Genomic DNA, 114630 nt, shown 5'->3' with positions numbered 1-114630 from the left:
CGCAGGGAGATCGTGCCGGTGCCACCGGCCAGGTCGAGCAGGCGCGGGGGCGCGCCCTCGGTGACCGCGTCGACCGCGTCGAGCATGGTGGCGAACCGGTGCTCCCGGTCCGGCAGGTAGGCCTCCTGCTGCCGGTCCCAGCTCTCCTGCCAGGCGGCGGCGTCCGTGATGTAAGGAGTCATGTCGAAGAGGCTAGTTACGTAACGCGCGTGGTGTCCAGACCTTGTTGCCAGAACTTTGCAATAAGAAGGAATGGCAACGCGATGATCGGTCGCGGGGCCGGGCGCCAGCCCGGCCCCGCGAGGGTCGTCCTCGACCTCGCGCCCGGAGCGTTCGGGCCCGCGGGGTCGTCGGGGCCTCAGGCCACCGGCACGGGCACACGCTGCTCCGTCGCCCGCCGGGCCGACTCCCGTCGGGCCAGCCGCGACGCGAGGAGCAGGACCGCCAGGCCTACCAGGGTGAGCGCGGCGCCCGCCCAGATGGGCGAGGTGTAGCCGAGGCCCGCGGCGATGGTGACACCGCCGACCCAGGCGCCCAGCGCGTTGCCGACGTTGAAGGCGGCGATGTTCGCGCCAGAGGCCAGCGTCGGGGCCGCGTGGGCGTACCGCATGATCCGCATCTGCAGTGGCGGCACGGTCGCGAAACCGAAGCCGCCCATCAGCAGCAGCGCGACGACGGTCAGCGGCCGGCTACCGGCGGTCAGCGCGAAGCCGACCAGGACGACGGTGAGCACGGCGAGCACCACGGTCAGGGTCCGCGAGACCGAGACGTCGGCCGCCCGGCCGCCGAGCAGGTTGCCGGCGAACAGGCCCACCCCGAAGAGCACCAGCAGCCACGGCACCGAGCCGGACGTGAACCCGCTGACCTCGGTGAGCGTGAAGGCGATGTAGGTGAAGGCGCCGAACATCCCGCCGAAGCCCAGGATCGTGATCACCAGGGAGAGCCAGACCTGCGGGTGGGTGAACGCGCGCAGCTCGTTGCGGAGTCCGCCGGTGGGGGCGTCCGCGCTGCCCGCCGCCCGGGCGGGGACGAGCAGCGCCAGGCCGATCAGCGCGACGACGCCGATGGCGGTGATCGCCCAGAACGTCGAGCGCCAGCCGAGGTGCTGGCCGAGCAGGGTGCCGAACGGCACACCGAGCACGTTGGCGATCGTCAGCCCGGAGAACATCAGCGCGATGGCGCCGGCGCGGCGGGCGGGGGCGACCAGCCCGGCGGCGACGACCGCGCCGATGCCGAAGAAGGCGCCGTGGCAGAGCGCCGCGATGATCCGGCCGCCCATCATCACGGCGTAGCTGCCGGCCACCGCGGAGAGCAGGTTGCCCACGATGAAGAGCACCATGAGACCGAGCAGCACCTGCTTGCGGGGTAGGCGGGTGACGGCCGCGGTCAGGGCCACGCCGCCGACGGCCACGCTGAGCGCGTAGCCGGAGATCAGCCAGCCGGCGACCGGCTCGCTGACCGCGAAGTCGGCCGCCACCTCGGGTAGCAGACCCATGATCACGAATTCGGTGAGGCCGATGCCGAACGCGCCGATGGCGAGCGCGATCAGGCCGGCGGGCAGGGACTGGGAACGTGCGGACATGGCCTTCCCATCGAGGAGGGTTCCAGATAGCAGGCGTGTGCAACTACACGCGCCGACAACGAAATAGTTGCACGCGCTCTCTATGCGCGCAAGCGTGCTAGCCTGGCAGTGGCCCCTGGCACAGGAGGAGGCGGCATGGGCATCGGCGACGACGCGGTGGAGGTCCGCGCCCAGGGTTGGCGCACCCTCGCCGCCCTGCACGGCCACATCGAGACCGCCCTGGAGCGCGCCCTGCAGGCCGACCATGACCTCTCCGTGGTGGAGTACACGGTGCTCGACGCGCTCTCCCGGCAGGACGGCTGGCACATGCGGATGCGCCAGCTGGCCCGGGCGGCCGCGCTCTCCAACAGCGCCACCACCCGGCTGGTCACCCGCCTGGAGGAGCGCGGCCTGCTCACCCGCATCCTCTGCGCCGACGACCGGCGCGGCATCTACACCGAGCTGACCGGGGCCGGCTCCGAGCTGCTCGCCCGCGCCCGCCCCACCCACGACCAGGTGCTCGCCCGGGCGCTGGCCGAGGCGGCGGAGATCCCGGAGCTCGCCCCGCTGGTCGACGCGCTGCACCACCTGCCCGTCGCCCGCTGACGCGGCGCGGCCCCGGGCGATCCGTCGCCCGCCACGCCGACCTCCCGTTTCGACGTCGTCGTGCCGGGGCACTGCCCCCGGCACCACCGTCGAGAAGGGGGGTTCGTGATGGCCGAGACCACCACGTCGAACGGCCGGGGCGCATCCGCCACGACCACCGCACCGCAGGGCTCCCGCCGGCGCACCGGGCCGCCGTTCCGCAAGCCCCGCTGGCCCAAGGCGTACGCCTTCGCGCTGGTCACCGGCGCGCTGTTCCTGTTCTCCTGGATCGGCCAGTTCTTCTTCCAGATGGTCGTGGAGAGCAACGAGGCGACTCAGCACGGCCAGTCGTTCGCATGGGCCGAGTTCCTGCCGCAGTTCTTCGCCTCGACCCTGGAGAACTGGCAGTCGGAGTTCCTCCAACTGGTCTGGCAGGCGGCCGGGCTCGCCCTCTTCTACTACTGGGGCTCCTCCCAGTCCCGCGAGTCCGACGAGCGGATCGAGGCGAAGCTCGACGCGCTGCTGCGCGAGCGGAACATCGACCCGGCGAACCCCTGACCGTCTCCGGTTGACCTCAACCGCACTTCACCGTCCACGCTGGTCGGGTACCTGCGAGCGACAGGAGGACGACGTGCGGGTCATCGAGGTGGGGGCGTTCGGCGGCCCCGAGGTGCTGACGGTGGTCGAGGTGCCGGAGCCCGTGCCCGGCCCCGGTGAGCTGCTGATCGACGTGGCCGCCGCCGACGTGCTCTGGGTGGAGACCGCCATCCGGCGCGGCGCGGGCGGCGACCACTTCCCCGTCGTGCCGCCGTACCGGCCGGGCGTGGGGGTCGCCGGCACCGTCGGCGCGGTCGGCGCCGACGTCGACCCGGCCTGGCGGGGGCGGAGAGTCGTCACCCGTACCGACGAGCGGGGCGGCTACCTGGAGCGGGCCGTCGTGCCCGCGACCGCCGTGACCCCGGTCCCCGACGGGGTCACCCTGCCCGACGCCGCCGCGCTGCTGCACGACGGGGTGACCGCGCTGGGGCTGCTCGACCAGGTGCCGGTGCGCTCCGGCGACCGGGTGCTGGTCACCGCGGCGGCCGGCGGACTGGGCGCGCTCCTGGTGCAGCTGGTCCGCGCCGCCGGCGGGCACGTCGTCGCGGCGGCGCGGGGCGCGGCCAAGCACGAGGCGCTGCGCCGGCTCGGCGCGGACCTCGTGGTCGACTACGCCACGGCGGGCTGGGCCGACCGGGTACGGGAGGCGGCGGGCGGGCTCGACGTCGTGTTCGACGGCGCGGGCGGCGAGTACGGCCGGACGGCGTTCGACCTGGTCCGCGACGGCGGCTGGTTCTCGGCCCACGGCACCCCCGCCGGAGCGTTCGCGGTGCCCGACGCTCCGGCCGCCCGGCGCCGGCACGTGCACGTGCTCGGCATCGCCGACGTGCAGTTCCACCCCGACCTGCGACGCCGCCACCTGCGCGCCGCGCTCGACGCCGCCGCGGCGGGACGGATCACGCCGCTGATCGGGCAGACCTTCCCGCTGGAGCGGGCGGCGGACGCGCACCGGGCGATCGAGGAGCGCGCGACGGTCGGCAAGACCCTGCTCACCGTCTGACCGGTGGCCGTGCCCGTCGCCGGCTCGTCCGCTGGCGGCGCACCCGGTCCCGCCACCCGGCGGTGACGGCGGGCCGCCGTGGGCGTACGGTACGCGGATCGGCGGCCGCGAACCGGGCGGCGCGGGCCGTGGGCGTCTTCCCTGGGTGCGACACCGGTACGTGGGCCCGCCGGCCACGCCACCGCCGTCGTGCAGGAGGACGCATGCAGGACCGCACCCCTCGACGCGAGGACCTGGAGCCGATCGAACGGGCCAGCGTGGACGAGCTGCGGGCGGTGCAGCTCGAACGCCTGCGCTGGTCACTGCGGCACGCGTACGACAACGTCCCGCACTACCGGCGTGCCTTCGAGGCGGCGGGGGTGCACCCCGACGACTGCCGGGACCTGGCCGACCTGGCCCGCTTCCCGTTCACCGGGAAGGCCGAGCTGCGGGAGAACTACCCGTTCGGCATGTTCGCCGTGCCGCGCGAGCGGGTCGCCCGGCTGCACGCCTCCTCCGGCACGACCGGCCGACCCACCGTCGTGGGCTACACCCGCGCCGACCTGACCACCTGGGCCCGGCTGATGGCCCGCTCGATCCGCGCCTCCGGCGGGCGCCCCGGCGACCGGGTGCACGTCGCGTACGGCTACGGCCTGTTCACCGGTGGCCTGGGCGCCCACTACGGGGCCGAGGAGCTGGGCTGCACCGTCATCCCGGTCTCCGGCGGGATGACCGAGCGGCAGGTGATGCTGATCCGCGACTTCGAGCCCGAGATCATCATGGTGACCCCGAGCTACATGCTGGCCATCGTCGACGAGATGCGGCGGCAGGGGATCGACCCCCGCGAAACCTCGCTGCGGGTCGGCATCTTCGGCGCCGAGCCGTGGACCGAGGACATGCGCCGGGAGATGGAGCAGCGGCTGGACATGCACGCCGTGGACATCTACGGGCTCTCCGAGGTGATGGGCCCCGGCGTGGCCAACGAGTGCGTCGAGACCAAGGACGGGCTGCACCTCTGGGAGGACCACTTCTACCCGGAGATCATCGACCCGGTCACCGGCGAGGTGCTCCCCGACGGTGAGCGCGGCGAACTGGTGCTCACCTCCCTCACCAAGGAGGCCATGCCCGTCGTCCGGTACCGCACCCGCGACCTGACCCGGTTGCTGCCGGGCACCGCCCGCCCCATGCGCCGGATCGAGAAGATCACCGGGCGGACCGACGACATGATGATCGTGCGCGGCGTCAACGTGTTCCCGACGCAGATCGAGGAGCTGATCCTGCGCATTCCCGAACTGTCCCCGCACTTCCAGTGCGTGCTCGGACGGCAGGGACGGATGGACAGCCTCACCGTGCGGGTCGAGCGGCGCCCCGGCGTGGCCGCCGACGCCGCCGAGCGGGCCGGGGAGGCCCTCGTGCACCTGGTCAAGAACACCGTCGGGGTGAGCGTGAGCGTGGAGGTGATCGCCCCGGACGGCGTGGAGCGGTCGATGGGCAAGATGCGGCGCATCGTCGACGAGCGGCGGGCGGGCTGACGTGGGAAACGCACGCAACGCGGCGCACGACATGTTCGACGCCGACCCGGCCTCCCGTGGCCTCGGCATCGAACTGGTCGAGGCCGATGGCGGCGCGGCGGTCGCCCGGATGCGGGTGACCGACGGGATGCTCAACGGCCACGCCATCGCCCACGGCGGCTTCGTGTTCCTGCTCGCCGACACCGCGTTCGCGCTGGCCTGCAACAGCTGGGGGCCGCCCACCGTCGCGGCGGGCGGCGACATCACCTTCGTCCGCCCTGCGCGCGCCGGCGACGTGCTGACCGCGCGGGCCACCGAACGCACCCGCTACGGCCGCAGCGGCATCTACGACGTCACGGTCACCCGGGACGACGGCGAGGTGATCGCCGAGTTCCGGGGCCGCAGCCGTACGCTCGCCGCCCGGCCACCCGCCGGCGACGACCCGGCCGCCGCGTCGGCGCCGGCCCGCTGACGCCGGCGCTCCCGCGACCGGTGCGGCGCGCACCGCCCGCATAGGATCGCCCCCATGCGCGTCCTGGTGGTGTCCGCGCCCCTGATCGGCCACGCCTTCCCGCTCGTGCCGCTCGCCGCCGCGCTCCGCGACGCCGGTCACGAGGTGCTCGTCGCCACCGGGGGCGAGGCCGCCGCCGTCGCCGGATCCGGGCTGCCGGTACGCGACGTCGCACCGGGATTCGACTTCGGCCGGATCGCCCGAGGCGTCATGCTGCGTCACCCGCTGGTGGCACGGGCGGAACTCGCCGGCACGGCCGGCACGCGCGGCGCCGGACTGCTCTTCGGCGCGCTCAACGACCACCTCACCGACGCCGTGGTCGCGCTCGCCGACGACTGGCGGCCCGACCTGGTGCTGCACGAGCCGTTCGCGGTGGCCGGCGCGGTCGCCGCGGCCCGGCTCGGCGTGCCGGCCGTACGCCAGGAGAACGCGCTGTTCGACGGGCGGGAGCTGGTCCGGGCCACGACCGCCCGGCTGGGCGGGGCGCTGCGTCGGCACCGCCTGACCGAGCTGCCTCCACCGGCGGCCGCGCTCGCCGTCGCCCCGCCCAGCGTGCTGCGCCAGGACGGCTGGCCCCTGCGCTACGGCGCCTACCTCGGCGGCGGCGAGCTGCCGGCCTGGCTGCGGGAACCGGGGGACCGGCCCCGGGTGCTGGTCAGCCGCAGCACGCTCACCGGGCCCGGCGGCGGCGGGCCGATGGGCGCCGTGGTGGCCGCCGCCGGCCGGGTCGACGCGGAGTTCGTGCTGGTACGCCCGGACCGGCGGCTCGTCGGCACCGCGCTGCCCGCGAACGTCCGCACGGTCGACTGGATCCCGCTGCCGGCCGCCCTGCCGGCGAGCGCGGCGCTGGTGCACCACGGTGGCGCCGGCAGCGTCTTCAACGCCCTCGTGGCCGGCGTGCCGCAGCTCGCCACGCCCGGGCCGGGCGACCGGCGACAGAACGCCGAGCTGGTGGCGCGCCGGGGCGCCGGTCTCGCGGTGCCGGCCCGCGACATCACCGCCGAGACGCTCACCCGCCTGGTCACCGACCCGGCGCTGGGCACGGCGGCCCGCGAGGTCGGTGCCGAGATCGCCGCCAGGCCGGCGCCCGCCGAGCTGGTGGCCCGCCTCGAAGCGCTGTGCTGACCGCCGGCGCGCGTCGACCCGACGCGACGCGCGGTGGGATACGGCAGGATGGTCCGGATGGGACACGTCGTGCTCTTCCACTCCGTTTACGGGTTGCGCCCCGCCGTCCTGGCCGCCGCCGACCGGCTGCGGGCCGACGGGCACGAGGTCGCGACGCCGGACCTTTACGGCGTGCCGGCCGTCGACACCGTCGAGGAGGGCTTCGCCCTGCTGGAGAAGGTCGGCGGGGACGTGGTGCTCGACCGGGCGCGGACCGCGGTCGAGCAGCTGCCGCCGGAGACCGTCCTGGCGGGCTTCTCGATGGGCGCCGGGGTGGCCGGCGCGATGCTCGCCGAGCGTCCGGTCACGGCCGGCCTGCTGCTCCTGCACGGCACGGGCGGCTCACCGGCGGCGGTGCGACCGGGCCTGCGGGTGCAGCTGCACCTCGCCGACCCGGACGAGTACGAGCCGCCGGCCGAGATTGACGAGTGGCGGGACGCGATGACCGCCGCCGGGGCGGACCTGACGGTGTTCCGCTACCCGGGCGCCGGTCACCTCTTCACCGACCCCGACACGCCCGACCACGACGCGGCCGCCGCCGAGGCGACCTGGGAGCGCGTGCTGGCCTTCCTCGCCGACCGCTGACCCGCGTCGCGGCCCGCGCGGATCCGAACGGTCAGGCGGCCGGGGCGAACCCGGCTGCCGCCGGGGCGCCGTCCATCGGCGGAGCCTCCTCGGTGCGGGGCACACCGTCCGCTCCGACGGTGGCGCGATCGCCGGGTGCGGTTCCCCGCGGCGCGGGGCCCGCCCGGAACGAGTGCCCGTCCCGGTCGGCGGCGACGGACCGCGGCGGGGAGGCCGGCGTGCGCACGACGGCTCGGGACGGCGCGGCCCGGACCCGGTCGACGGGCTCCCACCGTCCGCGCGCCGGCCGGCCGTCCGGAGACGCCGCCGCGGCGGTGACCGGCAGCGGTGACCTCCCGGGCCGGCCGGGGCCGGCCGCGTCCCGGTGCGGCGGATCCACCCGGTGGGCTCCGGGCGGGTCGCCGGCCCGGTCGTGGCGGTGCGGGGCGGGGTCGCCCGGGCCGTGACGCGGGCCGCTCGCGACGGCGGCGTCCACGCCCGTAGGGCCGGCGCCCGGGAGCTCGACGGTGCCGGTGGCGCGTCGGGCGAAGGCGGCCCGCAGGCGGCGGGGCAGCCGGTCGGCGACCACCCGGCGCAGCGCGGGCGTGACGAGGGCGTACCGGCCGTCGGCACCCGTGTCGAGGAAACCGGCGGTGACCAGGTCGGACAGCACCCGCGCGGCTCGCCCCGCCGGCCAGTCGAGCAGCCGCTCCACCAGGTCGGCGGTGAACCCGCCGCCCAGCGTGGCGCCGGCCATCAGCGCCGCCCGTCCCGTGCCGTCGAGCCGGTCCACCTCCGCGCCGACGTCCCGCCGCAGCGGCTCCGGCAGCGGCGGCGCCACCGGGTCCGCGCCGTCGGCCAGCGACCGGACGTACGCCGCGGCGTGGCCGGGCATGCCGCCGACCAGCGGGAGCAGCCGCCCCACCAGGGCCACCGGCTGGCCGGCGCGGACCAGCAGGTGGCGCAGCAACCGGCCGGTGTAAACCGGGGTGAGCGGGCGCAGCGGCACCCGGCACCGGCGGCCGGTTCGCACGGGCAGCGCGTCCGCCCGGTCCGCGCCGTGCAGGGCCACCACCGCCAACGGCAGCTCCCGTGCGGCGGCCGCCGTGAACAGGGAGTGCAGGAACCGGTCGACCGCCGGGGTGGCCCGGTCAAGGTCGTCGACCGCGACCACCAGCGGCCCCCGGCCGGCCAGGCGCAGCAGCACCTCCTGGCACCAGGCCGCGCCCGCCGCCGCGGTGGACGTGCCGTCCGGTGCCGCGACCAGTCGCTCCAGCGCGGGCAGCGCGGTCGCCAGCCGGGCCGGCGGGAGCACCCCGTGCAGGGCGGCGCCCAGCCGCTCGCGCAGCATCGCGGGGGAATCCGCCGCGTCCAGCCCGGCGAGGTCGCGCAGCAGCTGCGCCACCGGGGCCATCGGCTCGTGCGGGTGCGGCGGGCAGGCCGCCACGCACCACCGCACCGGCTGCCCGTCGACCACGTCGACGGTGCGCGTCAGCTCGTGCAGCAACCGGCTGCGGCCGCTGCCGGACGGCCCCACCACCGACACCCAGCGGGGGCTGCGCTCCCGCACCGCGTGCAGGACCCGGTCCCGGGCGGTGGCCAGTTCCCGCCGCCGCCCGACGAGCGGTCCGTCGTGCCGCGCCACGGGCGGGCCCGCGAAGGCGACGGGCTGCCAGACGCCCCCGGCCGGTGGCCGGCCGGGCGTCGTGACCGGGGTGAGCCGTCGCTGGCTCACCAGCCCCGCGGTGGCCCGGTGGGTGGCCGCGCAGCAGACGACGCCGCCCGGCGGGGCGTACTCCTGCAACCGGGCCGCGGTGGTGATGACCGCGCCGCTGGCCGTGCCGTGCCCGCCGTCGCGGGCGGCGGCGAGGTCGACCACGGCCTCGCCGGTGGCCACCCCCACCCGGACCCGCAGCACGACGCCGCCCGGCAGCTGCCGCTCGTCCAGTGCCCGCTGCATCTCCAGCCCGGCGCGCACGGCCCGGTAGGCGTCGAAGCCGTCGGACTCGCGTGCCCCGAAGAGCGCCATGACGGCGTCGCCGACGTACTTCTCCACCACACCGTGCCAGCGGCGCAGCACCCCCGCCACCGTGTCGAAGTACGCCCGCTGCACCGCCCGTACGTCCTCGGGATCGAGCCGCTCGACCAGCGCGGTCGAGCCGACGATGTCGACGAACAACACGGTGACCGTCCGCCTCTCCTCCGGCACCGGCCACTGCGGCCACGGAAGCCGCGGCGCGGCGGCGACCAACGTCGACATGGCCTCGCACCTGCCCTTCCCCCCGGTTGACGGCTCACGACCTCCGGAGACTTTCACTCCTCGGCCGACGGGGGATCGGTAGGACGACGTATGTCGGCCGCCCGCAACCTTTGGTCGCAATGTCGACGCGATGAGTACCACATGGGGCAAACGGCCGTAGAACGGTGCGGGGGCCTGTGACTAGGCTGCGTGCCATGGCCAGCGATGTGGACAATGCACCGCTCGTCGGCCGGGCCGACCTGCTGAAGTCGGTCCGGTCGGCCCTGTTCGACGACGTCGCGCAGGGGCACACCGCAGCCGTCTTCCTCACCGGCGAGAGCGGGGTCGGCAAGACGCGCCTCCTGCGCGAGGTGGGTGCGCAGCTGCGCGACGCCGGGGCCCTGGTGCTCACCGGCTCCTGCCTCGACATCGGCGACGCGTCACCGCTGCACCCGCTGTTGCAGGCCCTGCGGCGCTTCGACGCGGAACTGTCCACCTCGCACACCCGCACCTCCTCGGCCGTCCGGGCACTGCTGCAGATGTTCGCGGAGGAGACCGCCGGGCCCGACGGCGCGGGCGCGCTCCTCGAACGGGTGTCGCGCGGGCTGCACCTCATCGCCGAGGGCCGCCCCCTCGTGCTCGTCCTCGACGACCTCCAGTGGGTCGACCGCAGCACCCGCCAACTCCTGCTCTACCTGCTCGCCGGGCTCGGCGACCTCCAGCTCTCGGTGCTCGCCGCCGTACGGGCCGAGTCGTTGCAGGGCGCGCACCCGCTGCGCCGGGTGCTGACCGAGCTGCGCCGGCTGCGCTCCGTACGGGTGCTCGACCTCGCCCCCCTGGACCGGGCCGCCACCGAGCAGCTCGCCGCCGCCGTGGTCGGGCGGCCCCTGCCGGCGGAGGCGGCCGAGCAGGTCTGGCAGCGCAGCGGCGGCAACCCCTTCGTCGTCGAGGAGCTGGCCCGCGACCTGCGTGACGGCCGTGACGGGCTCTCCGACACGCTCCGGGAGATCTTCCTGGCCCGGGTCGACGCGCTGCCGCAGCACGCGCACGCCGTGGTGCACGCCGTCGCCGCCGGCGTGGAACCGGTCGAGCACTGGCTGCTCGCCCGGGTGGTGGGGCTCCCGGAGCAGGACCTCATCGAGGCGGTCCGGGCGACGGTCGCGCACCGGCTGCTCGTCAGCGCCGACGACGGCTACCGGCTGCGACACCGGCTGGTCGCCGAGGTGCTGGAGGACGAGCTGCTGCCAGCCGAGCGTTCCGCCCTGCACCGCCGCTACGCCGAGGCGCTCACCTCGGCGGAGGCGGAGCTGCACCAGGCGCGGCTCGCGCACCACTGGCGGCTGGCCGGCGAACCGGCACGCGCGCTCCCCGCGGCGGTGGGCGCCGCGCAGGAGGCCGAGCGGCTGCACGGTTACGCGGAGGCGCACCGGCACTGGTCGGTGGCGTTGCACCTGGCCGAGGCGCCGACCGCCAGGCCGCGCACGGTGGACCGGGCCGACCTGCTGGGGCACGCCGCCGAGGCGGCCCACCACTGCGGCGAGCACGCCCGGGCGCTGGCGCTGCTGGAGGAGCTGGCCGGCGCGGGTGGCATGTCGGCCTGCGCGCTGCACATCCGCCGCGCCCGCTACCTCGCGGCCGCCGGACGGTCCGCGCTGGCCGAGGCGGAGTACCGGCGCGCGCTGGAGGCCGCCGACTGCACGCCGAGAGAGCGGGCCACCGCGGCCGCCCACCTGGCCGAGCTGCTGCTGCACCTCGGCCGGTACGCCGACGCGGGCCGGCGCGCCCGGGAGGCGCTGGAGCTGGCGGCCACGGTGGACGGCTCCACCTCGGAGGTGGTGGTGGCCAGCGCGGCCCTCGGCTTCAGCGAGGCCTACCTGGAGGACCCGGACGCCGGCCTCGCCGTGATGCGCCAGGCGCTGGACATCGCCGAGCGCGCCGGCCGGCCCGACGACGTCGCGTGCGCGTACCTGCACCTCGCCGAGCTGCTCACCGGACCGCTGAACATCCTCGAGGAGGGGGTGGTGGTGGCCCGCCGGGGCGCGGAGCGGGTGGCGGAGCTGGGGCTCGGCCGCACGTACGAGACCCGGCTGCTCGCGATCGCCACGAACGGGCTGTTCCGGGTGGGGCAGTGGGCCGAGGCGGAGAAGGTCGTGGCCGCCGCGCTGCGCCACCGCCCGTCCGGCGCGGACGCCGTGGAGCTGCTGCTGGCCCGCTGCCGGCTCTCGGTCGGCTACGGGGACATCGAGGCCGCCGACCGTGACCTCGACGCGGTGGCGACGGTGCTCGCCGGCGGGGGCGCCCGGCACGTGATCCCGCTGCTGACCCTGCGCGCCGGCCTGGCCATGTGGCAGGGGCGCCACGACCTGGCCCGGCAGGCCGTGCAGCGCGGGCTCACCGAGAGCCGCTCGGACGACGTGGCGATCCTCGCGGCGCTCGTCTGGCACGGGCTGCGGGCCGAGGCCGAGGCGCACGCGGGGCGCACCATCCCCGTCGACCAGACGGCGGTGCGGCGGCTGCGAGACGTGGCCGGCCGGGTGGCGCGCAAGAGCGAGAAGGCGGCCCGGCCGGTGCGGGACGTCGTCGACGGATTCCTGGCGCTGTGCGACGCGGAGGTGGGCCGGCTCGACGGCAACGACCCCGAGCTGTGGGCCCGCTCGGTGGCCGAGTGGGACCGGCGCAACCACCCCTACCCGGCGGCGTACTCCCGGCTGCGGCAGGCGGAGGCGCTGCTCGCCCGGCGCAGCCGGATGGCGACCGCGGGCAAGCTGCTGCGCGAGGCGTACCGGACGGCGCAGGGGCTCGGGGCGGTGCCGTTGACCTCGGAGATCAGGACGCTGGCCACCCGCGCCCGGGTCGAGTTGGAGGAGCGGGAGCAGGCGCGCGGGCGCGACGCGGCGCGGGACACGGCGGGCGACGACGAGCTGGCGACGCTCACCGCCCGCGAGCGCGAGGTGCTCGCCGCGGTGGCGGAGGGGCTGACCAACAAGGAGATCGGCCAGCGGCTGTTCATCAGCGAGCGGACCATCGGCGTGCACGTCTCGCACATCTTCGACAAGCTCCAGGTCCGCACCCGCGTGCAGGCGAGCGCCATCTACCTACGTAACCGGCGCGGCTGAGCCGCGCGGCGCGGGGGGCGCCGTATACGTCGTTCTACTGATCCGGCGCACAGCGCCGGCTGCAAGGCTGTGCCCTGTCGCGATCGGCGCGCAGGTGCCGTGCACCGCTGTGGAGGGGAAGATGTCGGAACCGGTCTGGGGGCCCGTGCACCGGGACATCGTCGACCTGCTCGCCGACCATCCGGCCGACGTGCCGGCCGTGGTCGACCACCTGACGAAGCTGCAGGACATGCTGGTCCGGCTGCCGCCGCTGCTGGACAGCTGCCCGCTGGCCGACTTCAACAAGCTCTACCTGACCATCACCACCACCGTGCTGGACGGGCTGTACGACGACCGCTTCGTCGACCCGGTCTTCCTGTCCCGGCTCGACGTCGAGTTCGCCGCCCGCTACTTCGACGCGCTGCGGCTGTGGACCGACTCCAGCCCGGGCACCCCGAAGGCGTGGTCGTGCCTCTTCGAGCGGATGCGCGGCCCGGACGCCCGGCCGCTGCCGTCGGCCGCCGCGGGGGTGAACGCGCACATCAACTTCGACCTGCCGTTCGCGCTGGTCACGACGTTCGACCACCTGGAGTCCGAGCCGGTCGACGGCACCGACCAGCACCGTGACTACCTCGAGATCAACAACATCTTCGCGGAGAAGATCCCGGGGCTGCGGCGCGGCTACCTGGAGCGCTGGCAGCTGCTCATCGACATGCTCAACGGCGAGATCGACGACTGGTACCAGGGGGAGCTGGTCGAGTACACCCGCGACGTCGCCTGGCGCAACGCGCAGCGGATATGGCGGTGCCGGCACGACCCGGCCGCCCACGAGTGCGAGCGCAGCCGGCTGGACTCCACGGCCGCGGCGCTCGGTCGGCTGCTGCTGTCGCCCCTCGGGGCGTTCCTGCAGTAGCCGGGACGGGGGGTCCCCGCGTTCCGTCCGGGGGGGACGGAACGCGGGGGCACGTCCCCCGACCCGGGCCGGCGGCGCCGCACGGGGGCTCGACCGGCAGGAGGTCCCGGTGGTCGCCCCCCGAACAGCCGTCGGCGGGCAGGGTCACCGGGGGCCTCGTCCGCGTCGGCGACACCGTCCGCCACCCGGCGGGCCCGTCAACCAGCGCCCTGGACGCCCTGCCGCGGCACCTGCACGACGTCGATCCTCCCGGTGCGTCCCGCCCGCTCGGCCGGGCCGGCAGGTTCTGGAGGACGTCCGGGGCGAGGCCGGTCCGGTGGACGCCACCCACCCGACGGGGAGCTGGCCGGCACGCGGGCGGACCGGCCGGTGCGGGAGTCGGCCGTACGGCTGCGGGCCGCCGCGGGATCGACGCCGCCGCGGCGGGGTGTCGGCCGCGCGGCACCGGGTACGCCCCCGTTCATGAACCCGCCGACCCGACGGCGCCCCGCCGCCCGTCCCCGGCCCGCACGACCCGGCCCGCCCCGCCCGGGTGGCGCCGGCCCGCGTCCGAAGGGCGGTACCCGGTGAGGGCCCGCCCCGCGATGCGGGCCCGTGTCGATCCGAATCCCTCGGCCGGCCCCGGACAGTAGGTCCGGCTTCCCCGTTTCCGTCGGGCGACGGCCGCCGCACCGCCTACGGTCGTGGTCAGGAGTCGGTGAGTGCGGGACGGGGACATGCCTGACGAGCACGGGGGGAAGTCACGACGGGCGCAGCGGCGCCGGCAGCCGCCCGGGCCGGAACCGGCGCTGCGGGCCGCCCGCGACCCGACCCGCCCCGAGGCCGGTGGCCGGCGGGTCACGGTGCCCGAGCGGGTGGCGAGTCCGGTGCGGCCGGCGCCGCCGGCCAACCGCCTGCACCAGTGGCTGTTCCGGCACCGGGTGCAGCCCGTGGGCCCGGAGGCGGCGGAGGGGCAGACCCGCGCGCATCCGTGGTGGCAGGTGATGTGCCTGACCGGCGTCGACTACTTCTCCACGCTGTCCTACCTGCCGGCGATCGCGGCCGTGGCCGCCGGCGCCCTCTCGCCGCTGGCGACGCTGCTGATCGTCGCGCTGACCCTGTTCGGGATGCTCCCGATGTACCGCCGGGTGGCCGGCGAGAGCCCGCACGGGCAGGGTTCGGTGGCGATGCTGGAGCGGCTGCTGCCGTTCTGGCGCGGCAAGCTCTTCGTCCTGGTCCTGCTCGGCTTCGTGGCGACCTCGTGGATCATCACGATCACCCTCTCCGCGGCCGACGCCACCGTGCACCTGCTGGAGAACCCCTACCTGCCCGAGAGCTTCCGGGGCACCGGGGTGGCCGTGGGCGTCACCGTGGTGCTGCTACTGATCCTCGGCGGGGTGTTCCTGCTCGGCTTCCGCGAGGCGGTGGCGGTGGCCATCCCGCTGGTCGCCGTCTTCCTCGTGCTCAACGCGGTGATCGTCGCGGTGGCGCTGGCCCGGATCGTGGACGATCCGGGCATCCTGGCGGACTGGGGGGACGCGCTCGCCGGCGCCGGTGGGCCGGGCGACATCGTCCTGACCACCGCGCTCGCCTTCCCGCTGCTGGTGCTGGGTCTCTCCGGCTTCGAGACCGGGGTGAGCATGATGCCGCTGGTCGCCGGCCGGGGCGCGGACCGTGCGGCGCGGCTGGCCGCCCGCATCCGCAACACCCGGCGGCTGCTCACCGCCGCCGCGCTGATCATGTCGGTGTACCTGCTGCTGACCACGTTCGTCACCACCGTGCTGATCCCGCCGGAGGCCTTCCGCCCCGGCGGGGAGGCCAACGGCCGGGCCCTGGCGTTCCTCGCGCACGCGCATCTCGGCGAGGGCTTCGGCACCGTGTACGACATCAGCAGCGTGCTGATCCTCTGGTTCGCCGGCGCCTCGGCGATGGCCGGCCTGATCAACATCGTGCCGCGCTACCTCCCGTCGTACGGCATGGCGCCGGAGTGGGGGCGGGCCGTGCGCCCGGTGGTGCTGGTCTACACCCTGGTCAGTGTCGCGATCACGCTCGCGTTCCGGGCCGACGTCAACGCCCAGGCCGGCGCGTACGCCACCGGGATCCTCGCCATGATGGTCTCCGGGGCCGTGGCGGTGACCATCTCCGTGCTGCGTCAGCGGCGTCGCCTCGCGGCCTTCGGCTTCACGGTGCTGACCGTCGTGCTGCTCTACGCGCTCGGCGACAACATCCTGAACCACCCGGACGGCATCGCCATCTCCGGGCTGTTCATCGTCGCCATCATCGTGGTGTCGCTGATCTCCCGGGTGACCCGGACGACCGAGCTGCGGGCGGAGCGGATCGAGTTCGACGAGCCGGCCCGCCGGTTCATCGCCGAGTCGCTGGCCCACGACGGTCGCCTGCACCTGATCGCCAACAAGCGCGACAGCGGCGCGGTGAAGGAGTACACGCTCAAGGAGCGGGCCCAGCGGGCGATGAACCCGGTGCCCGGCGCGGCCGACGTGCTCTTCCTCGAGATCGACGTGATCGACCCGTCGGAGTTCAGCAAGGTGCTGCGGGTGCACGGCGTCGAGGTGGGCGGTTTCCGGGTGTTGCGGGCGAGCAGCCCCGCGGCGCCGAACGCGATCGCGGCGATCCTGCTGGCGTTGCGAGACGTCACCGGCGTCCGGCCGCACGCCCACTTCGAGTGGTCGGAGGGGAGTCCGATCGGCCATCTGCTGCGCTACCTGATCCTCGGGCGCGGGGACACCCCGCCGGTGGTCCGGGAGATCCTCCGCCGCACGGAGCCCGACCGTGCCCGCCGGCCGGGCATCCACGTCGGCGGCTGACCCGCCTCGCCGTCCGCGGCGTCCCGGGAAGACATGAATGGCGAAACTATTCACGTTCACACCTGACTGTCCGTATTGCCTCTCTATCGTGGTGTCTGGTGGCCGGCGAACCGTCGCTCACCCCGCGCCCGATTCCGGCGCGGCCGTGCCATGCAGCGAGGAGAGGCAGGAGACGATGTCGACGTACCGAGGGGGCCGGCGGCCAGCGCGACCCAGACGACGGTCCCGGTGGTTCTTAGCCGGCGGCGTGCTGGCGGGCAGCCTCGTCGTGGGCGCCACCGGCATCAGCGCGGTGGCCGTCGCCGCCGGGGACCGGGAAGTGCCCTTCCTCGACCCGGCCCGGGCGGCGAGCGTGCTGGGCGCGAGCGACGCCGGCGCCGAGGCGGACCCGGGCAAGCGGGAGCCGTCGGGTGACGGCGCCGGGCGCCCGGACGGCCGGTACGGCGACGGCCGCGACGGCGACGGCCGGGTCCCGGACGCCGGGGGGCCGCACCGCGACGGGCCCGGGACGGGACGCCACCCGGTGCTGGAGGTGCCCTGCGACGCCGGCAAGCTGGTCGCGGCGCTCGTGAAGGCCAACGCCCAGGGCGGCGGGTCGCTGCGGCTCGCGTCGAAGTGCACGTACACGCTGACCCAGGCGTTCGCCCAGCCCGACGACTACGACGGCGGGATCCGGGACGCGCGGGAGGCCGCGGACGCGGCGGAGAACCCGGGCGACGCCGAGGCGCCGCCGCGCAACCCGGCGGACGACAAGGCCGGCCTGCCGGTGATCTACCACCCCATCACCATCGACGGGGCCGGGGCGACGATCGAGCGGGACGTGCACGCCGAGGACTTCCGGTTCCTCACCGTCCGCGACGGCGGTGAGCTGTTCCTGCGCGACGTCGAGCTGCGCAACGGGCGCTCGAAGATCGAGGGCGGCGCCATCCACGTCGTGCACGGCGCCACGGCCGTCGTCGAGCGTACGACGATCACCGGCAGCACCTCGCTCTCCAAGGACGGGGGCGGCGGCGGGATCTTCAACGACGGCAACCTGGTGCTCGACGGCGGCAGGTTCGTCGGCAACAGCGCGGCCGGCGCCGAGGGCAAGGGCGGGGGCCTGCTCAACGGCGGGGTGCTGACGCTGCGCAACGCGGAGTTCCACCACAACAGCGCGAACGCCTACGGCGGCGGGCTCGGCAACTACCGGGGCGCGGCGGACGTGGCGGGCGCCACCTTCGTCCAGAACAGCGCGAAGCAGGGCGGCGGGATCGCGAGCTTCTCGGCGCGGACGAAGGTCCTCGACACCAAGGTGCTCGGCAACACCGCGCAGATCGGCGGCGGGATCGCCAACTCCGACGCGGTGATCGTGCTGCGGGGGATGACCATCCGGGACAACACCTCCACCGTCCGCGGTGGCGGCATCGCGACCGTCCAGGGGCTGCTCCCGCTGGACGACAGCGTGATCACCGGCAACACCACGCACGGCCCCGGTGGCGGCATCTACGCCGAGAAGTCGAACCTGCTGGTGCGGGGCAGCGACGTGGCGCGGAACGAGGCGGTGGGCGCCACCTCGAAGGGCGGCGGGATCTACGCGACCGCCGGCCAGGTGTCGGTCTACACCAGCAAGATCGTGGGCAACAGCGCCACGGTGAAGCCCGGCGGCCTGTTCGTCGAGCGGGCGCGGGTGCGGGTGGACGACCAGAGCGTCGTCCTGGGCAACGAGCCGACCAACTGCGTGGGCAGCGGCCTTCCGGTCGCGAACTGCTTCCGCTGACCCGGTCCGGCGTACGGGCGCGTCCGGCGGCTCGTGACGACCCCAGCGGTCGTCGCGGGCGCCGGGCGCGCCCGACCCGTCGTTCAGCCGAGCGCGCGCAGCCGCCCGGCCAAATCGCCGGCGAAGAAGTCGAGGAACCCGTCCGGGTCGGGGCCGGCGTTCTGGAGCACGACGTGGTCGAATCCGGCCTCCACGTAGGCGCGGACCTTCGCCACGTGCACCTCCGGGTCCGGACCGATCGAGAAGAGCTGCCGGATGTGCTTCTCCTCCACGTGCGCGCTGGCCGCGTCGAAGTTCACCGGGTTCGGCAGCTCGCTCATCACCTTCCACCCGGTGACCAGCCAGCGGCTGGTCCGCAGCACCGCCTGCACGGCCTGGTCGTCGTCCGTCGCCCAGGCCAGCGGTGCCTCGGCGTAGCGGGGCCCCTGCCCACCGGCGGACCGGTAGTGCTGCACGATCGTCGGCTCCGGCTCGGTGGCGAAGAGGCCGTCGCCGAGCTCCGCCGCCAGGCTCGCCGACTCCGCTCCGCTCGCCGCCACGGCGATCACCGGCAGGGTGTCCGGCAGGTCGAACACCCGGGCGTCCTCGAGCTGGAGATGCCGGCCCTCGTACGACCGGTAGCCGCCCTGCCAGAGCAGCCGGATGATCTCCAGCGCCTCCCGGAGCCGTTCGTGCCGCCCCCGGACACTGGGGAAACCCTGACCGACCACGTGCTCGTTGAGCCGCTCACCCGCGCCCACGCCGAGGGTGAAGCGCCCGTCGGAGATCAGCGCCATGGTCGCGGCGGCCTGGGCGATGATCGCCGGGTGGTACCGGAGGCTGGGGCAGGTCACCCCGGTGGCCAGCCCGAGGGTGGTGGTCTGCGCGGCGATGGCACCGAGGATGCTCCACGTGAACCCGGAGTGGCCCTGGACGTCCAGCCAGGGATGGTAGTGGTCGCTCATCTCCACGAAGTCGAACCCGGCCTGCTCGGCACGCACGGCCTGGCGGATGATCTCCTTCGGCCCGTAGCCCTCGGTGGACAGCTTGTAGCCGATCTGCATGCCCCTGCTCCTGTCGGTCCGCCCTGGAGCGGCAGCCGTTCCCGTCGTACGCCGGGGCAAACCAGCCACCGTGACCCGCCCGCTCGCTGTCGCGGCCGGGCGGCGTGCCGTCCACCTGCCGGCCGACGGCGACCCGGCCTCCTAGGACGCCCTGGGGATCGTGACCCACCGGGTCGGCTCGTGGTGCGGTGACGGGGAGGCGGTCCGCCCTGCTGGCGATCGTGCCGACCGGGCGGGTACCACGGGCTCGTCGGCGGCGTCTCCAGGAACTCTCGCCCCGGCTGCCGGCCAGCGGCGCGCGGGCACGAGCGCCGGAGCCCCACGACGACTCCGGCCCGCGCCCGAGGGGCGCGGGCCGAGGGGCACCGCCGCGGGAACGGCGGTCCTACTTGGACGGTTGGGGCAGCTCGCAGTCGATCTTCGGGTTGGCGCCGATGTAGTTCAGCGGACCGGCCACGATGGTGACGAGGATCGTGCCGGCCTCCGCGCAGTTGGTGTCGTCACCGCTGTAGTAGCCGCGCTGACCGGCGGCGATGGCGCCGATGATCAGCCAGATGACGACCAGGACTCCGAGTATCGACGTGCCACGCATGGCGTGCCTCCTGTGGGGGTTGTGGTGGGTCGAGGTGCAGGCGGTTGTACCCAACCGCGCCGAACGGCTAACGGTGCCGCCGATCGGCGACACCCAGCCGCCGTGCGGGTGGCCCCGACGAGCCGGTGGTACGAGTCGGCATCCGCCGCCCGCACCGGCTCCCGCGCCGTGACTATCGGATCGAGGACCGATCTTCGTGTCGTCCGCCGGGGCGACGTAGAACTGGCGTCACGGCGCTCGCCGAGGAGGAACCATGGACGCTCACCCGCCGACGCGATACATCGACCATCCCGCCGACGTGACCGCGGCGGCCCGCGCACTGGCCGACGGGGCCGTCGTCGCGGTGGCCTTCGCGAACTTCTACGCCCTCGTCACGCGCCCGGACGCGCCGAGCGTGCGCCGGCTCAACCTGGTCAAGGGGCGGCCGGCGGACCAGGTCGGCAGCATCACGGCCGCCGCCCACCGGATACCGTCCATGTTCGACTGGTCCCGGATCCCGCCCCGGCTCCCGGAGCGGCGGGTACGTCAGTTGATGGACTGCCTCTACGGCGCCGGGCCGTTCGGCTTCCGGGGCCCGGCGGTCGACCGCCTGCCCGACCACCTCACCCAGCACGACCTGGGGATCCGCACCACCCAGGTGATCGCGCCGGGCGCGCTCTGCCCGTCGAACCTGTTCCTCGAACGGGCGGCGGCCGAGGCGGGCGTGGACCACCTCGCCATCACGTCCGCGAACCGCTCGCACCACCTCACCGGCGCGTCGGAGGAGCCGGCGCACTGGAAGGCGGACGGCATCCTCGCCGACTTCGGCCACCTGCCCGACGTCCTCGTCCTCGCGCACCGCGACGAGGCCGCCGCGCGCGCCGCCTACGCCGCCTACCTGCCCACCTCCGTCACGCTGCTCTCGTTCCACCGGCCGGAGGGGGAGTGGGAGGAGCCGCCCGTGCTCCTCGTGGACCGGCACGGTTCGCTGCACGTCGACGAGGTGCGCCGGGCCGCCGCGCCGCTCGGGCTCCAGGTGCGCCTCGGCGCGGCCGCGGGGCAGCGGCTGCGGGCCCGGGCGTACGCCGGCGCGCTGGTGTGATCCCCGGCGTCCGGGCCGGCGGGCGGCGCGCCTCGCCCGAGGTCAGTGCGGCGGGAGGGGTGCCTCGGGTGGTCGCCGCCAACTGCGTCGGAAGTCGGCGAGAGCCACGCCGACGAGGACCAGCAGGGCGCCGAGCGAGCTGAAGACCGGCGGCAGGAAGATCACGAGCGGGGCGATGGTCAGCAGCGCGAGCAGCCCTCCGGGACGGGAGAGGGAGATGCGGCTGAACACCTCGTACTCGAAGGCGGCGCGACCGAGCAGGAAGAGCGCCGGGCCGCCGAGGATGACGGCCACCCAGGCCGGTGGCGTCCGCCCGTCGTGCTCGTGCAGCACGAGGTCGAACCCGGCCGCGGTGGTGACCACTCCGGCGACCATCAGCAGGTGCGTGTAGGGAGCGGTGTTCAGGAACGTGCTCGGTGACCGGGCGGTCGCGATGGCGACCGGCAGCAGCTCACCGGACTTGTGCACGTAGATCCGCCAGAGCACGAGGGTGGTGCCGAACGCGATCGCGAACGCCCCGATGTTCTTCAGCTCCGAGTGCGCCAGGTTGAACATGACGCCGATGGTCAGGATGGCGTCGCCCAGCGCGATGATGAAGAACTGCTGGTAGCGCTCGGAGAGGTGCTCGGCGGTGACGTTGCGCTGCGCGGTCGGCACCACGCCCAGCCCCGGCACCGGGTACGCGAGGCGGAAGCCGCCGTAGTCGATGGCGAGGGCGATCGCCCAGCACACCATCCGCGCGTGGTCGTCCAGGTACGCGCCGACGATCCAGGGCACGGCCGAGACGGCGAACCAGATGAAGATCCGCAACGCCCGGCGCTGGGTGTGCGGCTCGTGACGCACGGCCGGCATGAGGAAGAGCCCCCGGCCCAGGTGGATCGCCACGTACGTGCCGGCGAAGACGATCCCGCGGTCGCCGAACGCGTCGGGGATCGCCGTGGTCATCAGCAACGCGCCGAACATCACCGAGGTGATCAACAGCTTGATCTCGGCGCGTTGCGGGTTGTAGAGGTCGGTGACCAGGGCCGTGATGGCCCACGTCCACCACACGGCGGCGAGCATGATGAGCGACTGGCCGGCCGTGGTCCAGTCGAGCCCGCGGGTCATCCCTCGGGAGATCAGGGCGAGCGCGACCACGTAGACCAGGTCGAAGAAGAGTTCGAGCAGGGTCACCCGGCGCGGTGCCTCGGGGTCGCGCACCGGGGCGTGCCGCTGCGGCGCCGGCTCCGGCGTGGCGGTCGGCACGGTCGGCTCCCGGAGGACGGATCGACGGGGGGCCTCAGCCCTTTCCGACCGACGGTAGCGATGCCCGCCCCGCAGCGTGTCCGATTCGCCGCATCAGCGGCCCCGGATACGCCGACGTGGCGGCACCCCGGGCGCGGGACACCGCCACGTCGGCGTGGACGGGACGGATCAGTCGGGCAGGACCGTGGCGGCCTCGTCCGGGGCGCCGGCGAGCACCTTCGCCTGCTGCGGCCAGGTGGCCAGGCCGGGAGCGGCCCGCAAACCCGCGCCGCGGATGACGTCCCGCAACGCGGCCTCGTCCAGCTCCGCCAGCTGCCGGTACGTCCGGACACCGGCCGCCTGCAGCGCCGCGGCCATCTTCGGTCCGACGCCCTGGATCCGGCGGAAGTCGTCCACCTCGACCGTCGGCTGGGCCGCCGGACGGACCGGCGGTGCGGCCACGCCGCTCCGCGGCGCCGGGGTCGGCGTCGCGGCCGGCTCGGTCCGGTCACCGTCGCGCGCCGCCCCAGTCGACGGCTCCGCGCCGGCCGTGCTGACGCCGGCCGTCACCGGCTCCGTCGAGCCGGTCGCGTCGCCACTCGTCGCGGACCGGGGCTCGGTCGCGTCGTCGGTGGTCACCGCCACCGGCTCGGTCTCGACCGGCGCGTCGTCCGACTCCCGTTCGCTCGCCGGCGCCGGGCGCGGCGCCACGACGGGAACGGGCGCCGGGTCGTCGGTCAGGGCCATGTCGGCCGGGTCGACGTCGGACGGGGGCGGAGCCGCCGCCGTCGGAGCCTCGTCCGCCCGGGACGCCGGCGCCGGCTCGTCGGCGACCGCCGCGGGCGCCGGGTCGATGGTCGCCGGCGGCTGCTCCCGGTCGACGGCGGCGGCCGGTGCCGGACTGGCGAGCACCGCGGTCGCGGCGGCCGCGCCACCGTCCACCGTGGTGACTCCGCGCTGCGCGTCGCGCCGGCCGCGGAGCACCCAACCGCCGGCAACGCCGACCAGCAGGGCCAATATCACTGTCAGAGAGTGCCCGAAGGACCACGCCACGGCAGACCTCCCTCTCACCTCGTCGGATGAATCACGTGGAAAACCCGCCGCAGCTTCGCATACGCGGCGGCGGTCCGACAGGGAGGCTCGGGATCGTACCAAAGATGGTGCCGACTCCCTACCACGGGTGCTCGCGGCGCGACGGAACGTGGCGAGCGGAGGCACGACGCGACCCCGGCGCCCGCCGGGCGCCGGGGTCGTGCGGGACGGACTCAGTCCTCTTCGCCCCGGTAGGTGTAGAAGTCGTCGACGAACCTGCGGCGCAGGCGGGGCACCCGGCTGGTGACACCGAAGTAGCCGCGGGCACCGAGCAGTGCGAGCCGGCCGACGACCGGCTTGTACATCCGGTCGTCGCCATTGGTGCCGCTGCGGTTGAGCGAGTCGGCGACCCGCGCGAAGCCGTACGGCACCATCTCCGTCTCGTAGTCGGCGACCGCCTGGAGCAGCGTCTTGTCGCCGGCCGCGGCGAGCCGCAGCTGGCGGCAGAGCAGCGCCGCGTCGCGCAGCGCGGTGTTCGCCCCCACGCCACGGCCCGGGGTCATGGTGTGGATGGCGTCGCCGAGCAGGGTGACCGTGCTGCTCTTCCAGGGCGGCACCGGTTCCGAGGTGGTGACCCGGATCGGCAGGGCGCTCGCCGGGTCGCCGCGCATCAGCAGTTCGCGCAGGTCCGGATGCCAGTTGCCGGTGAGGTCGAGCGCGATCTGCACGAGATCGTCGCCGCGGCGCTGCATGACGTCCGGCGGGAACCGGCGTGCGGTGCTCCAGACGACGAGGTTGATGTTGTCGCGGGTGGGGTCGTGGGCCAGCCCCGGCCACCGCGACAGCACGGCGGCGTCGGCGTCGCTGACCCCCGGCTTGAGCCGGCCGTCGGCGTCCCACTTGAAGTCCATCACGTGCAGCACGCCCATCATGCCGCCGGTGCCGAAGATGAGGGAGATGCCGCGTTGGAGCCGTTCCGGCAGGAGCGAGCGGGTGTGCGCGGTCAACGGGATGCGGGTGGCGATGTTGATCGTGCCGGCGTCGCGGGTGACGGCGTGCGGCAGGTACTGCCGGCGGACGGCGGAGTGCGTGCCGTCCGCCGCGACCAGCAGGTCGCCGGTCGCGGAGCTGCCGTCGGCGAAGTACGCGGTCACGGTGCCGTCGTCACGCTGCTCGTAGTGGGTGAACGTCTTGTCGAAGTGGACGACGTCCTCCATGCCGGTGAGCAGGACCTGGCGCAGCGTCATCCGGGCCACCGAGCGTTCGGTGTCGACCGGGTGGGTGTCCGGTCGCAGCTCGAACGAGGCGCTCTCACGCATCCGCTGGGTGATGACGTTGAACCACCGGGGTGAGCGGGCGCAGGTGGCCAGGTAGACGTCGAAGAGCTCCGGCGGAAGGCACTCGCGCAGCGCCCGACTGCCGGTCGGTCCGATGCCGACCCGGTAGCCGAGCAGCCCTTCGCCGCGGCTGCGGTACCGCTCGTAGACGGCGACGCTGATGCCGGCCCGGCGCAGCCCGTGCGCCAGGCACATCCCGCCGGTGCCGGCGCCGATGACGAGCACGTGCGGCGCTGTGGCGGACACGGCCGACCTCAGCCGGCCGTGCGGGGCACGACGGGGGCGGTCGCGGCGTCCCAGCGGTAGAAGCAACCGGCGATCGCGTCGCGGGGGGAGCGCCACGTCGGCAGGTACGGCGAGGTGTGCGCCGAGAGCCGCTCGTTGACCTGCCGGTAGAGCGGGTGGTTGCGGGCCTCGGCGAGGGCCTCCGGATCGACGTCGGCGGTCTCCATCAGGTGTACGCAGACATCGTGCAGGCAGTACAGCGACCGGTGGGTGACCCCGGTCAGGCCGGGCAGCTCGGTCGCGTCGGACTCGGCGAAGATCTGCGCCACGCGGCCCTCCGCGCCGGGGACGATCCTGCTCACGATCAGTAGACGGCTCATCGGACCCCTTCCGCCGGTGGCCCCGGCGGGGCCACGCGTTTGCTGTGCCGCCCACGGTGCCCCCCGGCCTGTCACCTGCCCGTCACGCGTTGCGTCGCCCCGGTGACGCCTGCCGGGCCGGCCCGCCCGGGGCGCGGGCGGGATGCCCGGGGGCCCGGCGAGGTGCCGCCGTGCTGTCCCGGCTGGCCCGACGGATCGGCGCCAGCGTGTCGTCGAGGAGCGCGCACATCGCGGCCGAGGGCTCCAGTCGCAGCTCCCGTCGCAGCAGGTCCCGGTAGACGTAGAAGGCGTGCACCGCCTCGAAGGCGTTCCCCTCGGCGAGGTGGATGCGGACCACCAGGCGGTGCGGCGTCTCGCGCAGCGGCTCGGCCGCCATCGCCTCCAGCGCCGCCTCCAGCGCCTCCCCGTGCCGGCCCGCCGCGAGGTGCTGGGCGGCCACCTGCTCCAGCATGTGCAGACGGAGCTGGCGCAGCCGCTCGCGTTCGAGCAGCACCCAGTCGTCGTACCAGCCGGGGAGCAGGTCGTGCCGGCCGGCGGCGAGCGCCGCGGCCGTGCTGCGCGGGTCGTCACCGTCGCGGACGCGGGTGGCCGTGCCGACCAGCTCGTCGACGTCGAGCCGCACCGACGGGGCCAGCCGCACGGTGTCCGCGGTCACGACGAGGGGGCAGCACGGGTCCTGGCGCAGCCGCCACAGGGCCGTCCGCAGCGACGACAGCGCCCGCTCCTCGGGCGCCTCCGGCCAGAGCAGGCCGGCCAGCTGGCAGCGGGTGGCGCCGGGACGTAACCCGATCAGCGCGATCACCCGTTGCAGGCCGCGGGGCACCACGACGGGTCTGCCACCGTGGCACAGCTGGAAGCCGCCGAGCAGGTGCAGCGATACGCCGGCGCCGGGGCGGTCCCCGGTCGGCGGCGCGGACGGTTCAGCGGCCACGGCGGCACCCCCTGCGGAACACTCGTCCCGACTGTCTGCTGTGTGCCCGGCGCGGCTGCCCGCGACGCCGCTGTCGTCGCGTCGCCGAGGGCGCGTCGTCGCGCCGAGCCGCCGGGCTGACCGTGACGAAGATTATCAATAACGGTCACTCTCGGTCAATGGATCTGCTGGGATGTCCAGCATCGACGGTAGGCTGTGAAATCGGCTCTGAACTGCGTTTTGTTGCTGGCGGGACGACTTCGGGGTCGGCGAGCGCATAGCCAATACACAGCTTCCGTCAACGCAGCGTCACCAAGCACCGTCCCCGCCGATCCCGTCCCCGTGACGCCCCCGTGACGACCCGGCCCGCATCGTGGCGGCCAGTCGTCCGGCTCGTCCGGGGCCGCCGCGCACGCCGCCGGCGGACGTCGTGGGGGGAGGCCCGTCCATGGACCGATCGCTGATCGTCGCGAAGGTGATCCCGAGCGCGGAGGCGCAGGTCGCCGAGATCTTCGCGGACTCCGACGCCACGGAGCTGCCGCACCTGGCCGGGGTGCGGCACCGGTCGCTGTATCGGTTGCACGACCTGTACGTGCACCTGCTGGAGACCGAGCTGCCGGGGGACGAGGCGGTCCGGGCCGCGCGGGAGCACCCGGAGTTCGACCGGGTCAGCGAGCGCCTGCGGCCGTACATCTCGCCGTACTCGCCGACCTGGCGTTCGCCCCGCGACGCCATGGCCCGCTGCTTCTACCGGTTCGACGCCCCCGCCCCCGTCGGGCGGCGGCCGTGACCGCCACCGCCTCCCGGGAGGAGCAGCTCTGGTCACGCTGCGCCGGCTGTGCCACCCTGCTCTACCGCAAGCGGCTGCGCCGCAACCTCGACGTCTGCCCCGAGTGCGGGGCGCACGCCCGTCTCGGCGCGCCCGACCGGCTGCGTCAGCTGGCCGACCCGGGCTCGTTCCGCCCGCTGCCCGACCGCCCCGCCGACGTCGATCCGATCGACTTCGTCGACGTGGTGCCGTACCCCCACCGGCTCACCGCGGCCCGGGCCGGCACCGGGCTGGCCGAGGCGGTGCTCTGCGGCACCGCCACCCTCGGCGGGCACCCGGCCGCGCTCGCGGTCATGGACTTCCGCTTCCTCGGCGGCAGCCTCGGCTGCGCCGTGGGCGAGCTCATCACCCGGGCCGCCGAACGCGCGCTCGACGATCGCGTGCCGCTGATCCTGGTCACCGCCTCCGGCGGCGCGCGGATGCAGGAGGGCGCCCTGTCGCTGATGCAGATGGCGACGGTCAGCCAGGCCATCGCCGCGCTGCGCGAGGCGGGGCTGCTCACCGTCAGCGTGCTCACCGATCCCACGTACGGCGGGGTGGCGGCCTCGTTCGCCACCAACACCGACGTGGTCGTCGCCGAGAGCGGCGCCCGGATGGGCTTCGCCGGCCCCCGCGTGATCCGCCAGGTGACCGGCCGGGCGTTGCCCGAGGGCTTCCAGACCGCCGACTTCCTGCTGCGGCACGGCCAGGTGGACATGGTGGTGCCCCGGCGCGCCCTGCGGGGCCGGCTCGTGGCGCTGCTCGCCGCGGCCCGCGCCGGCCGGCCGCCCACCGGCGTGCCCGTCGAGGCGCACGCACCCGCGACGCGGCGGCCCGTACCCCGGCCGGCGCCGCCGACCGCGGACGGCGACGCACCCCCGCCGGCCGCCACCGGGGACGCGCCCCCGCCGGCGACCGGTGACCCGTGGGCGACCGTACGGCTGGCCCGGCACCCCGGCCGACCGACCACCCTGGACTACCTGGACTCCGCTTTCGACGGCTTCGTCGAGCTGCACGGTGACCGGCTCGGCGGCGACTGCCCGGCCGTGGTCGGCGGGCTCGCCCGGCTCGACGGCCGGCCGGTCATGGTGATCGGCCACCAGAAGGGGCACACCACCGCCGAGCTGGTGGCCCGCAACTTCGGCATGGCCAGCCCGGCCGGGCACCGCAAGGCGCTGCGGCTGATGCGCCTCGCCGCCCGCCTCGGCCTGCCGGTCGTCACGCTCGTCGACACCCCCGGCGCCGATCCCGGCGTGGGCGCCGAGGAGCAGGGCCAGGCCGCGGCCATCGCGGAGAACATCCTCGCCCTCACCGTGCTCCCCACCCCGGTCGTCGCGGTGATCACCGGGGAGGGGGGCAGCGGAGGCGCCCTCGCCCTGGCGGTCGCCGACCGGGTGCTGATGCTCGAACACGCGGTCTACTCGGTGATCAGCCCCGAGGGCTGCGCCGCGATCCTCTGGCCCGACCGGTCGGCGGTCCCGCAGGCGGCCCGGGCGCTGCGCCTCACCGCACCGGACCTGCACCGGCTCGGAGTGGTGGACGAGATCGTGCCGGAGCCCCCCGGCGCCGCGCACGCCGACCCGGACGGTGCGGGCACGAGCCTGCGCGACGCGGTACGGGCCAACCTGCTGCCCCTGCTCGACGTGCCGGCCGCGACCCTGGTCCGCCGCCGGCGCCAGCGGTTCCGCCGTTTCGGCGCGGCCCGCGTCGGCCTCCGGGCGGGTGCCCGGTGAGCGCCGGCGCGGCCCGGCCCGAGGCCGTCCGCGAGGCAGACGGCACCGACCGACGCAACGGCAACGGCACCGACGCCGTGCTGGCCGGCCTGCGCCGGCACGCACGGCAGCTGGTCGCCGAACTGGCCGGCCCGGTACGCCGGGTGCGGCTGCGCAGCGGCGAGACCGTGCTGGAGGTCGAGTGGCACGGCGCCGCGGCGGCCGCCCCCGCCGGGACGGCCCCGCCGCCGCGACCGGCGCCGGCCGACCCGCCGGACGCCGCACCGGCCGAGCCCGACGCCCGCACGGTCGTGCGCTCGCCCATCGTCGGCACCTTCTACCGGGCGCCGGAGCCGGGCGCCGCGCCCTTCGTGGCCGTCGGCGACCTGGTCCGGCCCGGCCAGGTCGTCGGGATCGTCGAGGCGATGAAGCTCATGAACGAGGTCACCGCCGACCGGGGCGGCCGGGTGGCCGAGGTGCTGGCCGACGACGGCCAGCCCGTGGAGTACGACCAGCCGCTCGTCGCGCTGGATCCGGCCTGAGAGCGGGTGCGGGATGTTCGAGAAGGTGCTGATCGCCAACCGGGGGGAGATCGCGCTGCGGGTGCTGCGGGCGTGCCGCGAACTCGGCGTGCGGACGGCCGTGGTCTACTCCACGGCGGACGCCGACTCGGCCGCCGTCCGCCTCGCCGACGAGGCCGTCTGCATCGGGCCGGCGCCCAGCCGGCGCAGCTACCTCAACGCCGCGGCGATCGTCGAGGCGGCCCGGCAGGTCGGCGCCCGGGCGGTGCACCCCGGCTACGGGTTCCTCTCCGAGGACGCCGACTTCGCCGAGATCTGCGCGCAGAACGGCCTCACCTTCATCGGCCCGCGCCCCGAGGTGATGGCCGCGCTGGGCGACAAGTCCTCCGCGCGGGCGCTGATGAGCCGGGCCGGGCTGCCGCTGCCGGCGGGCAGCGTCGAACCGGTGCCCACCGTGGACGCCGCCGTCGAGGTGGCCGCCGACATCGGCTACCCGGTGATCATCAAGGCGGCGGCCGGGGGCGGTGGCCGGGGCATGACGGTGGTCCGGTCGGCGGCCGACCTGCCCCGGGCGTACGCGAAGACCCGCGCCGCCGCCCAGGCCGTCTTCGGTGACGACCGGGTGTACGTCGAGCGGTACCTGACCGACGCCCGGCACGTCGAGGTGCAGGTGCTCTGCGACGAGCACGGCAACGGCGTGCACCTGGGCACCCGGGACTGCTCCGTGCAGCGGCGGCACCAGAAGCTGGTCGAGGAGGCGCCCGCGCCGGCGCTCTCCGCCGCCACCCTCGACGCGATCGCCGAGACCGCGCTGCGCGGCGCCCTCCAGGTCGGGTTCACCGGCGCCGGCACCTTCGAGTTCCTGGTCGACGCCGCGGAACGGTTCCACTTCCTGGAGATCAACTGCCGGATCCAGGTGGAGCACCCGGTCACCGAGATGATCACCGGCATCGACCTGGTGCACGAGCAGCTGCACATCGCCGCGGGCGTGCCGCTGCGCTGGCGGCAGGACGAGATCCGCGCGCACGGGGTGGCGGTGGAGTGCCGGATCAACGTGGAGGACCCCGACCACGGCTTCACCCCGACCCCCGGTCGGCTGGAGCGCTTCGTCCCGCCCGGCGGCCCGTTCACCCGGGTCGACACCCACGGCCGCCCCGGCTACGTGGTCGGCCCGCACTACGACTCGCTGCTGGCCAAGGTGGCGGTCTGGGCGCCCGACCGGGAGCTGGCCCTCCACCGGCTGGAACGCGCCCTGGCGGAGTTCGACGTCGCGGGCCCCGGCGTGCGGACCACCATCCCGTTCGTCCGGCGGGTGCTCGACGACGCGGAGTTCCGCAAGGGCCGCCACACCACCGGCCTGGTCGACCGGCTGCTCACCGCCGGCGACACGGCCACGCCCGCCCCGCCGGCCGCCGTCGCCCCGCCGGCCACCGCCACCCGTACGACGGCCACCGCCGGCAGCCCGACGCCCGACACGAGGAGGAACGCATGACCGTCACCCGAGGCCACCCGCTCACCGAAGAGATCACCGGCATCCTGGTGGCCCACTGCGGGCTGGACGCCGACGCCGCCGCCCGTGCGCCCGCCGCCTCCCTGGAGGAACTCGGCCTGGACTCCCTCGCGCTGCTCGAACTGTCCGCCGTGGTCGCCGACCGGTACCGGGTGCAGATCCCCGAACAGGCCGGGCAGCTCAGCATCCCGGCGGTGGCCGACCTGGTGGCGCGGCGCAGCGAGCAGCCGGGGCACACCGAGAACAGCATCGTGATCGCGGCGCCGCTGCCGGTGGTCTGGGACGTCACCAACGACGTGGCGAACTGGACGGAGCTGTTCACCGAGTACGCGGTCGTGGAGATCCTGCACCGCGAGGGGAACACCGTGCGGTTCCGGCTGACCATGCACCCGGACGAGAACGGCATCTCCTGGAGCTGGGTCAGCGAGCGCACCGCCGATCCCGCGACCCGTCAGGTGCACGCCCACCGGGTGGAGACCGGGCCGTTCGAGTACATGCGGATCCACTGGCGCTACACGGAGGAGCCGGAGGGCACCCGGATGACCTGGGTGCAGGACTTCTCGATGAAGCCGACCGCGCCCGTGGACAACGCGGGCATGACCGACCGGATCAACGCCAACAGCCTCGTGCAGCTCGCCGTCATCAAGGAGCGCGTCGAGCGGCGGGTGCGGACCGGGGAGCTCGGCACCGCCGGAGGCGACGATGAGTGAGCGGACCCTGGGGCTGGTCGCGGCCCGCGACGTGCCGGCGGACCGCCGCCGCGGCGGCGAGCTGCGGGTGCTGCTCGGCCCGCGCACGGTCGGCAGCACCTCGGGCTTCATGGGAGTGGCCACGCTGCAACCGGGCGAGCGGATCGCCGAGCACTACCACCCCTACAGCGAGGAGTTCCTCTACGTGGCCCGGGGTGACATCACCGTCGACCTCGACGACCGACCCGTGCCGCTGGGCGCCGGCGAGGCCCTCTATGTGCCGGTCAACGCCCGGCACCGGCTGCGCAACACCGGCGACGAGCCGGCCGAGGTGGTGTTCCACCTCGGGCCGCTGGCGCCCCGGCCGGAACTCGGCCACGTCGACACCGAGCTGGCCGAGCAGCGGGGCGCGTCGTGAGCGCGCGCCGCACGGTGGTGACCGGGATCGGCGTGGTCGCCCCGGGCGGCGTGACCCGGGACCGGTTCTGGAAGTCGATCACCGAGGGGCGGACGGCGACCCGGCGGATCACCTTCTTCGACCCGACGCCGTTCCGGTCCCGCATCGCCGCCGAGTGCGACTTCGACCCGGTCGCCGCCGGGATCACCGACGCCGAGCTGCGGCGCGCCGACCGGTACGTGCAGTTCGCCCTCGCCTGCGCCGACGAGGCCGTCGCCGACGCCGGCCTGGCGCTCACCGACGCCGAGCGGGACCGGGCCGGGGTGGTGCTCGGCACCGCGGTGGGCGGCACCATGGCGCTGGAGCAGGAGTACGTGACCGTCTCCGGCTCCGGCCGGCACTGGCTGGTCGACGCGACGCTCGGCGGCCCGTACCTCTACCAGGCGCTGGTGCCCAGCAGCCTCGCCGCCGACGTGGCCTGCCGGCACGGCCTGCACGGCCCGGCCCAGGTGGTGTCCACCGGCTGCACGTCCGGCATCGACGCCATCGGGTACGCCCACCAGCTGATCGCCGACGGCGAGGCGGACGTGGTGCTCGCCGGCGCCGCCGACTCGCCGATCTCACCCGTCACCGTCGCCTCCTTCGACGCGATCAAGGCGACCAGCCCGGACAACGACGACCCCGCGCACGCCTCCCGCCCGTTCGACGCCGACCGGCGCGGCTTCGTGCTCGCCGAGGGGGCCGCGGTGCTGGTGCTGGAGGAGGCCGGGCACGCCCGCCGCCGCGGCGCGCACGTCTACTGCGAGGTCGCCGGGTACGCCAGCCACAGCAACGGCTACCACATGACGGGGCTGCGGCCCGACGGGGTGGAGATGGCGCTGTCCGTCACGGCGGCGCTGCGGCAGGCGCGGCTCGCCCCCGAGCAGGTCTCGTACATCAGCGCGCACGGCTCCGGCACCCGCCAGAACGACCGGCACGAGACCGCCGCGTTCAAGCGCGCGCTCGGCGACGCGGCGTACCGGGTGCCGGTCAGCTCCATCAAGTCGATGGTGGGGCACTCGCTGGGCGCCATCGGCTCGATCGAGATGGCGGCCTGCGCGCTGGCCATCGAGTTCGGCGTGGTGCCGCCCACCGCCAACTGGACGACCCGGGACCCGGAGTGCGACCTGGACTACGTGCCGAACGAGGCCCGCGAGCTGCCGGTCGACGTGGCGCTCTCGGTGGGCAGCGGGTTCGGCGGCTTCCAGTCCGCGATGATCTTCCGGCGGCTGCCGAAGGGACGGGCCGCGTGACCGCCCGGGCGGTGGTCACCGGCATCGGGGTGGTCGCGCCGAGCGGCGTCGGAGCCACCGCGCACTGGCGTACGGTGCTCACCGGCACCCGGCGCACCGGACCGATCACGCTGTTCGACGCCGCGGGCTACCCGACCCGCTTCGCCGGGGAGGTGCCCGACTTCGACGCGGCCGGGTACGCCGAGAGCCGCCAGCTCGTGCAGACCGACAGGTGGACGCACCTCGCCTTCGCCGCCACCCGGCTGGCGCTCGCCGACGCCGGGCTGCCCGAACGCTCGCCAGACCCGTACGGCTACGCCGTCACCCTGGCCAGCTCCTCCGGCGGCAACCTGTTCGGCCAGCGGGAACTCCAGCGGCTCTGGGGCGGGCCGTCACGCACCGTCGGGGCGTACCAGTCGATCGCCTGGTTCTACGCGGCCAGCGTCGGCCAACTCTCCATCCACCACCAGTTCAAGGGGCCCTGCGGGGTGCTCGTCAGCGAGGCGGCCGGCGGCCTCGACAGCCTCGCGCACGCGGTCCGCTCGGTGCGGCGCGGCACCCCGGTCGTCATCGCCGGAGCGACGGAGTGCCCGCTGAGCCCGTACGCCCTCGCCTGCCAGCTGCGCAGCGGGCTGCTCAGCGACGCCCCGGACCCGGAGCGGGCCTACCGGCCGTTCGACGCCACCGCGAGCGGCTACCTGCCCGCCGAGGGCGGCGCGGTCTTCGTGGTGGAGGAGCTGGGCCACGCGCTGGCCCGCGGGGCGCGCGTCTACGGCGAGCTGACCGGCTGGGGGGCGACGCACGACGCGGCGCACACCGGCCCGGACACCGCCGGGAACCCCGGACAGTACGCCCGCGCCATGCGGCTGGCCCTGGACCGGGCCGGCGTCGAGCCGGAGGCGGTGGACGTGGTGCTGCCCGACGCGCTGGGCGTGCCCCGCTACGACCGGTCCGAGGCCGTCGCGCTGCGGACCGTCTTCGGCGACCGGCCGCCACCGGTCAGCACGTCGAAACCGCTGACCGGTCGGGCGCACCAGGGCGGCGCGGCACTCGACGTGGCCACCGCGCTGCTCGCCTTCCGGCACGACACGCTGCCCGCGTCCGCCGGCCCCGACGAGGTGGCCGCCGACTGCGAGCTGGACTTCCTGCGCGAGCACCGGCGGCCCCGCAGCCGGGTGGCCATGGTCTGCGCGCGGGGTTTCGACGGCTACAACAGCGCGCTGGTCCTGCGGGGGGCCGCGCCGGCGAGGGAGGACGACGATGAGTGAGCAGCGGGCGCGGGTGGTGTTCCTGGTCCGGGTGCCGAGTGAGCGCACCACGGCGTTCCTGGCCGCGTACGAGGCGATCCGCCACCAGGTGGCCGGGGGAGTGCCGGGGCACCGGGTGGACCAGGTGTGCCGGTCGTCGGCGGACCCGGAGCAGTGGCTCATCACCAGCGAGTGGGCCAGCCTGGCCGACTTCGAGGCGTGGGAGCGCAGCCCCGAGCACCGGGAGCTGGTCCGACCGATGCGGGAGTGCTTCACCGACGCCCGCTCGCTGCGCTTCCACATCCATGCCGAAACCCCCACCCCCACCCCGGCCTGACCCCTCGCCGCGGCTCCTCCCGCACGCTCCTCCGCCCCGCGCTCCTCCGCCCCGGCGGTCATGCAGTTGTGGCGCCGGGTGTGAGGGTGGTCAGGGGGTTTGGGGGCGGTGGGTGGCGGTCAGGCGTTTCGGGGCGCGGGCATACCACGCCTCGGTCATCAGCTCGGTCAGCTCGGGGACGCCGATCCGCTCCAACCGCACCAGCACGGCCGGGTAGCCGTCGAAGTGCGGGGTCGTGAAGTAGGTCGCCGGGTCGTCGGCGAGCAGCGCCTCCTTCGCGCCCAGGTCGGGCACGCGGGCACCGAGGATCGGCCCGTCCGGCGCGTTGTCGCCGAGCGCCGCCCGGTCGGCCTTGCGCAGTGGACGCTCCCAGACGAACGCCTTGTCCCTCACCCGCCAGGCCGGCAGGCCGTCGTACGACGCGTGCTCGTTCGTCTCCGGCAGGCCGGCGGCGATCCGGCGGACATCCTCCCAGGTGGCCATCAACAGAGCGTACGGGCCGAGGCGCTCATCGGGAGGCCCGCCACTCGTCGAGCACCTGACCGAGTGCGTGTCCTGCCTCCGCCGCCCGCGCCGGGTCCGGGTCGTCGAGCGTGATCAGTGCCTTCCACAGCGCCCACCCCCGGCCGCGCGCCCAGGTGGCCGGGTCCACGCCGAGCGTCCTCCGGAACGCCTCGCGGCTCGCACCGCGCAGCAACGTCCAGGCGATGACCACGTCGCAGGCGGGGTCGCCCACCCCACTGCACCCGAAGTCGATGACCGCCGCCAACCGTCCCTCCCGCACCAGCAGGTTGCCGACGTTGACGTCGCCGTGGAACCACACCGGCGACCCCGTCCACGTCGCGTCGAGAGCGGCCGCCCAGATGGCGGCGACCGTGTCGGTGGGGACCCGGTCGCCCAGGCGCGCGATGGCCCGCCGCGTGTCGGCGTCGTACGTGGACAGCGGCGCCCCGCGCCACGCGCTGTGCGGGCCGGCGGCCGGTCCGCCGGTCGGGTCGACCCGCTGGAGCGCCACGAGGAACCCGGCGAGGTTGACGGCGAACCCGGTGAGGTCGGCGATCCGCTCCGGGCGTGCGGTCCGGCCGTCGATCCAGCGGTATACCGACCAGGGGAACGGGTAGCCCTCGCCCGGCACGCCCCACGCCAGCGGCGTGGGCACCTCCAGCGGCAACGCCGGGCCGAGCACCGGCAGCCAGCGCTGCTCCTTGGGCACCTGGGACGCGTACCCCTCGGCGCTGGGCAGCCGCACGGTCATCTCGTCGCCCAGGCGGAACGTGCGGTTGTCCCACCCGCCGACCTCCACCGGGCGCACCGGCAGGTCCGCCCAGCGGGGGAACTGGGCCGCCACGAGGCGGCGCGCCAGGCCCGCGTCGATGCGGTCGGCCACGATGCCGTCGCGGGTCGGCGGGGCGGTGGCGTCGTCCATCCGACCGAGCCTCGTCGGCCGGGCCCGGCCACGCAACCGGTTTACCCCGCCAGCGGTCGTCCCGGCCGCGGGGCCGGCGGTGAGGCCCGTGCCGGCCGGAGCCCACCCGTTGACTCCCCGCCGTTCCCGGCGGCAAGCTTCCGTGGCCCGACGCGCGTCCCGGGGGAGGAACGATGGCCGAGCCGACCGTGACCGACCTGCCCGGCGGCGCGCCGCCGGTCTGCCTCGCCGACTTCGCGGAGCACGCCCGGGCGGTGCTGTCGCCGGACGTGTGGGACTACGTGGCCGGGGGCAGCGGCGCGGAGGTCACGCTCGCCGCGAACCGGACCGCCCTGGACCGGGTCGCGGTGCTGCCCCGGGTGCTCAGCGGTGTGGAGGTGCCCGACCTCGCCACCCGGCTGCTCGGCCGCCCGTACGCGATGCCGGTGGGTGTGGCGCCCATGGCGTACCAGCGGCTGCTGCACCCCGGCGGCGAGCCGGCGCTGGCCGCGGCGGCCGGCGCCGCCGGCGTCCCCTACCTGGCCAGCACGCTGGCCAGCACCCCGATCGAGGAGGTGACCGCGACCGGCGCGGAGGTCTGGTTCCAGCTCTACTGGCTGCGGGACCGGGCGCTCGTGCGCGACCTGCTGGACCGGGTGCGGGACGCGGGCTGCCGGGCGCTGGTCGTCACCGTGGACGTTCCCGTGCTGGGCCGCCGGCTGCGCGACCTGCGCAACACGTTCCAGCTCCCGGCCGGGATGGTGGCCGCGAACCTGCCGAACGGCCGAGGCGACCTGGCGCACCCGGGCACCCCCGGTGTGTCGGCGGTCCCGCCGCGCTCGGGCGCGGTGTTCGCCCCGGCGTTGCGCTGGGCCGACGTGGCCTGGCTCCGCGAGTGGACGGACCTGCCGCTGGTCGTGAAGGGTGTGCTCGACCCGCGTGACGCGCGGGACGCGGTTCGCGTCGGCGCGGACGGGATCGTGGTCTCCAACCACGGCGGGCGGCAGTTGGACGGGGCGCCCGCCAGCGTGACCATGCTGCCCGAGGTGGTCGAGGCGGCCGGCGACCGCTGCCAGGTGCTGCTGGACAGCGGCGTGCGCAGCGGCACCGACGTGCTGCGGGCGTTGGCGCTGGGCGCGTCCGGCGTGCTGGTCGGCCGGCCGCTGCTCTGGGCGCTCGCGGTCGGCGGCCGGACCGGGGCCGAGGCCGCGCTGGCCCTGCTCGCCGTCGAGCTGCGCGACGCGCTGGCCCTCGCCGGCGCCGCGGACCCGGCCGCCGCCCGTGCCCTGGGCACCCGCATCGTCGGGTGACGCCACGGTTGACACATCGCGTTCACCTGATGGCAATGCGCGACCACCGCCGTTCCGGCGTCCAGATCGGACGGTCATAATGGGCCCCATGGTTGCCTGGGAGTACGCCCTGCTGGTCCGCCGCTACCAGGGGCAGGGCCGCAATTTCCACGTGTCGTTCGTCTGGTACGGGCCCGACGGGTCCCGCAAGGACATCACGGCGTACGGCGACACGGCGATCGCGCACCTCAACCGGGTCGGCCGGGAGGGCTGGGAGCTGGTCTCCGCCGCCGAGGACGTCAACAACGTGCAGGGCAGCACCGAGGTGCACCGCTACCACCTGAAGCGCCCGCTCACCTGACCCCCGCCCCCGCCCAGGCCCGGCGCGATCATCGCAGTTGTGGCGGTGGACGAACCGGGTGAACCGGGACGTCTCAGGGTGCCACAACTGCACGATCGACGGGGAGTCGGACCGGGGCGGGGCCGGGTGGGACGGTCAGGTCAGGTCCACGGTGGGGTACAGGGGGAAGCCGGTCAGCAGCTCGCTGGCCTGGCGGCTGACCTTGTCGGCGACCGCGGGGTCGAGGACGTACTTGGCCTTGGAGGCGGTGCCGTCCGCGTTCGCGCCCGTCGCGGTCTGGCTGAGCACGGTGTGGATCAGCTCCGCGATCACGTCCATCTCGGCGGTGCCCAGGCCACGGGTGGTCAGGGCCGGGGTGCCGATCCGGATGCCCGAGGTGTACCAGGCGCCGTTCGGGTCCTGCGGGACCGAGTTGCGGTTGGTGACGATGCCCGCGTCCAGCAGCGCCTGCTCGGCCTGCCGGCCGGTCAGCCCGTACGAGGTGACGTCGATGATGGCCAGGTGGTTGTCCGTGCCACCGGTCACCAGGGTGGCGCCACGGCGCAGCAGGCCCTCGGCGAGCGCCTGCGCGTTGGCGACGATCCGCTGGGCGTAGTCGGCGAAGTCGGGCCGGCGGGCCTCGGCGAGCGCCACGGCCTTGGCGGCCATCACGTGCGGCAGCGGGCCGCCCAGCACCATCGGGCAGCCCCGGTCGACCTGCTCGGCCAGCTCGGGCTGGCAGAGCACCATGCCGCCGCGCGGGCCGCGCAGCGACTTGTGCGTGGTGGTGGTGACGATGTGCGCGTGCGGCACCGGGTCGAAGTCGCCGGTGAAGACCTTGCCGGCGACGAGCCCGGCGAAGTGGGCCATGTCCACCATGAAGGTGGCGCCCACGGAGTCCGCGATCTCCCGCATGATCCGGAAGTTGACCTTCCGGGGGTACGCGGAGTAGCCGGCGACCAGGATCAGCGGCGTGAACTCGCGCGCCGCCTCGGCGACCTTGTCGTAGTCGATCAGGCCGGTCGCCGGGTCGGTGCCGTAGCTGCGCTGGTCGAACATCTTGCCGGAGATGTTGGGGCGGAAGCCGTGGGTGAGGTGGCCGCCGGCGTCCAGCGACATGCCCAGCATCCGCTGGTTGCCCAGCTCCCGGCGCAGCGCGAACCAGTCCGCCTCGGTGAGGTCGTTGACCTGGCGGACCTGCGCCTTCTTCAGCGCCGGCGCCTCGACCCGGTCGGCCAGCACGGCCCAGAACGCCACCAGGTTCGCGTCGATGCCGGAGTGCGGCTGGACGTACGCGTGCGCGGCGCCGAACAGCTCCCGCGCGTGCTCGGCGGCGAGCGCCTCCACGGTGTCGACGTTCTGGCAACCGGCGTAGAAGCGGCGGCCCACGGTGCCCTCGGCGTACTTGTCGCTGAACCAGTTGCCCATCGCCAGCAGGGTGGCCGGGGAGGCGTAGTTCTCGCTGGCGATCAACTTGAGCGACTCGCGCTGGTCGGCCAGCTCGGCGGCGATGGCGCCGGCCACCCGCGGCTCGACGGCGCGGATCACCTCGAGGGCGCTGCGGAAGGCGGTGGATTCGGCGTTCGACGACATGCGACCTCCTACTGACGTACGGAAGGCCCAGGCGCTCGGCATGCGTCCTCGTGACGGGGCCGCTCCCCGATGGTTCTCCATCCCCACGCGCCAGTAACGGCCCGGCCAGATCCTACCCAACCGGCCGCTGTCGGCCCCCGCGACCTCGCGGGCGAGCACCCGCCGGGAGGTTGGGCGGCCCGAGACGGGGCACACCGTCCAGGGCGGGCCCCGACACGGGCGCGGGTCCGGCCCCACGCCCGGACGGAAGGAGCAGAACCGTGACCACACCAATGACCGGACGACCACTCGCCGTGGTGACCGGGGCGTCCAGCGGCATCGGGTACGAGCTGGCCGCGCAGTTCGCCGAGCACGGCTTCGACCTGGTCATCGCCGCCGAGGACGACGGTATCGGGTCGGCCGCGGCGAAGCTGCGCCGCGACGGCGGGCCGCGGGTCGAACCGGTGCGCGTCGACCTGGCCCGCCCGGACGGGGTGGAGGAGCTGGCCGCCGCGGTCGCCGCCACCGGGCGTCCGGTCGACGCGCTGGCGCTCAACGCCGGCCGGGGCGCCGGCGGCGCCTTCGTGGGCGGCACCGACCTCGCCGACGAGCTGAACGTCATCGATCTCAACATCCGCTCGACCGTGCACCTGGCCAAGCGCCTCCTGCCCGGCATGTTGCGACGGGGCGCGGGGCGGGTGCTCTTCACCTCCTCGATCGCGTCGACCATGCCCGGGCCGTTCCAGGCGGTCTACAACGGGTCGAAGTCGTTCCTGCAGTCGTTCGCCGAGGCGCTGCGCAACGAACTCAAGCACACCGGCGTGACGGTGACCTCGCTGATGCCCGGGCCGACCGACACCGGGTTCTTCGAGCGGGCGCAGATGCAGGACACCCGGGTCGGCGCGGGACGCAAGGACGACCCCCGCACGGTGGCCGAGCAGGGCTTCGCGGCGCTGATGCGCGGTGACCAGACGGTGACCGCCGGCTCGCTGCGGAACAAGGTCCAGACGGCGGTCGGGAAGATCGTTCCGGACAGGCTCAAGTCCGAGCAGCACCGCCGGATGGCCGAGCCCGGCTCGGCGAGCTGACCGCGCGGCCCGATCCCGACTCCGGCCCGGGCGGCCTGACCCGGCTGACCGGCCCCGGCGCGATCTCCGCCCGGCGTGCCGAGCCCGGCCAGGCGGACCATGCCCGGCCCCGTCGGCCGAGCCCGACCGGTGGGCCGACCTGGACACGGCGACGGGCCCGGCGGGTGCCGGGCCCGTCGTACCGTCGCGGCTCAGGCCGTCACCGCGTCCAGCGACTTCTTGACCGCCTTCGGGTCCGTCGGCTTGCGCGGCGCGCCGTCGCGCAGCTCGATCATCCGCGCGCCGATCTCCTGGAGCTGCTTGCGGCCCAGTGCGTCACGCACCTTGGGGAACCACTCCTGCTCCTCCTCCTCGACGTGGTGCAGCACGTTCTCCATCAGCACCGTGGTCTTGGCGTTGAAGTGCTCGTCCTCGGCGTCCATGGCGAACAGCTCGGCACAGAGCACGTCCGCGACGTGGTGCTCCTCGTACGACTCGAGGATGTCGTCCTCCAGGTCCGGCAGCAGCCGCCGGACCTCCGGGTACATCACCTCGTTCTCCAGGTAGGTGTGCACGGTGAGCGCCTCGATGATCTGCCCGACCAGCTTCTGCCGCTGGCTCGCCGGGCCGTCCTCGGCGTCCTGGAACGCCTTGAACAGACGGCGCATCTCCTTGTGGTCCTCCTTGAGCAGGACGATGGCATCGGTGGACACCGGGTGACCTCCTAGGACGTGTGTCGGGTGGTCGTCCGGTACCCCGGCGGTGAACTGCGGAAACGGCGGGCCCGGCGTGTCGCGCCGAGCCCGCCGCCCTTCGTGTGATGTGGTCAGCGCACCACGTGGTAGGCGTTGACCAGGCCGGCGCCGTAGAACCCGTTGCGGGCGCCGCCCGCGCAGGTCGCGTCGTAGCCGCTGCCCATGAGGGGCACCGGGTTGTAGACGCCCGCCGGGCAGGGCTTCGCCACGGCGGTGTTCTGGAGGAACGAGGCCAGCTGGCCCGGGCTCATGCCGGGGTGCGCGGAGAGCGCCAGGGCGGCGACGCCGGCCACGTGGGGACCGGCCATCGAGGTGCCCTGCTTGTAGCCCCACCCGTTGGTCCGGGTGGCGGTGTTGAAGGTCGTGGAGAGGATGGCGTCGGTGCTGGTCGACCGCGCCCCCTGCGTGCGGAAGCGGCTGTCGCCACCCGGCGCCGTCACCTCGACCACACCCTGGCCGTACGACGAGTAGTAGCTCTTCTCCCCGGTCGGGCCGACCGCCGAGACCGTCACCACACCGGGGGCCTCGGCCGGCAGGTCGAGGCAGGCGCTGTTGATCTCGCGGGTCTCCTGCTCGTCCTCCGGCACGTTGTTCGGGCTGCCGGTGTCGACCGTCTTGTGCTGCAGGTCGACGTTCGAGTTGCCGGCCGACGCCACGTTGAGCACGCCCTTGCTCGCCGAGTAGCGAATGGCCCGCTGCACGGCCTGCCACACCGGGCGCTGACGCGCGTCGTTGCGGCAGTTGAACTCCCACGGGTCGATGTAGTAGCTGTTGTTCGTCACCTGCATGCCGTGCTCGGCCGCCCAGATGAAGCCGCAGACCGCGGCCTCCGGGTAGATGAAGCCCTCGTCGTTGACGACCTTGACGGCGGCGACCTTGACACCGGGGGCGACGCCGGTGACGCCCACGCCGTTGACGGCAGCGGCGATCGTGCCGGCGACGTGCGTGCCGTGGTCCGAGGTGGTCGGGTTCCACGCCGCCTCGGCGGTGTCGACGACACCGCCGACGCAGGACGCGCTCTTGTCCCTGGCGATCTGCGTCGTCAGGTCGGGGTGGCTGCTGGAGATGCCGCTGTCCAGCACACCCACCACCACGTCCGGGCTGCCGGCGTTGACGGCGTGCGCCTGCGGCACCCCGATCATCGGCATGTCCCACTGCTGCGCGAAGAGCGGCTCCCCGGTCGGGTCGGCGGCGAGGTTCGCGACGTCGGCGGGGTCGACCGCCACCGTCTCGCCCTCGTCCAGCTGGCTGCCCAGGCCGGAGGTGGCGGCGACCGACTGCACGCCGGAGCCGGCCACCGCGGCGGCGAAGTCGGGGTTGGTGGAGCGGACGACGAGCACACCGATCTGGTCGTAGCGGGCCACCACCGTGCCCTCGGCGGCCGCCACCCGCGCGGCCGCCCGGTCGGTCTTCGCGCCCTGCGGCGCGAGGACGAGGAACGTGGTCTCGGGGCCCGCGGCGGAGGCGGCGGGCACCGACCCTCCGGTCACGGCGAGACCGATGCCGAGCGTCAGCGCGGACGCCGCGGCGAGTGTCTTGCGACGGATCAACTTCACACGGACTCCCAGGGGCCGTTATCCGCCGGGCGGCGCGACCCCGGTGGGGGCGGGCCCGGCGGGAGGTGAACGGGACGTCACCTCCGTGCCAACAGCGTCGAACGCGCCCCTCGGCGTCACACCCGTCCGCCCGTGGCGGACACCCGGTGTCAGACGGTGGCGAGGGTGTGCGGGATCTCGTCGAGCAGCTCCCGGGCCAGGAAACCGATCCGGCCGTACTGCGGCACCAGGCGCTGGCCGCTGACCGCGTGGGCGAACGCCGCCCAGCAGGCGGCCTGCGCCGGCTCGGCGCCGCGCGAGAGCAGACCCGCGAGCAGGCCGGAGCGCACGTCGCCGCTGCCCGAGGTGCCCAGGCCCGCGTCACCGCTCTCCTCCCGCCAGCCCCGCCCGTCCGGCGTGGCGATGTGCCCGTAGAGGGAGACCACGGCCTCGTACCGGGCGGCCAGCTCGGCCGCGTCGGCGTCCAGGTCGTCACCGGGGTCCCGGCCGAGCAGGTGACCCGCCTCGGTGACGTTGGGGGTGAGAACCACCGGCCGTCCGGAGCCGACCAGCAGGTCCGGCTCGTGGCTGAGCGCCCCGAGGGCGTACGCGTCGAGCACCAGCGGGGTGCGCGGCGCGGCCGCGTCGAGCACGACGTGCAGCAGTCGCCGGGTCTCCTCGATCTCCTTGAGCCCGGGGCCGAGGGCCACCACGTCGGCCTCCGTGACCAGGTCGGTGAGCTGGTCACCGGGCGCGCCGGCGATCGCGCCGCCGCTCGTCTCCGGCAGCCCCACCACCAGCGCCTCGGGCACCTGGATGCTGAGCGCGGCGGCCGTGGACTCGGCGGCGGCCAGTTGCAGCACACCGGCACCGGCCCGCAGCGCGGCGACACCGGCCAGCAGCACCGCGCCGGGCGTGAACCGGGAGCCGCCGACCACCAGGACGGTGCCGCGGTTCTCCTTGCCGCCCGACGGCACGGGCAGGGCCCAGTTCCGCAGCAGCGCCGGGGTAATGACCTGCGGCTCAGAACGGCTCGGCATGCGCCTCGTCCTCCCTGGTCGGCCGTGCGCCCTGCCGGTGCAGGTGGCCGACCTCGTTGAAGCCGACCAGGCGCAGGTGGCCGGAGCCGTCCGCGGACCAGGCGGTGATCGCGCAGTTCGCGATGACGTGCTGCCGGGTGAGCGCCATCAGCTGCGCCTCGGTCAGCCCCTCCACGAGATAGCGGAGCACGAAGACCAGCGCGTCGTGCCCGAAGAGCACCACCCGCTGGTCGTCGTGGTCGCGGCGCAGGTCACCCAGGAGCGCGCGCAGGCGCAACGCGACGTCCGTCCAGGCCTCGCCGCCGGGCGGCCGGTAGTAGAACTTGCCCAGCCGGTGCCGGCGCTCCTGCTCGTGCGGGTAGCGGGCGCGTACGCCGTGCGGGGTCAGGCCGTCGAGGATGCCCAGCTCCCGGTCGCGCAGCCGCTCGTCGCGGCTGAGCGGGATGCCGGTGCCCTCCAGCGCCAGCTCGGCGGTGCGGACCGCCCGCAGGTACGGCGACGCGATCGCCACGTCCGGGCGCCGCTCGGGCGGCAGCGCCGTGAGCCACCGGCCGGTGGCCCGGGCCTGCTCCTCGCCGGTGGGGGAGAGCGGCACGTCGGGGTCACGGACGGTGACCTCGATCAGCTCGGCGCCCGAGGACTCCGCTCGGGCCGCGGCCACGTTCGCCGTGCTCTCCCCGTGCCGCACGATCCAGAGCGCTGCCACTTCCGCCATGCGGCAACCCCTACCCGTAGAGCCCGCGCCGGTAACCCGGACGCCCGCCCGGCGCTGCGACCGTCAGCTCCGCCACCCCTGCCCGTGCTCAGCGGAGCAGGCGGTCGAGGGCCGTGGCCAGCCGCGGTGCCAGCGTGGCGGCGTAGGTGGCGGTGACGTGGTTGTTGTCGCGGTAGACGAGCACTCCGCCGATGACCGGCGCGCACCGGTCGCGCGGGCAGATGGCGGCGTTGAGGTCCAGCAGGTGCACCTTGTCGTTCTGCCGGGCGGCGATCTCGTGCGCGGGGCCGCCGCCCGCCGCGAGGACCTTGTCCCGCGGCGAGGCGCACCGGGTCAACTTCTGCGGGTTCGCCGACACGCACTCGGCGATGTCCTTGTCGTGGTACGGGGTGTCCCGCAGCACGACCACGGGCACCCCGGCCGTGGCCATCTCCGCCCACGTGCGCCGCAGCGCCTCCGCGAAGGTGGCCTGCACCTGGCCCGAGACCGGCACGCCGTCGCGGACCATGACGTACAGGGAGCTGCTCACCACCAGCAGGTCGGGCCGCTGGTCACCCTTCAGCGCGGCGCGAAGCCTCTCGTTCCACTCCGTGCAGCTGGGGTACGGCCGGTTGTCCAGGGCGACCACGCCGTCGACGAACGGGCACGAGGACTTCGTGTAGCTCTTGAGGCGCCACTGCTTCGTCACGGCCACCCGCTGCAGCGCCGGCAGCCACTGGGCGGCGTGGGAGTCACCGGCGAGCGCGACGGTGAAGTTCGCGTCCGGGGGCCCGTACAGACAGGACTTGATCTCACTGCTGCGCTGGTCGACGTGGCAGCCGTCCCGCCAGGCGTCGGGGCCGTCCTCCCGGGCCACCAGCGGATCCGGCACGAACCGGCCCACCCGGTCGACCGGGATCCCGGCTTCGCTCGTCGCGGGCGACTCGCCGAGGGCCGCGGCGCCGGGTGCCTCCGGCGAAGCCGCCACGGGCGCACCGGTCGCACCCGCGACCGGTGCGGCGAAGGTGGGCGGGGCCGGCGGTCGGACCTGCGGCACCGCCAGCTGGAAGATCAACCCTGCCAGGACGGAGATTCCGGTGCAGACCGCCCCGAGCTGGAGCGCGCGCACCGGCTCCCAGGTGAACGTGGTGGCCCTCCGGATCGGGTTCTCGACGAACCGGTAGGTGAGCGCGGCGGGCAGCACCGAGGCGGCGGCGACGGCGAGACCGGCGGCGGTCGTCAGCTCGCCGAACCGGGCCTCGGCGACGACGAGGAGCGGCCAGTGCCAGAGATAGAGCGAGTACGAGAGCGCGCCGATGGCACGCACGGGCGCGACGGCCAGCAGGACGGCGGGCCCGAAGCTGCCCGCGGCGAGGCCACCGGCGATGACCGCCGCGGTGCCGAGGGTGGGGGCCAACGCCAGGTAGCCGGGGAACGCGGAGCTCTCGTCGAGCAGGAACGCGGACGCCACGATCGCGGCGAGGCCCACCCAGCCGAGTCCGGCCGCGACCAGCCGGGGAAGCCGGTGCAGCTGCCCGGCGAGCAGGGCCACGAAGCCGCCCAGGGCCAGTTCCCACATCCGGGTGGTGGTGACGAAGTACGCGCGGGCCGGGTTGTCACCGGTCAGCCAGACGGACCAGGCGAAGGACGGGACCGCGACCAGCGCGAGGATGCCGAGGAGGAAGCCGGTGCGGGTCGCACGGCGTCGACCGAGCCAGAGCGCGGCCACCAGCAGCAGGGGCCACACCAGATAGAACTGCTCCTCGACCCCGAGCGACCAGAAGTGCTGGAGGATGCTGGGGGCCCGGTTGGCCGCGAGGTAGTCGACGGACTGCTCGGCGAGGCGCCAGTTCATCACGTAGAACCCGCTGGACACGACGTCCCAGCCGGTGTCGGACCACCGGGTGCGGGGCAGGAACGCGAACGTCAGCAGCAGGGCCGCCACCAGGACCACCGCGGCGGCCGGAAGCAACCGCTTGGCGCGCCGGGCGTAGAAGCCGACCAACGAGAGCCGGCCGGTCTGCCGCACCTCCGTGACGAGCAGGCCGGTGATGAGGAAGCCGGAGATGACGAAGAAGACGTCGACGCCCACGAAGCCGCCCGGGACCAGATGCTGCGCGGCGTGACTGACGAGTACCAGCACGACGGCGAGCGCACGGAGACCCTCGACGTCACCCCGGAAGGTGGTGTGGGAACCGGCCTGCGGCCGCTGGAGCGTTTGCGTCATTCGTCCTACCTCATCGCAGTGCGCGTCCCTGGAACAACTGGGCGGGGATATGGGTGGTTACGTCTCTTCCAGGTGCTCATTGCCCGGATCCGTCCGAGGGCGCGAGCGTCGGCCGGTGGCGGTGTGCCGATCGCCGACCGGGGTAATCGCGGCCGGACCTGGATTCCGCACAAGGGGAGGTGCGCCGTGGCAACGATGACCAAGGAGCAGAAGAGCCCGGTCAAGGACAAGAACTACGACCTCATCCGCACGTTGCAGATGTCGCTGGAGCACGTCTACCGGATGGAGACGTACATCGCCGACGCCGAGCAGCGGGGTGACACCGAGCTCGCCAACTGGTTCCGCATGATCCAGGACAACAACCGCAAGGCGGGTGACCAGGGCAAGCAGATGCTGATGAACCGGATGCAGCAGGAACAGCGCTGACGCGCGGAACGTCGGCCGGGCGGGCGGTGCGCCTGCCCGGCCGTTCTCGGGCCCGCCCTACCGTGGCGGCTGCCGGTGCGAGCCGGTGCCGACCGCTACGGTGTGAGGCGTGGCGACGGTGGCCGAGGAGATCCGGGTCGGAGAGCGGGTGGTCCGCGTCTCCAGCCCGGACAAGCCCTACTTCCCGCAGCGGGGGCTGACCAAGCTCGACGTCGTCCACTACTTCCTCGCCGTCGGCGACGGCATCCTGCGGGCGCTGCGCGACCGGCCCACGATGCTGGAGCGCTGGCCGCGCGGCGTCTTCGAGGGCGCCAGGATCGGCACCCGGCAGGACAACCGGGGTGACGCCTTCTACCAGAAGCGCCTGCCGGCCGGTGCGCCCGAGTGGGTGCGCACCGCGCACATCACGTTCCCCAGCGGGCGGAGCGCCGACGAGATCGCGCCGAGCGAGCTGGCCGTGGTGATCTGGGCGGCCAACCTCGGCACGCTGCGGTTCCACCCGTGGCCGGTCTCCGCCGCCGACGTGGAGCGCCCGGACCAGCTCCGCATCGACCTCGACCCGATGCCCGGCGTCGACTTCGCGCAGGTGGTGCCGGTGGCGCACGAGGTGCGGGCGTTCCTCACCGAGCTGGGGCTGACCGGCTACCCCAAGACCACCGGCGGCCGGGGGCTGCACATCTACCTGTCGATCGAGCCGCGCTGGAGCTTCGGGGACTGCCGGCGCGCGGTGCTCGCCCTCGGCCGGGAGATGCAGCGCCGCCTGCCGGACCTCGTCACCACCACCTGGTGGCGGGAGCAGCGCGACCGGCCGGTCTTCGTCGACTACAACCAGATGTCCCGCGACCACACCATGGCCTCGGCGTACTCGATCCGCCCCACGCCACGGGCGCTGGTCTCCGCGCCGCTGGACTGGGCCGAGCTGGACGACGCCCGGCCGGAGGACTTCGACGCGGTGTCCATGCCGGCCCGGTTCGCCGAGCGCGGCGACCCGCACGCCGGGCTGGACGACCGGCGGTTCTCGCTGGAGCCGCTGCTGGAGCTGGCCGACCGGGAGGGTCTCGAGGCGCCGCCGGAGCGGTGAGCGCGACGCGCCCGCGACCGGTCACACCCAGGGGCTGCGCGCCCCGTCGAACTCCTCGAAGACCAGCCACGTGCGGGTGGAGAGCACGCCGGGGATGCTCTGGATCCGGCCCAGCACCACGTCCCGCAGCGCCGCGTTGTCCGGCGCCCGCACCAGCGCCAGCACGTCGTGGTCGCCGCCGAGCAGTGCGGCGTGCTCGATGTAGCGCACCTGGGCCAGCTCCGCCGACACCTCGCGCCAGGTGTTCTGCTCGATGGTCAGCGCCACGTACGCCGAGGTGCCCAGCCCGGCCGCCTCCGGCGCCACCTGCGCCCGGAAGCCCGTGACCACGCCGTCGCGCAACAGCCGCTCGACCCGGGCGTACGCGTTGGTCCGGGAGATGTGGATCCGCTCGGCCAGGGTGCGCACCGACGTGCGCCCGTCCCGGACCAGCTCGTCCAGGATCCGGCGGTCCACCTCGTCGAGCGGTCGGGACGAACGTCCCGTCGCGGCGGCCGGGGTCGCTTCCGGACCGGTCTGCTGGCTCACCGAAGCCCCACTTCCGTGCCGTTTGTCTTACCTTGGCGGTGGATCTTGAGCAAAACATCCGCCACGCAGGAGCATAGGGCCACCACACGTCCCAGGAGGTCCCCGCCGTGACGACCACACCCCAGGCGGTCCGCAGGGCATCCCCGCGCACCCGTCGTCGGCCCGCCACCCCGGCCGACCCGGCGCGCCCGCTGCTGCCGGCCGACGAGCCGGTCCGCCTGCTCGACCCCAGCGGCACGCCGCTGCCCGCTCGCACCGACTACCCCGAGCCGCCCGTCGACGTCCTGCGCGAGCTGTACCGCCGGATGGTCGTCGGCCGGCGGTTCGACGTCCAGGCCACCGCGCTGACCAAGCAGGGCCGCCTCGCCGTCTACCCGTCCTCCCGGGGCCAGGAGGCCTGCCAGGTGGGGGCGATGCTCGCCGTCCGCGACACCGACTGGGTCTTCCCGACCTACCGGGAGTCGATGGCCCTGGTCTCCCGCGGCCTCGACCCCGTCGAGGTGCTCACGCTCCTGCGCGGCGACTGGCACTGCGGGTACGACCCGGCCGCCCTGCGCACCGCACCGCAGTGCACCCCCCTCGCGACGCAGTGCGTGCACGCCGCCGGGCTCGCGTACGGCGAGGCGCACCAGGGCCGCGACACCGTGGCACTGGCCTTCATCGGCGACGGCGCCACCAGCGAGGGCGACTTCCACGAGGGGATCAACTTCGCGGCGGTCTTCAAGGCGCCGGTGGTCTACCTCGTACAGAACAACCGGTACGCGATCAGCGTCCCGCTGTCCCGGCAGACCGCGGCCCCGAGCCTGGCCTACAAGGGTGTCGGCTACGGCGTGCCCAGCGAGCAGGTCGACGGCAACGACCCCGTCGCGGTGCTGGCCGTGCTCACCCGCGCGGTGGAGCACGCCCGCGCCGGCAACGGCCCGTTCCTGGTCGAGGCGCACACCTACCGGATGGAGCCGCACACCAACGCGGACGACGCCACCCGCTACCGCGACGGCGCCGAGGTCGACGCCTGGCGGGACCGGGACCCGATCAGCCGGCTGGAGACGTACCTGCGCGCGCGGGGTGAGCTGGACGACGACGCGGTCGCCGCCGTGGCCGCGGAGGCCGAGGCGTACGCGGCCGACGTGCGCGAGCGGATGAACGCCCAGCCCACGGTCGACCCGCTGAGCCTCTTCGAGCACGTCTACGCACAGCCCACGCCGCAGCTGATCGAGCAGCGTGAGCAGGTCCGCGCCGAGCTGGCCGCGGCCGAGCAGGAGGGGGACGCCTGATGGCCACCACCATGGCGAAGGCGCTCAACGCGGCGCTCGCCGACGCGATGGCCGAGGACGAGCGGGTCGTCGTCTTCGGCGAGGACGTCGGGCAGCTCGGCGGCGTCTTCCGGATCACCGACGGCCTCCAGGCCCGGTTCGGCGACACGCGGTGCTTCGACACCCCGCTCGCCGAGGCGGGCATCGTCGGGTTCGCCGTCGGCCTGGCCATGTCCGGCCTGCGGCCCGTGGTCGAGATGCAGTTCGACGCGTTCGCGTACCCGGCGTTCGAGCAGATCGCCTCGCACGTGGCGAAGCTGCGCAACCGCACCCGGGGCGCGCTCAGCGTGCCCATCGTGATCCGCGTCCCGTACGCGGGCGGGATCGGCGGCGTCGAGCACCACTGCGACTCCAGCGAGGCGTACTACGCGCACACCCCCGGCCTGAAGGTGGTCACCCCGGCCACGGTCGCCGACGCGTACTCGCTGCTGCGCGAGGCGATCGCCGACCCCGACCCGGTGGTCTTCATGGAGCCGAAGAAGCTCTACTTCTCCAGCGGCGAGGCCGAGCTGCCGGCGCGTACCGAGCCGTTCGGTCGGGCGGTCGTGCGGCGCCCCGGACGGGACGCCACGCTCGTCGCGTACGGGCCGGCGGTGCCGGTCGCGCTGGAGGCCGCCGAGGCCGCCCGCGAGGAGGGCTGGGACCTGGAGGTCGTGGACGTCCGCACGATCGTGCCGTTCGACGACGAGACGGTCACGGCCTCGGTGCGCCGCACCGGCCGCTGCGTGGTGATCCAGGAGGCGCAGGGCTTCGCCGGTGTCGGCGCCGAGATCGCCGCCCGCGTCCAGGAGCGCTGCTTCCACGCCCTGCACGCCCCGGTGCTGCGGGTCTCCGGCCTGGACATCCCGTACCCGGCGCCGATGCTCGAACACACCCACCTGCCCGGGGTGGACCGGGTGCTCGACACGGTCGCCCGCCTCCAGTGGGACGACCAGCCGGACGCGCGCTGGCTCCCCGCGGCCCGGGGCAGCGCGGCATGAGCGACCAGGTCTTTCTCCTGCCCGACCTCGGGGAGGGCCTCAGCGAGGCGGAGATCGTCGAGTGGCGGGTCGCGGTCGGCGACACGGTGACCGTGGACCAGACCGTCGTCGAGGTGGAGACGGCCAAGGCCGTCGTCGACGTGCCCTGCCCGTACGCCGGGCGGGTGGTCGCGCTGCACGGCGCGCCCGGCGAGGTCCGGCCGGTCGGCCAGCCGCTGATCACGATCGCGGCGCCGGACGGCGCGGCGGCCCCCGCGCCGGGCGGCGCACCCGAGCCCGCCGGGCACGCCACGTACCGCGAGGAGGAGCGCGCCGGCTCGGGCAACGTCCTCATCGGGTACGGCACCGGACACGGTCCGGGCCGGCGGCGGCGCCGCCCCCGGCTCACCGTCGCTCCCGACCCGGTCCCCGCCTCGGGGACGGCCCCGGGCGCTCCGGCCCGCCCCGCCGCCGCGGCGGCGACCGCGACGGCCGTCGCACCCCCGCCGGCGGCCGGCGATCCGGCCGCGACGCCGCTGGTCATCTCGCCGATCGTCCGGCGGCTGGCCCGCGAGCACGGCCTGGACCTCGCCACGCTGACCGGCACCGGCCCCGGCGGGGTGGTCCGCCGGGCCGACGTGGAGGCCGCCCTCGCCGCGGCCCCCGCACCGCTGCGCGCGGTGCCGCAGCCGCCGGCCGCGTCCGGCGCCGACGACCTGGTCGTCCCGCTGACCGGCATCCGCAAAGTGATCGCCGACAAGCTCTCCCGCAGCCGGCGGGAGATCCCCGAGGTGACCATCTGGGTCGACGCGGACGCGACCGCCCTGCTGGAGACGCGGGCCGCGATCAACGCCGCCCGCCCCGGCGAGCCGGTGAGCATCCTGGCCCTGCTGGCCCGGATCTGCCTGTCCGGGCTGCGCCGCTACCCGCAGCTCAACGCCCGGGTGGACACCGAGGGGGAGCGGATCGTCCAGTCCGCGGGCGTGCACCTGGGCATCGCCGCGCAGACCGACCGGGGGCTCGTCGTCCCGGTGGTCCGCGACGCCCAGCGGCTCACCACCGGCGAGCTCGCCGCCGAACTGGCCGAGACCACGGCGGCCGCCCGGGCGGGGACCCTCCCGCCGGCGCGCCTCACCGGGGGCACGTTCACCCTCAACAACTACGGGGTGTTCGGTGTGGACGGCTCCACCCCGATCATCAACCACCCGGAGGCGGCGCTGCTCGGGGTGGGACGGATCGTGGACAAGCCGTGGGTCGTCGACGGCCAGCTCGCGGTCCGCAAGGTGGTGCAGCTCAGCCTCACCTTCGACCACCGGGTCTGCGACGGCGGGGTGGCCGGCGGTTTCCTGCGGCACGTCGCCGACTGCGTCGAGCGGCCCGCGCTGCTCATCGCGGCCGTCTGACCCGCACCGGGGCCGGCACCACGCGGTGCCGGCCCCGGTGTCGTGAGCGTCGGTCGGATCAGCCGGCGCTGCCGCCCGTCGGCGTCAGCACCACCTCGGCGCTGCCGGTCTGCGGCGGCACACCCGGCTCGGTCGGGGCGTCGGTGTACTCCGCCACGAAGACCGCGCGCAGGTTGTCGGCCCCACCGTGCCCGGGGTCGAGGAAGGTGGTGATGCTGCCGGTGCACCCGGTCGCCGACGAGAGCGGGTGGCCGTGCTCGTCGTGGCCGAGGATGTAGGTCACCCGCACCCGGGAGCAGTCCACCGGCAGGTCGTCGGTCACCCGCACCTCGAACGTCACCGTCTGACCGAACTCGAACGGCTGCCCGGCGGTCGGGCTGACGAACTCGACGATCGGCGCCCGCGGCCCGACGAGCAGCGGCAGGGTGGCCGCCGCCGACCGGCCGGTGCTGTCGGTCACCTTGACCGTCGGCTGGTACTGCCCGTTCTGCTGGTACGTCCAGGTCGGGTTCGGGTCGGTGGAGTCGACCGAACCGTCGGCGTTGAAGTCCCAGGCGTAGCGGAGCCGGTCACCGTCCGGGTCGACCGTCCCGGCGCTGCTGAACCGGACGGTCAGCGGCGCCTGCCCCGCCGTCGGGTCGGCGCTGATCTGGGGGATCGGCGTCCGGTTGCCCCGGACGAAGTCGATCCGGGACAGCTGCGCGTCGGGGTTCTCGGCGAAGTAGCCGTCGCCGTACTCGAGCACGTAGAGGGCGCCGTCCGGGCCGAACTCCATGTCCATCGGGTTGTCCACCACCAGCGACGGGACCACCGGCCGGATGTCGCGCACCTCGCCCTGCTTGTCGAGGCGGAACTCCTTGATGTAGTCGCGGGTCCACTCGTAGAACAGCGGCACCCCGTCGTAGTAGGCGGGCCACTTGGTCCGCGACGTGCTGCGGCCGTCGTAGTCGTACGCCGGGCCGCCCATCGGGCCGATCCCGCCCGTGCCGAGCTGCGGGAACTCGCCCGAGGCGGCCGACGGGTACCAGACCTGCGGCGCCTCGACCGGCGGCAGCCTGCGCAGGCCGGTGTTGTGCGGCGAGTCGTTCACCAGCCGCTCGCAGTCGAAGTACGCGCCGGGCGTGCCGGTGGCGAAGTCGTAGTCACGGTAGGGCAGGCTCGGCGTGGCGCAGTACGGCCAGCCGTAGTTGGCCGGCTTGTCGATCAGCATCCACCGGCCGTGCCCGGCCGGCCCCCGGCCCGGGTTGGCGGACCCGGCGTCGGGGGAGTAGTCGGCCAGGTAGACGTCGTCGGTGCGACGGTCGACGGCGAACCGGAACGGGTTGCGCAGCCCCATCGCGTAGATCTCCGGGCGGGTCTTCGCGGTGCCCGGCTTGAACAGGTTGCCCGCCGGCACGGTGTAGCCGCCGTTCGGCTTCACCTTGATCCGCAGCAGCTTGCCCCGGAGGTCGTTCGTGTTGCCCGAGGTGCGCTGCGCGTCGAACGCCGGGTTGCGCTCGGCCCGCTCGTCGATCGGCGTGTAGCCGTCGGAGAAGAACGGGTTGGTGTCGTCACCGGTGGAGAGGTACAGGTTGCCCTTGCTGTCGAACTCGATCTGCCCGCCCACGTGGCAGCAGATGCCCCGGTCGACGGGTACGTCGATGATCTTCTGCTCGGTGGCGAGGTTCAGCTTCATCCCCTCGAGCTTGAACCGGGACAGCCGCAGCACGCCGCGGAACCGTTCCCAGTCCTCCTCGGTGCCCACCATCGGCGCGTCACCCTCGTTGACGTCCGGCGTGCTGGGGTCGTCGACCGGCGTGTCGCCCGGGGGCGAGTAGTAGAGGTAGACCCACTTGTTGCGGGCGAAGTCCGGGTCGATCGCGATGCCCTGCAGGCCCTCCTCGTCGTGCTCGTAGACGGGCACGTCGGCGGCGAGGGTGTTCAGGCCCGTACGCGGGTCGTGGATGCGGACCTCGCCGGTGCGGGAGGTGTGCAGCACGCGCAGGTCGGGCAGGACGGCCAGGCTCATCGGCTCGCCCGGGTAGTCGTTCAGCGTCACCTTCTGGAAGCTGGAGTCCGGTGGCGCGGCCGGTGCGGGCGCCGCGGCCGACGGCGCGGCGGGCGCCGCGAGACCGGCGCCGACCAGCGCCAGGGCGGACAGGATTGAGGTCCTCTTCTTCACAGTGGTCCCCCGGAGGTGGTGGTCAGTAACGGAGCGACGAGAGGTAGTCGAAGCCGACGCGGGCGGTGTCCAGGGCGTCGGCGGGCGAGCGCGGCGGGGTGCCGGCGTCGTCGCGCTCCACGATGTACTCCTCGATGCCGGCCTCCCGCTCGTGGGCGAGGATCCGGCCGAAGTCGATGAGGCCGTCGCCGAGGTCGGCGAAGCTGGCGTTGTGGTCCATGTCCTTGACGTGCACCTGGCGGATCCGGCCGCGGTGGGCGCGGATGACGTCGACCGGGTCCTGCGCGCCGCGCCAGGCCCAGAAGAGGTCCAGTTCGAAGTGGACCAACCGCGGGTCGGTGTCGCCGGTGAGGATGTCGAAGCCGGTCCGGCCGTCGGTCAGCGGGACGAACTCCAGTTGGTGGTTGTGGTAGCCGAACTCCAGGCCCGCGCGCTCGGCCATCCGGCCGGCCCGGTTGAGGTCCCGGGCGAGGGCCCGGTAGACCTGCGGGTCGCGGATCGGCTGGCCCGCCGAGTCGAGCCCGAACCACGGATGGACGATCTTGCGGCAGCCGACCGTGTTCGCGTCCGCGAGGGCGCGCTCCCACGTGTCCGCGTCGAAGGGCTGCGGGATCCCCGTGTGGCCGGAGGTGGCGCGCAGCCCGGCCTCGTCGAGCGCGGCCCGGAACTCGGCGGCCTTCCGGCCGACGAAGCCGGCGTGCTCGACCCGCCGGTACCCGATCCGGCGCAGTGCGGCGAGCGTGCCGGGCAGGTCGGCGGCGAGCTGGTCGCGCAGGGTGTAGAGCTGGATGCTGATCCGGTCCAGCGGCACCCGCCGCCGGCCGCCGCCGTGGCCCGCGCCGCCGGAGGCCGACGCGGCCGAGGTCCCCAACAGGCCGGCGGCGCCGACCGCGGCGGCGGAGACGGTCGCCGCGCGGAGCAGTCCGCGCCGGCTCACCGGCTCGGACGCCTCGGGTGGCTCCGACCGCCGTGTGTTCTGCTCCATGGTGGTGTTCCCTCCCTGCCGGGCCGTGCGGTCCGGCGGTTCGGGGTCGACCGGCTGCCGCCCCCGGGCACGCCGGACCGGCCGGCGGAGTTCCGGCTGGTCAGGGCGGTCGGCGGTACGGGGTGCGGGCGTGCCCACGCGGGGCGCGCCACTGGCGGCAAGGCGGACAGCGGATCGACCGATGGGCAACTTTCTATCTGGCTCGACACCGTACCCTTGCCGACTGTCGATGGCAAAGGTTCCGCGTGGGACGCCGAACTTTCGCTGAACCTGACGAAAGTCCGGTGCGAGGCGCGGGCGTGCGCCCTGCCGTGCCACCCGCGCCGCGGCACCGGGGGCCGGGGCGCGGTTCGCGGCGGGGCGGTGTCGGGCGGAAGGGGGTGAATCCGGTCGGCACGGCGCGGCCGGGTGCGTTGGGGACGCTCCCGTCGCGTCGGGTCGCGAGGCGGCGTACGGGGCGAGCGCTCATCGAAACGGCCCTCGGGGATGACGCTCCCCTTTTGGCGCAGCACGGCAAAATTGGACAGATAATTGTCGCAGCCTTATTTTGCGAATTGCGGGGGAAGTCGTACGGACCTGGAGAGAATGGGGCGGAGCCGAAGCGTAAAACGGGGGGACGCATCATGAGATTGAGGCGGCGTTTGACGCTGTTGGGGGTGACCGTCGCGGTCACCCCGTTGGTCCTGGTCGGCTGCACCGCCGACACGAAGACGGACGGGCGAGCGGGGAAGCACGCCGCGCCACCCGAGCTGACCGTGACGCCCGGGGACAGCGCGAAGGACGTGCCGATCAGCGCCGAGATCGGCACCAAGGTGGCCGGTGGCCGCGTCACCGGCGTACGGATCACCGACGACAAGGGCAAGGAGGTCAAGGCCGAGCCCCGCGAGGACGGGTCCGGGTGGGTCCCCAGCGCGCCGCTGGCGCCGAAGCGGACCTACACGGCGGAGGTCACCGCGACCGGCGACTCGGGCAAGACCACCACGCGTAAGACGACCTTCACCACCATGCCGAAATCGAACAAACCGGCGGTGACCAGCACACTCTATTTCGCCGGTAATCAGACGTACGGCACCGCGATGCCGGTGACGGTCGCATTCGACCCGCCCATTCCCAAGGAGGCCAGGGCGGATGTGCAGCGCCGGTTGTTCGTGAAGACGGATCCGCCCCAGCCGGGCGTCTGGTCGTGGGTGTCCGACGGCAGCCAGGTCTATTACCGGGCACCCGACTTCTGGCGTCCGGGCACGACGATCAGCGTCCGCGCCGGCCTGGAGGGGCTGCCCATCGGCAAGGAGCTGGTCGGCGACGCCGAGCGGAAGGCCACGTCGAAGATCGGTCGGCAGGTCTCCCTGGAGATCGACAACGCCACCAAGCAGATGTCGGTGCTGCGCGACGGAAAGCTCGTTCGCAAGATCCCCGTCAGCCTCGGCAAGCCGAGCACGCCGACCTCCAGCGGCAAGATGGTGATCATGGAGAAGCACCAGTTCACGACGTTCGACACCCGGGGATCGGCCGACCCCTACGTGGTCGACGTCGAGGACGCGCAGCGGCTCACCTGGGGCGGCGAGTTCATCCACGGCGCCCCGTGGTCGGAGGGCGACCAGGGCAACACCAACGTCTCGCACGGCTGCACCAACGTCTCCGCCTCGGCAGCGGACTGGCTCATGAACATCACGCAGGTGGGCGACCTCGTGACCGTCAAGGGCACCGAGGTGCCGCTGACGGAGGGCAACGGCTGGACGGCCTGGAACGTGAGCTGGGCCGAGTACGTGAAGGGCAGCGCCCTGCCGGTGCCGGCCGGGCTCGCCCCGGCGCCGGCCCACCAGGGGCACCCGGGCGCGGTCGCCGGCGGCTCGCCGGCCCCGCACCCCTCGGTGACCGGCGGCTGACCGCCGTCCGCACCTGACCGGGGCCGGCCCGCCCACTCTGCGGGCCGGCCCCTTCCTGCGTACGGCGTTCCCTGCCTGCCGGGCAGGCGCTCCGCGGGCCGTCCGCACGGGGTGGCGCGGGCGTCCTCCCGGCCGGACCGAGGCGTGCGGTGACGCTCGTGGCGACGGGGTGGGTCAGGCCAGCGGGACGCGTGCGACGCCCGGCCCGGTCAGGCTGCCGAGCCAGAGCCGGTCGCCGTGCTGGCGTACGCCCGTGATCATCGAGTAGTCGCCGCGCGGGCCGTGCAGCGTCCGGCGGACCGTACCCTCACCGTCGACCAGCGCGACCAGCCCGTAGCGGCGCGGCTGCGGCTGCAGGGCGTCGGGCAGCAGCGCGGCGAGCTGGCGCAGCCGGGGGTGCGGCAGCAGCCGCTCGGCCACCGCCACCCGCGGGCTGGGCAGCGCGATCCAGTACGTGTCGTCGCCCACCGCCGAGAGGTTGTCGGGATACGCGGGCAGGTCGGCCAGGACGCGGACCGCGCCGCCGGGCAGGTCGACGCGGAGCAGCCGGTGGGTGGTCGTCTCCGCGAGCATCAGCGCGGACTCGTCCGGGGTCAGCGCGATGCCGTTGGGGAAGTAGAGGCCCTCCGTCACCACCTCGACGCGCCTGTCACCCGGCCGGTACGCGAGCACCCGCCCGTTCGGCCGGTGCTCCAGCATGTCCCGCTTCCAGTGCGACACGGGGAACCGGTCCGAACTGTCGGTGAAGAAGATCGTGCCGTCGCGGGCCACCGTGGCGTTGTTGGCCAGGTGCGCCCGGGTCGTCCGGCCGGTCAGCTCGTGCACCGAGCCGTCCGGGGTGACCCGTAGCAGGCCCCGGTACGCGTCGCACACCACCAGCCCGCCGCCGGCCGGGTCCACCTCGACACCGAGCGGTCGGCCACCCGTCTCGGCCAGCAGGCGCCCGGTGGCGCCCGCCGGGGCGTCGGCCGGCCACCACCAGAGACGCCCGTGCTCGTCGCCGCTGATCACCCGGCCGTTCGGGTCGACGACGACGTCTTCGGGGCCGACCGAGCCGGGCGGCAGGGGCAGCAGCTCGACCGCGTCGAGCCGCCGGTCGGTGGGCGCCCACGGGCCGGCCAGCGGGGGCGGGACGGTGGCCGGCTCGCGGACCGGCCGGATCAGCCGGGGCGGCCGGGGGCGGGAGCGGGGGAGGGGCATCCGTGCATTGTCACCCGCCGATGGCCGTTCCGGTTCCCGGCGCACGGGAGCACCCGCCGCCGACCCGGACACCTCTGCCCTGAGACGGATCGGGGTCGGCTCGGGGTACGACCCTGGGCGTACCCGGAATCACTCCCGCGCAGGGTCGGAACTGTCGGTGGTGGGGGCTAGATTCAGGGGCATGGGAGAGCAGCTCAGCGACCGTTTCCACGTGCAGGTGCGCGTGGGAGACCAGGGCGTCGACGTGCGCGCGGTCGGCGAGATCGACTGCGGCACGGTGGGGACGCTCCGCGCGGCGCTCTGGGCCGCCCCGGCGCGGCCGGTGGTGCGTCTCGACCTGTCCGGCGTCGGCCTGCTCTCCGCGGCCGGGGTCCGGGCTCTGCTCGCCGCGCACCGCCTCCTGCGCGCGCGGGGTGGCGAGCTGGTCCTGGTCGACCCGGGCCCGGTGGTGGTCCGGGTGCTGCGGGTCACCGGCCTGCACCGGGTCATCCCGGTCGTCCAGTCGTCCGAGCCGGTGGCGGCTCCGCAGCCGCCCGCGCGCTCCGACGCGCCGGTGCCGCTGTCCGTGGTCCCGCCGGTCCCCGCCGCGCAGCCCGCGCCACTGGCGCCGCCCGTCCCGTCCGCCCCGCAGCCGGTGCTGGCGGCGGCCTGAACGCCGCTGGCCTGCGGCGCGGGCGGTCGCCGGAGCGCGGGGCCGCCGACGTCGGTCGACGGCCCCGGCCGTGATCAGCGGACGGCGAGCAGGTCCACCACGAAGATCAGGGTCTCGCCCGGGCGGATGACGCCGCCGGCGCCCCGGTCGCCGTAGCCCAGGTGCGGCGGGATGACGAGGCGGCGGCGACCGCCGACGCGCATGCCGACCACGCCCCGGTCCCACCCGGAGATGACCTGCCCGGCGCCCAGCGGGAACTCGAACGGCTCGCCCCGGCCCCAGGACGAGTCGAACTCGCGCCCGGTCGAGTGCCCGACGCCGACGTAGTGCACGGTGGCCAGCTGCCCCGGCTGCGCCTCCGGCCCCTCGCCGACCGTGATGTCCTCGATCACGAGGTCGGCGGGCGGGGCGCCCTCGATCGGAGCGACCTCGGGCTTGCCCGAGCGGGCCCCTGCTGGCTGGTTCATCCGGAAATCTCCTGCCGTTGTCGGGTGATGTGTCCGGTCGGCTCCGATCCTGCCGGATAGCAGTGGACCGATGTGCGGCAGCCCGCCGGCGGGCCGCGCGAGCTGGCCTCGCGGCGGTCCCGGTGACCGGGCGACGGCCAGGGCCAGGGCGAGGGCGAGCGATCCCCCGGGCCGAATCCGCCGGACCGGGCTCACCGGCCCGGGCGCTCGCCTACGCTCGGACCTGTCCCTGCCTCGGGAGGTCGCCGCCGCGCGGCGAGCGGCGGGAGCAGGACCCCGGTGAGGCGGTGGATGCGGAGGGCGCCGGGTGGGCGACGCGACGTTCCCGGTGCCGTTCTGGGCGTGGGCGGCGGTAGGTGCGGTCATCGCCCTGATGCTCGCCGTGGACATGCTGTCGCACCGCGACAACCACGTCATCGAGCTGCGCGAGGCGCTCGTCTGGAGCGTCGTCTGGATCGGCGCCGGTCTCCTCTTCGGCCTGCTCATCTGGTTCTGGCGGGGCGGCGAACCGGCGATCGCGTACTACTCCGGCTATCTGCTGGAGAAGGCCCTGTCGGTCGACAACGTCTTCGTCTTCGCGCTGCTCTTCGGCTACTTCCGGGTGCCCGCCGCCTACCAGCACAAGGTGCTGTTCTGGGGCGTCCTCGGTGCGCTGGTGTTCCGACTCGTCTTCATCGTCGCCGGGGCGCAGCTGCTGGAGCGCCTGGCCTGGGCGGGCGTGGTGCTCGGCGGTTTCCTGATCTGGACCGGTTGGCGGTTGGCCGTCCGCGGCGAGCCGGACGTCGACCCGGACCGCAACGTGGTGGTCCGGCTCTTCCGCCGGGTGGCGCCCACCGAGCCCCGCTACCACGGCGACCGGTTCACCGTGCGCGTCGCCGGCCGTCGCCGCGCCACCCTGCTGCTGGTCGCGCTCGTCGCGATCGAGGCGACCGACGTGGTCTTCGCGATCGACTCGGTGGCCGCGATCCTCGCCATCACCACCAACACGTTCCTCGTGTGGACGGCCAACGCGTTCGCCGTGCTCGGGCTGCGCAGCCTCTACTTCTGTCTGGCCGGGCTGCTGCGGCACTTCGGTTACCTGCGGTACGGGCTCGCGCTCCTGCTCGCCTTCGCCGGCGTGAAGCTGATCCTGGCCGAGACCCCGGTGGGGAAGCTGCCGCTCTGGCTCACGTTCGCCGTGGTGGTGCTGACCCTGTCCACCTCCATCGCATGGAGCATGCTGAGCGCCCGGCGCAGGCGCAGCCACGCCGGTGGCCAGACCGGCCGCCGTGCCGGCGGATCGGAGACGGGCTTTCCTGCCGGCGGAGAGGAGCCCGGCCGGCGCCCCGGCACGGAGGGGAACCGGCGTCCGCCCGGCGCGGAGGAACCCTGAGCGCCGTCAGGCCGCGGCGGTCACCGTGCGGGCCAGTTGCGCGGCGAGCACCGCCGGCGCCTCGGCCAGGGACGGCCCGTACCAGGTCAGGTGCCGGCCGGACAGCAGCGCGCAGGGGGTACCGGGGAAGGCGTCCGGCCCGTCGGTGGCCGTGAAGCGGTACGGCTCGTCGGGGAGCACCACCAGGTCCGCCCCGGCGGCGCGCAGCTCGGCGAGCGCGGGCCGGGGGTAGCGCTCGGCGTGTCCGGCGTAGCGGTTGACCACACCGAGCCGGCGCAGCACGTCCCCGGCGAACGTGTCGGAGCCGAGGACCACCCAGGGGCGACGCCAGACGGGCACGACCGCGTGGCGCACCGGCGTCGAACGCGGCGGGTCGGCCCAGGCGCGGCGGGCCGCGCCGAGCCACCCCGGCTCCTCCGCCACGTCGAGGGCGGCCAGCAGGTCGGCCAGCTCGGTGAGGGCGTCCGGGACGGTACGGGGGTACGTTACGCGTACCGGCACGCCGGCCGCGACCAGCGCGTCGGCGTCCTCGCGGCGGTTCTCCTCGACGTTGAGCAGCACGAGGTCCGGCCGGAGGGCGAGCACCCGTGCGAGGTCGGGGTACTTGCTGCCGCCCACCCGCGGCACGTCCAGCCCGGCCGGGTGGGTGCACCAGTCGGTGGCGCCCACCAGCACGTCGGGCCGGGTCACCGCCACGGCCTCGGTGAGCGACGGCACGAGCGACACGACGCGCACGGTCCACCTCCGGAGTCGGCCCCCGGGCGGGCGCCGACCCGTCGATCATGCCTGGCCGCTGTCCACCAGCGCCGTCACGTCCAGGTGGGCGGGGCGGCACGCGGCCGTGTCGACGTAGCGGCGGACCGCGGCGTCCACGTGTTCGCGCAGGCCGGTGGTGCGGGAACCGGCCACGACCTCGACCCGGATCCACAGGTCGGGGTGGGGCGGGTCGCCGGTCAGCACCACCCGGGCCCGGCGGATGCGGGGATCTCCGGTGAGGTCGCGCTCCAGCGCCCGCGCGAGCGCCGCGGCGGTGAGCCGGGTGCGGCCGCGCCGGCCGGGGTGCGCGAGCGTGCCCGGCCACGCCCCGCCGGTCGTCGTCAGCTCGCGCAGCAGCAGCCACAGCCCGGTGAGGGCGGCCAGCAGCCCGGTGGCCGCCGCGGCCAGCGCGGTCCACGGGGCGGCGAGCCGCCACGAGTGGCGCAGCCCGGCACCGAGGACCGTGCTCCCGGCGTCGACGCCGGGGAACCGGCCGAGGTGCAGCGCCAGGCCGAGGCCGCCGAGGGCGACGAGCAGGAGCGCCACGACGGTCCAGAGCACCCGGTGGGCGGCGTTGGTCACGCCGCCCGCCGCCCCGGCAGCAGTCGTACGTCGATCCGGTCCGGCCGGGGCGCCGCCAGGCGGTGCAGCTCCTGTCGTACGGCGAACTCGACCTCGGCCCGCGCGGCCGCGTCCCCGGTCGCCACCACCCGGGGCCGCCAGAGCGTGCCGCGTCGGCGCACCCGCACCCGCACCCTCCGTACCCCGGGCACCGACCCGACCGCCGCGGTCAGCCGCCGCTCCACCGAGCGCCGGTGCAGGTGCCACCCGCCGCCCGCGTCCAACCGCAGCGGCGTCCACGGCCGCAGCTCGGCGACGAGGACTCCCAGGCCGAGCAGGAGGAGGACGAGCGCCGTCGCGCGTACGCCAGGATCGTCCCACCGCACGCGCCCGAGCGCCGCGCCCCAGCCGCGGTGGTCGACCAGCAACGGGGGCCGGTGCGCCGCGGCCAGCAGCGCCTCCACGGCCAGCAGCGCGCCGCCGACGACCAGGGCGACGGCGAGCAGCAGGGTGGCCAGCCGGTTGGCGGTACGCACCTCAGCCTCCGGCGACGGATCCGCCCGTCACGTCGGCACCGCCGTGTCCGGACCGGGCACCACGACGTCGTCGACGGTGACGGTGACCTCGCGTACGCCGAGTCCGGTCGACCCCTCCACCTGGCTGATCACCGCGTCCCGGACGGCGTCGGCGACGGCGAGCACGCTGTGGCCGTACCGGGTGACGACCTCGACGTCGACGCTCACCGCGTGGTCGTCGAGGCGGGCCGTCGCGCCGTGCGGCCGAGCCGGCACGGTGACCAGCGCGTGCACACCCGGCACGCCCCGGGCGGCGTGGGCGCCGATCCGCGCGACCACGTCCGGGCTGATCCGGGTGACGCCCCGGTCGGTCATCGCTGCCTCCCCGCCGGTCACCGCCGCCGTACGACCCGGTCTCCGAGGCCGGTCACCGCGGCCGCGCCGTCGAGCACCCGGACGGCGAGCCACGCGAACACACCGGCGAGCACGGCGAGGCCGGCGACCCGGGCGCCCGCCGCCGCCCAGACGGCGACCACCAGGAAGCCGGCGAGAAAGCCGAACTGTTGTCGCGACATCGCACCTCCCGACCGGCACGGTGTTACCGGCGCCGATCTGGATACACCCTGCCGGCGGTACGGAACGTTGGTCGAGCTGTGATCCAGGTCACATCCGCGGCGGTGGTCGACCGAGGTGCGCGGGTCGCGGGCGGACGCCACCGCCGCACCGGCGGGCCGCCGGCCATGATCCAACCCCTAGACTCGGCGCCGTCGACCGATCGGCGGATGGATCAGGCGGATGACGATCACCGGCACCGACGAGGGTGTGTTCCTGCGGGCGCTGCCCGTGGCGGGCGGGCGGGCGCCCGTGTTCGAGCGCGCCGGGCACCAGGTCTACGCCGCGCACCGGCTCGCCGAACTCGTCCAGGGACGTCCGCCGGGAGTCACCGGCAACCAGTGGAGCACCGCCAGCCGGGAGGGGTACGACTTCGTCGTCCGCGCGGACGACTCCGGTCGGCCCCTCGTGGCCGTGGAGGTCGGACCGGCCGCCCCGCCCGGCTCGCCGGCGCAGCGGGTCGAGCGGATGAAGGCGGCTGTCGCGGCGGAGGCCGGCCTGCCGGTGCTGCGGGTCGAGTCGCCGACGCTGCGCGCGGCCGACCACGGTCGCCGGCTCGTGGAGTACGTCCTCGACGCGCGCCGCTACGCCGCCGCCAGTGGGCCCACCGACCCGGACGAGCCCGCCTCGGTCGGGTTCCGCGAGATCCTCGGCCGCCTCCCGGACGGGCGCACCGGGCACGTCAACGACCTGGGCGCGCTGGCCCGCGCGGCGGCGGTCGAGGCGTACGTCTCCCGCCGGCTGGCCGATCCGATCGTGCGGGGGTTGCACGTGCGCTGGCAGGGCGGTCCGGCCGAGGGCTGGGGCTGGGTGGAGGTCCGTCCCGGGCTCTGTCTCGTCGAGCGGGTGGCGGTCTGGGAGCAGCGGTTCTCCTGCGGGATCGACGCGGCTCGGCTGGCGGAGGACCTGGCCGCCGTCGCGATCGGCGAGCGGCTGCGCGACCTGGAGGGTGCCGAGCCGGCGCTGGTGACCCGGGACGCGCTGCGGGCCGACATCCTCGCGCTGCGGGCCCGCGGCGAGGAACTGGTGGGCGGCTTCGCGTTCGACCACCTCTGCGCGGACTGACCGCGCCCGGCACGCCACCGATCCCGGTCCGTTCCGTCCGACGGCGGGCCGGCCGGAACGGGTCAGTGGCTCCGCCACCTCGGCACACGCCGCCCCGGCGCATCTCCGAACAATTTTTCCGCGGCCGGTTGAACCCCCACGGCCCGCGTTCCGTACTCCAGCGGGAATGGACAGGATCTCTCCCTCCCGCGGCTCCGGTGGCGGGGCGGGAGTGCGGAAAAGGCATCGTCGGTCATCGACGTGTCACGGCTGCCCAGTCGTGGCCTGACGCTGCAATTCCGACGGTCCGCCGAGGGCTCGGATCCACCACCGGATCGCGAAGGAGAACAATTCGATGCGCAGGTCCACACGGGCGCGCCGGTCGCCCGGCAACGCGCGGAGCAGGCGTCTGCTGGCCGTGGTCGGCACGCTCGCGGTCTTCGGCGGGATCGTCGCCGTGACCCAGATTTCGTCGGCCGAGGACCGCCGGTCCAACAGGCCCCGACCGGCCGCCGGGTCCTGCGTCCAGCCCAGCCCCGGCGCGACCCCGTCCGGGCGGGAATCCACCACCCGCACCTGGCAGGACGGTCGGTGGGTGCGCAACCACTGGGGCGATGGGCAGCAGTGCCAGGAGCCGCCCGGCTCGGGCAGCGGCGCGGGAGGTTCCGCGGTCGCCTGCCCGGACGTCGCGGGCGAGCTGCCCGAGGTGCCGCGCCGCGCCCGGGCGGAGGTCGAGCGCAACCTCGCCCAGTTGCAGACCCAGATCGCCGAGGCCGACCGGCGGCTGGCGGCGGACGGCGGCCGGGGTGAGCAGTTCATCCGCACCGCGATCCTCCAGCCGCTGGCCGCCAAGCGCCGGGCCACGCTGGACCGGATCACCAACGCCATCGACCGCTTCGGGCCGCGTCCGGCGAACCTGGCGCGGCTCGCCGAGTGCCAGGTGGCCCCGGTGGACGACGGCGGTGACAACGGCTCCGGCGGGAACAACGGCGGCGGCGACAACGGCGGCGGGAACAACGGCGGCGGCGACAACGGCGGCGGCGACAACGGCGGCGGCGACAACGGCGGCCCGGGTGCCGGCCTGGGCGTGCTCGCGAACAACTGCGACGAGAGCCGGTTGCAGGCGCACGACGGCTTCCAGCAGGGCAACCGCTGCGTCAGCACCGCGTTCGGCGAGGTCGGCGCCGCGGCCAACAACCCCTCGTTGCTGATCACGGACTTCCCGGGTGAGATCGGCCGCAACCAGCCCTTCACGTTGCGGGTCAGCACCCGCAACCTCGTCCGCGACCGGTTCCTGCCGGCCGCTCAGGGCGGCTACTACGTGGAGAGCTCCCTGTTGAACGAGCAGGGCCTGGTGCGGGGCCACTTCCACACGGCCTGCCGGATGCTGGACAGCCTCGACGCCCCGCCGGCGCCGCAGGAGGTGCCCGCCTTCTTCGTGGCCACCGAGGACGGCCAGGGTGGCGCCGACCCGGACGAGGTGACGATCCAGGTCCCCGGCCTGCCGGAGTCCGGCACGGCGCAGTGCGCGGTGTGGGCCGGTGACGGGTCGCACCGGCTGCCGATGATGGAGCGGGCCAACCAGACCCCCGCCTTCGACGCGGTGCGGATCCAGGTCAACTGACGCGGCCGGGCCGGCCGGGAGAACCTCTCCCGACCGGCCCGGCCGCCGTCGGTGTGCCGGTGGCGCAACGAGGTCTCGGCCGGCCCGTGCGGGCCGGCCGAAGCGGCGTCGGTGCGGGCGCGCTCCCCGCGCGGCAGGTGCCGGCGCGCCGCCGGACGCGGTGTCAGCGGTTCTTGTAGGCCTCGACGACCTCGACCGGGATCCGGCCCCGCTCGGAGATCTTGTAGCCGTTCTTCGCGGCCCACTCGCGGATGGCCCGATTCTGCTCGCGGTCCATCCCCGCGCCGCCGCCGGTGCGGGCCGGCCGTCGAGCACCCTCCGCCGTTCCGCGCCCGATCCGGCGACCGGCGCTGATGTACGGGTCGAGCGCCTTTCGCAGCACGCCGGCGTTCTCGTCGGAGACGTCGATGGTGTAGGCGACGCCGTCGAGGCTGAACTCGACCGTCCGGTCGGCCTTTCCGCCATCGAGGTCGTCGGTCAGCACCGTGATTACTTTTCTGGCCATCGCCGATTACTCCCTGTCTGGGGCGGGGTGTGGTCCAAAGTTTGACGCACGGTGCCCGTAAACCGCAAGAATACGGCACTTTTTCATTTCGGCGGGTCGCGATTCCGCCCGCGAATAGCGAGCCGGGTCACGGAATGGCCGGTCCCGGGATCGGCAGGCCGGGGAATGCCCCGGTCCGCGGAAAACGGTGGGCCCCGAAATCGTCTGGGCGCCGCTCATTCCCCGAGCAGACCGGCGTGCCCCGCCAGGGCGGCGGCCTCCGCCCGGGTGGAGACCCGCAGCTTCCTGAGCAACGCGGCCGTCATCCGTTTCACGGTGCGTTCCGACACGTGCAGATGCTCGGCGATCTCGACGGTGCTGTGCCCGGCCGCGATGGCGCGCAGCAGGCGGCGCTCCTCGGCGTCGAGGTCGATCGGGGTGGGGCGGTTCGGGCGCAGGAGCCCCCGCAGCAGCGCCGACGGGAGCACCGCCCAGCCGTCGAGGACGGCCAGCAGCGGCGGCAGCAGCTCCTCGGGTTCGCTGCTCTTCGGCAGGAACCCCTCCGCACCGGCGCGCAGCGCCTCCAGCGCCGGACCCGGGTCGTCGTCCCCGGACATCGCCACGACCCGGACGCGGGGCGTGGTCCGCCGGATGGCCGCCACCGCGCGGATGCCGCCCGGCGGCGGCATGTGCAGGTCGACCAGGGCCAGGTCGGGCTGGCAGCGGCTGACGAGCGAGGCGGCGGCCGAGGCGTCGCCGGTCGACCCCACCACCTCCGCCCGCTTGGCGCTGGCGGCCGGAAGCAGCAGTTCGAGCCCGCGGACGAACAAGGGGTGGTCGTCCACGACGACCAGGCGGATCGGGGGTAGGTCGGACATGTCTGGTCCGTTCCCGAGCGGGTACCGATCATGCGGGAAAGCGCGGGGACGAGGGGAGTCGGGGCGGATGGGTGGACGGCACGGGTTGCAGGGGCTGCTGCGGGGTTTCCGACGGATCGGGCCGGCCCGGCCGGACGACGGCACGGCGACCCCGAGCGACCCGGAACTCCTGCTGCGCCTGCTCTGTCACGAGTTCCGCACCCCGGTCAGCACCCTCACCTCGTTGACCCGGGCCCTGGCCGACGACCGTACGGAGCTGACCGGCGACGACCGGCGGGAGATCATCCGTCTCGCGCGCGACCAGGCCGTACACCTGAACGCGCTGCTGCGCGACGCCACGGCGGGCACGGCGGCGCTGACGCACGCGGGCCCGTCGGAGGGGACCGTGCCGTTGGCCGGGCTCCTGCGCGAGGTCGCCGGCCTGGTGCCCGCGCACCGTCGGCGGGCCCGGGCCACCCGGCGGGCGGCGCAGTGCCCCGTGCTGGCGCGGAGCACCCGACAGGTGCTGGTCAACCTGGTGGAGAACGCGCTGCGCCACGGTCCGTCCGACGGGCAGGTCGGCCTCTACGCGGCCCTGCGCCGCCCGGGCCTCAGCCTCCTGGTGACCGACGAGGGGCGGGTGGACGCGGCGCTGCGTGACGCGCTGCGCCGGCCCGAGCCCGGCGCCGGGATGCACGGGCTGGGGCTGTGGATCGTCCGGCATCTCGTGGCCGCCGACGGCGGCTCGGTGCACGTGCACCGGATCCGCCCGCGCGGGGTGGGGATCGAGGTGCGGCTGCCGCGCATCACCGGCGCCTGACCCTGCGGGGTCGCCGGTTGGCCCTGCCGGGCCAGCGCGAGGGGAACAGTCCTCGGGCCCGCACTGGTGGCGCCGAGGAGGACACATGTTCAGCCACGTGAAGGACCTGCAGTTCGAGGCCAAGCCGGACGGCCCGGACGCCGCGTTCGCCCGCCGGCTCCAGGAGATCCTGGGCGGCAAGTGGGGCGAGATGACCGTCGCCAACCAGTACCTCTACCAGGGCTGGAACTGCCGGCTGCCGGGCAAGTACAAGGACCTGTTCCTCGACGTGGGCACCGAGGAGATGGCCCACGTCGAGATGATCGCCACGATGATCACCCGCCTGCTGGAGAACGCGCCGTTGTCCCTGCAGGAGGCCGCCGAGGACAACCCGATGGTGGGCGCGATCTACGGCGGCTCCAACCCGGCCCACTTCATCCACGGCGGCGGCGGGGCGTTGCCCGTCGACAGCGTCGGGGTGCCGTGGAACGGCTCGTACATCACCGCGAGCGGCAACCTGCTGGCCGACTTCCACCTCAACGTCACCGCCGAGGCGCAGGGCCGCCTGCAGGTGGCCCGGTTGTTCCACATGACCGACGACCCGGGGGTGAAGCAGATGCTCCGCTTCCTGCTCGCCCGCGACACCATGCACCAGAACATGTGGCTGGCCGCCATCGAGCAGCTCAAGGAGGAGGGCCTGGAGGAGATGCCGGTGCCCGACGCCTTCCCCGACTCGGCGGAGCTGACCGAGCAGTTCGGCTACACCTACCTGGACTTCTCACCCGGCACGGACGCGTCGGAGGGCCGCTGGGCGGCCGGGCCGAGCCCGGACGGCAGGGGCGAGTTCCGGTACGACGACAGCCCGCGCGCGCACGCCCCCGAGCCGGTCCTGCCGCCGGGTGACCCGCGCCTCTACGGCACCAACCCGGGCCTGTCCGGCAAGGCCGCGAGCAGGTGATCTGACGTCGTCGCGCCGGGCCGTCCCCGCGGCGGCCGGCCCGGCGATCCCCGTACCGGAGGAGGAGGTGTGCCGTGACAGAGCTGGTGCTCCGCCCGCTCGCGGACGCGTTCATGCAGGTCGGTGTCTACGTCGCCGTCATGGTGGCGCTCTTCGGCTGGCTGCGCTGGCGCTACGGTGACCGGGCGACCGACGGTCTCACGAAGCATCCCCGGCTCGGTCCGCTGGTCGGGGCGCTGCTGGGCGTCAGCCCCGGCTGCGGCGGGGCGATCATCCTGATGCCGCTCTACGCGCGCCGGAAGGTCTCCTTCGGGACCGTCGTCGCCGCGCTGACGGCGACCATGGGGGACTCCTCGTGGGTCGTGCTGGCCTGGAACCCGCTGTTCGCCGTCAAGATCCACTTGTTGCTCTTCGCGGTGGGGCTCGTCACCGGGTACGTGGTGGACGCCCTCGGCATCGACCCCGCGCGGTCGCTGCGCCGTCGTCGCGCCGAGCCCACGGCGACCGTGATCGAGGCGCCCGCGCCCGCCCCGGTCCCGGCCGGCCTGGCCGCCGCCGGGGGGCCCGACCTCGCCGCGTCCCGGCGGCTGCTCGGTGGGGTGCTGCCCCGGGTCCCGGCCTCCACGGCGTTCTGGGGGCTCACCACGCCCGCCTTCGCGGTGTCGGTGCCGGTGGTCTTCCAGATGGTCGACCCCGGCGTGCTGACCCGTGCCACGGGCGGGGTCGACCCGTACCTGGCGCTCGGTGTGCTGGGCACCGTCGTCGCGGCGCTGATCTTCGCGGCCGGCCGGGGACGCCTCGCCGACGACAGCCTGGAGACCGCCCATCCGACCTCGTTCCGGGCGACCCTGCGGCACAGCGCGCACGAGGCGTCGTTCATCACGGTCTGGGTCGCGGTGGCGTACGTCGGCTGGCAGGTGGTGACGACGACCACCGGCTTCGACGGCACCCAGCTCGCGCTGACCGGGCTGCTCGGCGTGCTGGTCGGCGCCGGGATCGGGCTGATTCCCGGCTGTGCCGTGCAGATCGTCTTCACCGGCCTCTACGTCAGCGGTGGGCTGCCGCTGCCCACCCTGGTGGCCAACGCGATCAGCCAGGACGGGGACGCCCTCATCCCGCTCGCCGCGCTGCGCCGGCATTCGGCGGCCGTCGCCACCGTGATCACCACCGTTCCGGCCGCGGTCGTCGGGGCCGGCCTGCTCGTCCTGCTCTGAATCCGCCCGAGAGGAGACACCGATGTCCCCGCACCCGTTGATCCCGGTCGCCCGCACCCGGGTCAAGCTCGTCGTCTGCGCGGCGCTGGCCGTCGTCGCGCTGGTCGCCGGGCTGCCCGGCCGGATGGTGGTCGCACTGGCCCTGACCAGCCTGGCGATCCCGCTCGCGGTGGCGTTGGCCGGCGGTGCGCCGCTGCTGCGGGAGCTGCTGGTCCCCACCCTCCGCGGCGCCCCGGCGAGTGGCCTGGCTCACAGGTCGGAAGAAAGCGAACGCCTGGTGACTTGAGTCAGACACGCTCAACTCAATGCGATAGCAGGTGTTCGATGGCAACTCTTCCGGTACTTCCACTGACCGACGCCGTGCTGCTGCCCGGCATGGTCATCCCGGTGACCCTCGACCCGACCACCCAGGCCGCGGTCGACGCGGCCCGCGCCACCGGCGACCGCAAGCTGCTGGCCGTGCCCCGCATCGACGGCGAGTACGGCCCGGTCGGCGCCGTGGCCACCATCGAGAAGGTCGGCCGGCTCCCCAGTGGCGAGCCCGCCGCCGTGATCCGCGGCCTGACCCGTGCCCGCATCGGCTCCGGCGTGCCCGGACCGGGCGCCGCGCTCTGGGTCGAGGCGACCGAACTGCACGAACCCGCTCCCGCCGGCCGGGCCCGGGAACTCGCCCGCGAGTACCGCGCCCTCATGACCTCCGTGCTCCAGGAGCGCGGCGCCTGGCAGGTCATCGACGCCATGGAGCGGATGACCGACCTCTCCGAGCTCGCCGACTCCGCCGGCTACGCGCCCTGGCTGAGCCTGGAGCAGAAGACCGAGCTGCTCGCCGCGCCGGACGTCACCGCGCGCCTGGAGCTGCTGGTCGGCTGGGTGAAGGAGCACCTGGCCGAGCAGGAGGTCACCGAGCAGATCAACAACGACGTACGCGAGGGGCTGGAGAAGTCGCAGCGGGAGTTCCTGCTGCGCCAGCAGCTCGCCGCGATCCGCAAGGAGCTGGGGGAGGACGAGCCGGACGGCTCGGCCGACTACCGGGCGCGGGTCGAGGCCGCCGACCTGCCCGAGAAGGTGCGCGAGGCGGCGCTGCGCGAGGTCGGCAAGCTCGAGCGGGCCAGCGACGCCTCCCCGGAGGCGGGCTGGATCCGGACCTGGCTGGACACCGTCCTCGAGATGCCGTGGAACACGCGTACCACGGACAACACGGACCTGGCCGCGGCCCGGGCCGTGCTCGACGCCGACCACGCCGGCCTGTCCGACGTGAAGGACCGCATCCTGGAGTACCTCGCGGTGCGCAACCGCCGCGCCGAGCGCAACCTCGGCGTCGTCGGCGGCCGCGGCTCCGGCGCGGTGCTCGCCCTGGCCGGCCCGCCCGGTGTCGGCAAGACCAGCCTCGGCGAGTCGGTCGCGCGCGCACTCGGCCGCAACTTCGTCCGGGTGTCCCTGGGCGGCGTCCGCGACGAGGCGGAGATCCGCGGCCACCGGCGCACCTACGTCGGGGCGCTGCCCGGCCGGATCGTCCGCGCGCTGCGCGAGGCGGGATCGATGAACCCGGTGGTGCTCCTCGACGAGGTGGACAAGCTGGCCGTCGGCTACGCCGGTGACCCGGCCGCCGCCCTGCTGGAGGTGCTCGACCCGGCGCAGAACCACACCTTCCGGGACCACTACCTGGAGGTCGACCTCGACCTGTCCGACGTGCTCTTCCTGGCCACCGCCAACGTGGTGGAGACCATCCCCGGGCCGCTGCTGGACCGGATGGAGCTGGTCACCCTGGACGGGTACACCGAGGACGAGAAGGTGGCCATCGCCCGGGACCACCTGCTGCCCCGGCAGCGGGAGCGGGCCGGACTGACCGCCGACGAGGTGACCGTGGCCGACGACGCGCTGGCGCTGATCGCGGGGGAGTACACCCGCGAGGCCGGCGTACGGCAACTGGAGCGGGCCCTCGCGAAGATCCTGCGCAAGGTGGCCGTCACCCTGGCCACCGACCCGACGCCGGTCCACGTGGACACCGACAACCTGGCCCGCTACCTGGGCCGGCCGAAGTTCACCCCGGAGTCGGCGGAGCGCACGGCGGTGCCGGGCGTGGCCACCGGCCTGGCGGTCACCGGCGCCGGCGGCGACGTGCTCTTCATCGAGGCCACCAGCATGGACGGGGAGCCGGGGCTGACCCTGACCGGCCAGCTCGGTGACGTGATGAAGGAGTCCGCGCACATCGCGCTGTCGTACCTGCGCTCGAACGGGCGCCGGCTCGGGCTGGACCCGAACGCCCTCGCCGGGCGGCGGATCCACCTGCACGTGCCGGCGGGCGCGGTGCCCAAGGACGGGCCCAGCGCCGGCATCACGATGGTGACGGCCCTCGCGTCGCTGGCCAGTGGCCGGCCGGTGCGCCCGGAGTTCGGCATGACCGGCGAGGTGACGCTCTCCGGGCGGGTCCTGCCCATCGGCGGCGTGAAGCAGAAGCTGCTCGCCGCGCACCGGGCCGGGCTCACCGAGGTGATCATCCCGAAGCGCAACGAGCCGGACCTGGACGACCTGCCCACCGAGGTGCGGGAGGCGCTCACCGTGCACACCCTGTCCGACGTCGCCGACGTGCTCGCCCTGGCGCTGCGCCCGGCCGACATCGACACGGAGTCGCTGGAGGGTCCGGCGCTCGCCGCCGCCTGACCGGACGGCGAAGGGCCCCGCACCGCCGAGCGGTGCGGGGCCCTTCCGCGTCCCCGGGCCGGGTTCTCAGGGACGGCCCCGGAAGTCCCGCCGGTCCCGCTCGCGCCGGTCCCGCCGGTCACCGCCGTACGGGCGGTCGCGGCGGTCGTCGTACGACCGCTCCCGGCGGTCCCGGTCGTCACCGTCACGGTCCCGGCGCACCGTCGCCTTGCGGCCCTTGATCGTGCTGGCGCGCAGCCCGGCGATCACCTCGTCCGCGACGGCGTGGGGCACCTCCACCAGCGAGAACCGGTCGGCGATCTCGATCGAGCCGATGTCCCGGCCGCTCACCGCGGTCTCCCCGGTGATGGCGCCCACCAGGTCCTGGGGCCGCACCCCGGCGCGCCGGCCCAACCCGATGAAGACCTGGGTGGTGCCGCCCGCGCGGGGCCGCCCGCCGGTGCGCCGCTCGCCACCCCGGGCACCCTCCCGCGGGCCGCGCAGCGACACCTGCGGGATCTCCTCCTCGTCGTCCGCGCCCGGCGACGTCGTCTCGTGCGCCAGCTTCACGGCGGCCAGCGCGACCTCCATGAGGTCGAACTCGTCGGTCAGCGACTCCACGATCACCCGGAACGGCTCCAGGTCGTCCTCGAGCAGGCTCTCCCGCAGCGCCGCCTGGGTCAGCTCCAGCCGCCGGGTGCGCAGGTCCGCCACGGTGGGGATGGTGTCGATGGCGATGCGCTGCCCGGTGACCCGTTCGATGGTCTTGAGCATCCGGTGCTCGCGAGGCTCCGCCAGGGTGATCGCCACCCCCTCCCGGCCGGCCCGGCCCACCCGGCCGATGCGGTGCACGTACGACTCGGGAGCGGACGGGACGTCGTAGTTGACCACGTGGGTCAGCTGCTCGACGTCCAGCCCGCGGGCCGCGACGTCGGTGGCGACCAGCAGGTCGGCGGTGCCCGCGCGCAGCCGGCCCATCACCCGGTCACGCTGCTCCTGGCTCATCCCGCCGTGCAGCGCCTCGGCCCGGTAACCACGACCGTTCATCGTCTCGGTGAGCCGGTCCACCTCCTCCCGGCTGCGGCAGAACACGATCGCCGCGGTGGGCGACTCGACGTCCAGCACCCGGCCGAGCGCCGCCGGCTTGTGCGCCCGGGCCACCAGGTACGCGCTCTGCCGCACCCGGGGCGCCTCCCCGGCCACCGGCTGCTCCCGCTCGATGAGGATCCGCACCGGGTCGGTGAGGTGCTGCCGGGCCATCCCGTCGATCCGCGACGGCATGGTGGCCGAGAAGAGGACGGTCTGCCGCCGCGCGGGGGCGTGCTCCAGGATCGCCTCGATGTCCTCGGCGAAGCCCATGTCCAGCATCTCGTCGGCCTCGTCGAGCACCACGGTGGCGAGCTGGCCGAGGCGCAGCGTCTCGCGGGCGATGTGGTCCAGCGCGCGGCCCGGCGTCGCCACCACGACGTCCACGCCCGCGTCCAGGGCACGCAGCTGCCGGCCGATTGGCTGCCCGCCGTAGATGGGCAGCACCCGCGCGCCGAGTTCCCGGCCGTAGCGGTGGAAGGCCTCCGAGACCTGCACCGCGAGCTCCCGGGTCGGCACCAGGACCAGCGCCACCGGGTCGCCGGCCTCGCGGTGCGCGGGCATGCGCTGCAACAGCGGCAGCGCGAAGGCCGCCGTCTTGCCCGTGCCGGTGGCGGCCTGGCCGAGCAGGTCCCGGCCCGTCAGGAGAGGCGGGATCGCCTCGCGCTGGATCGGGGTGGGCTCCTCGTAGCCGAGGGCGGCGAGCGCCCCCAGCAGCTCGGGGCGGAGCCCCAGCTCCGCGAAGCCCGTCGCGTCGTCGCCGGCCGGGTCGGTGGTGTGGGTCTGTGCCGAACTCATGTGACAAGCCTTTCATCACCGCGCCGGGCCCGCCGCGCCGACCGGCACAACCCGCCGCCGGACCCCCGCCACGGTGGTCTCGCCGCGCGACACCGGCGCGAGCTGGGCGCCGAGAACGGGGCCGACGCGATCCGCACGGCCCGTGCCAACGGCTGGCTCTGAGGCGGCGCCGGCGCGTCGGGGTTCCGGCCCCCTCGGCCCCTCCCGGCCGCGGGGCCACTAGCGTGGGCGGGTGCGTACGGTCGAACTGCTCTGCTCGGCGGAGCTCGACGGGGCGGTGCGGGCGGCGTGGGACCGGCTGGCCGCCAGCGGCCTGCCCAGCCTGGCCCGCCACACCCACCCCACCAACCGGCCACACCTGACGCTCGCCGCGGTGGACGACTTCCCGCCCGGGGTCGAGCAGCGGCTCTCGGATCTCTTCGACGCGGTGCTGCCGCTGCCCGCGCGCGTCGACCGGGTCGCGGTGCTGGACGGCAGCGCGCCGCTGGTGTGGCGCGTCCGGCCCACGCCCGGGCTGCTCGCCCTGCACGGGGCGGTCTGGGACGTGCTGGCCGACGCGCCGGGCCCACGCCCGTGGCACCTGCCCGGGCAGTGGGTTCCGCACCTGAGCCTCGCACTGCGGTTCCGGGACGCCGACCGCCGGCAGGCCCGGGCCGTCGTCGGCGGTGACCGCCCGGCGGGGGAGTTCGTGGCGGCCCGCAGCTACGACGGCGAGACGCGGTTGGTCACCCCGCTGTCGGCTTCGGACTGGCGCGGCGCCCAGGACGCCTCGTCGGCCGCCGGATGACAGCCGGACGGCCCCCGCCACCGGACGACGGGGGCCGTGCGGTCTCCCCTCAGCGGTAGAAGCGCAGGTAGTCGAACTCGGCGGTGACCGGCGGCTCGGCGCCGCCGTGGGCGACCAGGCCGATCCGGGGTGTGGTGTCGGCCGGGAACGTCCACACTCCACCCCAGGTCCAGTGCGTCCCGTCCCGGCTGGAGCCGGCCCGGAACTCGTGTTCGCCGGTCGCCGGGTCGACGTGGTGCGCCAACCGCAGCCAGGTGGTGCTCGCCGGGGTGCCGACGATGGTGCCGCCGTACACCGGCTGGCCGGCGTAGGGCAGCTCGTAGCCGTACTCCACCTGCCGGGTGTTCCAGATCGCCACCTGGGCCAGCCGGGCGAACCGGTCGTCGTCGACGTACGCGACCAGGCCGGCCTGCTGGTAGTTGCGGACGGTCTCCTCGCCCAGGTCCAGGGTCACCTTCGTCTCGACCACGTAGTCGCCGGCCGGCGCGTCCCGCAGCAGCACACCGGCGGTGTTGCCGGTGCCGGTCAGGTCGGCGGCCTGCGTCGGCCAGCGCAGCGCGCCGCCCGACACGGTGGCCGCCGGGTCCGTCCGCACCCAGCTCCAGGCCGGCCCGAGCGAGCCGCCGAACTCGTCGGAGTACGCCGGCAGCACCCGTCCGGCGCGGGGCTGCGGCACGGCGCTCCGCACCGGCCGGTGGAGCCGGGCGGCGCTGACGTTGTCGAACTCCGCGGCGCCGCCGCTGGCGTGCAGGGTGACCCGGCCGGGCACCGGGCGGTCCAGCCGCAGCGACACCACGGCGAGCTGGTCACCGAGGCGGGCCGGGCTCAGCTCGGCGACGAGCTGGCGGCCGCGTACCTCGACGGCCAGGTTGTGCCGGTCTGCCGCGTCGAAGCCGCCGGGCAGCGCGGCGCTGGCCGTACGGTGGCCGTCGCGGGCCACCAGGCGGTTGCCGGCGGGGTCGACGCGGACCTCGACCCGGTCGGCGAGGGTGATCCCGGCGGCGTGGGCACCGGTCAGCCGCAGGTCGGCCTCCGCCCGCAGGTCACCGCCGACGGTGGTACGGCTGGCCAGCGCGCCGGTGCCGGTGAGCCGGCCGTCGGCCACCCGCCAGTCGCCGCTGACCCGCCGCCAGCCGGCCAGGCCGGCCGTGTCGAACCGCGCGTCGAGCGGGCCGGTGGTGACCGGGGCCGGGCGGTGGCCGTCGGACGGGCCGGCTCCGGCGTTCACCGTCGGCCAGCCGTCTATCCAGTCCAGCCGGTCGATCAGCATCGGCCGCTCGTTGATGCCGAACGGCTCGTCGAGGTAGGGGTCGGCGCGGTCGATGGCGTGGTAGACGATCCAGTCCTGCCCGGACAGGTCGGTGAGGAACCCGTTGTGGCCGGTGCCGATCCAGCGGTTGCCGTTCTGGGTGAGCACCGGCGTGCCCCCGGCGCGGGACGCGGTCAGCGGGATGCCGTCGCGGTCGAGGAACGGCCCGCGCGGGCTGGTCGCCCGCCCGACCTGGACGGAGTAGCCGGTGGCGGGGCCGGCGCAGCAGTTCGCCGTGGAGGCGAAGAGGTAGTACCGGCCGTCGTGGCGCAGCACGTAGCTGCCCTCGAACTTGTTGTCGATGGCGACCAGGGTGGGGGAGCCGACCGCCCGCAGCCCGTCCGGGGAGAGCTCGGTGACGGAGATCCCGCCGTAGTAGCTGCCGTAGTAGAGGTAGTTCTTCCCGTCCACGTCGGTGAACTGGCTCGGGTCGATGGTCCACAGCCACCCACCCCCGCCGCCGGGGCGCGGCGCGACGACCGGCTCGTCGGCGAAGGTCCACGGGCCGGTCGGGGTGGGCGCGGTGGCCGCCCCGATGGCGTAGTCGCTGCCCTCCGGCGAGACGGTGGTGTCGGTGACGGTCACGTACATGACGTAGCGGTCGCCGATCCGGCGCACGTCCGGGGCCCAGAAGGCCGCGCCGGGGGCCGCGTACGCCGGGCGCTGGCCGGGGGCGAAGGCGTCGCCGACGTGAACCCAGTCGACCAGGTTCGTGGACCGGGCGATCGGCACCCCGTGGAACTGCTTCTCGCCCTCCCGCAGCGGGTCGGTGGTGCCGTAGGCGTACCAGCTGCCGTCGTCGCCGCGGACGATGACGGGGTCGGCGAAGGTGTCGGCCGCGCCGGCCGAGATCGGGTTGTGGTAGCCGGACCCGGAGCGGGGGTCGGCGGCGGCCGGTGCGGCGGCCAGCAGCAGACCGAGTATGGCGGCGATCGCGCCGCCGCGACGGAGATGTCCCATCAGACCTGCCTCGCGTGGAGTGGACGTCGGTGTGACTCGCGTCCCTTCCTACAACGATGCATACAACGTTGTAAAGAGCGTCGGCGGAGGCCGAAGCGTCGGCGTGCCAGCATGGGCGGATGCACCCGTCCACCGCCGACGCCGTCGGCCTGGCCCAGCTCGCCGGGCTGCTGGCCGACACCACCCGCGCCCGGATCTGCCTCACCCTGCTCGACGGTCGGGCCTGGACGGCCGGCGAGCTGGCCCGGGCCGCGGGGGTCGCCCCCTCCACCGCGAGCGAACACGTCACCCGACTGGTCGATGGCGGGCTGCTGGCGCAGGAACGGCAGGGGCGGCACCGCTACCTGCGGCTCGCCGACCCGAGCGTGGCGCAGCTCGTCGAGGACCTCGCCGTCCGGGTCGGCACCACGGCCGCCCCGACCCGATCGCTGCGCGCCGCGCGGGCCGGCGCCGCCCTGGCGTACGCCCGGACCTGCTACGACCACCTCGCCGGCCGGCTCGGCGTGCGGGTCCACGACGCGCTGCTGCGCCGCGGACTGCTGGACCGGGCCGGCGGCCTCACGCTCACCGCGTCCGGCCTGGACTGGTGCGCCGAGATGGGGCTGCCCGTCGCGCCGCTGCGTGACTCCCGCCGGCCTTTGCTGCGCGACTGCCTGGACTGGACCGAGCGCCGCCCCCACCTCTCGGGCGCCCTCGGCGCGGCGCTCTGCGCCCGCCTGCTCGACCTGGGCTGGCTCGCCCGCGGCGCCGGCCGGGCCGTCCGGCTCACCCCGGCCGGGGCCCCGGCGCTCGCCGCCGCGCTGGGCGTGGACCCGGCGGACCTCGCCGCACCGTCCACCGCCGACGCCGGCGGTGGACGGGCCTGACCACGCCGGCCGGCGGAACGCTTCGGCGACCGCCGCAAGGTCGCGCGCCTAGCGTCGCCACGTGACCGCGAACCGACCACACGTCCCGCTCCCGCCCGACACCCCGCCGTGCGGACCGCCCACCCCGGCCCCGGACACCGGGTGCATCCTGACCCGGTACGAGGACGTCCGCGCCGCGCTGCACGAGCCGGCCTGCCGGGTGCCGGCCGCCCGCCCCGGCGCGGCCTACAGCCTCGGGTGGCTCCGTGGCCTGGTGAGCCGGTTCAGCGGGCCGGAGGACCATCCCGCCCGGCGCGCGTCCGGCCTCGCCGCGCTGGCCCCGCTCGACCCGGCGGAGCTGCGCGCCGAGGCCGCCCGGTCGACCGCCGCCGCGCTGGATGCCGCCGGTGACCGCCTGGACGTGGTGTCCGCGCTCGCCCGGCGGGTACCGCTGCGGGTGCTCGCCGCCCGGCTCGGCCTCGCCGACCCCGACGCCGCCGTCGCGGCGGTGACCACGGTGGCCGCCGCCTACCAGCCCGGCGCCGATCCGGCGGCCCTCTGGCGGGCCGACGGCGCCGTCACCGTCCTGGTGGCGATGGCCCCGCCGGCCGAGCCGGAGGACCTCGCCAACCGGCTCGGCCTGCTCATCCAGGCCTGCGACGCCACGGCTGGCCTGATCGGGACCGGCGCCCGCCACCTGCTGCCCCCGGCAGCCGGTCCGCTGCCCCGGCCGCGGCGCCCGGCCGACGTGGCGCCCGGCGGGCCGCCCCTCCCGGCGACCACGGGGCCTACCCGCCTGTCGAGCCCGGCGACCACGGCGGCCCCCCTTTCGGCGACCAGGGCGGCCGACCGGCCTACGGCGGAGGACACCGGGGAGCTGCTCGGCGAGGTGCTGCGGCTCGACCCACCGGTGCGCGGCACCCGACGGATCACGGCCGAGCGGCTGCGCTTCGGCCGCGTGGAGCTGCCGCCCGGCACGCCGCTGCTGCTGCGCTTCGACGCGGCCAACCGCGACCCGGCCGTCTTCGACGACCCCGGCACCTTCGCGCCCGGGCGGCCGCTCCCCGCACTGACCTTCGGCGCGGGCCCGCGCGGCTGCCCCGGTCACCGGCACGCGGTGGGGCTGGCCACCGGTGTGCTGGACGTGCTGCGCGAGCGCTGCCGGCGCGCTCCGGAACCCGTGACGTACGAACCGCACCCGCTGCTGCGGGTGCCGACCCGACTCGAGGTGCTGCCACGATGACCACCCGATCCGATGCCGCTCTCGTGCCGCCCGCCGCCGCCCCGTACGCCGAGCGGTGCGCCGCGTTCCGGGCGCTGCACCACGCCGGGCGGCCGCTGCTGCTCCCCAATGCCTGGGACCACGCCTCCGCCGCCGCGCTCGCCGACCGGGGCTACCCGGCGATCGGCACCACCAGCCTCGGCGTGGCGGCCGCGGCCGGCCTGCCGGACGGCACCGGGGCGACCCGGGAGCAGACCCTGGCCCTGGCCCGCGGCCTGCGCCGGCTCCCGGCGCTGCTCACCGTCGACGTCGAGGCGGGATTCAGCGACGACCCGGCGGAGGTGGCCGACCTCGCCGTCGAGCTGGCCGGGCTCGGCGTGGTCGGCGTCAATCTCGAGGACGGCCAGCCGGACGGCACCCTCGCGCCCGTGGACGCGGTGGCGGCCAAGGTCGCGGCGGTCAAGGCGGCCGTGCCGGAGCTCTTCGTCAACGCGCGCACCGACGCCTGGTGGCTCGACGTCCCGGCGCCGCGGGAGCAGGCCCTGGTGCGCGCCCGGGCGTACCGGGCGGCCGGGGCGGACGGCCTCTTCGCCCCCGGGGCCCCCGACGCGGACACGATCCGCGCCCTGGTAGCGGTAGGCGGCCCGCTGAACGTGCTCCACCGCCCCGGCGGGCCGAGCGTCGAGGAGCTGGGTCGGCTCGGGGTGGCCCGGGTGAGCACCGGCTCGCTGCTGTTCCGCGCCGCGCTCGGCGCCGCCCTCGCCACCGTGGCGGCGCTGCGGCCCGGGTCGGCGGAGTCCCGCCCGGACGGGGCCCGCGCGGGCGCGGTGCCGTCCTACGCCGACGTGCGGCGGCTCGTCCGCGAGGGTGCGGGCCGGCAGTCGTCGGAGACCGCAGGGGCCGGCTGACCGGTTCGTGCACGGCTCGGTGGCCCTGTGGTGTCCGGGGGTCCGCCGACCGTCGCGGACCGAGCGTCGCCAATAGGGGTGCATAGGAGGATTGTTCGGGCTTCTCCCGATCGGGGAGATTACCGTGGGTGCAGGGCGAGCGACCCAGGTGTCGTGACCGCAGAGAGGACCGATCATGCGTGTGCCCAGCCGAAGCCCCGGACCCCGGCCCGGTCCCGCGGTCACCTCCCCCGCACCGGTCCGCCACCTCCCCGCCGCATCCGGCCGGCCGCCCGCCGACGAGCCCGACCTCGCCGCCTACCGGGCCGCCGTCGCCGACCTGCTGGTGGAGGTCGGTGCGTTGGCCGACGCGCCGAGCGCCACCGCGCGCCAGGTGCTCGTCGACGACCGCCTGCGCGAGCCGGCCCTCGCCGCGGTGCTCGACGCGACCCCGCAGGGGCTCCTCGGCACCCGCGAGACGCTGCTGTTGGAGATGGCCCGCTACCAGCCCAATCCGCGCAGCGCCGCCGGGGACCTGACCGCGCTCGTGCGGATCTACCTGCTCTCCCGCATCGACGTCATGTGGTGGCGGGACACGCCGGCGTTCCTCACCGACACCCAGGTGCGGGGCAGCACCGACCTGGTCGACCTGGAGTGGTTGCGCCGCCGGGACCTGCTGCGCTTCCGGTACCGCGAGCAGCCGGCCACGCTGCTGGGCCGCGGGTGGCAGGCGGCCCGCCGCCGGTTGCGCCCCGACGGCACCCCGCGTACCGCCGGCGTGCTCGTGCGGCGTGCCCGCCGGGAGGTCGTGGCCCTGCTCAACGACGTCGGTCGGGAGTTCGCCGCCGCGACCCCGCCCGGCACCCCACCACTGTGGGTGACCTCGCTGGCCCGCAGCGCCGAGCACCAGCACCGGTTGCGCCGCCTCGGGTACGCGGCCATGCTGCCCAGCGCCCACTGCGTGGGCTACGCGGTGGACGTGGAGATGGCCTGGTTCGCCCGCTTCGGCGTACGGGACACCCTGGCCTCGCTGCTGCTGGACCGGCAGGAGGCCGGCGAGATCAACGTGGTCGACGAGGGGCAGGCCTGGCACGTGTGCCTCGCACCCGCGGCCCGTCGCCGGCTGCGTCGGGCCTACGAGGCCGAGATGGGGATCTGAGCCGATGTGCGGCATCGCCCTCAGTATCGGCCCGGACGCCGATCCCACGATCTTCCGCCGGATGCTCTCCCGCCTGGCCCCGCGGGGCGAGGTGACCGAGGCGCGGTACGAGGCCGGCCTGCTCGCCGGCACCCGCCGGCTGCGGGTGGTGGACCGGGACCGCGCGGTGCAGCCGTGGACCTCCGCCGACGAGCGCTGGCTGCTCTGCTACAACGGCGAGATCTACAACCACCGGGAGTTGCGCGCGGAGCTGGCCCGGTACGGCCACGTCTTCCGGGGTTGCAGCGACACCGAGGTGGTGCTCGCCGCCTTCGAACGCTGGGGCGAGGACGCGGTGGGCCGGCTCCGCGGCGAGTACGCCTTCGTGGCGGTCGAGCGGGCCACCGGCCGCGCGTACCTGGCCCGGGACCCACTGGGCGTGAAACCGCTCTACTGGGTGCGCAAGCCGGGCTGTCTGCATCTCGCCTCGGAGGTCAAGGCGCTGGTCGGGCACCGCGCGCCGATCGGCGAGGTGCCACCCGGGCACCACGGCTGGGCCGACGCCGACGGCCTCGTCCGGTTGCGCCCGCACCTGGACCTGTCGACCCTCGGGGACGGGACGCCCGTCATCGACGACCCGGACGAGGCCGCCCTGCTCGTCCGTGCCGCGTTGCAGGACAGCGTCCGGGTGCGGGTGGACACCGACCTCACGGTCGGGGTGGTGCTCTCCGGCGGGCTGGACAGCTCGCTGGTCCTGAGCCATGTACGCGAGCTGCACCCGGACTGCGTGGCGATCACGGTCGGCGTACCGGACAGCCCCGACGTGGCGTACGCGCGGCGGCTCGCGGCCGACCTCGGGGTGCCGCACGAGGTGGTCGAGCTGCGTCCGCGCGACATCCGGCTCGCCGACGTCCGGGAGGCGATCCGCATCTCGGAGCTGACCGAGTACGGCGACATCATCAACGCGGTCGTCTCCGTGCCGCTGTTCCGGCGGCTGCGGCAGCTCGGTGTGAAGGTCGCGCTCACCGGTGACGGCTCCGACGAGCTGTTCGGCGGGTACCCGATGTACCACGAGGTCGTCGGCGAGGCGTCCCGCCGGCTCTTCCGGCACCGGATCCGCAACCTCGGTCGTACGGAGCTGCAACGGGTCGACCGGACCAGCATGGGCCACGGGGTCGAGACGCGGGTGCCGTTCCTGGACCTCGCCGTGGTCGACCTCGCCATGCGGCTGTCGCCGGAGCTGAAGCTGCGCGACGGGCAGGAGAAGTGGATCGTCCGGCGGGCGTACGCCGACCTGCTGCCGGACTACGTGCTGCGGCGGCCGAAGAACCCGATGTCGTACTCCTCCGGCCTGCACGAGCGGGCCCGCCTCTACAAGCCGCTGTTCGCCCGGCTGTACCGCTCGTACGGCTACCAGTTGCTGGAGCCGGTCCGACGGGACTTCGACAACGTGCTGAGCCGGTGCGGCAACGACCTGGACCGGGCGATCGCCGACGGGCTGGCCCGCCCGGACTACACGGTGCTGGAGCACGCCCGGGACCTGGTGGGCGCCGCCAGGTGGAACGCCGCGCCGATGGTGCGCCGGCTGGTCGGGCCCCGCCGTACCCGTGGCGACGAGGCGCCACTGCCGGGCTGACGGCGCCCCGCCGCGCTGCCCGTGCGGCCGACGGCGGCAGCGCGAGGTCCGATGGCCGCCAGCGGTCGTGCCGGCGCCGGACCAGGCTGGGCGCATGACCAGCCTGATCGACTTCGTCGTCCGCCCGCTGCCGTCCGACCTGCTCGACACCGTCCGCCGCACCCGTCGCGACGCCGCCGACCGCCCGGTCGAGACCGTCAACGCCGGCGGTGGAGAACCGTTGCGCTGCTGCCTGCGCGACGCCACCGCGGGCGAGGCGCTGCTGCTGTTCGGGTACGCGCCCCCGGTCGCCGCCGGCCCGTACCGCGAGGTCGGACCGGTCTTCGCCCACGCCGAGCCCTGCCCGGGACCGGAGGCGCCCGGCGACTACCCCGCCGCCTGGCGCGGTCGCGAGCAGGTGCTGCGGGCGTACGACCGGCGGGGCCGGATCCACGGCGGCCGGCGCCACGACGGCGGCGATCCGGAGTCCGTGATCGCGGAGCTGCTCGCCGACCCGGCCGTGCGCCAGCTGCACAGCCGCAACGTGGTGTACGGCTGCTACATGTTCGCGGTCGAGCGCGCGCGGGAGTGAGCGGCGGGCGGGTGGGCGGAGCGCCGCCTGCTCGGCCGGGCGTGGCGGGCGCGGCGCCGGGGTACCTGTCCGGCATGGCGGATCTGGACGTGCTGGTGGTCGGGCAGGTCGCCCGGGACCTGGTGCTGCTCGTGGACGAGGTGCCGGAGGCCGGCGGCAGCGTGCCCGTGCGCGAGCGGCGGGAGCTGCTCGGCGGCAAGGGTGCCAACCAGGCGGTCGCCGCGTCCCAGCTCGGCGCGCGGACGGGTCTGCTCGGCGTGGTCGGCGACGACGAGGCGGGCGAGCGGTTGCTGGCGCAGGCCCGCGCCGACGGGATCGACGTCGACCGGGTGGTACGCCGTCCAGACGCCCGGACCGGGCTGATCGTCGACCTGCTGGACTCCCGGGGCCGGTGGCGGTACCTGGAGGATCTGCCGCCGTCGGTGCTGCTCGGTCCCGCCGACGTGGCCGCGGCGGCGGACGCGGTGCGCGCGGCCCGCGCGGTGCTCGTCCAGCTCCAGCAACCGGGCATGGCGGCCCTCGCCGCCGCGCGGGCGGCCCGGGCCGCGGGCCGGCTCGTGGTGCTCGACGGCGCGCCGTCCGACCCGGGAGTCGCCGACGAGCTGCTGTCGACCGCCGACGTGCTGCGCGCCGACGCGCGGGAGGCCGAGCTGCTCACGGGGGACGCCCCGCGTGACGCGGCGGGCGGCCTGGCCGCCGGGCGCGCGCTGCGGCGTCGCGGTCCCAGGCTGGTGGCCGTCGAGGTATCCGGAGCGGGCAACGCGTTCGTCTGGCCGGACGGCGAACAGTTCGTCCCGCTGAGCGCCACGCCGACGGTGGACACCACCGGCGCGGGGGACGCGTTCGTCGCCGCGCTCACCGTCGCCCTGCTGCGCGGCGAGCCGGAGGAGCGGGCGGCCCGGTACGCGGTGGCCGCGGCCGGCGCCACCGTCGGTCATCCCGGTGGCCGGCCGGCGCTCTCCCCGGCCGCCCTGACCGAGCAGCTCGACCGGATCCCGACCGGTTGAGCCGCGCGGCCGGCGGTTCAGGTCAGCAGCAGCGCACCGACGGCCGCCGCGGTGCCGGTCGCGGCGAGCAGGGCGCCGGTCAGCAGGAACCGGGCCAGCGGCACCCGCACCCCGTGCGCGCGGCAGCGCTCGAACCACAGCAGTGTGGCCACCGAGGCCCAGGGGACGGCGAGCGGACCCACGTTCGTGCCGATCAGCAGCGCCAGCAGACGTGTCGTGGCGTCGGTCGGCACCGCCGACTCGCCCGCCAGGTACGCCGGCAGGTTGTTCACGCCGTTGGCGAGCAGGGCGCCGGTACCGGCGGCGCGCAGCAGCCCGGCCGCTCCGTCCCCGGTGCCGAGCAGGCCCTCGACCAGGTCGTCCAGCCCCCACCGGCCGAGGGTCTGCACCACGAGGAACAGGCCGGTGACCATGAGCAGCAGCCGCCACGGAAGCAGCCGCGCGCCCAGCGTCCGGGGTGCGCGGCGCGCGAAACCGGCCAGCACCACGGCGGCCGCCACCGACGACACGACGGCGATCTCCACCTCGGCCAGCACCCCGACCACGAAGATCACGCAGCCGGCGAGCGCCGTCCGGTACAGCACCGGGTCGTCCGGCGGTCGTGGTGACGGCGGGGTGAACCGGCCGCCCGGCGGGCGGTCCGGACGCCACCAGGCGAACCAGAGCAGCAGCGCGGTGACCGCGACGGCGGCGAGGGCCGGCAGCCACATCCGGGCGGCGAAGCCGACCGGATCCAGCCCGTTGCGGTCGGCGGCCAGCAGGTTGGTCAGGTTCGACACGGGCAGCAGCAGGCTGGCCGTGTTCGCCAGCCAGACGGTGGTCACGGCCAGCGCGGCGGGCGCGACCCGCAGGTTCCGGGCCAGGGCCAGCATGACGGGGGTGAGCAGCACCGCCGTGGTGTCCAGGTTCAGCGTCACCGTGGTCACCGTGGCGAACGCCACGCAGAGCAGGAAGAGCGCCACCCACCGGCCCCGGGCCGCCAGCGCCAGCCGCGTGCCGAGGACGTCGAAGACCCCGGCCGTCGCGGTCAGCTCGGCCAGCACCACCACCGTGCCGAGGAAGAGCAGCAGCGGCGCGATCCGGTGCAGGGTGGCGGCCGTCTCCGCGTGCGGGAGCAGCCCGCTCGCCACGAATCCGGCGCCGAGCAGGGCGAGCAGGACCGCCACCACGTCCAGGGGGTGCGGGCGCCGCCGTCGGGCCGGGCCGGTGGGGGCGGGAGGTGCGGTGGCGGTGAGGGTCACGGCGGGCAATATTCGCACATCGGGCGGGATGCTGCCCGGGGACGGGTCCCCGCGGTGATCGGCCGGTGAGCCCTGGCCGGTGGGCCAGGGGGTCCGGTCGGTCCGGGCGATGGACAGCCGGCTACGCTGCGCATAGCCTCCGGTGAATATGCGGAGGATTCTGCCGGCCGCCGGCCTGACACTGCTGCTCGCGCTCACCGCCTGTTCGGCTCCGCCGGGGAGCCCGTCGCCCGGGCCGGCCGCCACCGGCACGCCCAGCGCCTCCCGGCAGGACGCCGCGCAGGTCGAGCAGACCCTGGCGAGCCTGCGCCGGGTCGACGACCTGCCGCTGTACGAGATGACCTACGTCGGGCGGTACGACGCGACGACCGGGACGGACGCCTCCCCGGCGAGCCCGTTCGGCTGCTCGCTCTTCGTGGCCGCCGGTGACCGGAGCCGGCCGCTCTTCGCCCGGAACTTCGACTGGGACGCCAACCCGGCGATGGTGCTGCGCACCGACCCGCCACAGGGGTACGCGTCGATCTCTCTGGTGGACATGTCGTACCTCGGGGTGGGCGCCGACCCGGCCGGTGACCGCCGGCTGCTGAACGCGCCGCTGCTGCCCTTCGACGGCCTCAACGAGCGCGGCCTGGCCGTGGGACTGGCCGCCGACGACGCGGCGCGGGCCGACCCGGTGCCCGGCAGGCCCACGGTCGGCTCCGTACGCATCCTGCGCCTCGTGCTCGACCGGGCCGCCACCGTCGACGAGGCGGTCGCCGTCTTCGCGGCGCACAACCTCGACTTCTCCGGCGGGCCGGCGCTGCACTACCTGCTGGCCGACGCCACCGGGGCGTCCGCGGTGGTCGAGTTCGTCGACGGCAGGATGCGGGTCGAGCGCGGGCAGGGCGACTGGCAGGCGCTGACCAACGTGCCGGTCGCCGGCATCCCGGAGGAGAAGCGCCGCGAGGACCGCCGGTACGACCTGATCGCCCGGGCGATGACCGAGGCCGCCGGGACGGTCGACGCGGCGGCGGCGCACCGGGTGCTGACCGCCGTGCGGCAGGCGCACACCCGCTGGTCGGTGACGTACGGGCTGCGCAGCGGCGAGGTGCGGCTGGTCACCGCGGGAGGCGCCGAGCGGCGCTACCAGCTGCCGGTGAGCTGAGGCGTCCGCAGCCGAGCCGAGCGGCCGGCTCCCGCGGCGGTCAGGCTCCGCGGCGGCCCGGCGCCTCGGCAGATTCCCGGCCGGGGGTGGGGCCGCGCCGGAGCGTGGGGGCCCGGACGTGACGGGGCCCGGCCCCCGTGGATCGGAGGCCGGGCCCGTCGCGTACGTGCTACCGCCCGACGGTGGCCTACCGGCCGCCGAGGTAGGTCGGCTGGGTCTGCACGTTGAGCTCCTTGTACCGGACCAGTTCGGCGGTCCAGGTGCGCCAGTCGTTGAGCTTCAGGACGTCCAGGCCCTTGACCATGTCGTTCGAGTAGATGTGCCCGTTGTAGTAGTACGCGGACCAGGTGCCGCCACCGACGAACTCGTCGACGGAGAGCGGGCCGCGCTCCCAGAAGGCGATCTCCTTCGGGTTGGCCGAGTCGGTGAAGTCCCAGACCGAGATGCCGCCCTGGTACCACGCCTGGACCATGATGTCCTTGCCGAGCACCGGGATCAGCGAGCCGTTGTGCGCCACGCAGTTCTCGGTGTCCGCGTTGTTCCGGGGGATCTTGTAGTAGCTGCGGAAGATCATCTTCCGGGCGTCACCGCGACCGGTGATGTCGTAGATGGCGTCCGCGCCCCGGTTCGGGCCGATCTCCTCGTTGCAGGTCGCCGCGCCGCCGCCGCCGAGCTCGTCGGTGAAGATCACCTTGGTGCCGGAGTTGTTGAACGTGGCGGAGTGCCAGAACGCGAAGTTCACCGTGTCCCGCACCCGGTTGATCACCCGCGGCGCCTCGCGGTCGCGGATGTCCATCAGGATGCCGTCGCCCATGCAGGCGCCGGCGGCCAGGTCCTTCGACGGGTAGGCGGTGATGTCGTGGCAACCGGTCGTCGCCGAGCCGGTCTCACTGCCCTCGAAGCCGCCGTCCGGGAAGAGGTTCGGCGTGGCCACCACGGCGGCCGTCGTCGGCTTCTTCACCGGCACCTTGATGATGGAGATCGAGTCGTGCGGCGGCTGGCAGTCCGGGAAGGTCGCGCGCGGGCTGTACGACGAGACGTACACGTAGACCGTCTTGCGGTCCTTGCCCGGCACCAGCGTGTGGGTGTGCGAGCCGCAGGCCGTCTCCACCGACTTGATGTAGCGCGGGTTCGCCTTGTTCTTGATGTCGAAGATCTTGATGCCCTCCCACGACTCCTTCACGTCGGCGCCCTGCGCGGTGCTGTTGCAGGAGTCGTCGCTGCGGGACGAGTCGGTGGAGAGGAAGAGCAGGTCGCCGTAGACGGAGATGTCGTTCTGCGACCCCGGGCAGAGCACCCGCGAGACCACCCGCGGCGCGCTGGGCCGGGAGATGTCGTAGATGACGAAGCCGTTGTAGTTGCCCGCGAAGGCGTACTTGCCCTGGAAGGCGAGATCGCTGTTGGTGGCGTCCAGCGGGGCCACCTTGGGCACGTTGGCGATCTGCCGGAGGTTGGGGCTGCTGACGATCTCGTCAACGCCGGGGATGGTGTTCGCGGCGGCCGCCGGGGCCGCGGCCTGCGGCGCGACCTGCGCGCTGCTCGGCGGGGCGACGAGAACGCTGGCGGTGAGGAGGCCGGCCGCGGCGATGCTCACGATCCGTAGCTGTCGTAAGCGTGGCTTGTGGAGTCTGATCATCGGCGAGACCCTTCGCGCAGGTGGGTGACGATTGTGGACACCCTACAGCGGGACGATGCCCATCGATGTGATGCGCGTCACATCGATGAGGGTTCTTCGATGGATAGCATCGCGGTGACCTCGACCCCAGGGAGTTGCCCATGACCGGCCGACGCGCCCGCGTCCTGGCGATCGTCACACTGGCGATCACGCTGCCGCTGGTGGTCGTGGTCTTCGTCGCCGCCCGTGGCGACTCGGACGCCGCGCCCGCCCGACCGGTCGCCGCGGCCACCAGCGCCACGCCGGCCAGCCCGCTGCCGAGCGACCTCACGGTGATCGTGCCGGGCCGGCCGGGGGAGTCGGCCGCGGTCCGGGGGGCCGACGACCTCCCGGACACGCGCCAGAGCCCGCACAACGAGCTGGACGTCTGGTTCGTCCGGATGATGATCCCGCATCACGGTCAGGCCCTGGAGATGGCGCAGCTCGCCCCCGAACGGGCCGCCGACCCGGACGTGCGGGCCATCGCCGACCGGATCCGGGCCAGCCAGGGTCCGGAGATCGGCATGATGCGCGGGTGGCTCCAGACCCGCGGGCTCTCGGCCGAGGTGCCCGGGCACGACCACGGCACCATGCGCGGCATGCAGACGCCCGAGGCGTTGCAGCGGCTGGCCGCGGCCCGCGGTGCCGAGTTCGACCAGCTCTTCGTGCGGATGATGACCGAGCACCACCAGGGCGCCATCGAGATGGCGACCAACCTGCTCACCGTCGGCGCCGACCAGCAGCTGAACGAGTTCGCCAACTCGGTCGCCACCGAGCAGGCCGTGGAGATCCAGCGGATGCGCGAACTCCTCGCCAACTGAACGTCCCGGCGCGGCCCGCCCGGTCCCCGCGCGCCCCGGTCGGGCGACGGCGTCGACCCGCACACACAGCACGTACGCTGGGTGACCGTGAACCGCACAGTCCTCGGCCGCCCGCTGCGCGGCGTCGCCTTCGACGTCTCCGTCTCCGGCATGGTGCTGTTCTTCGGCCTTGTCGGCGTGGTGGCCCAGCCGGGCGGCTGGAAGGCCACCCTCCTCGGGGTGGGCATGGCCGTCGCCGTGCTGTTCCGCCGTTCCCACCCCACGGCGACGGCCGTGGTGGTCGGGGCGCTCGGGCTGACCCAGGTCGTCGCCGGCTGGGGACCGTTGCCCTTCGACCTCGCGGTGCTCGTGGCCGTCTACTCCGTGGTGAAGTACGCCGACAAGCTCCGCGACGGCGTGCTCGCCGGGATCGCCGCCGAGATCGGCGCGGTGCTCGCCGCGCACCAGGTGAAGGGCGCCGCGCCCTGGTGGGGCACCGCGATCTCCTTCGGGCTGGTCACCGGCGCGGTCTGGCTCATGGGGCTCAACGTGCGGACCCGCCGGCTCTACGTGCTGAGCCTCGAGGAGCGGGCCGCCACGCTCGAGCGGGAACGGGAGGCCGAGGCGCGGGCGGCCGTCGCCGGTGAGCGCAGCCGCATCGCCCGGGAGCTGCACGACGTGGTCGCGCACAGCATGGCCGTCATGATCGTGCAGGCCGACGGCGCCCGGTTCATGCTGGACCGCGACCCGGAGACCGCGCGCCAGGCGGTGAAGGTCGTGGCCGACACCGGCCGGCAGGCGCTGGAGGACATGCGGCGGCTGGTCGGCGTGCTCCGAGAGCCGGACCCGCCGGAGCCGGAGGTCGGGCCGGACGCCCCGGCCGTCGCCGGCGACCCCGAGCACCGGCGGATCGCGCTGGCCGAACTGCCCACGCTGCTCGACCGGTTCCGGGCGGCCGGACTGCGCATCCGCACCACCGGCACGGACGAGATGCCCGCGCTGCCACCCGGCCTGGAGCTGACGGTGTACCGCGTGACCCAGGAGGCGTTGACCAACGCGCTCAAGCACGCCGGTGTCGGGGCCGAGGTGGAGCTGACCCTCGAACACACCGACGGCGCTGTCGTGGTCCGGGTGGTCGACGACGGGCGCGGCCGCCCGGTGGTGCACCCCGCGCCCTCGGGCGGGCACGGCCTGGTGGGCATGCGGGAGCGGGTGGGGGTGTACGACGGCACGCTGACCGCCGGCTCCCGGCTCGCGGGGGGCTGGCAGGTCGAGGCGCGGCTGCCGCTACCGTCGGGCACCGGGACGACGGAGGTGATCGCGGCATGACGGTCCGGGTGGTGATCGTCGACGACCAGGCGCTGGTGCGCGCCGGGTTCCGGATGGTGCTCGACTCGCAGCCCGACCTGGAGGTCGTCGGCGAGGCGATCGACGGCGCCGACGCGCTGCGCGTACTCGCCAAGGTCGAGGCCGACGTGGTGGTGATGGACATCCGGATGCCGACCATGGACGGGGTCGAGGCGACCCGCCGACTCTGCGCCGACCGGCCCTCCGGCCCGCCCCGGGTCCTCGTCCTCACCACCTTCGACACCGAGGCGGACGCCTTCGCCGCGCTCCGCGCCGGGGCCAGCGGCTTCCTGCTCAAGAACGTGCCCCCGGAGGAGCTGCTCGCGGCGATCCGGGTGGTCGCCAACGGCGACTCGGTGGTCGCGCCCTCCGTCACCCGGCGGCTGCTCGACCGGTTCGCCGGCCAGCTCGGTCCCGGCCCCACCGAGGATCCGCGGTTGGCCCAGCTCACCGAACGGGAGCGCGAGATCCTGCTGCTGGTGGCGCAGGGCCTCGCCAACGCGGAGATCGCCGCGACGGTGCACGTGGCGGAGGCGACGGTGAAGACGCACGTGGGCCGGATCCTGGCCAAGCTCCAGCTCCGCGACCGCGTGCAGGCGGTGGTGTTCGCCTACGAGAGCGGGCTGGTGGTACCGGGCGGCTGACCGGGGTACGACCTGAGGCGTACGGGTCCCTCGGGTCAGGGGCGACCCCGGGCGTACACAGGTCGAGCGCGCAGGTGGAACCGCGCGGTGCGGGTGCGTCCCTAGCGTCGGAGAGGTCAGATCATCGTCTCTCCGGGAGCAGCACGTGCGCGTTCCATCCTCCGTACCCGCCGTCGTCGGCGGCCACCACCCGGGCACCGGTGTCGCGGTCAGCGCCCGCGCCCTGAGCAAGCGGTACGGCTCCGGCCCGGCGGCCGTCGTCGCCCTCGACGGCGTCGACCTCGACTTCGCGGGCGGCCGGTTCACCGCGATCATGGGTCCGTCCGGCTCCGGCAAGTCCACCCTGCTGCACTGCCTGGCGGGCCTGGACCGGCCCAGCGCCGGCTCGGTGCGGATCGGGGACGCCGACCTCGGCCGTCTCGACGACCGGCGGCTCACCCTGCTGCGCCGGGACCGGATCGGCTTCGTCTTCCAGAAGTTCAACCTGCTGCCAGCGCTGACCGCCGAGGAGAACATCGTCCTGCCGCTGGCCATCGCCGGCCGGCGCCCCGACCCGGCCTGGCTGCGTCAGGTGGTGGCCGCCGTGGGGCTCACCGATCGGCTGCGACACCGCCCCGCGGAGCTCTCCGGCGGGCAGCAGCAGCGCGTCGCGTTCGCCCGCGCCCTCATCACGCGGCCGTGGGTGATCTTCGCTGACGAGCCCACCGGCAACCTCGACTCCCGCTCCGGAGCGGAGGTGCTGCGCCTGCTCCGCGAGGCCGTGGACACCCTCGACCAGAGCGTGATCATGGTGACCCACGACCCGGTGGCGGCGGCCCACGCCGACCGGGTGGTCCTGCTCGCCGACGGTCGGCTCGTCCGCGACCTGACCGCGCCCACCGCCGAGCAGGTGCTCGACGCGCTCGCCGGTCTCGAGGCCGCGGTCGCCGGCGCGGCGCCGGTGACCGCGGCGCGGCACGGCGCGGCGGCGGGCGGCCCGCTCGGCTCGTCGCCGGCCGGCTCGGGTCGGGGGCGGTGACCGGATGCTGCGGCTGACCCTGCGCACGCTGCGCGCCGAGGCGACGCGCATGCTCCTGTCCACGACGGCGGTGGTGCTCGGCGTCGCGTTCATCGCCGGCACGCTGATCTTCGTCGACGGGATGCGCGCCGGCGCGTACGAACGCGCCGGCACCTTCGACCGGCACACCGACGCGGCCGTCTACGCCGAGAAGGCGCCGCTCCCGCCGGCGCTGGTGGACCGGGTCCGTGCCGTCGACGGAGTGGCCGCCGCCGACGGCGAGCTGACCGACACCGGCGGGATCGTCGGCTCGGACGGCCGGCCGGTGCTCGGCTTCGCCGTGCTCGCGGCCATCCCCACCGACCCGGCGCTGCGCTCGTACGACGTGGTCGCCGGCCGGCTGCCGGACCGCCCCGGCGAGGTGGTGCTCGACGCCCCGACGGTGGCGGAGGAGGGGTTCACCCTCGGCGCGCCGGTGCGCATCGGCGGCAACGGCGGCAGCGCCCGCCCGTACACCCTCGTCGGCACCGTCGACGTGGCCCGCACCACCCGCGACGTCGGCGGACCGTTCATCGGGCTGGTCGGCCCGGACGCGCTCGCGGTGACCGGTCAGCAGGGGTACGGACGGATCATGGTGGCGGCGCGTCCCGGCACCGACGAGGCGGCCCTGACCGGTCGTCTCGCCGCGGTCGCCGGACCGGGCGCGACCGTGAAGGACCGCCAGCGGATCCTCGACGACGCCGTCGACGAGGCCGTCCGTGACATCGAACAGTTCACGATGGTGCTGCTCACCTTCGCCGCGGTCGCCGTCGTGGTGGCCGGGTTCGTGATCGCGAACACGTTCGCGATCGTGCTGGCCCAGCGCACCCGCCGGACGGCGCTGCTGCGGGTGGTCGGCGCCACCCGGACCCAGGTGTTCCTCGCCGCCGTGGGGGAGTCGGCGGTGGTCGGGCTGGTCGCCTCCGCCGTCGGCGTGCTGCTCGGCGCGGGCCTGGCCGCCGGGATGAACGCGTTGCTGTCCCGCACGACCGCCCCGATCAGTGGCGGGCTCGCCCTCACACCGCAGACCGTGCTGGTCAGCGTGCTGCTGGGCACCCTGCTGACCGTCGGCTCGGCGCTGCTACCCGCCTGGCACGGCACCCGGGTGCCGCCGGTCGCCGCGCTGACCGACGCCGCCGTGCAGCCCGCCCGGCGTGCCGGGCGCCTCCGGCTCGCCGCCGGCGCGCTGGTCCTGGCCGCCGGGGTGGCCGCGCTGGCCGGGGCGGCCGCGGTCGGCCAGGTGGTGCTGGTGGCGGCGGGCGGCATCCTCGCCTTCTTCGGCATCGTGCTCTTCGGCCCGGTGCTCGTCCCGGCGTTGGTGCGGGTCCTCGGGTGGCCCGTCCGGCGGTTGGTCGGCGCGACCGCGGGATTGGCCGTGGCCAATGCGGTGCGCAACCCACGGCGCGTGGCGGCCACCAGCACCGCGCTGGTGATCGGCATCGGCCTGGTGTCGGCGTTCGTCGTCGGGGCGCGGAGCACCAAGGAAGGCATCGAACACAGCGTGGACGCCCAGATCGGGGCCGACTTCGTGGTCACCGGCATCGGCGGGGACCTGCCCGCGCCGCTCGCCGGCGAGCTGGCGGCCCGGCCGGAGCTCGGCGTGGTGCACGAGCAGCGGTCCGCGGTGACCGGCGACGTCGAGGTACGCGCCGCGCACCCGGCGCTGGTCGGCCGTACGCTCACGGTGGCGGACGGCGACCTGGCCCGGTTCGGGCCGGGCACCGTGCTGGTCCACCGGGACCTGGCCACGGCCCGCGACTGGCGGGTCGGCTCGACCGTCACACTGAAGAACCGGGCGTTCCGGGTGGCGGCGGTGGTGGACGACGACGGCGGGCCGCCGACGCCCCGCGGAGTGCCCGCGGGCCACGTCATCGAGGTGCCGGACGCCGACTTCGCCGGGCTCTTCCCGGACGAGCGGGGTTACCTGGCGGAGATCGAGCCCGCCGACGGGGTGGATCCGGCGCAGGCGCGGGCCGCCATCGAAGCCGTGCTCGGGCGCTATCCCACGGTCAATCTGATGGACCAGGCCGCGTACAAGAAGATGCTGACCGGGACGATCGACATGTTGCTCGCGCTCGTCACCGCGCTGCTCGGCCTGGCCGTGGTGATCGCCTTGGTCGGCGTGGCCAACACCCTGAGCCTGTCGGTGATGGAGCGGACGCGGGAGAACGCCGTGCTCCGGGCTGTCGGGCTCACCCGGGGACGGATGCGGGCCATGCTCGCCGTGGAGGCGGTGCTCACGGCGCTGGTCGGCGCGGTGCTGGGGCTCGCCCTCGGCGCGGGGGTGAGCGCGTCCGCGATGGCTCTGCTGGCCCGCATCGGCGGCGAGTTCCGCGTGGTGCTGCCCGTCGGCCAGCTCGCGTTGATCCTCGGGGTCGCGGCGGCCGCGGCGCTGCTGGCCTCGGTGCTGCCGGCGCGGCGTGCGCTCGCCCGACCCGTGGTGGAGGCGCTCGCGGACCAGTGAGATCAGCCGGCCGGTCCCGCCACGGGGGCGGGACCGGCCGGCGATCCGGGTCTACAGCCGCTCGACCACCGGGCCGGAGCAGCGGTTACGGGTGTCGAAGACGTAGCGGGCGTGCCGGGCCACCAGGTCGTAGTCGAACACGTCGTGGTCGGTCAGCACGACCACCGCGTCCGCCTCCCGGACCTCCCGCTCGGTGAGGTCCACGATCATCACCCCGCCGGGGATCTGGTGCGGCTCGGCGTACGGCTCGACCGCGCGCACCTGCGCGCCCAGCGCCTGCAACCGCTGGGCCACGTCCACCGCCGGGGAGTCGCGCATGTCGCCGGTGTTCCTCTTGTACGCGAGCCCGAGCAGCAGCAGCCGCGCACCGGTCACGGCGCGGCCGGTGCGGTTCAACCCGGCCATCACCCGCTGCGTCACGTGCTCCGGCATCTCGTGGTTGACGTCGTTGGCCAGCTCGATGAACCGGAACTGCCGGCCGAGCCGCCGCTTCACCTGCCAGGACAGGTAGCACGGGTCGATCGGCAGGCAGTGCCCCCCGACGCCCGGCCCCGGCCGGAAGGGCATGAAGCCGAACGGCTTGCTCTCCGCGGCCTCGATGGCCTGCCAGACATCGATGTCCAGGTGGTGGGAGAGCATCGTCAGCTCGTTGATCAGGGCGATGTTGACCTGACGGAACGTGTTCTCGATCAGCTTGGTGAGCTCTGCGACCCGGGTCGAGTCGACGGGCACCGTCCGTTCGACGATCCGGCGGTAGAACGCGTCGACCCGGGCCAGGGATTCGGCGTCCACCCCGGAGACCACCTTCGGGGTGTTCTCCAGCCGCCAGGTCGGGTTGCCGGGGTCGATCCGCTCGGGGCTGTAACCCAGGTGGAAGTCGCCCGGACTGTGCAGCCCGCTCGCCGACTCCAGCAGCGGCCGCAGCAGCTCCTCGGTCGTGCCGGGGTAGGTGGTGGACTCCAGGACGACCGCGCAGCCGGGCCGGACGTACGGGCCGATACCGAGGCCGGCCTGCTCCACGTAGCTCAGGTCGGGCGTCCCGTCGCGCAGCGGCGTCGGCACGGTGATCACGCAGATGTCGAAGCCCTCGGCGTCGGCGTACTCCGCGCTCGGCAGGTAGCGCCCGCTGTGCAACGCGCGGCCGAGTCGGTCGGTGGGGATGTCCTCCACGAAGGACTCGCCGGAGGCGAGCCGCTTGACCCGGTCGGTGTCGACGTCGAGCCCGACCACGTCGAACCCGGCCTCGACGGCCCGCATCGCCAGGGGCAGTCCGACGTAGCCCTGGCCGATCACGACCAACTTCTCAACGCTCACCCGAGCTCCCGCAGACGGTGGATACGACCTGCTTGGAGCGTAGGGCGCTGTCTGGGGACGTACGTCCGTTTTGGGGATATCGGGGTTCCTGGGGCCTGTCGTGCATCCGGCAGCGCGCAGCCGTCACCTTCCGGCACGGGTGCGGGGGACCGGCCGGCCCGCACACCGGGCGACGGCGGCGATCGGATGCCGCCCGCCCGGGCCCGGCCTCAGCCGGCGCCCTGCGGCGGGCCCCCACCCTCCGGCGGGGGCACGGTGGTGGGCGACGTGCTGGGCGACGCCGGCGGAGAGGTGGTGGCCGAATCGCTCGGCACCGGCGAACTGCTGGTCGGCGGCGGCGACTGCGGGCTCGGCGAGTCACTCGCCGTGACGCTCGGGGTCGGACTGGTCGACGCCGAGGCGCTGGTCCGCGGGGCCCGTGGCCGCTCCGGCCGGTCCGGGTCGGCGGTGGGCGTCTTCTCCGTCACCACGGGAAGCTCCACGTTGCGGGTGGGCACGACGGCGGGCGTGGTGGGGGTCAACTCGACCGCCGGAGCGTCGGCGTACCGGGCCGCGCCCAGCGCCGCACCCAACCCGACCAGCGCCACCAGGACGGCCACGCCGGCGCCCACCAGCGCCGGCCGCCCCCGGCGGCCCGCCGGGCCGGCGGGAACCATGGCGCCGGGGGAGTCCGGCTGCGTGTCCGGCCCGGCCCCGCGCAGCGGGGCCAGCGGCACCATGGCGGTGGGCGGCACGCCGTCGGTCACCGCCGTACGCGCCGCCTCGGCCATGGCGGCGCCGCTGGTGAACCGGTCGGCCGGGTCCTTCTCCAGCGCCCGGGCCACCAGGGCCCGGACCGCCTCGGGAATGTCGTGCGGCAGCTCCGGCGGCGGGTCGTCGAGGTGTCGGACCGCGACCTGGAGGGGGTTGTCCCCGGTGAACGGCGGCGCGCCGGTCAGGCAGCAGTAGGCGACCGCGCCGAGGGCGTAGATGTCGGTAGCCCCGCTGACCGGCCGTCCGGCCGCCTGCTCGGGCGCCATGTAGAGGGCGGTGCCGGGCACGGCGTTCGTGCTGGTGATGCTCGTGACGTTGGTCGACCGGGCGACCCCGAAGTCGACCAGGACGACGGTGCCGTCCTCCTGGACCAGCAGGTTGCTCGGCTTGACGTCGCGGTGCACGATCCCGCGGCGGTGGGCGGCGTGCAGCGCCTGCGCGACCTGCGCGACGATGGACATGGTCTCGTCCACGCCGAGCCGCCCGGCGGCCTCGATCCGCTTGGAGACCGGCTCGCCCTCGACGAACTCCATGACCAGGTAGTCGGCCCGGCCCCCGTCGGGCAGGTCGTCCTCGCCGCAGTCGAAGACCTGCACGATGCCGGGGTGGCGCAGGGCGGCCATGATGCGCGCCTCCGCGCGGAACCGGGCGATGAAGTCGGGGTCGGAGACCAGCGCCGGCAGCAGGACCTTGACCGCGACCTGTCGGCCGAGGACCAGGTCGGTGCCCCGCCAGACGTCACCCATGCCGCCCGTGGCGACACGCTCGTCCAGGCGGTAGCGAGCGCTGAGCACGACCTCCGATGACAACACGCGCTTACCGTACCCAGAGCGGTCGCGGGCCGCGCACCGCGCTGTGCCACCCTCGACGGGGGCCGCGGACCCGCGGCGACGCCGCTGCGACAGCACGCACCGTCGCGCTCACGCACCGCGACGGGTTGCGCCGCGGCGCCCGCCGCCGACGTGGAGAGAGAGCGCGGCGCGCCCGAAGCGTACGGGGCGGCGAGAACGTTACGGTGACACGCCGAAGGGTCAGGTTGACAATTGTCACTCTTCTGTGACGCGGCGTCGGCTTGTGGCCGCCCGAGTCCGCTCCTAGCGTTGGCCGGACTCGGGCCGCTCCACGGCACCCGGTCTGACGTGCGTCGGCTGTCCGTGACCATGGCGGCGCCCGAACCGTGGCCCGGTAGCCGAGGTCGCGGGTGCGAACAGGTCGGCGGGGGGCTGGGAGAGGTGCGGGAACAGGTCCGGTCCACGGGCCGGCCCGGCGTCGCGTGCGCCGGCTCCGGCCTCCGGTCCCGCCTGCCCGGGAAACAGCGACGGCATGCCCGGTGAGCTGAACGAGGCGGTCGCGGCGGCCCGCGCCGGTGACGAGGAGGCCTTCCGCTTCCTCTACCGGACGTTGCAACCGGGCCTGCTGCGATACCTGACCGCCCTGGTCGGTGCCGACGCCGAGGACGTGGCCTCCGAGACCTGGTTGCAGATCTCCCGCGACCTGCCCAGCTTCACCGGCGGCGAGTTCCGTGCCTGGACGGTCACCATCGCCCGTAACCGGGCCATGGACCACCTGCGCCGGCAACGCCGCCGTCCGTCCCTGCCGGTGCCCGTGCAGGCGCTCAACGAGTTGGCCGGCGACGCCGACACCGCCGAGCGGGCGGGCGAGAGCCTCGGTACCGAGGCCGCCCTCGCCCTGATCGCGACCCTGCCGCCCCGGGAGGCGGAGGCCGTCCTGCTCCGAGCGGTGATCGGTCTCGATGCCGAGAGCGCCGGGCGCGTGCTCGGACGACGCGCCGGCGCGGTGCGTACCGCGGCGCACCGGGGGCTGCGACGGCTCGCCGCGATGCTCGAACGCGCCGACGGCGACCGGTCGCCGGCCGGGGCCGAGGGCACGGGTGCGCCGCCCCGCCCGCGCGGCGAGCTGCGGGCGCGCACGCCCCGCGCGGAAGCGGCGGATGGTTGACATGAGGGGATTCAGGATGGGTATCCGCGGCCGCTCGCAGGGGCCTGCCGGCCGCGCGGAGGCGGACCGGCTCCTCGACGCCGCCCGTGCCGGCGCCGCCAACGGGGGCGACCGGACCGATCCGCTCGGCGGGCTGCTCGCCGCCGCCGCTGCCCCCGCCCGGCCGCACGAGCTGGCGGGGGAGCAGGCCGCGCTGGCGGCCTTCCGGGCCGCCCGTGCCGCGCCGGCGGCGCCCCCGGCCCGGCGCCGTCGCCGGTTCACGGTCGGCGCCCTGGCCTGGGCCGCCGGGGTGCTCGCCACGGCGACCGCCGGCGCCGCGTTCGCCGCCGTCACCCTGGAGAAGCCGTCGACTCCGCCGCCGCCTCCGCCCGCGGCCCCGACTCCGACTCCGACCCCGGCGGACGAACGGCCCACCAGTGCCACGTCCCCCGGCACGGAAGGCCCGGGCGGCGGCTCGACCGGGGCGCCGCGCCCGGGGGGCGCGCCGCCGACCGCCGATCCTGGCCAGCACGACCAACTGTCGGGGCTGTGCCAGGCGTACCTGGCCAAGAAGCCGGCCCAGCGGGAGAAGGCGCTCACGGTGCCCGGGTTCCGGCCGCTGGTGGACGCGGCCGGCGGCGTGGACCGGGTCGAGGCGTACTGCCAGGGGCTGGAGCCGGTCCCGACGGCCACCCCGGGCGTGGACGGCGGCACCCTCGGTGGCGGGGAGGACGGCAGCCGCGCCGGCAACGGCGGGGCCACCGGCAACGGTGCGGCCAGGGGCAACGGGAACGGCAACGGCACCGCCAACGGCACCGCGAACGGAAACGGCAACGGGAACGGCACCGGCGGGGCAACCGGCAACGGCAATGGCACCGCCAAGGGGAACGGTGCCGCGAACGGCAACGGTGCCGCGAACGGCAACGGGAACGGTGCGGCCAGCGGGAACGGCGCGGCGAACGGCAACGGGAACGGCGTGGCGGGCAACCGCACCGGCGCGGCCAGGGGTACGGGCGGGGATGGCGGCGACGGCGCGGCCAAGGGCCACGGTGCGGCGCGCAGCGGCCACGGCCCGGCCAGCGCAGACGGCGGCACCAGCGGTGCCGGCGGGGGCCACGGCCGCGCGACCGTCCCGGCGGGCGGCGCCGGCGCGAGCAGCTAGCGGGGTCGCGCGAGGTCCCGCCGGCGGACGGTCGCCGCGTACGCCGCGGGGACGCGCGCCCGGGGGCGCGGGCCAGCCGGCGACATCCCCGAGCCACCGCCGGCGTCGCGGAGCCCGGCCTGCGGTTCGTCCCCGGCCGCGCCGTGCGGGCGTTTTCCGAGGTCGCCGGCCATCTGGCCGCGCCGTCGTTTCCACCGGCCGGCCGATGCCCGTCTGTTAGACAGAGTTTGGCGGCCCGGACACCGGCCGGCAATGTCGGTGGGTGACGTTACGGTGACACCCTGTCCGGCGCCGGCACGGGAGGGGGCCGACCGATGGTGACGTCACCCGAGATCCAGCGGGGCGCGATCCTGCGCGAGTCCGAGGCGGCGGCGCGCCACCTCGCCCGGATCTGCTTCAAGACCGGTCCGCCCACCCGCACCGGTGTCGAGCTGGAATGGACCGTCCACGACGTTCTCGATGCCGCCCGCCCGCCCGACCCGGCCCGGTTGCGCGCGGCGCTGGGGCGGCATAGCCCCACGACCCTCGACGAGACGAGTCCCGCGCTGCCGCTGCCCCACGGCGGCGTGGTGAGCCTGGAGCCCGGCGGGCAGATCGAGATCTCCACGCCGCCGCGCTCGTCGGTCGGTGCGCTCATCCGCGCCACCGAGGCCGACGTCGCCGAGGTCACCGCTCTGTTGGGGCGCGCGGGGTTGGTGCTCGGCCGCACCGGCATCGACCCTTACCGCGAGGGCCACCCCGTGTTGCACACCCCGCGCTACCGCGCCATGCGTCAGGTCTTCGACCGGCGCGGTCCCGCCGGTCGCACGATGATGCACTGCACCGCCGGCCTCCAGATCTGCCTCGACGCGGGCGAGCCGGAGCAGGTGCCGCTGCGGTGGGCCGTGGCACACTCCGTCGGGCCGCCGCTGCTCGCGACCTTCGCCACCTCCGGCCGGCACGCCGGGCGGGCCACCGGGTGGGCGTCCGCCCGGATGGGCGCCTGGCTGGCCATCGACCCGGCCCGCACCGCCCCGGTCTGGTCGCCGGCCGGTCCGGAGCAGGATCCGGTGGCCGCCTGGACGCGCTATGTGCTCGCCGCGCCGCTGCTCTGCCTGCGCGATGCCGGGCCGGACTGGGCACCCCCGCCGGACGTCACCTTCGCCGACTGGCTGGCCGGCGCGCTGCCCCGGCCGCCCACCACCGACGACCTCGACTACCACGTGAGCACCCTGTTCCCGCCGGTACGGCCGCGCGGCTACCTGGAGGTGCGCTATCTCGACGCGCAGCCTGGCCGTGCGTGGCTGGTCCCGCTGGCGGTGCTGGCCGCGCTCTTCGCCGACCCCGAGACGTTGCACACGGCGCACCTGGTCAGCCTGCCGGTGGCGCACCGCTGGCACGACGCCGCCCGGCACGGGCTCGCCGACGGGGAGCTGGCCGCCGCCGCGGCGCGGCTGCTCGACCTGGCCCTCGCGGCCCTGCCCCGGCTCGCCCTGCCACCCGACCTGCACGAGGAGATCCACCGAGGCGTACGGCGGCGGCGTGCCGCCGTGGAGAGGGGAGACCGGTGACCGACACGAGGATCGACCGGCTCGGCACGGCGCAGCTGCGCGACCGCATCGCGGCCGAGCTGGAGCGGACCCGGGCGCGCACGACACTGCTGACCGACGTGGTCGACGACGCCGACCTGATGCGCCAGCACTCGCCGCTGATGTCCCCGCTGGTGTGGGACCTCGCCCACGTCGGCAACCAGGAGGAGCTCTGGCTGGTGCGGGACGTGGGCGGGCGTCCGCCGGTCCGGCAGGACATCGACGACCTCTACGACGCCTTCAAGCAACCTCGCAAGGACCGGCCGTCGCTGCCGCTGCTGCCGCCCGGCGAGGCCCGTTCCTACGTCTCGACCGTCCGCGACAAGGTGTACGACCTGCTGGACCGGACGCCGTTCACCGACCGGCGGCTCGTGGTCGACGGGTTCGCCTTCGGGATGATCGTGCAGCACGAGCAGCAGCACGACGAGACGATGCTCGCCACCCACCAGCTGCGTTCCGGGCCACCCGTGCTGCACGCGCCGGCGCCGCCGGAGCCGACGGTGCGGGCGGGCGGGGAGGTCCTCGTCCCGGCCGGTCCGTTCACCATGGGCACCGACACCGACCCCTGGGCGCTGGACAACGAACGCCCGGCACACCGGGTCGACCTGCCCGCGTACGCCATCGACGCGACACCCGTGACCAACGGGCAGTATCGCCACTTCATCGACGCCGGCGGTTACGACGACCCGCGGTGGTGGAGCGCGGCCGGCTGGGCGCACCGGACGGCGGCGCAGCTGACCGCGCCCATGCACTGGCGCCGCGACGGTGACGGCTGGGCATACCGCCGGTTCGGGCGCTGGGCGCCGGTCCGCGACGACGAGCCGGTGGTGCATGTCTGCTGGTACGAGGCGCAGGCGTACGCGGCCTGGGCCGGCAAGCGCCTGCCCACCGAGGCGGAGTGGGAGAAGGCCGCCCGGTGGGACCCGGCCACCGGCCGTTCCCGCCGCTACCCGTGGGGCGACGACGACCCGACCGCGGCGCACGCCAACCTCGGGCAGCGCCACCTGTGGCCGGCGCCGGTGGGCGCGTACCCGGCCGGGGCCTCGCCGCTGGGCGTGCACCAGCTCGTCGGCGACGTCTGGGAGTGGACGTCCAGCGCCTTCCGGGGTCACCCGGGCTTCACGGCGTTCCCCTACCGGGAATACTCGGAGGTCTTCTTCGGCGACGACTACCGGGTGCTGCGGGGCGGCTCGTTCGGCACCGACCGGGCCGCGTGCCGGGGCACGTTCCGCAACTGGGACTTCCCGATCCGGCGGCAGATCTTCAGCGGCTTCCGCTGCGCCCGTGACGCCCGGCCGGAGGAGTCGCAGCCGTGACGCCCGCCCCGCGGGCCCGCACGGCCGTGGGCCGGCCGGCCGGCCGCGGCGGTGCCCGCTGATGTGCCGTCACCTGGTCTACCTGGGGCCACCGGTCACCCTCGCGCGACTGCTGTTCGAGCCCCCGCATTCGCTGGTGCGGCAGTCCTGGGCGCCGCGCGACATGCGCGGCGGGGGCACGATCAACGCCGACGGCTTCGGGATCGGCTGGTACCCGGGCGACGGTGTGCCGGTGCGTTACCGCCGGGCGCAGCCGATCTGGAGCGACCCGACCATCGCCCAGTTGGCCGAGGTCACCGCGGCCGGAGCGGTGCTGGCGGCCGTCCGGTCCGCCACCGTCGGCATGGCCGTGCTCGACAACGCCGCCGCGCCGTTCGCCGAGGGGCGTTGGCTCTTCAGCCACAACGGGGTGATCCGCGGCTGGCCGGACGCGGTGGTGCCGCTCGCCGCGGCGCTGCCGGTGCGTGACCTGCTCACCCTGGACGCCGCCACGGACTCGGCGCTGCTCTGGGCGCTGGTGCGTCACCGCCTGCGCTCCGGCGTCGACGCGGGCAGGGCGGTGGCGGAGACGGTGGGCGCCGTCGCCGCGGCGGCGCCCGGTTCCCGGCTCAACGTGTTGCTCACCGACGGCCGCACGGCGGTCGCCAGCGTGCTGGGCCACGCGCTGTCGCTGCGGGAGTCGCCGGGCGCGGTCCTGCTCGCCTCCGAACCGCACGACGACGACCCCGGTTGGCAGCCGCTGCCGGACGCGCACCTCGTCACCGCCACCGCCGAGGGGGTGCGGCTGCGCCCGCTGGGGTGACCACCGCCGGCGTCGCCCGAATCGATCCGACGTGAAGGGAAGTACCGCATGAGCGCCGAACCGCTGGAGATCCACCTCGAGGAGCGGGACCTGGCACGGGGTCTGCGAGACGACGTCCGCGCCGGGCTCGGCGCGGACCCGAAGTGGCTGCCGCCGAAGTGGTTCTACGACGCCCGGGGCAGCGAACTCTTCGAGGAGATCACCCGGTTGCCCGAGTACTACCCGACCCGGGCCGAGCGTGCCGTGCTGGCGGCGCGGGCGCCGGCCGTCGCGGAGCTGACCGGGGCGAAGACGCTCATCGAGCTGGGCTCCGGGTCCTCGGAGAAGACGCGGCTGCTGCTCGACGCGCTGACCGAGCGCGGCGGGCTCGGCACGTTCGTGCCACTGGACGTCTCGGCCAGCGCGCTGCGCGCCTCGACCGCGCAGATCGCGGCCGACTACCCCGGGCTGCGGGTGCGGGGCATCGTCGGCGACTTCACCCGCCACCTCGACCGGCTGCCCACCGGCGGGCGGCGGCTGGTGCTCTTCCTCGGCGGCACGATCGGCAACCTCCTTCCGGACGAGCGGGCGGAGTTCCTGGCCGGGACGCGGGCGGCGCTGGAATCCGGTGACTGGTTGCTCGTCGGCACCGATCTCGTCAAGGACCCGTCGATCATCGTCCCCGCGTACGACGACGCGGCCGGGGTGACGGCCGAGTTCAACCGCAACGTGCTTCGGGTGATCAACCGGGAGCTCGGGGCGGACTTCGACCCGGGGGCGTTCACCCACGTGGCCCGCTGGGACGCGACACACGAGTGGATCGAGATGCGCCTGCGCGCCGACCGACCGCTGCGGGTCCGGGTTCCCGCCCTGGACCTCGAGGTGGCGTTCGCGGCGGGAGAGGAGCTGCGGACCGAGATCTCGGCCAAGTTCCGCCCGGAGGGCATCGCGGCGGAGCTCGCGGCGGCGGGCTACGCCGGCCGGGCCTTCTGGACGGACCCGGACGGGCTCTTCGGTGTCACCCTGGCCCGCGCCGTCTGACCGGCGGCATCGCGACCCGCCGGTGCGCGCCGGCCGGCGCAGCCACCCGGGTGGGGCCCGACTTGCGCGGATGGGCCGAGGACCGCGAGTGAGCGCCGCCGACCGCCGGGGCCGATCCCGGCGGGTGCCGGCACGTGGATTCGGTCACCCGCGCCGCCCCACCCAGACGAGATCGGCTAGGCTCGGCCACGCGAAGGGGAGTAGCCCCCAATGTCGTGGTCGACACACTGGTGCTTCGGCATCCGGCCATGCGGCCCCGCCCAGGCGGGGCGGGCGAGACCTTCGACTCAGGCTGTCACGGCCGGGTCGAGGGCGCCCCTGTACCTCCTCCCGGCATGATCGGGAAGGGTGCCATGGAAGGATTCCTCGCCGCGCTGGTGATCAGCTTCGGCGTCATCTTCGTCGCGGAACTCGGCGACAAGAGCCAGCTGATGGCCTTGGCGTTCGCCACGCGGTACAAGCCGCTGCCGGTGCTCATCGGCATCACCGTCGCCACCACCGTGGTGCACCTGGCGTCGGTGGCCATCGGGTCCGGTCTCGGCGCCGTGCTCCCGACCGGATGGATCTCGGTCGTCGCCGGGTTCGCCTTCCTCGCCTTCGGCGCCTGGACCCTGCGCGGCGACACCCTGACCGAGGAGGAGCGGCGCAAGGCCGAGAAGGCCAGCAAGTCGGCGATCATCACGGTCGGCGTCGCGTTCTTCCTCGCCGAGCTGGGCGACAAGACCATGCTCGCCACCATCACGCTGGCCACCCAGCACGGCTGGGTCGGCACCTGGATCGGCTCGACGATCGGCATGGTGGCCGCCGACGCGCTGGCGATCCTGGTCGGCCGGCTGCTCGGCCGCAAGCTGCCGGAGAAGGCCATCAAGTACGGCGCCGCCGTCCTCTTCGCCGTCTCCGGCCTGTGGCTGATCTTCGAGGGGATCGCCGAGCTGAGCTGACACCGAGTACGGTCGCGTCCGCCGGGTAACGGCTCCGGGTGGACATCGAGGAGGTGCTGCGGCACGGCGACCAGGTGCTGGTCGCCGTGGTGGAGGTGGCCGGGGCGCTGATCATCTTCGTCGGCGCGGTCCTCGCGGCGGTGCGGTTCGTGGTCCAGGGACTACGACACCGCACCGCCGCCGTCTTCACGCCGATCCGCCTCAGCCTGGGCCGCTTCCTCACCCTCGGCCTGGAGTTCCAGCTCGCGGCGGACATCCTGCGGACGGCGGTGTCGCCGACGTTCGACCAGATCGGCCAACTCGCCGCGATCGCCACCATCCGGACGGCGCTGAACTACTTCCTCGGCCGGGAGATCCGCGCGGAGCAGCGGCAGGTGAGCGAGGAGGATCGACCGACGTGATCACCCTGCTGGTCGGCGTGGTCACCGGGCTGGCCGTCGTCTCCGCCGCGGCGGTGCTGGCCGGAACGGGTCGGGCGCTGACGGCCGTGCGGGTGCTGCTCGACCTGCTGACCGCCGGCGGCGTGCTGCGCCTCGCCACCGGACGCAGCTGGAGCGCGCTGGCCGCCGCCGTGATCATCATCGCCCTGCGCCAGCTCGTCTGGGCCTCGCTGAGCAGATCCCCGCGGTGGCCGCGCCGACAATCGCCGCCGCGCTGCGGGAAAGACGATCACCACCTACGGTTGGCGGTGAAGGCGAAGCGGGAGAAATTGGGAGGCTGACGACATGAGCAGGCACGACGAACCCAACGAGTACGGCTTCGCCGGCGGCGCCACCGCCCCCGAGCCGCCGCCGGGCGGACGGGCCGACGAGCAGGACCGGGCCGAGGAGGTGGCCGTGCCGGGTGACGACCTCCTGGAGCCGGCCAGCGAGGCGCTCTACGAGGAGACCGACGACGAGCACGCGACCGACGAGGGTCGCTGACCAACGCCGCCTCGCCGGAACCCGCGCCCGCTCTCGACGGCGGCGGCGTCGGCGCGGGTACTCCCTGGTCGCGTTCGGGCCCGCTCTCCGTGCTCGGCGGCCGCCCTCCGTGGTCCCTCAGGACCCGCTGTCCGGGCTGCGGTTCCGCCCTCGGCGGCGAGCTAAGACAGCGCGGCGACCGAAGACAGCGCGGCGGTCGAAGACAGCGCGGCGGCCGGAAGACAGCCCCGGGGGAGAGGGCGGCAGCGGCGCTGCGCCGACCTCGACCGGCAGTCCGGTGAAGCGGCGCCGGCAGGCGCTGCTTCACCGCACTGTCCCGGCTGGGGGCTGTCCTCCACCGGCGCGCGCCCCACGCGCCTCCCGCGGCGCCCCCGCCCCGGCTTCTCCTGCCCCGGCGCTCGCCCCGTCCGGCACCGGGGGCGAAGGACTCGTCATTGCACGGCGGCCCGGTTCGCGGACGCCTCGTCCACCGGGCGCCGTGCCGCGCTCGCATCCCGGCGGCGTGCGCCGACCATGCCGTCGGCCGTCCGGGGGGCACACCGGCTTTTGCGCACGCGGCTGATCAGTCGCGGAGGACGCGGGGCGCGGGTTCGGAGGCCGAAGCGCGCCGTGCCGGCCTCCCACGCCGCCGATGGGGTGACCGAGAACCCCTCAGAACCGCTCGGCTGCGGAAACAGCCGGCGGCACTCGACTTTTCCCCCCGGCCCGCCCGATGCCGAACGGGTCTTTCCCTGGTTGGTAATTCGAGCGCGCTTGTCGTCGCCGAAAATACATAACTCCGGACATAAGCCGTATGTACCGGTTTAATGGTTTCACGAGTTGAAGACGACCTTGGGGGTTTTCGTGAAGTTCTTTGGGGTTACCGGTCCGGTACGGAGGCGCGCCTGATGGACCTGCTCCGCCAACTCCGCCATGTGCGTCGGCACTGGTGGGTCGTCCTTGTCACCGTGATGGTGGCCCTGGGTGTCAGCGCGTTCCTCACCGTCCGGGCCACACCGAAGTACGTCGCCTCGGTGACCTTCTTCGTCACCACCCCGAACCAGGGAGTCTCGGAGGCGTACCAGGGTGGCCTCTTCCTCCAGCAGCGCGTGCGGTCCTACGCGGACCTGTTGACCAGCGACCGGCTCGCGCAGAGTGTGGTCGCCGAGAACCCCGTGGGCCTCACGGCCGACGAGGTGCAGCGACGGGTCAGCACCTCCACCGAGTCCGGCACCGTCCTCCTGCGGGCGTCGGTGACCGACACCGACCAGACCCGTGCGCTGAAGGTGACCGAGACGCTCTCGGCGAAGTTCGTCGAACTCGTGCAGAAGGTGGAGACCCCGCCCGAGGGGAAGGCCCCGATCAAGATCGAGGTCGTGAGCGGCCCCCGGGTCAGCTCCAGCCCGGTCTCCCCGCAACCCGTGCGCAACCTGACGCTCGGCGGGCTCATCGGTCTGGTCCTCGGTGTCGGCCTGGCCATCCTGCGCGGCGTGGCCGACGTCCGCCTGCGGGACGCGGCGGGCCTGCAACGCGCCACCGGCAGCCCGCTGCTCGGCGAGATCCCGTTCGAGGGCACCGCCCGGTCGGCGCCGCTGATCGTCGGTGACGCGGCCACCTCGTCGCGCGCCGAGGCGATCCGGAAGCTGCGCACCAACCTGCGCTTCGTGGACGTGCACGAGCCCGCCCGGGTCATCGCCGTCACCAGCGCCCTGCAGGGCGAGGGCAAGACCACCCTCTCCTGCAACCTGGCGATCGCCCTGGCCGAGGCGGGCTGGCGCGTCCTGCTCGTGGACGCGGACCTGCGTCGTCCCAAGGTCGACGAGTACCTCGGCATCGACGCCGGCGTCGGTCTGACCGACGTGCTGGTCGGCGACGTGCAGGTCGGCGACGTGGTGCAGCGGTGGGGCGACAAGTCCCTGCTCGTCCTGCCCAGCGGCTCCGCCCCGCCCAACCCGAGCGAGCTGCTCGGCTCCAAGGCGATGGCGGACCTGCTGCTCGCCCTGCGGGAGTCCGCCGACATCGTGATCATCGACACCGCTCCGCTGCTCGCGGTGACCGACGGCGTCGTCGTGGCCGTCCAGGCGGATGGTGCGCTGATGGTCAGCCAGCAGGGGCGGACCTCGCGGACGCAGGTGGCCGCCGCCGCCCGTTCGTTGCACGCGGTCTCCGTGCGCCTGCTCGGGTGCGTGCTCAACATGGCCAAGATGCCCAAGGCCGAGGCGTACCAGTACGAGGCCTACCGGGTGGTCGCCACGGAGAGCGCCGAGGCGCCGGCGGACCGGGCGCCCGCCCGGCACGCCGAGGGCAGCGGGGCGAACGCCGTCAGCGACCACACACAGGAACTCACCCGGTTGCCACGATGAGCGCCGCGAGGGGTCGTATCGACCGTTCGATCTCCTCGGCGCAGCGGCGGAAGTCGGCGGCGGTGCCGCCGATCGGGTCCCGGAGGTCGTCCGCGCCGGGGGCGGCGGGTTGCAGCCGCCCCCGGGCCCGGGCGGCGGCCTCGACGGCGGCGCGCAGGGGGTCGCCTGTCGGGTCCTCGGGCAGTTCGGCCGCGGCGGCGAGCCGCCCGAACTGGCGCAGCGTGAACGTCCGGTGCAGCACCGACGGCTCCAGGGAGGTGCAGACCGACCGCTGGCGCCGGGTGGCGGTGAGGACCAGCGTGGCGCCGGCCAGGTGCTCCGCGAGCAGCCGGCGGCTCCGGAAGTCGGTCGGGTCGTCGCCGGTCTCGGCCGCGATGTCCGCGGCGTACGGGTGCATCGGCAACCCCTCCACCGCGTCGGTGCCCGCGCTGGCCACGGTCACCGGGCGGCCCGCGAGCATCCGGCGGGCCAGGTACTCGGCCATCGGTGACCGGCACAGGTTGGCGTGGCAGACGAACAACACCCGGTCGGTCATCAGGACCCCTCTCGTCGACGCCGTCGCCGGCGGGTTCGCCGCGACGGGGTGGCGCCGGCGGTCGTGGCCGGCGGTGGAGGGGTTGCCCGCATCGTACGCGGGCGGGGGCCGCGCCGGCGGTGCTGCCGCGCCGCGCGCGGCGATCCCGATGGTGGTGACGGTCGGATGAGGATCGGAATCCTGTCGTACCACTTTCCGCCGGAGCCGGCCTTCATCCCGGGCAGCCTCGCCGAGGAGTTGGCGGCGCGGGGGCACGAGGTGCGTGTGTTGACCGGCTTCCCGGACTATCCGGACGGGAGGGTGTACCCCGGCTGGCGCCAGCGCTGGCGGCACGAGACCCGCAGTGACCGGCTGACCGTCCGCCGCGTGCCCCGGTACGTGGCCGGCGACGGCTCCACCGGGGCCCGGATGGCGAGCTACTTCTCCTTCGCGGGCAGCGCGGCCCTGGTCGCCCGCCGGTACCTGGCCGGCATCGACGCGCTCTACGTCTTCCAGCTGCCGGCCACCAGTTTCGCGGCCGCGGGCGTGTTGCGGATCCTCGGGCGGGTGCCCACCGTCCTCCACGTCCAGGACGTGTGGCCGGAGGAGCCGCCGGGCGGTGACGGGCGGTGGACGGCCCGGATCGCCGCGGCGATGGGCCGGACCTTCCGGGCCGCGGACCGCATCGCCGTCGTCGCGCCGTCCATGCGGGATCTCGTGGTCGCCGCGGGCGCCGACCCCGAACGGGTCTCCGTCGTGCTCAACTGGACCGACGAGCGGATCTTCCACCCGGCGCGGGCCAGCACCGCGGCCAGCCGCCTGGTCCGTCGCGACGGGCGTTGCGTGGTGATGTACGCCGGGACGATCGGCGCCCGGCAGGGGCTGGAGAACGCGGTACGGGCGGCGGCCGCCCTGGATCGCACCATGGACCTGGTCCTGGTCGGCTCCGGCGGGGACGAGCGGCGGGTGCGGGGGCTCGCCGCCGACCTGCGCGCGGAGAACGTCCGGTTCGTCGAGCGGCGCTCGCCGCTGGACATGCCCGCCCTCTACGCCGCGGCCGACTACCAGTTGGTGATGCTGCGCGACCTGCCGGAGCTTCGCGGCACCGTGCCCGGCAAGCTCCAGGCCGCGCTCTCCTGCGCGGCGCCGGTGGTCGTCTCCGCGGGTGGGGACACCGCCGAGCTGGTCGAGCGGGTCCGGGCCGGGCTCTCCTGCCCTCCGGAGGACTGGGCGAGTCTCGCCGACCGCTTCTGGCTGGCCGCCACGATTCCGCCGCCGGCCCGCTCCGACATGGGTCGGCGGGGTCGGGAGGCGTACCTGCGGGAGATGTCGCTGCCCGCCGGCGTGGACCGGATCGAGCGGCTGCTGCACGAGGCGGCCCGCGCCCGCGTCGCGGCCTGATCGCCACCCGAAGGAACTTCGCATACCTGCGGAGATACGCCATAACGTCACGATTCCGGACGTCGAGTGTTAGAACAGCGAAGGATCGGACCTTCTGTCCGGTTCCAGGAACGGGAGTGTGGGAGTGACGGAGAGTGAACGGCCGCGGCGGCGACGGAGCCGCTCCCGGCGTCGTAGGCGTGCCCGCCTGCGCCGCGCTCTGCTCGCCGGGCTGGTGGTCGGCTCCCTGGTGCTGCTGACCGGCGGTTGGGTCGGCTTCCGGGGATGGCAGGCGCGTGCCCACCTGCTGAACGCGGCCGGCCTCGCCCGGGAGTTGAGCGCGCAGGTCGTCGGTGGTGACACCGACCGCGCGCAACGCACCCTCGCGGCGCTCCAGGAGCAGTCCGGGGCGGCTCGGTCCGCGACCTCCGACCCCGCCTGGGCCGTCGGGCGGCACGCGCCCGTCGCCGGCGACGACCTCGGCGCCGTACGCCGGATCGCGGTCGTGGTCGACGACCTGGCGCGGCAGGCCTTCCCGAGCCTGCTCCGCACCGACCTCTCGGGCCTGGTGCCGAACGAGGGGCGGCTCGACGTGGGCCGGCTGCGGACCGTCTCCGCCGACCTCGCCGAGGTGAACAAGACCGTCCAGCGGACTCGGCGCGACCTGGCGTCGGTGTCGGGCGACGGCCTCGTCTCCCAGGTGCGCCAGGCCGTGATCGACCTGCGCGGGGAGATCGACCGGCTCGCGAAGCTCACCGCGGCGGCGGACCAGGGCGCCCGTCTGTTGCCGCCGTTGCTGGGCGCCGACGGTCCGCGCAGGTACCTGCTGGTCTCGCAGAACCTCGCCGAACTGCGCGCCACCGGCGGCATGTTCGGCGCGTACGCGGTGATCGAGGCGGAGAACGGCCAGGTCCGGATGGGGCGGCAGGGGAGCAGCGCGTCGATCGGGGTGTTCGATCCGCCGCTGAAGGTGCCGAAGGAGGTCCGTGCCCTCTGGGCCGACCTGCCCGGCATGTATCCGGCCGACGTGAACCTCACCCCGCACTTCCCGACCGCCGCCGCGCTCTACCGGGAGATGTTCCGGCGCAAGACCGGGACGAAGGTCGACGGTGTCCTGGCCGTGGACCCGGTGGTGCTGTCGTACCTGTTGAAGGCGACCGGCCCGGTGATGGTGCCCGGCGGAGTGCCGCTGGCCAGCGACACCGTGGTGCGGACGCTGCTCAACGAGACCTACCAGCGTCTCGAACCCGAGAAACAGGACGCCTTCTTCACCTCCGCCGCGGCTGCGGTCTTCGACGCCTTCTTCAAGAAGAATGTCGACCCGAAGGTGTTGTTGTCCGCATTTGACCGTGCTGTCACCGAACGCCGGATATTGTTCTGGAGTGCCCGACCGGAGGAACAACGGACGTTCGGCGACAGCCGGGTGGCCGGGACGCTTCCGGAGAAGGACACCGTGCCGACGGTCGGCGTGTTCCTCAACGACGGCAGCGGCGCGAAGCTCGGCTACTACCTGCGGCCGGCGGCGACCTTGACGGTCGGCGAATGCCGGCAGGACGGCCGCCGCGAGCTACGGCTGCGGGTGACGCTCCAGTCGACGGCACCGACGTCCGGACTCAGCGAGTCCGTGCTCGGCCTCGGCATGGCGGGTGACCCGTACACCCTCCGCACGCTCGTGTCGGTCTTCACCCCCGCGGGTGGGGCGGTGCTCGACGCGCGACTCGACGGGACCGAGACGGCGGTGGGCAGCGGCACCGAACGCGGTCGCCAGGTCGCCACGGCGAACGTCGAGATCCGGCCCGGCGCCAGCCGGACGTTGGAGCTCACCGTCCTGACCGGAAAGAAGACCGGCTCGGGCGAGGCCGAGCTGTGGCTCACGCCCACGGCCACCCCATGGACCACCCAAGTTGAAACCGCACCAAGCTGTGACCAGTAGGAGGGAACCAACCATGCGGCTATCCCGCATCATCATGGCGCTCACGGTCGGCATGGCCGTGGTGGCCGTGCCGACGGCAGCGGGGGCGGCACAGCCGCAGCCGACGCCAAGCGTCACTGACACACCACAGCCACCGCCGTACGTGCCCCAGCCCGCGTCGCTCGTCGTCAACCGCCCGACCATCAACCTGGGCGAGACGGTCGTGCTCACGGGTCGGAACTTCGGTCCGAACGAGACGGTCGACATCGTGGTCTCGGTGCGCCCGCTCGCGGCCCCCGCCGCGAACCAGGCGCCGGCCCGCCGCAGCGACGGCACCACCGTCGCGATGGCCCCGGTCGCCTACCAGGCGAGTGCTCCGCTGCGCTTCACCGCGCGCACGAACGCCGCCGGCGAGTTCACCCGGACCTACAAGCCCTCGGTGACCGGTCTGCTGACCTTCACCGCCACGGGCCGCGAGTCCGACCGGACCGCCAGCACCGAGCTGCGGGTGCTGGACCGGCGGCAGCCGCCGCCGCTGCCCGTCACCGGTGACAGCCTGGGCACGCCGATGAAGATCGGTGGCGGCCTGGTCGGCGCGGGTGCGGTGCTGCTGCTCCTCACCTTCGCGTGGCGGCGCCGGTTCGGCATGGGGTCGAACTGACCCTCCACCCGCTCGGGCAGTGCCCGGACGCGTAACGAGGCTGGCGCCCGTCGGATCCCTCCGGCGGGCGCCAGCCTTTGCCGTGCCGGAGAACCGACCCTGACGTCGCCACCTCGCCGACGTGGCGGTTTCGCAGCCGGTGGTCCGCCCGCCGCACGGAACGACGGGCGGTGCCGACCTGGGGTGCCTGCCCGGTTTCGCCGCCCGTGGCGTGTTCGTACCGGCGGGCGGTGACGGGTGGCATCCGCCAGGCGGAATGGCGGGCCGGTCGGCGGCGTTGTACACCCCTGACGGTCGTGGCAGCGGCCCCACGGTCCGCCCCCCGCGGAATGATGTGGGGTCCCGGGTCGTTGGACATGGACCCGCGGATCGGCCCTGGAGGTCTGGTGGCCAGGCCCACCCGGAATGATGTGGGGTCGCGGGTCGTTGGACATGGGCCCGGCGCGGTGACCCCCTGGTCGCGTGAGTGATGCGTCGGATCCCGCCGTTTTC

The 114630-nt window shown here is 74.7% G+C and carries 102 protein-coding genes, 2 pseudogenes and 1 riboswitch (1 of these 105 only partly in view); of the genes and pseudogenes, 67 read left to right on the top strand and 37 right to left on the bottom strand.

Going from position 1 to position 114630, the window contains the following annotated elements; translation table 11 throughout:
* Together SM573_RS22035 and SM573_RS22030 are read right to left on the bottom strand one after the other, a co-directional pair.
* Positions 1-182, bottom strand: partial view of a class I SAM-dependent methyltransferase gene (locus SM573_RS22035; RefSeq protein WP_474610454.1) — the start only. The gene continues 577 nt to the left of window position 1, outside the view; 182 of the gene's 759 nt are visible here — the first part of the coding sequence; it begins with the start codon at positions 180-182; its stop codon lies off the left edge, out of view.
* 176 nt (positions 183-358) lie between these two features.
* A complete protein-coding gene (locus SM573_RS22030) occupies positions 359-1582 on the bottom strand; it encodes an MFS transporter (RefSeq protein ID WP_474610453.1) in 1224 nt (407 codons plus the stop codon).
* Between the two features lie 135 nt (positions 1583-1717).
* On the opposite strand from SM573_RS22030, the gene SM573_RS22025 reads away from it, so the two are divergent.
* The 7 genes from SM573_RS22025 to SM573_RS21995 all read left to right on the top strand — a co-directional run bounded on the left by SM573_RS22025 (position 1718) and on the right by SM573_RS21995 (position 7493).
* Positions 1718-2167, top strand: a complete 450-nt coding sequence (locus SM573_RS22025; RefSeq protein ID WP_474610452.1) for a MarR family winged helix-turn-helix transcriptional regulator — start codon at positions 1718-1720, stop codon at positions 2165-2167.
* A 108-nt stretch (positions 2168-2275) separates the two neighbouring features.
* The gene (locus SM573_RS22020; RefSeq protein ID WP_474610451.1) at positions 2276-2704 is read left to right on the top strand and encodes a DUF6766 family protein; all 429 of its coding nucleotides are present in this window, start codon (positions 2276-2278) and stop codon (positions 2702-2704) included.
* 73 nt (positions 2705-2777) lie between these two features.
* The gene (locus SM573_RS22015) at positions 2778-3743 is read left to right on the top strand and encodes a zinc-binding dehydrogenase (protein WP_474610450.1); all 966 of its coding nucleotides are present in this window, start codon (positions 2778-2780) and stop codon (positions 3741-3743) included.
* Between the two features lie 203 nt (positions 3744-3946).
* The gene (gene paaK, locus SM573_RS22010; RefSeq protein WP_474610449.1) at positions 3947-5254 is read left to right on the top strand and encodes a phenylacetate--CoA ligase PaaK; all 1308 of its coding nucleotides are present in this window, start codon (positions 3947-3949) and stop codon (positions 5252-5254) included.
* 31 nt (positions 5255-5285) lie between these two features.
* Positions 5286-5705, top strand: a complete 420-nt coding sequence (paaI, locus tag SM573_RS22005; protein ID WP_474617101.1) for a hydroxyphenylacetyl-CoA thioesterase PaaI — start codon at positions 5286-5288, stop codon at positions 5703-5705.
* Positions 5706-5759: 54 nt separating this feature from the next.
* The gene (locus SM573_RS22000; protein WP_474616934.1) at positions 5760-6869 is read left to right on the top strand and encodes a nucleotide disphospho-sugar-binding domain-containing protein; all 1110 of its coding nucleotides are present in this window, start codon (positions 5760-5762) and stop codon (positions 6867-6869) included.
* A gap of 57 nt (positions 6870-6926) precedes the next feature.
* Positions 6927-7493: a dienelactone hydrolase family protein gene (locus SM573_RS21995; protein ID WP_474610447.1), complete on the top strand. Its 567-nt coding sequence runs from the start codon at positions 6927-6929 to the stop codon at positions 7491-7493.
* A 31-nt stretch (positions 7494-7524) separates the two neighbouring features.
* Here SM573_RS21995 and SM573_RS21990 read toward each other — a convergent pair whose 3' ends face one another.
* Positions 7525-9732, bottom strand: a complete 2208-nt coding sequence (locus tag SM573_RS21990; RefSeq protein WP_474616933.1) for an AAA family ATPase — start codon at positions 9730-9732, stop codon at positions 7525-7527.
* A gap of 194 nt (positions 9733-9926) precedes the next feature.
* Here SM573_RS21990 and SM573_RS21985 point away from each other — a divergent pair, with 194 nt between their 5' ends.
* The 4 genes from SM573_RS21985 to SM573_RS21970 all read left to right on the top strand — a co-directional run bounded on the left by SM573_RS21985 (position 9927) and on the right by SM573_RS21970 (position 18279).
* The gene (locus tag SM573_RS21985) at positions 9927-12827 is read left to right on the top strand and encodes a helix-turn-helix transcriptional regulator (RefSeq protein ID WP_474610445.1); all 2901 of its coding nucleotides are present in this window, start codon (positions 9927-9929) and stop codon (positions 12825-12827) included.
* A 121-nt stretch (positions 12828-12948) separates the two neighbouring features.
* A complete protein-coding gene (locus tag SM573_RS21980; RefSeq protein WP_474610444.1) occupies positions 12949-13719 on the top strand; it encodes a DUF5995 family protein in 771 nt (256 codons plus the stop codon).
* A gap of 716 nt (positions 13720-14435) precedes the next feature.
* Positions 14436-16523: an APC family permease gene (locus tag SM573_RS21975; RefSeq protein ID WP_474610443.1), complete on the top strand. Its 2088-nt coding sequence runs from the start codon at positions 14436-14438 to the stop codon at positions 16521-16523.
* Between the two features lie 175 nt (positions 16524-16698).
* The gene (locus SM573_RS21970; RefSeq protein ID WP_474616932.1) at positions 16699-18279 is read left to right on the top strand and encodes a hypothetical protein; all 1581 of its coding nucleotides are present in this window, start codon (positions 16699-16701) and stop codon (positions 18277-18279) included.
* 83 nt (positions 18280-18362) lie between these two features.
* Here SM573_RS21970 and SM573_RS21965 read toward each other — a convergent pair whose 3' ends face one another.
* On the bottom strand, positions 18363-19322 hold the full coding sequence (locus SM573_RS21965) for a TIGR03557 family F420-dependent LLM class oxidoreductase (RefSeq protein WP_474610441.1): 960 nt from the start codon (positions 19320-19322) through the stop codon (positions 18363-18365).
* A gap of 385 nt (positions 19323-19707) precedes the next feature.
* A complete protein-coding gene (locus SM573_RS21960) occupies positions 19708-19914 on the bottom strand; it encodes a hypothetical protein (protein WP_474610440.1) in 207 nt (68 codons plus the stop codon).
* 253 nt (positions 19915-20167) lie between these two features.
* Between SM573_RS21960 and SM573_RS21955 the strand changes: the two genes are divergently transcribed.
* Positions 20168-20995: a hypothetical protein gene (locus SM573_RS21955; protein ID WP_474610439.1), complete on the top strand. Its 828-nt coding sequence runs from the start codon at positions 20168-20170 to the stop codon at positions 20993-20995.
* Positions 20996-21037: 42 nt separating this feature from the next.
* Here SM573_RS21955 and SM573_RS21950 read toward each other — a convergent pair whose 3' ends face one another.
* The 5 genes from SM573_RS21950 to SM573_RS21930 all read right to left on the bottom strand — a co-directional run bounded on the left by SM573_RS21950 (position 21038) and on the right by SM573_RS21930 (position 26124).
* A complete protein-coding gene (locus SM573_RS21950; RefSeq protein WP_474610438.1) occupies positions 21038-22240 on the bottom strand; it encodes a low temperature requirement protein A in 1203 nt (400 codons plus the stop codon).
* A gap of 168 nt (positions 22241-22408) precedes the next feature.
* On the bottom strand, positions 22409-23242 hold the full coding sequence (locus tag SM573_RS21945) for a helix-hairpin-helix domain-containing protein (RefSeq protein WP_474610437.1): 834 nt from the start codon (positions 23240-23242) through the stop codon (positions 22409-22411).
* Positions 23243-23484: 242 nt separating this feature from the next.
* A complete protein-coding gene (locus tag SM573_RS21940; RefSeq protein WP_474610436.1) occupies positions 23485-24834 on the bottom strand; it encodes an FAD-dependent oxidoreductase in 1350 nt (449 codons plus the stop codon).
* Between the two features lie 8 nt (positions 24835-24842).
* Positions 24843-25193 (bottom strand): TcmI family type II polyketide cyclase, encoded by a 351-nt coding sequence (locus SM573_RS21935; RefSeq protein ID WP_474610435.1) that lies wholly within the window; start codon positions 25191-25193, stop codon positions 24843-24845.
* Positions 25194-25275: 82 nt separating this feature from the next.
* Positions 25276-26124: an AfsR/SARP family transcriptional regulator gene (locus SM573_RS21930; RefSeq protein WP_474610434.1), complete on the bottom strand. Its 849-nt coding sequence runs from the start codon at positions 26122-26124 to the stop codon at positions 25276-25278.
* 427 nt (positions 26125-26551) lie between these two features.
* Here SM573_RS21930 and SM573_RS21925 point away from each other — a divergent pair, with 427 nt between their 5' ends.
* Genes SM573_RS21925 through SM573_RS21885 form a run of 9 tightly spaced genes read left to right on the top strand, consistent with a single transcriptional unit; the run spans position 26552 to position 34595 of the window.
* On the top strand, positions 26552-26893 hold the full coding sequence (locus tag SM573_RS21925; RefSeq protein ID WP_474610433.1) for a TcmI family type II polyketide cyclase: 342 nt from the start codon (positions 26552-26554) through the stop codon (positions 26891-26893).
* The gene (locus SM573_RS21920; protein WP_474616931.1) at positions 26890-28644 is read left to right on the top strand and encodes an acetyl-CoA carboxylase carboxyltransferase subunit alpha; all 1755 of its coding nucleotides are present in this window, start codon (positions 26890-26892) and stop codon (positions 28642-28644) included. Before SM573_RS21925 ends, SM573_RS21920 begins: the two co-directional genes overlap by 4 nt.
* The gene (gene accB / locus SM573_RS21915; protein WP_474610431.1) at positions 28641-29165 is read left to right on the top strand and encodes an acetyl-CoA carboxylase biotin carboxyl carrier protein; all 525 of its coding nucleotides are present in this window, start codon (positions 28641-28643) and stop codon (positions 29163-29165) included. Before SM573_RS21920 ends, accB begins: the two co-directional genes overlap by 4 nt.
* A 13-nt stretch (positions 29166-29178) precedes the next feature.
* Entirely contained in the window at positions 29179-30636 is a 1458-nt protein-coding gene (locus SM573_RS21910) for an acetyl-CoA carboxylase biotin carboxylase subunit (RefSeq protein ID WP_474610430.1), read from the top strand.
* The gene (locus tag SM573_RS21905) at positions 30633-31364 is read left to right on the top strand and encodes an SRPBCC family protein (protein ID WP_474610429.1); all 732 of its coding nucleotides are present in this window, start codon (positions 30633-30635) and stop codon (positions 31362-31364) included. Before SM573_RS21910 ends, SM573_RS21905 begins: the two co-directional genes overlap by 4 nt.
* A complete protein-coding gene (locus tag SM573_RS21900; protein ID WP_474610428.1) occupies positions 31357-31761 on the top strand; it encodes a cupin domain-containing protein in 405 nt (134 codons plus the stop codon). The genes SM573_RS21905 and SM573_RS21900 overlap by 8 nt, the downstream gene beginning before the upstream one ends.
* The gene (locus SM573_RS21895; RefSeq protein WP_474610427.1) at positions 31758-33032 is read left to right on the top strand and encodes a beta-ketoacyl-[acyl-carrier-protein] synthase family protein; all 1275 of its coding nucleotides are present in this window, start codon (positions 31758-31760) and stop codon (positions 33030-33032) included. Before SM573_RS21900 ends, SM573_RS21895 begins: the two co-directional genes overlap by 4 nt.
* On the top strand, positions 33029-34279 hold the full coding sequence (locus SM573_RS21890) for a beta-ketoacyl synthase N-terminal-like domain-containing protein (RefSeq protein ID WP_474610426.1): 1251 nt from the start codon (positions 33029-33031) through the stop codon (positions 34277-34279). Before SM573_RS21895 ends, SM573_RS21890 begins: the two co-directional genes overlap by 4 nt.
* The gene (locus SM573_RS21885) at positions 34272-34595 is read left to right on the top strand and encodes an antibiotic biosynthesis monooxygenase family protein (protein WP_474610425.1); all 324 of its coding nucleotides are present in this window, start codon (positions 34272-34274) and stop codon (positions 34593-34595) included. The genes SM573_RS21890 and SM573_RS21885 overlap by 8 nt, the downstream gene beginning before the upstream one ends.
* A 90-nt stretch (positions 34596-34685) precedes the next feature.
* Here the strand turns inward: SM573_RS21885 and SM573_RS21880 are convergent, their stop codons facing one another.
* A complete protein-coding gene (locus SM573_RS21880; protein ID WP_474616930.1) occupies positions 34686-35078 on the bottom strand; it encodes an MmcQ/YjbR family DNA-binding protein in 393 nt (130 codons plus the stop codon).
* A gap of 25 nt (positions 35079-35103) precedes the next feature.
* Complete coding sequence (locus SM573_RS21875; RefSeq protein ID WP_474616929.1) at positions 35104-36021, bottom strand: aminoglycoside phosphotransferase family protein; 918 nt, start codon at positions 36019-36021, stop codon at positions 35104-35106.
* A 173-nt stretch (positions 36022-36194) separates the two neighbouring features.
* Between SM573_RS21875 and SM573_RS21870 the strand changes: the two genes are divergently transcribed.
* Entirely contained in the window at positions 36195-37310 is a 1116-nt protein-coding gene (locus tag SM573_RS21870) for an alpha-hydroxy acid oxidase (RefSeq protein WP_474610422.1), read from the top strand.
* A gap of 79 nt (positions 37311-37389) precedes the next feature.
* Positions 37390-37650 carry a hypothetical protein gene (locus SM573_RS21865; RefSeq protein ID WP_474610421.1) on the top strand — a complete coding sequence of 87 codons (261 nt, stop codon included), beginning with the start codon at positions 37390-37392 and terminating at the stop codon, positions 37648-37650.
* A gap of 135 nt (positions 37651-37785) precedes the next feature.
* Here SM573_RS21865 and SM573_RS21860 read toward each other — a convergent pair whose 3' ends face one another.
* A complete protein-coding gene (locus SM573_RS21860; RefSeq protein WP_474610420.1) occupies positions 37786-39222 on the bottom strand; it encodes a glycine hydroxymethyltransferase in 1437 nt (478 codons plus the stop codon).
* An 18-nt stretch (positions 39223-39240) separates the two neighbouring features.
* A riboswitch (ZMP/ZTP riboswitch) is annotated at positions 39241-39330 on the bottom strand.
* Positions 39331-39482: 152 nt separating this feature from the next.
* Between SM573_RS21860 and SM573_RS21855 the strand changes: the two genes are divergently transcribed.
* Positions 39483-40289, top strand: coding sequence for an SDR family NAD(P)-dependent oxidoreductase (locus tag SM573_RS21855; protein ID WP_474610419.1), 807 nt, complete (start codon positions 39483-39485; stop codon positions 40287-40289).
* A gap of 191 nt (positions 40290-40480) precedes the next feature.
* On the opposite strand, the gene SM573_RS21850 is transcribed toward SM573_RS21855, so the two are convergent.
* The 5 genes from SM573_RS21850 to SM573_RS21830 form a co-directional block, all read right to left on the bottom strand.
* Positions 40481-40981: a hemerythrin domain-containing protein gene (locus SM573_RS21850; RefSeq protein ID WP_474610418.1), complete on the bottom strand. Its 501-nt coding sequence runs from the start codon at positions 40979-40981 to the stop codon at positions 40481-40483.
* A gap of 113 nt (positions 40982-41094) precedes the next feature.
* Complete coding sequence (locus tag SM573_RS21845; RefSeq protein ID WP_474610417.1) at positions 41095-42579, bottom strand: S8 family peptidase; 1485 nt, start codon at positions 42577-42579, stop codon at positions 41095-41097.
* A 149-nt stretch (positions 42580-42728) separates the two neighbouring features.
* Positions 42729-43598, bottom strand: coding sequence for an NAD(P)H-hydrate dehydratase (locus tag SM573_RS21840; RefSeq protein WP_474610416.1), 870 nt, complete (start codon positions 43596-43598; stop codon positions 42729-42731).
* A complete protein-coding gene (locus SM573_RS21835; RefSeq protein WP_474610415.1) occupies positions 43582-44313 on the bottom strand; it encodes a histidine phosphatase family protein in 732 nt (243 codons plus the stop codon). The genes SM573_RS21840 and SM573_RS21835 overlap by 17 nt, the downstream gene beginning before the upstream one ends.
* Before the next feature lie 88 nt (positions 44314-44401).
* Entirely contained in the window at positions 44402-46519 is a 2118-nt protein-coding gene (locus SM573_RS21830; RefSeq protein WP_474610414.1) for an acyltransferase family protein, read from the bottom strand.
* A 195-nt stretch (positions 46520-46714) separates the two neighbouring features.
* Here SM573_RS21830 and SM573_RS21825 point away from each other — a divergent pair, with 195 nt between their 5' ends.
* Together SM573_RS21825 and SM573_RS21820 are read left to right on the top strand one after the other, a co-directional pair.
* The gene (locus SM573_RS21825; RefSeq protein WP_474610961.1) at positions 46715-46945 is read left to right on the top strand and encodes a hypothetical protein; all 231 of its coding nucleotides are present in this window, start codon (positions 46715-46717) and stop codon (positions 46943-46945) included.
* A gap of 109 nt (positions 46946-47054) precedes the next feature.
* The gene (locus SM573_RS21820) at positions 47055-48026 is read left to right on the top strand and encodes a DNA polymerase domain-containing protein (protein WP_474610413.1); all 972 of its coding nucleotides are present in this window, start codon (positions 47055-47057) and stop codon (positions 48024-48026) included.
* 21 nt (positions 48027-48047) lie between these two features.
* Here the strand turns inward: SM573_RS21820 and SM573_RS21815 are convergent, their stop codons facing one another.
* Positions 48048-48554 carry an Lrp/AsnC family transcriptional regulator gene (locus SM573_RS21815; RefSeq protein ID WP_474610412.1) on the bottom strand — a complete coding sequence of 169 codons (507 nt, stop codon included), beginning with the start codon at positions 48552-48554 and terminating at the stop codon, positions 48048-48050.
* 107 nt (positions 48555-48661) lie between these two features.
* On the opposite strand from SM573_RS21815, the gene pdhA reads away from it, so the two are divergent.
* Genes pdhA through SM573_RS21800 form a run of 3 tightly spaced genes read left to right on the top strand, consistent with a single transcriptional unit; the run spans position 48662 to position 52229 of the window.
* Positions 48662-49828 (top strand): pyruvate dehydrogenase (acetyl-transferring) E1 component subunit alpha, encoded by a 1167-nt coding sequence (gene pdhA, locus SM573_RS21810; protein ID WP_474616928.1) that lies wholly within the window; start codon positions 48662-48664, stop codon positions 49826-49828.
* Entirely contained in the window at positions 49825-50847 is a 1023-nt protein-coding gene (locus SM573_RS21805; RefSeq protein WP_474610960.1) for an alpha-ketoacid dehydrogenase subunit beta, read from the top strand. The genes pdhA and SM573_RS21805 overlap by 4 nt, the downstream gene beginning before the upstream one ends.
* Positions 50844-52229, top strand: a complete 1386-nt coding sequence (locus tag SM573_RS21800; RefSeq protein ID WP_474610410.1) for a dihydrolipoamide acetyltransferase family protein — start codon at positions 50844-50846, stop codon at positions 52227-52229. The genes SM573_RS21805 and SM573_RS21800 overlap by 4 nt, the downstream gene beginning before the upstream one ends.
* Positions 52230-52287: 58 nt before the next feature.
* On the opposite strand, the gene SM573_RS21795 is transcribed toward SM573_RS21800, so the two are convergent.
* Positions 52288-54390, bottom strand: coding sequence for a PQQ-dependent sugar dehydrogenase (locus tag SM573_RS21795; protein ID WP_474616927.1), 2103 nt, complete (start codon positions 54388-54390; stop codon positions 52288-52290).
* 22 nt (positions 54391-54412) lie between these two features.
* Positions 54413-55375 (bottom strand): sugar phosphate isomerase/epimerase family protein, encoded by a 963-nt coding sequence (locus SM573_RS21790; RefSeq protein WP_474616926.1) that lies wholly within the window; start codon positions 55373-55375, stop codon positions 54413-54415.
* 623 nt (positions 55376-55998) lie between these two features.
* Here SM573_RS21790 and SM573_RS21785 point away from each other — a divergent pair.
* Positions 55999-57261, top strand: a complete 1263-nt coding sequence (locus SM573_RS21785; protein ID WP_474610407.1) for a L,D-transpeptidase — start codon at positions 55999-56001, stop codon at positions 57259-57261.
* A 174-nt stretch (positions 57262-57435) separates the two neighbouring features.
* Here SM573_RS21785 and SM573_RS21780 read toward each other — a convergent pair whose 3' ends face one another.
* Entirely contained in the window at positions 57436-58461 is a 1026-nt protein-coding gene (locus SM573_RS21780; RefSeq protein ID WP_474610406.1) for an SMP-30/gluconolactonase/LRE family protein, read from the bottom strand.
* A gap of 181 nt (positions 58462-58642) precedes the next feature.
* On the opposite strand from SM573_RS21780, the pseudogene SM573_RS21775 reads away from it, so the two are divergent.
* A pseudogene (locus SM573_RS21775) lies at positions 58643-58981 on the top strand (STAS domain-containing protein); the annotation flags it as partial.
* A gap of 206 nt (positions 58982-59187) precedes the next feature.
* On the opposite strand, the gene SM573_RS21770 reads toward SM573_RS21775, so the two are convergent.
* A complete protein-coding gene (locus SM573_RS21770) occupies positions 59188-59580 on the bottom strand; it encodes an FKBP-type peptidyl-prolyl cis-trans isomerase (RefSeq protein ID WP_474610405.1) in 393 nt (130 codons plus the stop codon).
* 307 nt (positions 59581-59887) lie between these two features.
* Between SM573_RS21770 and SM573_RS21765 the strand changes: the two genes are divergently transcribed.
* Positions 59888-60952: a TerC family protein gene (locus tag SM573_RS21765; RefSeq protein ID WP_474616925.1), complete on the top strand. Its 1065-nt coding sequence runs from the start codon at positions 59888-59890 to the stop codon at positions 60950-60952.
* Between the two features lie 6 nt (positions 60953-60958).
* On the opposite strand, the gene SM573_RS21760 is transcribed toward SM573_RS21765, so the two are convergent.
* Genes SM573_RS21760 through SM573_RS21740 form a run of 5 tightly spaced genes read right to left on the bottom strand, consistent with a single transcriptional unit; the run spans position 60959 to position 63359 of the window.
* On the bottom strand, positions 60959-61687 hold the full coding sequence (locus tag SM573_RS21760) for a helical backbone metal receptor (RefSeq protein WP_474616924.1): 729 nt from the start codon (positions 61685-61687) through the stop codon (positions 60959-60961).
* 45 nt (positions 61688-61732) lie between these two features.
* The gene (locus tag SM573_RS21755) at positions 61733-62290 is read right to left on the bottom strand and encodes a hypothetical protein (RefSeq protein ID WP_474616923.1); all 558 of its coding nucleotides are present in this window, start codon (positions 62288-62290) and stop codon (positions 61733-61735) included.
* Complete coding sequence (locus SM573_RS21750; RefSeq protein WP_474616922.1) at positions 62287-62805, bottom strand: DUF6286 domain-containing protein; 519 nt, start codon at positions 62803-62805, stop codon at positions 62287-62289. The genes SM573_RS21755 and SM573_RS21750 overlap by 4 nt, the downstream gene beginning before the upstream one ends.
* A gap of 27 nt (positions 62806-62832) precedes the next feature.
* Positions 62833-63159 (bottom strand): Asp23/Gls24 family envelope stress response protein, encoded by a 327-nt coding sequence (locus SM573_RS21745; RefSeq protein ID WP_474610401.1) that lies wholly within the window; start codon positions 63157-63159, stop codon positions 62833-62835.
* Positions 63160-63176: 17 nt separating this feature from the next.
* Positions 63177-63359, bottom strand: coding sequence for a hypothetical protein (locus SM573_RS21740; protein ID WP_474610400.1), 183 nt, complete (start codon positions 63357-63359; stop codon positions 63177-63179).
* Positions 63360-63579: 220 nt separating this feature from the next.
* Between SM573_RS21740 and SM573_RS21735 the strand changes: the two genes are divergently transcribed.
* Both SM573_RS21735 and SM573_RS21730 read left to right on the top strand, forming a co-directional pair.
* Positions 63580-64461 carry a hypothetical protein gene (locus tag SM573_RS21735; protein ID WP_474610399.1) on the top strand — a complete coding sequence of 294 codons (882 nt, stop codon included), beginning with the start codon at positions 63580-63582 and terminating at the stop codon, positions 64459-64461.
* 334 nt (positions 64462-64795) lie between these two features.
* Positions 64796-66064 (top strand): hypothetical protein, encoded by a 1269-nt coding sequence (locus SM573_RS21730; protein WP_474616921.1) that lies wholly within the window; start codon positions 64796-64798, stop codon positions 66062-66064.
* A 163-nt stretch (positions 66065-66227) separates the two neighbouring features.
* Here SM573_RS21730 and SM573_RS21725 read toward each other — a convergent pair whose 3' ends face one another.
* Together SM573_RS21725 and SM573_RS21720 are read right to left on the bottom strand one after the other, a co-directional pair.
* Positions 66228-66569, bottom strand: a complete 342-nt coding sequence (locus SM573_RS21725; protein WP_474610397.1) for a histone-like nucleoid-structuring protein Lsr2 — start codon at positions 66567-66569, stop codon at positions 66228-66230.
* A gap of 215 nt (positions 66570-66784) precedes the next feature.
* Positions 66785-67426, bottom strand: a complete 642-nt coding sequence (locus SM573_RS21720; protein ID WP_474610396.1) for a response regulator — start codon at positions 67424-67426, stop codon at positions 66785-66787.
* A gap of 67 nt (positions 67427-67493) precedes the next feature.
* Between SM573_RS21720 and SM573_RS21715 the strand changes: the two genes are divergently transcribed.
* From SM573_RS21715 to lon, 5 genes are all read left to right on the top strand, one after another.
* Positions 67494-68225, top strand: coding sequence for a sensor histidine kinase (locus SM573_RS21715; RefSeq protein WP_474610395.1), 732 nt, complete (start codon positions 67494-67496; stop codon positions 68223-68225).
* An 85-nt stretch (positions 68226-68310) separates the two neighbouring features.
* Positions 68311-69162, top strand: coding sequence for a manganese catalase (locus SM573_RS21710; RefSeq protein ID WP_474610394.1), 852 nt, complete (start codon positions 68311-68313; stop codon positions 69160-69162).
* A 74-nt stretch (positions 69163-69236) separates the two neighbouring features.
* Positions 69237-70376 carry a putative manganese transporter gene (locus tag SM573_RS21705; protein ID WP_474610393.1) on the top strand — a complete coding sequence of 380 codons (1140 nt, stop codon included), beginning with the start codon at positions 69237-69239 and terminating at the stop codon, positions 70374-70376.
* Between the two features lie 22 nt (positions 70377-70398).
* Positions 70399-70662, top strand: coding sequence for a hypothetical protein (locus tag SM573_RS21700; RefSeq protein ID WP_474616920.1), 264 nt, complete (start codon positions 70399-70401; stop codon positions 70660-70662).
* A gap of 38 nt (positions 70663-70700) precedes the next feature.
* Positions 70701-73037, top strand: coding sequence for an endopeptidase La (gene lon, locus SM573_RS21695; RefSeq protein WP_474610391.1), 2337 nt, complete (start codon positions 70701-70703; stop codon positions 73035-73037).
* 156 nt (positions 73038-73193) lie between these two features.
* Here lon and SM573_RS21690 read toward each other — a convergent pair.
* A pseudogene (locus SM573_RS21690) lies at positions 73194-74900 on the bottom strand (DEAD/DEAH box helicase); the annotation flags it as partial.
* Positions 74901-75132: 232 nt separating this feature from the next.
* Between SM573_RS21690 and SM573_RS21685 the strand changes: the two are divergent.
* Positions 75133-75687: a 2'-5' RNA ligase family protein gene (locus SM573_RS21685; protein WP_474610390.1), complete on the top strand. Its 555-nt coding sequence runs from the start codon at positions 75133-75135 to the stop codon at positions 75685-75687.
* A 49-nt stretch (positions 75688-75736) separates the two neighbouring features.
* Here SM573_RS21685 and SM573_RS21680 read toward each other — a convergent pair whose 3' ends face one another.
* On the bottom strand, positions 75737-77956 hold the full coding sequence (locus SM573_RS21680; RefSeq protein WP_474610389.1) for a family 43 glycosylhydrolase: 2220 nt from the start codon (positions 77954-77956) through the stop codon (positions 75737-75739).
* Positions 77957-78075: 119 nt separating this feature from the next.
* On the opposite strand from SM573_RS21680, the gene SM573_RS21675 reads away from it, so the two are divergent.
* The 7 genes from SM573_RS21675 (at position 78076) to SM573_RS21645 (ending at position 85262) form a co-directional block, all read left to right on the top strand.
* Positions 78076-78822 carry an ArsR/SmtB family transcription factor gene (locus SM573_RS21675; RefSeq protein WP_474616919.1) on the top strand — a complete coding sequence of 249 codons (747 nt, stop codon included), beginning with the start codon at positions 78076-78078 and terminating at the stop codon, positions 78820-78822.
* Between the two features lie 61 nt (positions 78823-78883).
* Positions 78884-80044 carry a cytochrome P450 gene (locus SM573_RS21670; RefSeq protein WP_474610387.1) on the top strand — a complete coding sequence of 387 codons (1161 nt, stop codon included), beginning with the start codon at positions 78884-78886 and terminating at the stop codon, positions 80042-80044.
* Complete coding sequence (locus SM573_RS21665) at positions 80041-80931, top strand: isocitrate lyase/PEP mutase family protein (RefSeq protein ID WP_474610386.1); 891 nt, start codon at positions 80041-80043, stop codon at positions 80929-80931. The genes SM573_RS21670 and SM573_RS21665 overlap by 4 nt, the downstream gene beginning before the upstream one ends.
* A 175-nt stretch (positions 80932-81106) precedes the next feature.
* Complete coding sequence (locus tag SM573_RS21660) at positions 81107-82069, top strand: DUF5715 family protein (protein WP_474610385.1); 963 nt, start codon at positions 81107-81109, stop codon at positions 82067-82069.
* Between the two features lie 4 nt (positions 82070-82073).
* A complete protein-coding gene (locus SM573_RS21655) occupies positions 82074-83684 on the top strand; it encodes an asparagine synthetase B family protein (protein ID WP_474610384.1) in 1611 nt (536 codons plus the stop codon).
* A 94-nt stretch (positions 83685-83778) separates the two neighbouring features.
* Positions 83779-84255, top strand: a complete 477-nt coding sequence (locus SM573_RS21650; protein ID WP_474610383.1) for a DUF1203 domain-containing protein — start codon at positions 83779-83781, stop codon at positions 84253-84255.
* Between the two features lie 74 nt (positions 84256-84329).
* Complete coding sequence (locus SM573_RS21645; protein ID WP_474610382.1) at positions 84330-85262, top strand: PfkB family carbohydrate kinase; 933 nt, start codon at positions 84330-84332, stop codon at positions 85260-85262.
* Positions 85263-85279: 17 nt separating this feature from the next.
* Here SM573_RS21645 and SM573_RS21640 read toward each other — a convergent pair whose 3' ends face one another.
* On the bottom strand, positions 85280-86503 hold the full coding sequence (locus tag SM573_RS21640; protein ID WP_474616918.1) for an ArsB/NhaD family transporter: 1224 nt from the start codon (positions 86501-86503) through the stop codon (positions 85280-85282).
* Positions 86504-86651: 148 nt separating this feature from the next.
* Here SM573_RS21640 and SM573_RS21635 point away from each other — a divergent pair, with 148 nt between their 5' ends.
* The gene (locus SM573_RS21635; protein WP_474616917.1) at positions 86652-87647 is read left to right on the top strand and encodes a carcinine hydrolase/isopenicillin-N N-acyltransferase family protein; all 996 of its coding nucleotides are present in this window, start codon (positions 86652-86654) and stop codon (positions 87645-87647) included.
* 187 nt (positions 87648-87834) lie between these two features.
* Here the strand turns inward: SM573_RS21635 and SM573_RS21630 are convergent, their stop codons facing one another.
* Positions 87835-89283, bottom strand: coding sequence for an LVIVD repeat-containing protein (locus SM573_RS21630; RefSeq protein WP_474616916.1), 1449 nt, complete (start codon positions 89281-89283; stop codon positions 87835-87837).
* Between the two features lie 140 nt (positions 89284-89423).
* Between SM573_RS21630 and SM573_RS21625 the strand changes: the two genes are divergently transcribed.
* From SM573_RS21625 to SM573_RS21605, 5 genes are all read left to right on the top strand, one after another.
* Positions 89424-90122, top strand: a complete 699-nt coding sequence (locus SM573_RS21625) for a DUF305 domain-containing protein (protein WP_474610378.1) — start codon at positions 89424-89426, stop codon at positions 90120-90122.
* Positions 90123-90203: 81 nt separating this feature from the next.
* Complete coding sequence (locus SM573_RS21620; RefSeq protein ID WP_474616915.1) at positions 90204-91430, top strand: sensor histidine kinase; 1227 nt, start codon at positions 90204-90206, stop codon at positions 91428-91430.
* Positions 91427-92092, top strand: coding sequence for a response regulator (locus SM573_RS21615; RefSeq protein WP_474610376.1), 666 nt, complete (start codon positions 91427-91429; stop codon positions 92090-92092). Before SM573_RS21620 ends, SM573_RS21615 begins: the two co-directional genes overlap by 4 nt.
* A gap of 145 nt (positions 92093-92237) precedes the next feature.
* Positions 92238-93110, top strand: a complete 873-nt coding sequence (locus SM573_RS21610) for an ABC transporter ATP-binding protein (RefSeq protein ID WP_474616914.1) — start codon at positions 92238-92240, stop codon at positions 93108-93110.
* Positions 93111-93114: 4 nt separating this feature from the next.
* A complete protein-coding gene (locus tag SM573_RS21605; RefSeq protein ID WP_474616913.1) occupies positions 93115-95592 on the top strand; it encodes an ABC transporter permease in 2478 nt (825 codons plus the stop codon).
* Between the two features lie 51 nt (positions 95593-95643).
* On the opposite strand, the gene SM573_RS21600 is transcribed toward SM573_RS21605, so the two are convergent.
* Together SM573_RS21600 and SM573_RS21595 are read right to left on the bottom strand one after the other, a co-directional pair.
* Complete coding sequence (locus SM573_RS21600) at positions 95644-96906, bottom strand: nucleotide sugar dehydrogenase (RefSeq protein WP_474610373.1); 1263 nt, start codon at positions 96904-96906, stop codon at positions 95644-95646.
* 209 nt (positions 96907-97115) lie between these two features.
* Entirely contained in the window at positions 97116-98471 is a 1356-nt protein-coding gene (locus tag SM573_RS21595) for a serine/threonine-protein kinase (protein ID WP_474610372.1), read from the bottom strand.
* Positions 98472-98982: 511 nt separating this feature from the next.
* Between SM573_RS21595 and SM573_RS21590 the strand changes: the two genes are divergently transcribed.
* The 11 genes from SM573_RS21590 to SM573_RS21540 all read left to right on the top strand — a co-directional run bounded on the left by SM573_RS21590 (position 98983) and on the right by SM573_RS21540 (position 109671).
* Complete coding sequence (locus SM573_RS21590) at positions 98983-99618, top strand: RNA polymerase sigma factor (protein ID WP_474610371.1); 636 nt, start codon at positions 98983-98985, stop codon at positions 99616-99618.
* A gap of 16 nt (positions 99619-99634) precedes the next feature.
* Positions 99635-100759: a hypothetical protein gene (locus SM573_RS21585; protein WP_474616912.1), complete on the top strand. Its 1125-nt coding sequence runs from the start codon at positions 99635-99637 to the stop codon at positions 100757-100759.
* 314 nt (positions 100760-101073) lie between these two features.
* On the top strand, positions 101074-102309 hold the full coding sequence (gene egtA, locus SM573_RS21580; RefSeq protein ID WP_474610369.1) for an ergothioneine biosynthesis glutamate--cysteine ligase EgtA: 1236 nt from the start codon (positions 101074-101076) through the stop codon (positions 102307-102309).
* On the top strand, positions 102306-103643 hold the full coding sequence (gene egtB / locus SM573_RS21575; RefSeq protein WP_474610368.1) for an ergothioneine biosynthesis protein EgtB: 1338 nt from the start codon (positions 102306-102308) through the stop codon (positions 103641-103643). The genes egtA and egtB overlap by 4 nt, the downstream gene beginning before the upstream one ends.
* Before the next feature lie 61 nt (positions 103644-103704).
* Positions 103705-104445, top strand: coding sequence for an ergothioneine biosynthesis protein EgtC (gene egtC / locus SM573_RS21570; RefSeq protein ID WP_474610367.1), 741 nt, complete (start codon positions 103705-103707; stop codon positions 104443-104445).
* A gap of 48 nt (positions 104446-104493) precedes the next feature.
* Positions 104494-105465, top strand: a complete 972-nt coding sequence (egtD, locus tag SM573_RS21565) for an L-histidine N(alpha)-methyltransferase (protein WP_474610366.1) — start codon at positions 104494-104496, stop codon at positions 105463-105465.
* A gap of 353 nt (positions 105466-105818) precedes the next feature.
* Positions 105819-106406 (top strand): TMEM165/GDT1 family protein, encoded by a 588-nt coding sequence (locus SM573_RS21560; RefSeq protein WP_474610365.1) that lies wholly within the window; start codon positions 105819-105821, stop codon positions 106404-106406.
* Between the two features lie 38 nt (positions 106407-106444).
* Complete coding sequence (locus SM573_RS21555; protein ID WP_474610364.1) at positions 106445-106807, top strand: DUF1622 domain-containing protein; 363 nt, start codon at positions 106445-106447, stop codon at positions 106805-106807.
* Positions 106804-107127 carry a hypothetical protein gene (locus SM573_RS21550; protein ID WP_474610363.1) on the top strand — a complete coding sequence of 108 codons (324 nt, stop codon included), beginning with the start codon at positions 106804-106806 and terminating at the stop codon, positions 107125-107127. Before SM573_RS21555 ends, SM573_RS21550 begins: the two co-directional genes overlap by 4 nt.
* A 4-nt stretch (positions 107128-107131) precedes the next feature.
* Positions 107132-107329, top strand: a complete 198-nt coding sequence (locus tag SM573_RS21545; RefSeq protein ID WP_474610362.1) for a hypothetical protein — start codon at positions 107132-107134, stop codon at positions 107327-107329.
* 887 nt (positions 107330-108216) lie between these two features.
* On the top strand, positions 108217-109671 hold the full coding sequence (locus SM573_RS21540; RefSeq protein ID WP_474610361.1) for a tyrosine-protein kinase domain-containing protein: 1455 nt from the start codon (positions 108217-108219) through the stop codon (positions 109669-109671).
* Here SM573_RS21540 and SM573_RS21535 read toward each other — a convergent pair.
* A complete protein-coding gene (locus SM573_RS21535; protein ID WP_474610360.1) occupies positions 109652-110206 on the bottom strand; it encodes an arsenate reductase/protein-tyrosine-phosphatase family protein in 555 nt (184 codons plus the stop codon). The genes SM573_RS21540 and SM573_RS21535 overlap by 20 nt on opposite strands.
* 165 nt (positions 110207-110371) lie before the next feature.
* Here SM573_RS21535 and SM573_RS21530 point away from each other — a divergent pair, with 165 nt between their 5' ends.
* The 3 genes from SM573_RS21530 (at position 110372) to SM573_RS21520 (ending at position 114138) form a co-directional block, all read left to right on the top strand.
* Positions 110372-111586, top strand: a complete 1215-nt coding sequence (locus SM573_RS21530; RefSeq protein WP_474610359.1) for a glycosyltransferase family 4 protein — start codon at positions 110372-110374, stop codon at positions 111584-111586.
* A gap of 124 nt (positions 111587-111710) precedes the next feature.
* Entirely contained in the window at positions 111711-113498 is a 1788-nt protein-coding gene (locus tag SM573_RS21525; protein WP_474610358.1) for a DUF4012 domain-containing protein, read from the top strand.
* Between the two features lie 13 nt (positions 113499-113511).
* A complete protein-coding gene (locus SM573_RS21520; protein ID WP_474610357.1) occupies positions 113512-114138 on the top strand; it encodes a hypothetical protein in 627 nt (208 codons plus the stop codon).
* The last annotated feature ends 492 nt before the right edge of the window (positions 114139-114630 follow it).

Source organism: Micromonospora xinjiangensis (assembly GCF_056150165.1).
This window is presented reverse-complemented; position numbering and strand designations above follow the sequence as displayed.

Bases quoted from the DNA above. Each gene is read 5' to 3' on its own strand.
- SM573_RS21710 (WP_474610394.1), top strand. From the start codon at position 68,311: ATGTTCAGCCACGTGAAGGACCTGCAGTTCGAGGCCAAGCCGGACGGC.
- egtC (WP_474610367.1), top strand. From the start codon at position 103,705: ATGTGCCGTCACCTGGTCTACCTGGGGCCACCGGTCACCCTCGCGCGA.
- SM573_RS21645 (WP_474610382.1), top strand. From the start codon at position 84,330: ATGGCGGATCTGGACGTGCTGGTGGTCGGGCAGGTCGCCCGGGACCTG.
- SM573_RS21925 (WP_474610433.1), top strand. From the start codon at position 26,552: ATGGACCGATCGCTGATCGTCGCGAAGGTGATCCCGAGCGCGGAGGCG.
- SM573_RS21910 (WP_474610430.1), top strand. From the start codon at position 29,179: ATGTTCGAGAAGGTGCTGATCGCCAACCGGGGGGAGATCGCGCTGCGG.
- SM573_RS21880 (WP_474616930.1), bottom strand. From the start codon at position 35,078: ATGGCCACCTGGGAGGATGTCCGCCGGATCGCCGCCGGCCTGCCGGAG.
- SM573_RS21860 (WP_474610420.1), bottom strand. From the start codon at position 39,222: ATGTCGTCGAACGCCGAATCCACCGCCTTCCGCAGCGCCCTCGAGGTG.
- SM573_RS21870 (WP_474610422.1), top strand. From the start codon at position 36,195: ATGGCCGAGCCGACCGTGACCGACCTGCCCGGCGGCGCGCCGCCGGTC.
- SM573_RS21745 (WP_474610401.1), bottom strand. From the start codon at position 63,159: ATGACCGACCGGGGCGTCACCCGGATCAGCCCGGACGTGGTCGCGCGG.
- SM573_RS21830 (WP_474610414.1), bottom strand. From the start codon at position 46,519: ATGACGCAAACGCTCCAGCGGCCGCAGGCCGGTTCCCACACCACCTTC.
- SM573_RS21990 (WP_474616933.1), bottom strand. From the start codon at position 9,732: ATGTCGACGTTGGTCGCCGCCGCGCCGCGGCTTCCGTGGCCGCAGTGG.
- SM573_RS21675 (WP_474616919.1), top strand. From the start codon at position 78,076: ATGCACCCGTCCACCGCCGACGCCGTCGGCCTGGCCCAGCTCGCCGGG.
- SM573_RS21835 (WP_474610415.1), bottom strand. From the start codon at position 44,313: ATGGCGGAAGTGGCAGCGCTCTGGATCGTGCGGCACGGGGAGAGCACG.
- egtA (WP_474610369.1), top strand. From the start codon at position 101,074: ATGGTGACGTCACCCGAGATCCAGCGGGGCGCGATCCTGCGCGAGTCC.
- SM573_RS21970 (WP_474616932.1), top strand. From the start codon at position 16,699: ATGTCGACGTACCGAGGGGGCCGGCGGCCAGCGCGACCCAGACGACGG.
- SM573_RS21965 (WP_474610441.1), bottom strand. From the start codon at position 19,322: ATGCAGATCGGCTACAAGCTGTCCACCGAGGGCTACGGGCCGAAGGAG.
- SM573_RS21660 (WP_474610385.1), top strand. From the start codon at position 81,107: ATGCGTGTGCCCAGCCGAAGCCCCGGACCCCGGCCCGGTCCCGCGGTC.
- SM573_RS21665 (WP_474610386.1), top strand. From the start codon at position 80,041: ATGACCACCCGATCCGATGCCGCTCTCGTGCCGCCCGCCGCCGCCCCG.
- SM573_RS21790 (WP_474616926.1), bottom strand. From the start codon at position 55,375: ATGGAGCAGAACACACGGCGGTCGGAGCCACCCGAGGCGTCCGAGCCG.
- lon (WP_474610391.1), top strand. From the start codon at position 70,701: ATGGCAACTCTTCCGGTACTTCCACTGACCGACGCCGTGCTGCTGCCC.
- SM573_RS21905 (WP_474610429.1), top strand. From the start codon at position 30,633: ATGACCGTCACCCGAGGCCACCCGCTCACCGAAGAGATCACCGGCATC.
- SM573_RS21985 (WP_474610445.1), top strand. From the start codon at position 9,927: ATGGCCAGCGATGTGGACAATGCACCGCTCGTCGGCCGGGCCGACCTG.
- SM573_RS22025 (WP_474610452.1), top strand. From the start codon at position 1,718: ATGGGCATCGGCGACGACGCGGTGGAGGTCCGCGCCCAGGGTTGGCGC.
- SM573_RS21725 (WP_474610397.1), bottom strand. From the start codon at position 66,569: ATGGCCAGAAAAGTAATCACGGTGCTGACCGACGACCTCGATGGCGGA.
- SM573_RS21955 (WP_474610439.1), top strand. From the start codon at position 20,168: ATGGACGCTCACCCGCCGACGCGATACATCGACCATCCCGCCGACGTG.
- SM573_RS21740 (WP_474610400.1), bottom strand. From the start codon at position 63,359: ATGTCGCGACAACAGTTCGGCTTTCTCGCCGGCTTCCTGGTGGTCGCC.
- paaK (WP_474610449.1), top strand. From the start codon at position 3,947: ATGCAGGACCGCACCCCTCGACGCGAGGACCTGGAGCCGATCGAACGG.
- SM573_RS21655 (WP_474610384.1), top strand. From the start codon at position 82,074: ATGTGCGGCATCGCCCTCAGTATCGGCCCGGACGCCGATCCCACGATC.
- SM573_RS21715 (WP_474610395.1), top strand. From the start codon at position 67,494: ATGGGTGGACGGCACGGGTTGCAGGGGCTGCTGCGGGGTTTCCGACGG.
- SM573_RS21720 (WP_474610396.1), bottom strand. From the start codon at position 67,426: ATGTCCGACCTACCCCCGATCCGCCTGGTCGTCGTGGACGACCACCCC.
- SM573_RS21615 (WP_474610376.1), top strand. From the start codon at position 91,427: ATGACGGTCCGGGTGGTGATCGTCGACGACCAGGCGCTGGTGCGCGCC.
- SM573_RS21680 (WP_474610389.1), bottom strand. From the start codon at position 77,956: ATGGGACATCTCCGTCGCGGCGGCGCGATCGCCGCCATACTCGGTCTG.
- SM573_RS21935 (WP_474610435.1), bottom strand. From the start codon at position 25,193: ATGAGCCGTCTACTGATCGTGAGCAGGATCGTCCCCGGCGCGGAGGGC.
- SM573_RS21875 (WP_474616929.1), bottom strand. From the start codon at position 36,021: ATGGACGACGCCACCGCCCCGCCGACCCGCGACGGCATCGTGGCCGAC.
- SM573_RS21530 (WP_474610359.1), top strand. From the start codon at position 110,372: ATGAGGATCGGAATCCTGTCGTACCACTTTCCGCCGGAGCCGGCCTTC.
- SM573_RS21960 (WP_474610440.1), bottom strand. From the start codon at position 19,914: ATGCGTGGCACGTCGATACTCGGAGTCCTGGTCGTCATCTGGCTGATC.
- SM573_RS21520 (WP_474610357.1), top strand. From the start codon at position 113,512: ATGCGGCTATCCCGCATCATCATGGCGCTCACGGTCGGCATGGCCGTG.
- SM573_RS21585 (WP_474616912.1), top strand. From the start codon at position 99,635: ATGGGTATCCGCGGCCGCTCGCAGGGGCCTGCCGGCCGCGCGGAGGCG.
- SM573_RS21630 (WP_474616916.1), bottom strand. From the start codon at position 89,283: ATGATCAGACTCCACAAGCCACGCTTACGACAGCTACGGATCGTGAGC.
- SM573_RS21650 (WP_474610383.1), top strand. From the start codon at position 83,779: ATGACCAGCCTGATCGACTTCGTCGTCCGCCCGCTGCCGTCCGACCTG.
- SM573_RS22030 (WP_474610453.1), bottom strand. From the start codon at position 1,582: ATGTCCGCACGTTCCCAGTCCCTGCCCGCCGGCCTGATCGCGCTCGCC.
- SM573_RS21545 (WP_474610362.1), top strand. From the start codon at position 107,132: ATGAGCAGGCACGACGAACCCAACGAGTACGGCTTCGCCGGCGGCGCC.
- SM573_RS21635 (WP_474616917.1), top strand. From the start codon at position 86,652: ATGCGGAGGATTCTGCCGGCCGCCGGCCTGACACTGCTGCTCGCGCTC.
- SM573_RS21560 (WP_474610365.1), top strand. From the start codon at position 105,819: ATGGAAGGATTCCTCGCCGCGCTGGTGATCAGCTTCGGCGTCATCTTC.
- SM573_RS21975 (WP_474610443.1), top strand. From the start codon at position 14,436: ATGCCTGACGAGCACGGGGGGAAGTCACGACGGGCGCAGCGGCGCCGG.
- SM573_RS21780 (WP_474610406.1), bottom strand. From the start codon at position 58,461: ATGCCCCTCCCCCGCTCCCGCCCCCGGCCGCCCCGGCTGATCCGGCCG.
- SM573_RS21700 (WP_474616920.1), top strand. From the start codon at position 70,399: ATGTCCCCGCACCCGTTGATCCCGGTCGCCCGCACCCGGGTCAAGCTC.
- SM573_RS21785 (WP_474610407.1), top strand. From the start codon at position 55,999: ATGAGATTGAGGCGGCGTTTGACGCTGTTGGGGGTGACCGTCGCGGTC.
- SM573_RS21800 (WP_474610410.1), top strand. From the start codon at position 50,844: ATGAGCGACCAGGTCTTTCTCCTGCCCGACCTCGGGGAGGGCCTCAGC.
- SM573_RS22020 (WP_474610451.1), top strand. From the start codon at position 2,276: ATGGCCGAGACCACCACGTCGAACGGCCGGGGCGCATCCGCCACGACC.
- SM573_RS21840 (WP_474610416.1), bottom strand. From the start codon at position 43,598: ATGCCGAGCCGTTCTGAGCCGCAGGTCATTACCCCGGCGCTGCTGCGG.
- SM573_RS21625 (WP_474610378.1), top strand. From the start codon at position 89,424: ATGACCGGCCGACGCGCCCGCGTCCTGGCGATCGTCACACTGGCGATC.
- SM573_RS21885 (WP_474610425.1), top strand. From the start codon at position 34,272: ATGAGTGAGCAGCGGGCGCGGGTGGTGTTCCTGGTCCGGGTGCCGAGT.
- SM573_RS21535 (WP_474610360.1), bottom strand. From the start codon at position 110,206: ATGACCGACCGGGTGTTGTTCGTCTGCCACGCCAACCTGTGCCGGTCA.
- SM573_RS21770 (WP_474610405.1), bottom strand. From the start codon at position 59,580: ATGAACCAGCCAGCAGGGGCCCGCTCGGGCAAGCCCGAGGTCGCTCCG.
- SM573_RS21980 (WP_474610444.1), top strand. From the start codon at position 12,949: ATGTCGGAACCGGTCTGGGGGCCCGTGCACCGGGACATCGTCGACCTG.
- SM573_RS21605 (WP_474616913.1), top strand. From the start codon at position 93,115: ATGCTGCGGCTGACCCTGCGCACGCTGCGCGCCGAGGCGACGCGCATG.
- SM573_RS21730 (WP_474616921.1), top strand. From the start codon at position 64,796: ATGCGCAGGTCCACACGGGCGCGCCGGTCGCCCGGCAACGCGCGGAGC.
- paaI (WP_474617101.1), top strand. From the start codon at position 5,286: ATGTTCGACGCCGACCCGGCCTCCCGTGGCCTCGGCATCGAACTGGTC.
- SM573_RS21825 (WP_474610961.1), top strand. From the start codon at position 46,715: ATGACCAAGGAGCAGAAGAGCCCGGTCAAGGACAAGAACTACGACCTC.
- SM573_RS22000 (WP_474616934.1), top strand. From the start codon at position 5,760: ATGCGCGTCCTGGTGGTGTCCGCGCCCCTGATCGGCCACGCCTTCCCG.
- SM573_RS21995 (WP_474610447.1), top strand. From the start codon at position 6,927: ATGGGACACGTCGTGCTCTTCCACTCCGTTTACGGGTTGCGCCCCGCC.
- SM573_RS21540 (WP_474610361.1), top strand. From the start codon at position 108,217: ATGGACCTGCTCCGCCAACTCCGCCATGTGCGTCGGCACTGGTGGGTC.
- SM573_RS21900 (WP_474610428.1), top strand. From the start codon at position 31,357: ATGAGTGAGCGGACCCTGGGGCTGGTCGCGGCCCGCGACGTGCCGGCG.
- SM573_RS21735 (WP_474610399.1), top strand. From the start codon at position 63,580: ATGACGATCACCGGCACCGACGAGGGTGTGTTCCTGCGGGCGCTGCCC.
- egtD (WP_474610366.1), top strand. From the start codon at position 104,494: ATGAGCGCCGAACCGCTGGAGATCCACCTCGAGGAGCGGGACCTGGCA.
- SM573_RS21865 (WP_474610421.1), top strand. From the start codon at position 37,390: ATGGGCCCCATGGTTGCCTGGGAGTACGCCCTGCTGGTCCGCCGCTAC.
- SM573_RS21590 (WP_474610371.1), top strand. From the start codon at position 98,983: ATGCCCGGTGAGCTGAACGAGGCGGTCGCGGCGGCCCGCGCCGGTGAC.